This window comes from Rhodococcus sp. RS1C4 (assembly GCF_002258225.1).
GTDB lineage: Bacteria > Actinomycetota > Actinomycetes > Mycobacteriales > Mycobacteriaceae > Rhodococcoides > Rhodococcoides fascians_E.
The window spans coordinates 1-115,343 of record NZ_NOXZ01000021.1; the positions used below are offsets into that span (position 1 = coordinate 1).

The window sequence follows — 115,343 nt, forward strand, 5'->3', positions numbered from 1 at the left end:
CCTTCGGGGGACGTGGGCCCGGCGGACGACCGGAGGTGCCGGGGGGCACGTTCGGTGGGCGCCTGGACGGGTCACGATCCCCGGAGCTACCGCCGGGGGTGTTGTCGTAGGGGGAACTCACGTACAGAACTCCAGTGGTCTTGGGCGGGCACTACTCACATGGAAGACCGGGGTCGGTCAGCGCATGCGATTGTGTCACTCGCTCGCTGTTCGACGGCCAGGTCCGCGAGAATTGGACCGAGACCGTCGCGGTTGCTTGGGCGCGGGCACGGCGCCGAGGACATAGGACTGCACGAGGTGGTTCCAGCTGCAGGACCTGCAGACCTCCACCACGTGGACGGAGAATTCCTCCTGCGTCGCGGCGAGGCGTACCAGCTCGTCCGCGGTGCGAGCGGAACCGGACAGTGGGCCCAGTTTCTCGCCGAACACCCAGGAGACGTGGGTGAGCTGTTCCTTCCTGCAGATCGGGCAGACGACGTCGCTGCCGCGGCCGTGGAACTTGGCGGCCCGGAGCAGATAGGGATCGGCGTCGCACACGGCGCTCACTCCGGTCCTGCCCGAGTACACCTCGGCAAGCAGCGACCGTCGCTGAAGGGCGTAGTCCACCACCTGTCGCTGAAGTCGCACGAGAACCAGAGTACGTGCGGCCGCCGACGGGTGGGCGCCGGTGTCACCGCATCTGGGCAATTCGGGGACCCGAAACTATGCTCCACCTGTGCCGACGCGACTTCCGCCCTCCACCCGGGCGAGGGATACCGACCGAACTCAGGCATGCGCCACTCTCGACGAGGCCCGGGCCGACGGTCAATTGTCCGAGGAGGAGCACGCGGCGCGTATCGACCTGGCGATGGAAGCGGAGACGCTGGCGGATCTGCACTCGCTCATCGAGGACCTGCAGAACGAGACCGACCTTGCTCCCATGGCCGACCCGATCGAGCTGGTACATCCGGTTCGCACGGCGAGGTCGTCGCGCCTGGGGTTCTTCGCGGTCGCGATTCCGCTGGTGGCAGCGGCCGTCGCGATCACGTTCGGTGTCAGGTCGTGCGCTGCGGAGGGCGACCCCGTCGCCACCTACGGTGAGATGGGCTACCAGAACCCCGCCATCGTGGCGGATATCGCAGCCGCTCTGCAGGCTCGGACGGGCACCACCGTCGTGGACAGTCTCGGTCTGTACGAGTCCTACGCGATCCTCAGGATGCCCGCGCCCGGGGCGCCGCAGAAGCAGGTCACCTACGACTTCCGCGACGGCGTGCTCGAATTCGACGAGGACTGGTCGACGTCCAGGCGGGCGGATCAGCAGCAGATCGATCTCGCGACGGTCGACCTACCGAAGTTGGCTGCCGTCGTGGCCGGAGCTGCGGCGAGCCTGAATCTGTCGAGGATCGACAGCCTCAACATTCAGATGCGAGGTGAGTCCGACGGTCCCGAGGTGTTGATCAGCGCAGACAACACCGACGAGGAAAGCGGCACCATGTCGGTCGATCCGGCAGGCAACTTCTTGTACGTGACCCCGTTCCAGTTCGGGAAGTAGGACTCTCATGGCGGCGAAATACCGTTCCACCGCATTCCGCGCACGCGACATCGACCGCGCGCTCACCGCGTCGGCGCTCGACACGGCCTACGCCGACGGTCAGCTGTCCTTCGGCGAGCATCGTCTGCGCAGCGAACGGGCCCGCAACGCGGTGACCTTGGACGAACTGCACCGTCTGGTCAGCGATCTGCAACTCGACGTCGATCTCCCCGAACCCGTTGCCCGACGGTCCGCGCCGAAACCCCGCGTGTTTCTCGCTCTCGGATCCGTCGTGATCATCGCCGCCGGGTTGGCACTGTTCTTCGCGACCCGAGACTCCGAGGAGGAACCCGTTGTAGCGCAACAGGAGACGACGGTGTCACCACCCTCGCAACCGTCGATGCCCCTGCCGGCGGACGTGACGCCGATCGTCGCGCAGCCGTTCGTCTTCGACACCGCCGCGGGCCTCGAGGACTTCCGCAATCGGTACATCGAACGTTTCGGAACGACCGAGGTCCTGGAGTTGAGCATTCAGGTCGACGACGACAACCGCGCGGATGTGTACCGGGTCTCGGCAGACGGACGTCGGGAACGCGTCTTCGTCGCAGGCGGTTTCGAGGTGTATCGCACCACCGACCTGCTGGATCCGTCCGAGATTCCGTTCGATTGGACGCTCGTCGACTCAGGCGTCGTTGCCGGTCTGATCGCCGGAGCACCGGCGGCCGTGGGGGTTCCCGATGCAGTTGCCGACTGGGTGACCATCGACACCGACGACGGCGTTCCGCAGATTGCAGTGACGGCGTACGACGCCGACCGTCGCGGCGGCCGGATCGTGGCGGATCTCGCGGGCAACATCGTGCGCGTCTCGCCGTACTCCGGCTGACCCCTTCACCTGCGTCGGCAGGAATCTGCGCTTTAGATTAATGTCCTTACATTATGACTTGTATAGATGTATGTACATATATCGAGCCGATACATTTTGTGTATATGCTCGGGAACCGCATCAGGTGCACGACTACACGTCGAGGGGAGAGGTAGGCATGCTCGAGCTGGCAATTCTCGGTCTGCTACTTCAATCCCCGATGCACGGATACGAGCTGCGTAAACGACTGACCGGACTCCTCGGAGCATTCAGAGCGTTCTCCTACGGTTCGCTCTACCCGGCCCTGCGCCGCCTACAGGCGGACGGGCTGATCGCCGAGAACGACGGTCCGGACACACTCGTGAAGCGGCGAGCACGTCGGGTCTACGAGCTCACACCCAAGGGCAAGCAGAGATTCGCCGAGCTCGTTGCGGACACGGGACCGCAGAACTACACGGACGACGGTTTCGGCGTGCATCTCGCCTTCTTCAGCCGGACGCCGGCGGAAGCGCGGCTGCGCATCCTCGAAGGCAGACGTCGTCAAGTCGAGGAGCGCAGAGAAGGGCTCCGCGAAGCGGTGGATCGAGCCAGCGGGACGCTCGACCGCTACACCCGTCAGTTACATCAGCTCGGACTCGAATCCAGCGAACGAGAAGTCCGCTGGCTCAACGAAGTGATCGCTGCCGAGCAGGCGGGCCCGACCGCCACGCCCAACCCGAAAAGCGTTACGAACAAAGAAGGAGAACCCGAACATGGGTGAGAACAACAACACTTCGGACGGCAACGCCATCCGGGTAGCCATCGTGGGTGTGGGCAACTGCGCCGCGTCGCTCGTCCAAGGCGTCGAGTACTACAAGGACGCCGACGAGAACGTCACCGTTCCCGGCCTCATGCACGTCAAGTTCGGCAAGTACCACGTCCGCGACGTGGAATTCGTCGCCGCGTTCGACGTCGACGCCAAGAAGGTCGGATTCGACCTCTCCGACGCGATCTTCTCGAGCGAGAACAACACCATCAAGATCGCCGACGTACCGCCGAAGGACGTTCAGGTTCTGCGCGGACCGACCCTCGACGGGCTCGGAAAGTACTACCGCGAGACCATCACCGAGGCCGACGGCGAAGCGGTGGACGTCGCCCAGGCCCTCCGCGACGCCAAGGTCGACGTGCTCGTGTCCTACCTCCCCGTGGGATCGGAAGAGGCAGACAAGTTCTACGCACAAGCCGCTATCGATGCCGGTGTCGCGTTCGTCAACGCTCTGCCCGTGTTCATCGCCAGCGACCCCGTCTGGGCCCAGAAGTTCGTCGACGCAGGTGTTCCCATCGTCGGCGACGACATCAAGAGCCAGGTCGGTGCCACCATCACGCACCGCGTCATGGCAAAGCTGTTCGAGGATCGCGGTGTTCAGCTCGACCGCACCATGCAGCTCAACGTCGGCGGCAACATGGACTTCCTCAACATGCTCGAGCGCAGCCGCCTCGAGTCGAAGAAGATCTCCAAGACCCAGGCCGTCACGTCGAACCTGCAGCGCGAATTCAACACGAAGGACGTCCACATCGGGCCGAGCGACCACGTCGGCTGGCTCGACGACCGCAAGTGGGCGTACGTCCGCCTCGAAGGCCGCGCCTTCGGTGACGTGCCGTTGAACCTCGAGTACAAGCTCGAAGTATGGGACTCGCCCAACTCGGCCGGTGTCATCATCGACGCCGTCCGCGCCGCCAAGATCGCCCTCGACCGCGGCATCGGTGGACCGGTCATCCCGGCATCGGCCTACCTGATGAAGAGCCCTCCCAAGCAGCTCGCCGACGACGTCGCGCGCCAGCAGCTCGAAGCGTTCATCATCGACGCCTAGCCCTCACATGAGTGGAGCGGAGCCTGACGGTCACTCCGCAGGCTCCGCTCCCGGGTGGCCTGCGGGTCACTCCGCAGGCTCCACTCCCGGTGGCCTGCAGGTCACTCCGCAGGCTCCGCTCCCGGTGGCCTGAGGGTCACTCCGCAGGCTCCGCTCACAGTGCGAGGGTCACTTCGTCCCCGTCGGTGCGCTCGGTGCAGATCAGCATTCCGTCGGGCGCGTGCGTTGCAGGGACTCGGCAGGTACCGCAGAAGCCCTGACGACAGGAGTACGCGACGTCCGGGCGCAACGGCATGACCGCGTCCAGGATCGACCTGTCCGCCGGGACCGTCACCCGTTCGCCGGTACTGGCGAGGACCACCTGGAATTCGACGCCGTTCACAATCGGTGGTGCCGAGAACCTTTCGAAGTGAAATTCCGACTCCGGGTCGACTCCACGTTGCAGTGTGCCGATCATCGGCATCGGTCCGCACGCGTAGATCGCCGCTCCCGGCTGCGATCCTTCCAGCAACATCTCCGACGTCGGGATTCCGTCGACATCGTCGGTTCGAAGCGTCACCGAGCCGCCGAACTCGTCGAGTTCACCCAGGAACGGCAACGACTCTCGGCTTCTGCCGGTGTAGACCATCGACCAGTCGAGTCCCAGTCGGTGCGCCAGCCTCATCATCGGGAGAATCGGCGTGATCCCGATCCCGCCCGCGACGAAATGCAGACTGTCCGCGGGTGATCCGAAACCGGGAACTGCGAAGGCGAACGCGTTTCGCGGACCTCGGACGGTCAAACTGCTGCCGACCTCCAGGTCGTGCATCTCGATCGATCCGCCGCCGCCGTCCGGAATGCGCCGCACTGCAATGCGATAGCGGGTGCTGTCCGCGGGATCCCCGCACAGAGAGTACTGACGCAGCCTCCCCGAGGGCATCTCGACGTCGATGTGCGCTCCTGCGCGCCAGGACGGTAGCTCGCCGCCGTGCGCCGCCGACAGAACGAAGCTCACGACGTTCTCGTCGAACGCCTCGATGCGACGCTCGGAAACGACTACCTCGAGTCGCCGATCGTCCGTCGCGCCCACGAACTCCTTGCGATGCAGTAGACGCATCGTGCCCATGTGCGCGTTCATGACCCGTTCCAGCACTCGGAGGAGCGGGTCCCGTTCGTGACGACCGTAGAGGTCACCGGGCATCGTGGTCGGTACAGGTAGCTGGAGGTTCACGGCAGTGCCGATCGGGCAGCGGGGGACTTCGCCAGATAGGCGACGGCTTGGGCGGTGTCGCCCTCGTCCTCCGGGGTGTACGACGGTTTCAGGTACCGTGCAACGCCTTTCGTCATCTGGGCGAGCGACGGGAGTGATCCTCTGCGCATCGCACCCAACCATTGCAGCCACAGGACGAGGTAACCCCGGTCGGTCAGCGTCGGATCCTGGCGGACGATGAATCGCGTGCCGCGCAGCATCAGTACGATGAAGCCGATAAAGGCGATGAGCATCGAGAAGTTTCGCCGGAAGTACCCGACGCCGAAATACGTTGCCACGTCGTGGGCGACGTTGCGGTGCTCCACTTCCTCGGCACCGTGCCAGCGATAGAGATCCACCATCGCGGGGTCGCCGTCGAAGTCGTCCCATCTCGAGTTCAGCGCGTAGTCACCGAGAAAGGCCGTCAGGTGCTCGATCGCGCCGATCATCGCGATTCGTCCGACCAGCTGCTGCTTCTGGGCTCTCGCCGACAGCGCCGGCCGAGGCCCGAGCACCTTGCGCATCAAATATTCGGAGTGCGACGTGAACGGCCTCGGATCGACGCCGTGTGCGTCGAGGTAGTCGTACAACACCACATTGTGCGTCTCGGCGTGCATGGCTTCCTGCCCGATGAAGCCGAGGACGTCCTCGCGCAGTTTCGCGTCGGCGATCAGGGGGAGAGCTTCGGTGTAGGTGGCGCAGAACCACCGCTCCCCCTCGGGGAGTAGTAGATTCAACGCGCTGAGACTGTGCGAGGCGATGGGCTCGTTCGGCATCCAATGCAACGGAGTATCCGACCAGTCGAAGGCGACGTTACGTGCCTGCAAGGACACTTCACCGGGGTCGTGTTCGTTCACGATCGATCCTTTCCACGAACTTCGTTGTTTCGGCGGCGACGAGAGCCGGGTTCTTCAGGGGGAGCCAGTGCCCGGAGCGCACATCGGTGCGGCTGACCCGTGACACCCACCGCTCGATGCCGTCGAACGATGCGGGTCTGATGGCAGGGTCCCGTCGCGTGACCAGCAAGTGGACCGGAACGTGTGTGTACCGCTCCGTCGGCCTCAGGACCTTCTGAAGGACGTTGGCGCGGTAGATGCGCAACCCGTCGACCATGTCGCGGTTCAGGGTCGGCGCGACATGGAGATTTCGCTTGTCCACGCGTTCGACGATGCGCAGGAGCAACGACCAGATCCAGCGCCTACCGAAGATGCGGAAGAAAGTCCGAGACAGCGGCCCCGACATGAAGAACAGCGTGTACGCACCCGAGACCAGCTGAGTGAGTTTCTGCCACAGCGCTTTCGGACTCGTCGGTGTGGACTGCAGCCACATTCCCATATGGTCGAGGCTCGGGCCCGAGATCGAGGTGAACGACGCGATTCTGGTGTCGGCACCCGGCTCGCAAATTGCCTCCCACACCTGAACCGATCCCCAGTCGTGAGCGAGAACGTGCACCGGTATCGACCCCGCCACTGCGTCGACGACGGCCATGAAATCCGCGGCCAACTGTTCGAGCGTCATCTCCGTGACGGTGCCGTCACCGAAGGACTCGCCGTGACCACGCGTGTCGTACGTGACGACGTGGAACTTGTCGGTCAGCAACGGGACCACCGCGTCCCACAGGTGATGGGTGTCCGGCCAGCCGTGCACCAGCACCAGCACCGGGCCGTCGAAGTTGCCGAACTCCTGCACGTAGAGCCCCGCACCGTCGACACGCACGGTGCGTGTTCGGTCGCGCGCCTTCTCGATGGTCATGCCCACTCCCCGCTTGTTCCCGTCGATCCGCCCCGTACCGATAGTACGTTTAACGTTACCGCCGGTACGCCATTGCTGTGAACTCTCCACAATCTCCGCGGAGGTGTCAAGACACGACCGCCTCCACCTGGGGCGACACCTAGAATGACCAGATGCCTACCTCGCGAGATCCCGAAGCCCGCAGAACCAGGGCACGTGAGGAGTTCGTCGACGCGACGTTCAGGGTCATCGACGCGCACGGACCGAACCCGAGCATGAACGACATCGCGCGGGAGGCAGGTGCCACGAAGCCGAGGCTGTACCGGCAGTTCGCGGACAAGGCAGATCTGTACAGCGCCGTGGCACAGCGCATGGCCGACGAGGTCTACACGCTCGCCGTATCCGACTTCAACTTCCTGCTCGACGCACCGGTGTCCGCGCTACGACATGCGATCTCCGGTTACGCGGATGTGGTGGGGCGCCACCCCAACGTCTTCCGGTTCCTCGCCCAGTCCAGATCCACTCCCGAAGACCCTGCGATCGCTCCGCCCCTCGACATCGGGCGTGATATCGCGACACGCTTCGCCACCGTCGCGAAGACGATTCTCGATTCGGTCGACGCCGACACCTCGGGCATCGAATACGCGTGCCGCGCCGCCGTCGGGGCTCTCCTGGCCGCAACCGACCTCTGGCTGGACGACACGGAACTCGACGCAGGCGACTTCGTCGACCAACTCACGACCCTTGTCTGGGGACTGCTCGACGCATTCCTGCAGCGCAAGGAAATCGACCTCGACGGCGACGTGCCGATCTTCATGACCCTGGCAAAGCTCAAGGCAGGAGCGGAGCCGGCGGAGTGACCCGATCAGGCAGGAGCGCAGCCGGCGGAGTGACCCGCCGTCAGGCTCGGATTTTGCGCACCACGTAGGTCAGGGCGGCGAGGAGGCCGAGCAGAAGGCCGGAGGGCCAGACGGGCGGGTCTCCGCCGAGGATGCCTGCGACTGCGGCGATGAAGGCCATCAGTGCGAAGAAGCCGAGGATGCCGGCGAGGATCTGCAGGTGATCCTGAGCGGTCATGATTTCACGCCGCCTGCGGTGAGTCCGGAGATGATGCGGCGCTGGAAGATCAGCACCATGACGACGAGTGGGATGGCGACGATGGTTCCCGCTGCCATGATCGCCGCATACGGCACGACGTGTGGGTCGTTGCCGGAGAAGCGTGCGATGGCCACGGTGACGGGTTCGGTTTTGTCGCTGGAGAGCTGGCTGGCGAGCAGGTACTCGTTGACTGCGGCGATGAACGCGAGGATTGCGGTGGTGAAGAGTGCCGGCGCGGCCAACGGAAGCATCACCAGGCGGAATGCCTGGAACCGTCCGGCGCCGTCGATGCGGGCGGCTTCTTCCAGTTCCCAGGGCAGTTCGGCGAAGAATGCCGTCAGTGTGTAGATGGTCAGGGGCAGCACGAAGGAGATGTTGGGGATGATCATCGCCTGGTAGCTGCCGATCCATCCGATGTTCGTGAAGAACTGGAACAGCGGTGTCACCAGAGCGACGACGGGGAACATCGATGCTCCCAGGACGATGCCGACGACGATGTACTTGAATCGAAAGTCGATGCGGGACAGCGCGTATGCGCAGAAGATTCCGATCACCAGCGCGATGAACGTGGTGACGCCGCCGATGATCAGGCTGTTGGCGACTGCACGGAGGAAGTTGTTTCCGTTGCTCGTGGACAGAGCGTTGCTGAAGTTCTCCGTGGTCACGTGCGTCGGCCAGGGTGTGGTGTCGAACGTGTACCGCGGGTCGCGGAACGCAGTGACAGCCATCCAGTAGAACGGCGCGAGCCCCCATACGAGGATGATCACGACGCCGAGGTAGATACGGGCGGTCTTCATCGGATCGTGCCTTTTCTTTGGTTCTCCTGTGTGGCAACCGCGTTCGCGCCGAGGAATTTCACGAGCGCGAAGGCGACGATGAAGATCATGACGAACGAGATGGTCGACAGGGACGCCGCTGCGTTGAACCCTTGCCGGATCTGCTCGACCACGAGAATCGAGATGGTCCGCGTCGCCGGGTTGCCCTCGGTGAGGATGGCGGGCAGGTCGTACATCCGGAGCGCGTCCATCGTGCGGAAGAGAATGGCCACCATCAGCGCGGGCTTGACGAGCGGAAGTGTGATCTTGGTGAACCGTTGCCACGCGGACGCCCCGTCGACGCGCGCTGCCTCGTACACATCGGACGGAATCATCTGCAGGCCTGCGAGAATCAGCAGTGCCATGAACGGTGTCGTCTTCCAGACGTCGGCGATGATGACCGCGAACCTTGCCGGCCACGCGTCTCCCGTCCACAGGATCTGTGTGCCGAGAAGCTTGTTGGCGATTCCGTCGTAGCTGAAGATGAAGTACCAGAGCTTGGCGGTCACCGCCGTCGGGATCGCCCACGGGATCAGAATGGCGGCACGCAGCAAGGCACGGCCGGCGAACGTCTTGCCCATGATGACGGCCATCGCGAATCCGATGACCACCTCGATGGACACCGTCACGACGGTGAAGAACGCCGTGTTGCCGACCGCACCCCAGAACTGCGAGCCCAGGGTTCCCGGTGGGCACGGAACGAGCGTGCCCGACGCCGACGTGCACTGCTGCAGAATCCAGTGCGTGTAGTTGGAGAATCCGGCGCTACCGCCCTTGACGAACATTCCCGTCGCGGGATCGAGACCGGCGTCCTTCTGGAAGGACATGACGACGGCACGAATTACCGGATAGGCGATGACGATTGCGAGAATCACCAGAGTCGGCGCGATGAGCAACCAGGCGCGCCCGGCACTCAGCCCGAATCGTCTCTTCTTGTCGGTGCGCACATGCCGACCTGATGGAGTCACTCCGCTGGCTGCGCTCCCGCCGCGGCCGGAGGATGATCCCCCGGCCGCGTCGACGTTTACAGCCCCACTGGGTTCACCAGTAGGTAGAGCCATGAAATTCTCCTGAAATCGAAAGCCGAAGGCTTAGTTAGCGCCTGCGGACTCGATGCCGGCCTGGATGTCGGCGATAGCCTGGTCGACCTGCTTCTCACCCTTGATCGCGGCGGCGGTGTTGTCCTGGATGGCCTTCGACACTGCCGGGTAGAACGGCGTGACGGGACGCGGGACCGCGTTCTCGATCGATTCCTTCAGGGCCGGGAGGTACGGCATCTCGGCGATGAGGGCCGGGTCGTCGTACAGCGATGCAAGTACGGGAGGCAGTGCGCCCTCGGCGATGATGCGCTGAGCCTGCTCACCCTGGAGGAAGCGAAGGAAGTCGGCGGCCGTGGCCTTGTTCTGCGAGAACGCGCTGATCGCTGCGTTGTATCCGCCGAGGGTGGAGGTTCCGACGCCGGTGACGCCGGGAAGTGGCGCGACACCGTACTTTCCGGCGACTGCGGAGCCTTCCTTGGCTGCTGTGCCGTAGACGTACGGCCAGTTACGCAGGTAGAGCGCCTTGCCGTCCTCGAATGCCTGCTGGCTCTCGGGCTCCTTGAACGTGGTGTCCTGGGCGGGGATGACGTTGTTCTGGAACGCCGTCACGAGTGCCTGCAGGCCTGCCTTGGCTTCGGGGGAGTCGACGGTCGGGGTCTTGCCGTCCTCGGCGACGAACGATCCGCCGTGGGCGTTGATGATCTCCGACGCGTTGACCGTCAGGCCCTCGTAGGACGCGAACTGTCCTGCGTAGCAGTCGATGTTGTTCTCCACGGCGACGGTGCAGCTGGCCGTCAGCTCGTCCCAGGTGGTGGGGGCTGCGGGCACGAGGTCGGTGCGGTAGAACAGCAGACCGCCGTTGGTGTTCTTCGGGGCCGCGTACTGGGTGCCGTTGTACGTCGCGCTGTCCACCGTCGACGGGAGGATTCCGGCGTTGTCGAGGGCGAATTCGCCCTCGAGCGGCACGAGCCAGCCCTTCGCCGCGAACTCGGCCGTCCAGATGACGTCGAGAGCCATCACGTCGTAGTCGCTCTGCTCGGCCTGAAGGTGCTGGACCAGGTCGTCGTGTGCCTGGTCGGCGTCGTTGGACTGTTCCTTGAAGGTGACCTGCTCGTCCGGGTTGTCCGCGTTCCACTCTTCGATGATCTGACGGACGACACCGGTTTCGGTGGTGTCCTTGCCTTCGACGTAGGTGATGGGTCCGCGGCCGTCGGTGTTCTCGGATGCGGAATCACTGGATCCGCTGTCGCTGGAACATGCGGTGAGCGTCAGCAGCGAGGCTGCTGTTGCGAGCACCGCCACCTTCGAGATCAAAGACGCCATGAGTTCTCTCCACTTGCTTCGTACACGGTGGTGTGTGTGGGAGGCGGCACAGTTGATGTGCGAATGTGCTCCCCCCGACGCACATGTCGATAGGAACTTATACACATTTCGGTCGCCGCGGGCCATTACCGGCGTTGCTGAATCGGTCAACCCTCACGCGACGGGTCTGTCGGTGAGTGGTTGTAGCCTCGCCCAGGTGACTTCGGACAAGATGCTGACCAGAATCGGTGGGCTTCTCCGCCAGGCGGAGTCGACGGACAATCCGCACGAGGCGGAAGCGTTCATGGAGGCCGCACAGCGTCTCGCGACGTCGACGTCGATCGATCTGGCCGTGGCCCGCTCGCACAGCGCTTCGCGCGAGAAGCAGGCGACGCCGACGCAGCGCGTCGTCCCCATCGGAGAGGCAGGCAAACGCGGTCTGAAGACGTTCGTCCAGTTGTTCGTCTCGATCGCTGCGGCCAACGACGTGACGTGCGACGTCGCACGGTCGTCGACGCAGGTGTTCGCCTACGGTTTCGCGTCGGACATCGACACCACCGAGGCGCTGTATTCGAGCCTTCTCGTCCAGATGGTGCGGGCGTCGGACGCCTACATCAAATCGGGCGAGTACAAGAACGAGACTGCGGTACGCACGGTGGTGGAAAAGATCGGTCGCCGACGCTACAAGCGCCAGGAGACGGTCGTCGTCGCTGCGGTCACGGCGCGGTTGAACTTTCAGACTGCCTTCGCCACGCGGGTGGGCAAGCGCCTCGCCGCGGTGAAGAAGGAAGCGGAATCGAAGGCAGTGTCCGAGGAGAAACCGGACGCGGGCACGGCTCTTGTCCTGCGGAACAAGGAGGTCGAGCTGAAGGATTACTACTCGTCGAATTCCACCGCGCGCGGCACCTGGCGGAGCCGAAGCGCGGGTGCGGGGTACTCGCACGGCGCCAGTCGCGCGGGGGACAGGGCGGGCCGCACTGCGCGGCTCGGGGGTGAAACCGAGATCGGCCGCGGTTCGAAGCAGCTCGGGCGGTAATCTGACCTCATCGTGACGTGGCGTAGGCAGACGAACAGCCGTGAATTCTCACCCGGCGAGCGCCTACGCATCCTGGTCGCCCGCTTTCTCGGGGTAGGTTTCCTCGGATATTTCTTCGTGTCCCTGTCCGGAATTGCGGAGGGCGCTGGCATTCTCGCGTCGTGGTGGACGCCGCTGGCCGTGGTGCTGATCTTCGGTCCCGGTGTCGGACTGCTGGTCGCGGCGCTGGCTCGTCCCCGCCGAATCGGTCCAGCGGCAGGTTCGGCGGCCGTCGGAATTCTGATCGCCGCCTGCCTGTGGTTCCTCGCGTGGAACGGGGATGTGCTGCACGGTTCTGCACGGGGCACGTGGATGTCGGCGTTCGCGGGTATGGCTGGTCTGTGCGCGACACTCGCGTGGAAGCCGTGGATCGCGTTCGCCGTCCAGTTCGTCGCAACCTCGACCATCGCCACCGTCGACCAGGTCGGGTTGTTCGGCAACCGCGCATCACAGTCCGACATCGTCTATGCCGCGGTGTGGTCGTTCGGGTTGTCGGCGCTGTTGACCGCCGCGGTGATCATGGCGCTGCGGAGCGGATCGATACTGGATTCCACCAAGCAATCGCTCGATCGCAGTGCGGCGATAGCCGCTGCCGCGCAGGCGCGCGAACGCGAGAAAGCGCGGTTCGATTCGCTGATCCACGACCAGGTGCTGAGCACTCTGCTGGCGACGGATCGCGCCGATCCCGGTGGCAGGCTCGTGACCGACGCGAGGTCTGCTCTGGCCGAGCTGGACCGCGTCGTCGACGATTCCAGCCGAGACGCGACGGTGTCGGCCGACGGCATATTCGCGCAACTGTCCACGTTGGGAGCCGACCACGGTGTCGCCGTCGGAGCAACCGTCGACGACGGTCGCTCTCAATACCCGGGAGCTGTGGCGTCCGCGGTGGTGGGCGCCTCGGCAGAGGCCGTACGCAACAGCGTCGTGCACGCGGGCCCCGCCGCGCAGTGCCGTATCGCCGTCGAGCTACGTCCCGGCCTCGTCCGTGTGACCGTCGAGGACGACGGTGTCGGATTCGACACCGCTACAACGGGGTCCGGCCGTCTCGGCATCGACGTCAGCATCGTCGGCCGGATGGCGCAGCTCGACGGCGGATGGTCTCGTATCCGCAGCGAGCCGGGTGCGGGCACGACGGTGATCGTCGAGTGGGCGGCGGTATGAGCTCGCTGCGGGGTGACGCGTCGACGATCATCGGAATGCAGTCACGGGGCTCTTACGCCGTCACCGCGTCGGTCGTGACTGCGGCTGCGGTCGCGATTCTCGGCCCCGGCGGCGACGGTGTCGCCGAGAAGTGCCTGGTGATAGCGCTTCTCGCGGTCGGCGCTGCGCTCCTCGTCGCCGTTCCAGGCGATCCGTTTCCGAAGTGGGCCTCAGTGACCGTCGCAGCGGTGCCGGCCGCGCAGTTCGTTGCACTGATCCGCGTCGTGGACACGGGGGCGACGCAGTCCCAGGCGGTGACCACCACGGTCGGGGGAGGGGCGGCGCTCTGCGCGTTCCTCTGTGTACGGGGGAGGATTCGCTGGGCGTGGGCAGGCCAACTGGCTGCGTTCGCGGTGTACTGGACCGCTGCCCCTGACTTCGCCGGTGCAGCATCGACTTTCGTCACGGGTGCCGGGGTCATGATCATGGCGACGTTCTTCGCTTTCGCCGTCCGGCCGGCAGCAGCGTCGATCTACTCGCTCCGCCGAGAACGCGCTGCGACGTTCGCCGAGCGCGCCGCCGTGAGCGCGGCCGAACAGGAACGTGAGCACCAACTACATCGGCTCGACGACTTGGTTCGCCCTGTCCTGAGGCGCATCGCCGACAACCCACTGGACGACGCCGCCCGCACCGAGGCGCTGCTGGTGGAAGCCACCCTGCGGGACAGCATTCGCGCCCGCGCACTGGACGTGCCGGTGGTGGTGGCCGCAGCGCGAGCCGCCCGCGAGCGGGGCGTCACCGTGCAGTTGCTCGACGACGGTGGCCTGACCGACCAACCTCGTCGGGTCGCCGACGAAGTACGCCGCGCGGTGGCGCGCAGTTTGGACGGTGCGGACGCAGGGACCGTCACCGTGCGCATCCACCCGGCGGGGCGGACGGCACTGGCGACGATCGTGGTGACCGACGGCGACGACGTTGTTCGTACGGAACTCCCTACGTGAGTGGGGTCAGCTGAGCCGGACCCCGGCCTCGGAGCCGTCGAACACGTGCGCATGCGCCTCGTCGAATCGGATGCCGACCACGTCACCTTTCTGCGGGGGATCACGCCAGTCCGCGCGGGCGACGATCGTCTGGGTGGTGCCGTTGATGTCGGCCCGACCGAAGACGAAGGCCTCGGAACCGAGTTCTTCGACGACGTCGACCTCCAACTTCAGCCCGTCGGACACGATGTCGACGTGCTCGGGGCGAATGCCGAACACCACTTCGCTACCGGTCGAGCCGGCGAGCGTGCCCCGCGACACCGGGATGATCTGGTCACCGATCCGCACGCCACCGTCGGTGACGGGTACGCGGAACAAGTTCATCGACGGCGAGCCCATGAATCCGGCGACGAAGACGTTGGTCGGCGTGCGGTACAACTCGCGAGGTGATGCGCACTGCTGCAAGACACCACCTTTGAGCACCGCCACCCGGTCGCCCATGGTCATTGCCTCGACCTGATCGTGGGTGACGTAGACGGTGGTCGTCGCGAGCCTGCGCTGCAGCTGAGCGATCTGCGTGCGCGTCTGCACCCGAAGTTTGGCGTCGAGGTTGGACAGCGGTTCGTCCATCAGGAATACCTGCGGTTGACGAACGATGGCCCGCCCCATGGCAACTCGCTGACGCTGACCACCGGACAGCGCTTTGGGCTTGCGGTCGAGGTACGCCTCCAGGTCGAGAAGCTTGGCCGCCTCGAGGACGCGGTTGCGGATCTCGTCCTTGCTCGCCTTCGCGAGCTTGAGGGCGAAACCCATGTTTTCGGCGACGGACATGTGCGGGTACAGCGCGTAGTTCTGGAACACCATCGCGATGTCGCGATCCTTGGGCTCGGCGTGGGTGACATCCTTGCCGCCGATGAGGATGCGGCCGCTGTTCACCTCCTCCAGACCGGCGAGCATGCGCAGCGACGTGGACTTACCGCAGCCCGACGGGCCGACGAGGACGAGGAATTCGCCGTCGGCGATCTCCAGGTCCAACGCATCCACCGCGGGGGTGTCGGAGCCGGGAAAAAGCCTGGTGGCACGGTCGAACGTGATCGAAGCCATGAAAAACAGATCCCTCCACCGGCAGGAACGTGCCGGACGATCCGAGTGTTGGGTGCCGACGGGTGCCGACGACGAATGGTAACCGCACCCGTCGGCTACGTTCCGAAAACCGGCCAGCCGATCTCGGTTCGCCATCGACTCGGGTCGGCAGTGTCGCGTGGTCCGACGTGATAGATCTCGTGCACCGGCCCGGCGATAGCGAGGCCGTTCGATTCGACGTACACCCCGAGCGCACCGTAGGTGACATCGATGTCGTCGTGGCTGCCGTGGTGCACCGTCGTCGCCAGCTCCGTTCCACCGATCGTCAGCGGTTGCACCCGCCCCAGCCGAGGTGCATCGGTCGTGGGCAGGTACACCGTCATCGTTCCCCGGCCGTCGGTGAACAGGTCGTTGTCGTACAACCCGCCAGGACTGCCGTCGGGGGAGACCACCGCGTCGAGCTCGGCCATGGCGTCGGAATACCACTCGAGCATGGTCGACGAGTCCACCTCGCCGGATATCGCGGCGACCGTGACCTTTTCGGTGACGAGACGCGTGACCTCCACGGAAGCCCCGGTCGGTCGGAGGAGCCTCTTCATCGCGCTGATCGACGACTCCGCTTCCTTCACCTGACGTTCGAGCCGTTCCAGATGCCCCAGAATCAGCCCGGCCCTCTGCGTCGGGTCCGCGGTGGTGACGATCGCCCGCACCTCGCGCTCCGGCATGTCGAAACTGCGAAACCGGCGGATGATCTGAGCCGTCGGCACCTGCGCCGTCGTGTAATAGCGATAACCGGAGTGGGCGTCGACCTCGGCGGGTTCGAGCATGCCGGATTCGTGATAGCGACGAAGCGTCTTCACCGACAGATGGGTGATGCGGGAGAACTCACCGATGGTGAGCAGGCCGTTCATGCCCACATCCTGCCTGGGGTCGACTCTCCCGGTGGGGGAGGGTGGAGCCTGTCCGTCATGACATTCATCGACAGGTATTTCGAACTCGCCGCCGATTCCGATCTGGAGGCGTACTTTGCTCAGTTCCGTCCCGACGCCGTTGTCGAGGACGAGGGCCGGGAGCACCACGGCATCGACGAGATTCGCGCGTGGCGGACCGAGGTTCCCGACGTCACCTATCGTCCCCGGACGCCGACGGTGTCCGGGGACGGTCATGACGTGAAGGCGGAGATCGCAGGTGATTTCCCGGGCAGTCCCGTCACTTTGCGGTTCCATCTCGAGCTGGACGACGCCGAGAAGATTCGAGTTCTTCGCATTCGCCCGTAGGTCCGGTCCGGCGTCATTGCGGGTCGAAGATGTCCTCGATTCGGCATCGGAAGACCGCGGCTAGCTGGAATGCGACGGGCAGGCTCGGGTCGTAGCGTTCCTTCTCGATCGAGATGACGGTGAGCCGTGTGACGCCGATGCGGTCGGCGAGATCTGCTTGGGACCAACCGAGTTGGAGTCGTCGTCGTCGAACGTCGTTCTTCATCTCACGCGAGGGTTCGTCGGCGCTCGATCGCGTAGCGTGTCGTGCACGATGCGAGGGCGACGAGCAGCAGTCCGATCAACAGTGTCGCTGCCGGGACATCGATTCGACCGATGGACACTGCCGCGAGGCCGAGGCCGATCACGATGATCAGATCGGTAGCTGTTCCACTCAATGCTGCACTGAGCCAAGCGGATTCGACGTCGCCCTCGGACGGTCCCTGTTTCGGAATCGTCACCGGCGCCACCCAGAACAACCATCCGAGTGCGCCACACGCCGGGAGCGCACACAGTCCGAAGACCATCGCGGACAGCCCCGGCGCGACCGGGGACAGGAGCCAGGCCGCTGCGGCGACGAGCAGGGCTGCAGCAAGCCCGGTCGATCCGGAGTAGAACCAACGACGGGTCATGTCCATCCTCCGATGTATAGGAAGCTATACGTATAGCGGACTATACATCGACGGGGCGCCTCCCGCGTCCTAGTATCCGTCCATGGCGTACGACGCGGGATTGGCGGATCGGATCCGCGAAGCACTCGTCGACGAGCCGTCCGTCGTGGAGAAGAAAATGTTCGGCGGACTGCAGTTCATGGTCCGCGGCAAGATCGCCGTCGGTGCCCACTTCGACGGCGAACTGCTCGTCAAAACCGATCCCGCGCAGACGGAAGAACTGGTTTCTCGACGAGGAGCACGAGCCGCGGTCATGGGAGATCGCGACATGGGCAACGGCTGGATCACCGTCGACTCCGACGGTGTGGCCGGTGACGGTCTGGACTACTGGATCGGCGTTGCCCTGGAGTACAGCGAGCGCACCCACCCGCAGAGGTGAATCCGCCGGAACCGGACGTGAACGGTCGGTGGGCGGCATTATGATCGCGCCGGTGAAGACGAGGGACTCGCAGCGTTCCAAGGTGTACGAGGCGGAGACGATGGTCCGGCGCATGTTCGATCGCGCCGAGGAACACACTGTGCGGTCCGTGGAGATCCACGGCTCCACCATCACGCTGCCGGTGGAGCGGAAGTTCGCGTCGATCGAGTCCGTGCAGAGGTATGTCGATGCGGTTCTGGCGATGAACTGGGTGCAGGCCCGGTGGCCGCATGCGGACGGCGTCGTACATGTTCGTGAGCGGTCCGGCACCGGGGCGTCGCACTACGAACCGGACACTCAGACCATCGCCGTTCCGCTTCACCGCCGGAACGAGGCGTGGGCGCTGCGTGAACTGGTGGTTCTGCACGAGCTGGCGCATCACTTCGATCGCGCCGAGAACTCCTCGCACGGTGGAGAATTCGTGGATCTGTTCATCACTTTGGTCGGCGAGATCATCGGCCAGGAAGCCGGGTTCGTGCTGCGCGCGACGATGCTGGACTGCGGCGTCAGCATCGGATAGCGCGCATACTGGAGGTCATGACTGTGAAAATCGGCGTTCAGCTTCAGCCCCAGCACGCTCCCGACTACCAGCTCATCCGCGACGCGGTTCTCCGTTCCGAGGACGCAGGCGTCGACATCGTCTTCAACTGGGACCACTTCTATCCGCTGTACGGCGACCTCGACGGCGAGCATTTCGAGTGCTGGACCATGCTCGGCGCGTGGGCCGAGCAGACGTCGAACGTGGAGATCGGCGCCCTCGTCACCGGCGGCGGCTACCGCAACCCGGATCTGCTCGCCGATATGGCTCGCACCGTCGACCACATCAGTGGAGGTCGGCTTATCCTCGGCATCGGCGCCGGGTGGAATCAGAAGGACTACGACAACTTCGGTTACGAGTTCGGCACACCGGGTTCACGGCTGAAGCTCCTCGCCGAGTACCTGCCGCGCATCGTCGATCGTTTGAAGGCCGGCAACCCGGCGCCGACGCGCGACATCCCCATCCTCATCGGCGGCGGCGGTGAGAAGAAGACCCTCAAGCTCGTCGCTCAGTACGCACACATCTGGCACAGCTTCGCCGATCTCGACGAGTTGAAGCGCAAGTCCGGGATCCTCGCCGAGCACGGCGACACCGTCGGGCGCGACGTCAGCTCGATCGCCAGGTCCGTCGCCTGGCCGGGCGCGGACAAGGCTCAGGGCTTCGTCGACGCCGGGGCCACGTTGTTCACCGTCGGAACCAGTGGTCCCGACTACGACCTGACCGAGCTGAAAGAGGCCATCGCCTGGCGGAAATCCGCGAACGACGGCTAGAGCCCTTCATCGACAATTTTGCCATTTCGGCAAAGCTGATTGCCGAAATCCCGCAGGTGGGGCATGTTGGTCTCATGACGGAAATGGATGTGTTCTCGGCAAGTTCCGAGGCGGAGGTCTGCGAGATCGTGCTCGGCAGTGCTCGTCACGGATTCGAGGTGATCGGCCGATGATCATGGACGAGAAGTTCTGGGACGACATGCACTCGGGCAGCGGCTCAGGTTGGAGCGGCAATCCCAATCCGGTTCTCGTGCAGCAGGTCGCGGATCTGACGTCCGGGCGTGCGCTGGACATCGGCTGCGGGCAGGGCGACGATGCGAGATGGCTGGCGTCGAAAGGATGGACCGTCACGGCGTCGGACATCTCCTCCGTTGCTCTCGCTCGCGCCGCCGAGCGCGCGGAGGGCACCGGGGACATCACCTTCGTCCACGCGGACTACGTGGCCGAGGCACCGGCGGCCGCGGCATTCGACCTGGTGACATTGCATTACTTCGCGATCCCCAAGGCGAATCCCGCCGCGGCTCGCGCGATCGCCGACGCCGTCGCGCCGGGCGGGACTCTCCTCGTCGTGAATCACGACGTGGGTGCCGACCAGGAGTGGAACGGGATCAAGCCGTCGGACTTCTTCGAACCACACGGCATCGCTGAGCTCCTGGACGAGTCGTGGACGATCGAGGTCGACGAGACGCGACCTCGATCGACTGCGCCGCCCGCGGGGGCGCATCACACCCACGACACCGTTCTCCGGGCCCGTCGGCTACTTCGCCCGCCCGCCTAGGTGTTCGGCGAGGAACTTCTCGACCGCACGGTAGAACGTGATGTTGTTCTCCGGATTGACGAAGCCGTGCCCTTCGTCGTCGAAGACCAGGTAGTCGACCTCGACGCCCCTCGCTCGAAGCCGCTCGACGACGTTGTCCGATTCGGCCTTGACCACGCGGGCGTCGTTGGCGCCCTGGGCGATCATGAGCGGGCGGGTGACGTCGTCGAGCCGAGAAATCGGTGACCGAGCAAGCATGTCCGCTTCCTGCTCCGGGATCGCGGGGTCGCCGACGTACCGGTACCAGTTGTTGACCAGGCCCGGCCGTGCGAACGCCGGTTGTGTACGCATGAAGTTGGCGAGGTCGGAGACCCCGACGTAGTCGATCGATGCCGCGAACACCTCCGGCGTGAACGTGGCGCCCACGAGGGCCGCGTACCCGCCGTAGGACCCGCCCATGATGGCGACGCGGTCACGATCGGCGTAACCCTGGGCCACAGCCCATTCCACGCCGTCGACGAGATCGGTGTGCATCTTGCCCGCGAATTCACCGATCGCGGCCTGAGTGTGGGCTTTGCCGTATCCCGTCGATCCACGAAAGTTGATCTGCAGCACGGCATATCCGCGATTGGCGAGAAACTGCACACCCGGCGTGTACCTCCACGCGTCTCGGTACCACGGTCCACCGTGCACGAGAACGACCATCGGCAAGTTGGCCGGTTCGACACCCACGGGAAGCGTGAGGTACGACGGCAGAGGCAGTCCGTCGCGGGCCTCGATCGTCACCGGTGTCATGACCGCCATGTCACGCGGATCGAGGTGCGGATACGGCCGGAACAGCATCCGGCTCTCACCCGTCTCGTGGTCGTAGAAATACGTGACGTTGGGGTCACGGTCGTGGGTGAAACCGACCACCCATTTCTTGCCGGAATCATCGGAGGACAGGGCTCCCACGTCACCGTCGGACAATGCCTCCAGGTTCTTCAGGACCTCGGCGAAGTCCGCATCCACAGCGTGAATCACCTGGCGCTCGCCGAGGTACCGCACGCCGATGAGCTCACCCGTCGACCTGCTGAAGATCAGCGGCGAGCCACTCTGTTCGACAGCACGCCGAGACGCATCCAGCTCCATGCTCGGATGACTGTCGACGACGGTCTCCTCGCCCGTCTCCAGGTCGATGCGCGCGAGCACCGTCAGATCACTGTTCGTCACGGAGTCGATCAACACTCCCGTGCCGTCGGCTGTCGGGTGCGTCAGCGTCACGCCGTACGGATAATCGGACCCGTCGAAGGTCGTTACGTGGGTGACATCGTCGGATCCCGCGCGGCGACGGGAAACCTTCATGTGGCCCTGATCGGTGAACTCGGACAGCAGGAGGTCGCCTCCGACGCCTGCACTCCAGCCCGTCCCCGGTCCGGGGCTCTCGCCGATGACCGTCAATTCTCCTGTGGCGATCACCAATTCGTACAGATCGAACTCGGCGAGGCTCCGCGCGTTCATGGCGAGGGTGAACACGCCGTCCTTGTCGCGGGACTGTTCCAACGAGTACACCCGCGATCCGGGGAACGGGGTCAGGTCGACGGCGTCGGCCTCCGGGTCGTGCAGGTCGACGCGAAAGACGTGGTGGTTCTCGTCTCCACCGGAATCCTGAAGGTACAGAAGCCAGCGAGGATCATCCGTCCACCGATAGTCGAGCACACTTCGGACATCGTCGGCGGTGACACAGCGCGCTTCGGAGCCTTCCTCGAGGTCTTGGATCCACACGTTCAAACGGTTGCGCCACGGCGCGAGGTAGGCGATCCTGCTGCCGTCGGGGGAGATCGACGCCCCGGTGCGCTCGGGCGCGCCGAAGAAATCCTCGATCGAGATCAGGTCGGGTGCAGTCATGTCTTCTCCGTTTCCTTCGTTCACATCGATGTCCATATCGTTTCCATGTCGAGAATCTTGTTGTGCCGCAGCGTCAATGCGCGTTCCATCGCGGCGACGATCCCGGCGAACAACAAGACCGTGTTCGCCCACACCGGTAATTGAATCGGCGAGACGAACGTTCCGAAGCGTTCGGCCACCGCCGGGATTCCGGTCGCGATCTCCAGCGCGAACGGAACCGCCAGAACCAAGTTGACGATCAGAAGAACGATCGCCACCCACCCGATGACCCTGCTGACAACCGGGTGACGCTCGCCCAGGCGTCGGCGACGGTCTTCGAGCGTCCCTCGCACCGGCGTGAGCCTGCGCCCGACGCCGTCGCGTCTCGAGAAATGGACCCGGGTGACGCCGTAGAGCGACGCGGCGACGTCGATTCGGCCGTCGGCGACAGCGAACGACGCGGGCAGGTCCTGCGTCGATACGAGCCGCCCGTCCGCGTAGAGCTGAGCCGTGTCGCCGTCGGCGATGTCGACCTCGACCGTGAACCGAGTCCCGGCGAGGTCGAGCTCGTACAGGTACCTGTTCAGTACCTGCCACGGCCGCAACGGCGTCAACTTCCTCATGACTCCGAAGCCTTCCGGACCTGCTCGCGTCGGGGCAGTGCGCGCGGTCACCGGTTCTTGTTACAACGTCACGGATCGACGATGACGAATGTCATGGCGACGGGCGGAATACAACGCCGACGATGCGAGTTGGTTAACACGTTCGCAATCCGGGTACCGATCACCAGCTCAGGCACGTTAGCCTCAGTGGTCATCGAAACCATGCACCGAGGAGTTCTCTCTTGACCAGTCGACGTTTACGAGGCCGCGCCATCGCGGCTGTCGCTGCGGCGCTCGCACTCACGCTCGGGGCGGCAGCCTGCGGGGGCGACAACAGCTCGGGCGGGACAGGGGAGAACGCACTCGCCGGTTCCGACCAGCAGTCCCTCGACAAGTACACCACCGAGGACGTGACACCGCTCGATCAGATCGACACCGCGAACCTCGGCCTCATCAAGCCGGGAACGCTGTACGTCGGCACGCTGTCCGACGCCCCGCCGAACATCTTCATCGACGAGGCAGGCAACTTCACCGGCTTCGACAACGAGCTGCTGAAGGCCGTTGCTGCGAAGCTCGACCTGACCGTCGAGTTCTCCGCCACCGAGTTCTCCTCGCTGCTCGCAGCGGTCAACAACAAGGTGTACGACGCCGGATCCTCGTCGATCTCGACGACGGACGCCCGCCGCAACACCGTCGGGTTCACCAACGGTTACGACTTCGGTGAAATGGCGCTCGTCGCGAAGAACGACTACGCGGTCAAGACCATCGCCGAGCTGGACGACCAGCAGCGCATCGGTGTCGTGCAGGGCACGGTTCAGGACGACTACGTCACCAACACCCTCGGCATCGAGCCGGTTCGCTTCCCGGACTACAACACTGCGTACGCGAACGTGAAGTCCGGCCAGATCGACGCGTGGGTCGCTCCGTCGCAGCAGGCTTCGGGCCAGGTGAAGGCCGAGGACGGCGTCGCCATCCTGGAGAAGACGATCAACACCACCAACTTCACGGCGTTCGCTGTCGCGAAGGACAACCAGCCTCTCATCGACGCGCTGAACTCCGGCCTCGACGCTGTGGTGGCGGACGGTACCTGGAGCACCCTCGAGAAGGAGTGGTACCCGGACCGCGAGGTTCCGGCGGACTGGAAGCCGGGCAGCAAGGCATCCACCCCTCCGGCGAACTAGAACATGAGCACACTGTCGAATCTGTACGACACGTTCTTCGACTGGGAACTCATCTGGGACACCGTTCCCAAACTGATCACCGTCGGATTGCCGAACACCCTCATCTTGGCGGCGTCGTCGGGGGTCATCGGTACGGTGATCGGGCTCGGGCTGGCGGTGGCGGGTATCTCCCGCACCCGCTGGCTCCGGTGGCCGGCGCGGGTGTACACGGACATCTTCCGTGGCTTGCCCGCGGCGGTCGTCATTCTTCTCATAGGCCTCGGATTCGGGCCGACGCTGACCGAGTACACCGGCAGCCGCAGCCCGTTTCCGCTCGGCATCCTGGCGCTGTCGCTCATGGCGGCGGCGTACTTCGGCGAGATCTTCCGCTCCGGCATTCAGAGCGTCGATTCCGGTCAGCTCGAGGCGTCACGGGCTCTGGGCTTCAGCTACCGGAAATCGATGACGCTCGTCGTGGTTCCCCAAGGCATCCGCCGCGTCCTGCCCGCGATCGTCAATCAGTTCATCTCGCTGATCAAGGACAGTTCGCTGATCTACTTCCTCGGCTTGCTCGCGTCGCAACGTGAGTTGTTCCGAGTCGGTCAGGACACCGCCGCGCAGACCGGCAACCTGTCACCGTTGCTCGCGGCAGGCGTGTTCTATCTGTTCCTGACGATTCCGCTGACCCACCTGGTCAACTTCATCGACAAGCGGCTGCGATCGGGCAAGGCCGACACATCGGGAACGTTGGATCCGGTGGAAAAGATCATCGCGGTGGAGAGGTAGTCATGTCTTCGGTTTCATTGACCGGCACCGATATTCACCTCGCGTTCGGTACCAACAAGGTGCTGCGCGGAGTCAACATCCATGTCGACGCAGGCAAGACCACGACGGTCATCGGCCCGTCCGGTTCCGGAAAGTCCACGCTGCTGCGTGCACTCAACCGTCTGCACGAGCCGGACCAGGGCGACATCCTGCTCGCCGGCAAGTCGGTACTGAAGGACAATCCGGACGACCTCCGTCAACGGATCGGCATGGTCTTCCAGCACTTCAACCTGTTCCCGCACAAGACCGTTGCCGAGAACATCGCACTCGCGCCCCGCAAGCTGAAAGGCCTGTCGAAGGACGCGGCACGGGCCGCGGCGCTCGAACAGCTCGAGCTCGTCGGACTGTCCGCGAAGGCCGATTCGCGCCCCGGCAACCTTTCCGGAGGCCAGCAGCAGCGTGTGGCGATCGCCCGAGCTCTGGCCATGAAGCCGGAGGTCATGTTCTTCGACGAGGCGACCTCCGCATTGGACCCGGAGCTGGTCAAGGGCGTCCTCGCCCTGATGTCCGACCTCGCGTCCGGCGGCATGACCATGGTCGTCGTGACGCACGAGATGGGCTTCGCCCGTTCGGTGTCCAACAAGGTTCTGTTCATGGACCACGGCAGTGCCGTCGAAACCGGAACTCCTGATCAGCTGTTCGACGATCCGCACACCGATCGTCTCAAGCAGTTCCTGTCCCAGGTTCTGTAGCCCTGTGCGAATGGAAGTTAGGTAAGGCTCGTTGGTCGTGACTTCACCATCACGTTCCTTTACCTTCGCTTTTGACTGACACTCTCCCCGTTCATGAAGCTTCTCCCAATTCTCTCGGTTCATGACGGCAGTTCCTCGCGATCGAACCTGACGTGCAAGTACAAGTGCGGAGACGCGTGCTTCCACGAGGTCCCGAACACGTCGAAGGGCCAGTACTTCGGCGACATCGTCAAGACGGCGATGTCGAGGCGTGGAGTGCTGCGCGGCGGCGCGATGGCCGTCGTCGCGGTCGGTGCCGGTGGTGTTCTCGCTGCCTGCAGCACGGACGAGCCTGCAGCTACCGGTTCTGCCGGGGCGACGGACACCCCGCCCGTCGACGGCGTCGACTTCACCGCTGTCGCGCCCAACACCGAAGACGCCGTCGTCGTCCCCGAGGGGTACGAGCAGGGCATCATCATTCGGTGGGGCGACCCTGTGCTCGAGGGTGCGCCGGAGTTCGACTTCGACAACCAGACCGCAGCCGCACAGGCCATGCAGTTCGGTTTCAACAACGACTTCGCGGGTCTGCTACCCATCGAGGGAACCCCGAACGCGTACTTGCTGGTGGTCAACCACGAGTACACCACCGAGCCGTTTCTGTTCAAGGGATACGACGAGGAGAACCCGACGCGCGAGCAGTTCGACATCGCGCTTGCCGCACATGGCCTTTCGGTCCTGCAGGTGAACGGTGAGTCCGGTTCGGGCAAGCTGACTCCGGCGTTCAGCCAGTACAACCGTCGTATCACCGGTACCACCGAATTCGTCATCACCGGCCCCGCCGCGGGCAGCGATTTCCTCAAGACCTCCGTCGACCCGACCGGAACCAAGGCGTTCGGCACGTTCAACAACTGTTCCGGTGGCCTGACGCCGTGGGGGACGGTGCTCTCGGGTGAAGAGAACATCAACCAGTACTTCGGCAACGCGGAGTCGGTCACCGATCCCGTCGTCGCCGAGCGTCTCGCGCGCTACGGCATCGAAGGAGCCGCGAGCGATCGCAAGTGGGAGCGCTTCGACAAGCGATTCGACATCGCGCAGGAACCCAACGAGGTCAACCGATTCGGCTACGTCGTCGAGGTCGATCCGTGGGATCCGAACTCCACTCCGATCAAGCACACCGCTCTGGGCCGTTTCAAGCACGAGGCCGCGACGATCTACGTCACCGACGACGGCACGGTCGTCGCCTACAGCGGTGACGACGAGCGATTCGACTACATGTACAAGTTCGTGTCCAGTCGAAAGATGATGTCCGGCAACGGGCAGGCCGCCATGAGGCACAATCGAACCATCCTCGACGCGGGCACGCTGTACGTCGCCGTGCTCACGGGCGATGCACCCGACGCCATCGACGGCAGCGGAACCCTTCCGCCGTCGGGCAAGTTCGCCGGCAAGGGTGAGTGGATTCCGCTGCTTCGCACCGGTGAGGACGGACGAGGAGAGTCCCTCGTCGACGGCATGTCCGCCGAGGAGGTCGCGATCTTCACCCGCCAGGCAGGCGACAAGGTCGGGGCCACGAAGATGGACCGCCCGGAGGACTTCGAGCCCAACCCGGTCACCGGCAAGGTGTACGTGGCGCTGACCAACAACACCAACCGCGGCACCGAGGGCAAAGCCGCTGCCGACGAAGCGAACCCGCGCAACAAGAACAAGAACGGTCAGGTCCTCGAACTGGAAGACGACCACGCAGGCACCACCTTCGTGTGGAATCTGCTCATCGTCGCGGGAGACCCGAACGAGGCGGACACCTACTTCGGCGGTTTCGACAAGAGCCAGGTCAGCCCGATCTCCTGCCCGGACAACCTCGCGTTCGACTCCAAGGGCAACCTGTGGGTCTCGACGGACGGCAACGCTCTCGAATCCAACGACGGCCTGTTCGCGGTGGTCCTCGACGGCGATCGCCGCGGCGAGACCCGGCAGTTCCTGACGGTCCCTGCGGGCGGTGAGACCTGTGGTCCGATCATCCAGGACGAGCGCGTCGTCGTCGCCGTGCAGCACCCCGGTGAGTTCGACGAGGCGTCTGCTGACAACCCCATGTCGCACTGGCCCGACGGTGGCGATTCCCAGCCCCGTCCCTCGATGGTGGCGGTCTGGAAGGTCTAGCTACCCGGAACTCGTACAGCACGATTCGCGGAAGGCGCGCACAGCCCACAGGGCTGTGCGCGCCTTCCGCTTTGTTAGGTCTCATTCAAAAAATTGGCTGTATCTGTGAATTCTCTTCACAGTCCCGGCCAGGGGCGAGGTTCGGTTGACCTTGGGTAACGGTTGTGTAAACCTCGAATTCTCAGACCTAGCGGGTGGGACCTTCGTCACAGAGCGAGCGGCGTTTCGGGGCAGCGCACGCCACGTCCGGTTCCGAGCCTCCGCCAACCACGCTCCTTCGACCGAGAGAGCACTACTGTGGATTCGGCTGATTCAGTTGCGCTGAGCAGGACCGACACCGGGCACACTGTGACGTCCGCGCCGTTCCCGCTCACTGCTGCACAACGCGGGCTGTGGTTCGCCCAGCACTTGATGCCGGACGTTCCGATCACCATCGCGAACTACATCGACGTCCACGGCGAACTCGACGGTGACTTGATGCGTGGGGCGGTGGAGCAGGCTGCGGCCGAGCTCGGTGCGGGCTCGCTACGCCTGGTGGAAATCGACGGTGAACCACACCAGTACATCGACAAGTCGACCCGACACGAGTCGACGGATCTCGATTTCACTCAGGAACCCGACCCCGAGGCCGCGGCGATCGATTGGATGCAGGCCGCCTACTCCCGACCCATCGACATCATCGAGGGCCCGCTGATCCGAGCTGCGACGCTGCGCGTCGGCGCCGATCGAACGTTCTGGTACTCGCACGTCCATCACATCGCTCTCGACGGGTACGGCGCGGTCCGGCTGATGAACCGTGCCGCGGAGATCTACACGGCGGTTCAGGCCGGTGAGTCGCCGTCGGTCTCGAAGGCGGGCGCACTCGAGGACGTCTACGCAGCCGAGGACGACTACCGCTCTTCGTCGCGCTTCGACAAGGACCGCGAGTACTGGCGGGAGAAGACGAGTGCGCTGCCGGCTCCGGTGTCGCCGTCGGGCATCGTCGCCCCACCGGCACCGCGGTCGCGGATCTGCGGGGAGCCGCTACCGGAGACTCTCGAGAAGGCACTCACCCGCGCCGCGGACAGGCTCGGATCGGCGTTCGCACCGTTGGCCGTGTCCGCGGTCGCTGCGTTCCTGTCCCGTCTGACCGGCAACGACGACATCGTTCTGTCGCTGCCCGTTGCCGGACGCACGACGGCGGTGCTGCGACGCTCCGGCGGCATGGTGTCCAACGTCCTCCCGATCCGTGTGCGCATCGTGCCGGGGACGACCGTCGCGAGCCTCGTCGACGCTGTGCAGCTGGAACTGACCGGTGCTCTGCGGCATCAGCGTTACCGCGCCGAGGACATTCGACGCGACGCCGGTGCCAGCCAGGAGCATCGCGGGTTCTTCGGTACCGCCATCAACATCATGGCGTACGAACGTCAGGTGCAATTCGGGCGCGAAACGGGATATTTCAACGTCCTGTCCACGGGCCCGGTCGAGGATCTGTCGGTCAACATCTACCCACCTGTCGACGGCGGTGGCTCCCGTATCGACTTCGAGGCCAACCCCAACGTCTACAGCGCCGAGGCGACCGAGGACCTGTACCGCCGCTTCGTCCGGCTTCTCGCGCAGTTCCTCCACAGCGATCCGGACTTCGCTGTCACCGATCTCGACCTCCTCGATGACGCGGAGATCGACGCCGTGGTCCCCGCGCGCGGCGGACCGGATGCACCACCGATGCTGCTTCCGGACATCCTCGCGGCCGGTGTGGCACGGAACCCGGACGGAATCGCTCTCGTCGACGGCACCACCGAACTCTCCTACACCGAACTCGATCGGCGCAGCAACACCATCGCCCGGGCGCTGATCGCCCGCGGCGCGGGTCCGGACTCGGTGGTGGCCGTCGCGCTTCCGCGTTCCATCGACTCGGTGGTCGCGTTCTGGGCCGCCGCGAAGTCGGGTGCGGCCTTCGTGCCGATCGATCCGACGTATCCGCCCGAGCGGATCGGCCACATGGTCACCGATTCCGGTGTCCTGGTGGGCCTCAGCACCACAGCGTTGGCGGACTCTCTTCCCGACGCCGTGCACTGGCTCGGGATGGACGACCCGGGCTTCGCCGGCGAGCTCGGGACACGCTCCGACGCACCGATCTCCGACGCGGACAGGCGGTCTCGACTCGGTCTCGACCACACGGCCTACATGATCTACACGTCGGGATCGACGGGGACACCGAAAGGCGTGCTCGTCGGCCACCGCGGTCTGTCCGTGTTCACCGCCGCTCAGCGCCCGGAACTCGCCCTGACGACGGACTCCCGTGTCCTGCGGTTCTCGTCGGCCAGTTTCGACGCCTCGGTGTTCGAGATGCTCGCCGCGTTCGGGGCCGGTGCCACGATGGTCGTCGCGCCTGCGGATGTTCACGGCGGCAGCGAACTGACGGAGCTGCTCACGCAGCACGCCGTCACACACATCGTCACTGCTCCTGCATTGCTGTCCACCGTCGAGGTGGAGAAGGTCGAGTCTTTGACGTCCGTCGTCGTCGGCGGTGACGTCTGCCCCCCGGACCTGGTGGACAGGCTGCGGTCGCGAGCAGAGCTGCGGAACAGCTACGGCCCTACCGAATCGACCATCGTGATCACGATGACCGAACCCCAGAAGGATCCGCGGGCGATCACCATCGGCCGGCCCTTGCAGGGTGCGACCGCCGTGGTGCTCGATCGGTGGCTTCGACCCGTACCGGTCGGCTCGAGTGGTGAACTCTACGTCGGCGGACCAGGTCTGGCCCGCGGCTACCACAACCGTGAGGGGTTGACGTCGACCCGCTTCGTCGCGGATCCGTACGGCTCGGGTCAGCGCCTGTACCGCACCGGAGACGTGGTTCGGTGGCGTGTATCGGACACAGTGGGTGTGGATCTGGAGTTCCTCGGCCGCAGCGACTTCCAGGTGCAGCTTCACGGCCTGCGTATCGAACTCGGCGAAGTCGACGCCGTTCTGTCCTGGCATCAGTCCGTGGACTTCGTCGTCTCGACGGTGGCCCGACGCGGCGACCGATCCACCCTCGTCGCCTACGTCAAGACCAAGGCCGGTCACGAGTTCGATCGCGACGCCCTCATCGCATTGGCATCGGAATTCCTTCCCCGGCAGTCGGTTCCCTCCCTTCTGGTCGAGATCGACTCGGTTCCGATCACACCGTCGGGCAAGGTAGATCGATCTGCTCTGCCGGATCCGCTCGCCCACGTCGAAGCCGCGCCGTTCCGCGCCGCGAGCGATCCTGTCCAACAGATCATCGCCGACGCGATGGCGGAGGTGCTCGGCAAGGACTCCGTCGGCGTCGACGACTCGTTCTTCGCTCTCGGCGGCGACAGTATCGTTGCCATTCAACTTGTTTCGCGCGCCAAGGCATCCGGGGTGGTGTTCACACCGCGGGACGTCTTCGAGCGTCGCACGGTCGCCGGCCTCGCCGACGCCGCAGTCAGCGACGCCGACCGAGTCCGGCTCGAGGAACTGCCCGGCGGCGGGGTCGGTGACCTGCCGCTGCTGCCCATCGCCGCGAGCGTCCTGGCGCGGGCCGAGCAGCCGACGGACCTCGACAACTTTCATCAAGCTCTCGTGCTGGTCGCGCCGTCCGATCTGAACACCGAGGATCTGGTGGCCGCGCTGGCCGTGCTGATCGATCACCACGATGCGTTGCGGGCACGGCTCGTCGACGACGGTCTCGTGGTTGGGCCCACCGGATCCGTGGATGCTGCGGCCTTGGTGTCGACGGAGTGCTCGGCTGTGGATTCGGGGGGCGAATCAGGGACCGATCTCGAGGGCATCATTGCTCGCGCCGGTGCGCGGCTGCGGCCGCGGGATGCCGTGATGCTCCAGGTGGTTCACGTCACCGACCCCGACTGCCCGCGGATCGTGCTGGTCGCCCATCACCTGGTCGTCGACGGTGTGTCGTGGCGGATTCTGCTCCCGGATCTCGTCACGGCCTACGCGCTGCGCGAGTCCGGACCGACCCTCCAGCCGGTGGAGACCTCGTTCCGCCGGTGGGCTCATGCTGTCGACGACCTCCCGTCGCACGGGGCCGACGCGTGGCGCGCACTGTTGAGCGGTGACAACGCCCTGCTCGGGTCACGTCCACTGGACGCACGGGACACCGGGGCCACGACCCAGGTCGCCCAACTGGCCGTGTCGTCCGACATCACTCAGGCGCTGTTGGAACAACTGCCGAACCGCTATCGGATGGGTCCCGAGGACGCACTGCTCGCCTCCCTGGCGGTGGCCCTTCGGACGTGGAGGGGCCAGGCGTCGCACCTGGTCTCGATCGAAAGCCATGGCCGCGACACCGATTCGATTGCCGGTGCGGATCTCACCAGGACCGTCGGGTGGTTCACCTCCACGCACCCGGTGCGTATCGACGCGCCGTCCGGTCCCGATGCCGCTTCGGTCGTCAAGGCGGTCAAGGAACAGCTGCGGAGCATTCCCACCGAACCGCAGATGTTCGGGCTCCTTTCGGCGCGTGATGAATTCGCCGATTCGCCCGCGCCGCGGATCAGCTTCAATTATCTGGGCAAGGTGCCGGGGGGAACGCCGGATCAACCGTGGAAACCGGACCTGACCGTCGGCAACGACGTCGGGAGCGGGTCTGCCCTGCGTACCGCGTACGAGCTGGACATCAACGCACTGGTACGCGGCGGCTCGTTGATCGTCCGCATCGCTTTCCCGACGGGTGTGCTCGACGCCGCGGATGTCCGCCGTCTCACCGATCTGTGGTCCGATGCCATCACCGAGCTCGCAGAGCACGGCCGGGCCGAGGGCGTGGGGGAGTTGACACCGAGCGACGTTCCACTGGTGACCGTCGACCAGGCTCGACTGAATCTGTGGCACAGCGAATTCGGGAACGTCTCCGACGTGTGGCCGCTCACCCCGTTGCAGCGGGGACTGATGTTCCACGCCGATCTGATGCGCGACGGGGTGGATCCGTACACCGCGCAGATCGTCTTCGATCTGGACGGCGTCGTCGACGGAGACCGTCTGCGTCGTGCCGCGCAGCGCCTGCTGGATCGTCACGAGAACCTGCGGACCGCGTTCGTGCACGACGCTGCGGGGCTCCCCGTCCAGCTGGTGGTCGACGACGTGGCCGTCCCGTGGCAGGAAGTGCGGACGGACGATGTCGCTGCGACCATCGCGGCGGAACGCGGCCGTCGCTTCCACCTCGGTGACGCACCGCTCATCCGGTTCGCCCTGGTGCACGGGCCCGCCAGCACGCGCTTGGTGGTCACCAACCATCACATCCTGTTCGACGGCTGGTCCATGCCGATCTTGATCAAGGAGCTCCTGGTCCTCTACGCAGCCGACACGCAGATCGGGATTCCGGTCCGTCGGTACCGGGACTTCCTGGCGTGGTCGAGTGCTCGTCGCTCCGACTCGGATGTCGACCGCTGGGCCGCGCACCTCGCAGGCGTCGACGGCCCGACGTTGCTCGCGGGCCCACACGTTCCCAGCGGTCGGTTGCCGGAGGACGTCGACGTTCGCATCGACGGCTCCGTCCTGGCGTCGATCGCACGTGCGTCGAACGTCACCGTCAACACCGTGGTGCAGGCCGCGTGGTCGATCGTGCTGTCCACCGTCCTCTCGCGCGACGACGTCGTGTTCGGTGCCACCGTGTCCGGCAGGCCAGGTGATCTCCTCGGTGCCACCGAGATGCTGGGGCTGTTCATCAACACACTGCCGCTCCGCGTCTCGATCGACGTGCAGGACACCGTCGAATCGCTGACCGAGCGGGTTCAGCGCGAGCAGGTGGAACTGTTGGACGTCCACCACGTCGGACTCGCCGACATCCACGCGGCGGCCGGGCGGAGCGCGGACTTCGACACCCTCGTGGTGTTCGAGTCCTACCCCGTCGATCACAGCGCACTCGACGCCGCGACCGACATCGCGGGCATGGCGGTCCGCGGTATCGACGTCTCCGATTCCACGCACTATCCGCTCACTCTGGTGACCGTGCTCGAGCCGACTCCGACGATGACGTTGCGCTTCTCGCCCGACGCCTTCTCCCGCGGTCAGGTGGCGACGTTCGCCGACCGTCTCCAGCGGGCCATCCGGGCCATGGCCGAGCGGCCCGAGGGGCGCGTTCTGGACATCGACGTGCTCGGCGAACTGGAGCGTCAGGCCGTCACGTCGGACTGGGTGGCGACCGAGGTCGACTGCGGCACGGACACTCTCGTGGATCTGCTCGGCCGGTCCTCGACGGTGTACGGCTCGTCCACGTGCGTGGTGTACGACGGCCACTCGTTGACCTACGACAACTTCGCCGCCCGCGTGCACTGCCTGGCGCGCTACTTGATCCGGTGCGGAATCGGCGCCGAGTCCATTGTCGCGGTGTCCCTACCGAGGTCGATGGACCAGCTCGTGGCGATCCATGCCGTCGTGCATGCCGGTGCGGCGTATCTGCCGCTCGACGACACCTTGCCCGCGTCGCGTATCGCCTACATGGTCGATACTGCCTCTCCTGCACTGATTCTCGGCACCGATATCGAGACATCGGTGCCCTGTGCAGACCCGCGCACCCTGGATCTGTCGGCGTTCGCCACCGGTCCCATCGCCCAGCACGAGCGCCCCACACCGGTTCGCCCGGGCAACACCGCGTACGTCCTGTTCACCTCCGGCTCGACCGGACGACCCAAGGGCGTCGCGGTCTCGCACGCGGCCATCGTCAATCGGTTGCTGTGGATGCAGGACACCTACCCGTTGGACACGTCCGACGCCGTCCTGCACAAGACCCCGGCCACGTTCGACGTGTCGGTGTGGGAACTGTTCTGGCCCCACATCACCGGGGCGAGGACGGTCATCGCCGAACCCGGTGGCCATCGCGATCCCAAGTACCTCTCGCGCCTCGTACGAGACGAGTCGGTCACCACCGCCCATTTCGTGCCGTCGATGCTCGACCTGTACCTCGACCACGGCGATCACGAGGACACCGGTTCACTGCGCCGGATCTTCGCCAGCGGTGAAGCGTTGAGCCGCCGAACCGTGCAGCGTTCCCACAGCACTCTGACCGCCGAACTGCACAATCTCTACGGTCCCACCGAGGCCGCCGTCGACGTCACCTACCACCGCACCGACGCCGCCGAGACCGGGCCGGTACCCATCGGGGTTCCGGTCTGGAACACCGGAGTCCGAGTGTTGGACCACGCGCTGCGGATCGTCCCGATCGGAGCTGTCGGTGAGCTCTACCTCTCCGGTGTGCAACTGGCACGCGGCTACACCGACAGAGCAGCCCTGACCTCCGAACGGTTCGTCGCCGACCCGCACGGCGACGGTCGGCTGTACCGGACGGGCGACCTCGTCCGCTGGACCCTCGACGGTGAGCTGCACTATCTGGGCCGCAACGACTTCCAGGTCAAGCTTCGCGGTCAGCGCCTCGAACTCGGTGAGATCGACGAAGCCCTGTTGCGCGCCGAAGGTGTCACGGCTGTCGTGGTCACCGTCCACGGCGAGGGGACCTCGGAGAAGCTGGTCGCCTACGTCTGCGGTGACGCCGAGACCGATGCCGTCCGGGCACACGCCGACGGCGAACTACCCGCGTTCATGGTTCCCACGGTGTACGTGCCACTGGCTCGTCTTCCCCTGGGCCGCAACGGAAAACTCGATCGGAGTGCGTTGCCCGAGCCGTCCGTCGGCCAGGCCGAGCACGTCGCACCCGACGGTGCAGCCGAGACGGCCGTCGCGCAGATCTTCGCCGACGTGCTGGGAGTCGACGGTGTCGGTGTGACGGCGAGCTGGTTCGAACTCGGCGGCAACTCACTGACCGCCACGCAGGTGGTAGCGCGCATGAACGCGGAACTGCAGGGCGATCTCGGTGTCCGGGACCTGTTCGAGGAACCGACCGTGCGCGGCCTGACGACACGGCTGAACCGCTTCTCTCGCAACGGCGGTGGTGGTCCCGCGCTCGTCCGTCGGGATCGGCCGGCGCACGTTCCACTCGCCCCCAATCAGCACCGGATGTGGCTGCTCAATCGGTTCGACCCGGCGTCCGGTGCGTACAACATCGCCGGCGCCGTCCGGCTGACCGGTGTGCTCGACGCCGAGGCGCTCGTCGAGTCGGTGTTCGATGTCGTCGATCGTCACGAAGCGCTCCGAACGTTCTACCCCGACTCCGAGTCAGGGAAGACCACGGCGACGGACGGCCCACGTCAGGTCGTCGTCGACTCGGATTTTCTCGATGTGAGCATCACGACCACGACCGAGGCCGGGTTGCCGGGCGCCGTGGCCGGGCTCGCGGTCCGCGGTTTCGACGTCACCGAACGACCACCCGTGCGCGCGGCGATTCTGCGTCTCGCCGCAGACGATCACGTGCTCGTCGTCGTCACCCATCACATCGCGGCCGACGGATGGTCCATGCGGCCCCTGGCACGTGACGTGATGATCGCGTACACCGCACGTGCCGCAACAACTGCACACCGAAGTTCGACACCCCGAAGTTCAACACCCCGAAGTTCAACACCTCCGTGGCCGGCCCTCGAGGTTCAGTACACCGACTACGCGCTGTGGAAGATCGAGTCGCTCGGTTCCGAGCAGGATCCGGAATCCGTCGCTGCGCGTCAATTGTCCTTCTGGCGAGGGGAACTCGCCGGTGTCGCCGATCACCTGCCGCTACCGATCGATCGGCCTCGCCCGCCGACCGCGTCGCATCGAGGCGAGACGGTCACGTTCGCGGTGGCCCCCGACACCCGACGCGCACTGACCGAGCTTGCCCGGCACTCCGGTGCGACCGAGTTCATGGTTCTCCATGCAGCGTTGGCGATCATGCTCGCGAGAGTGTCCGGGACGTCCGACATCACCGTCGGAACACCGGTGGCAGGCCGTGGAGAACGCGCTCTGGACGATCTCGTCGGAATGTTCGTCGGCACGCTGACTCTGAGGTCGGACGTGGATCCGGCCGCACCGTTCACCGATCTGCTCGCGTCGGTACGCGACCGGGATCTGGCCGCCTACGGCAACGCCGACATCCCCTTCGATCGTGTCGTCGAGGAGCTCACCCCCGTCCGGTCCACCGCGCATCATCCGCTGTTCCAGGTGATGCTGTCGCTGGAGGATCCGGTACCGACGGTCGAGCTGCCCGAGCTGACGGTCGCACCTCTCGCTCCGGTGGGCGCCGTGGCGAAGTTCGATCTGCAGCTGGCGTTCGAGTCGGAAGATCTGACGGGAACCCTGACCTACGCAACGGATCTCTTCGACGCCGGTACCGCTCGGTCCTTCGCCGAGCTGTTCCGGACGGTCCTCGACGCGGTGGTCGCCGATCCTCGAACGATCGTCGGAGACATCGACCTGGTGTCCGTCGATCCGCTTCGCGGTACGCCGTCACTGCGACACCGCACCCTGCCCGACGCACTGTCCGCAGCCGTCGTCTCGTCCGCCGGCGGTACCGCGGTGGTCTCCGGCTCCGTCTCCATCGACTATCCGGCGCTCGACGACGCCTCGACCCGCATCGCCCGTCAGCTCATCGCGCGCGGAGCGGGCCCCGAGACCGCGGTGGCGATCGCGCTGCCGCGCGGAATCACCGCGATGACGATGCTGTGGGCGGTGGCCAAGACCGGCGCCGCGTTCGTGCCCGTCGACCCGCGCTACCCGCACGACCGGATTCTGCACATCATCACCGATTCCGGCGCACGGCTTGGCATTTCGGACATGAACGGTATCTCGGAAACATACGGAAGCTTCGGTTCGGAGTCGGTCGGTGTCGACTGGATTCATCCCGACGAACTCGACCCGACGCTCGGTTCGGCGTTTCCGATCACCGACCGCGAACGCAACGCCGCACTGAGCCCCCACCATCCGGCCTACGTCATCTACACCTCCGGGTCCACCGGAACACCGAAAGGTGTGTCGGTCACCCACGCCGGGTTCGCCGACCTCGGCGCAGAACTGGTCGAGCGCCTCGGTCTCCACAGAACCAGTCGAACACTGCATTTCGCGTCACCCAGCTTCGACGCGTCGATCCTCGAACTACTCCTCGCGATCGGCAGCGGCAGCACGATGCACATCGCCGATCCCCAGATCTACGGTGGCGCCGAGCTCGCAGCGGCTCTCGACGGCGTCACCCACGCCTTCCTGACGCCCGCTGCTGCCGCAACGATCGATCCGCCGTCGGTACCGGACCTGCGTGTCCTCGTCGTCGGCGGGGAAGCATGCGGTCCCGATCTGATCTCCACCTGGGCCGATCGGGTCTCGTTGTTCAACGCGTACGGACCGACGGAAAGCACCGTCGTCGCGACGATGTCCGATCCGATGACAGTCGGTGCGCCGATCCGAATCGGAGCACCCACCCGAGGAATCGACGCGTACGTGCTCGACGCGCGCCTGCACCCGGTACCGACGGGAGTCGTCGGCGAGCTCTACCTCGGCGGCGGCGCACTCGCCCGCGGATACCACGCACACCCGGCGACGACGGCGGCGTCCTTCGTCGCCAACCCGTTCGACCCGCGCGGGCATCGGCTGTACCGCACCGGCGATCAGGTGCGGCGCGTCGGAGACGCCCTCGAGTACCACGGGCGCATCGACCACCAGGTCAAGATCCGCGGATTCCGCATCGAACTCGGTGAGGTCGACGCCGTCCTGACCCGCCACCCCGGCGTCGAACAGTCGGTGTCGATCGTGCACGCCGACAGCGTGGTGAGTTACGTCGTCGTCTCCGACGCAGTGTCGGGAGGACATGCGGAGCCATCCGAGCTCGTCGAGCACGCTCGGCGGTCGCTGCCGGCTCACATGGTGCCGCAGGCCGTCACGATCATCGACGAGGTGCCGCGCACGCCGACCGGCAAGACCGACCGGACCGCACTGCCGGCACCGGTGTTCGCGACCCGTGAGTTTCTCGCTCCTCGAACGCCCACGGAAACGGTGGTGTCCGAGGTGTTCGGGGCGGTGTTCGGCGCCGCACGCGTCGGTGTCGACGACGACTTCTTCGACCTCGGAGGCAATTCGCTCGTCGCCACGCGGGTCATGGCGCACGTCAACGAGCGGGTTGGCCGGGCACTGCCGGTGCGCGCGCTGTTCGAGGCTCCGACGCCTGCGCAGCTGGCCGTGGTCGTCGACGCCTCGGAATCGTCGGCGCTGCCTGCGCTGCGTCCAGGACCGCGGCCCGAGGTGATCCCGCTGTCCGCGGCGCAACGCCGAATGTGGTTGTTGAACCAGGCCGAACCGGCTTCGGCGGCCTACAACATCGCGTTCGCCGTGAGATTGAGCGGAGAACTCGATGCGGATGCCTTGGCCGCAGCCGTGCGTGACGTACTCGATCGGCACGAGTCACTTCGGACCGTCTACCCCGTCTCCGGCGACCCACATCAGGTGATCCTTCCGGCCGACGACGTCGAACTCGATCTCGCTCCGCAGGACATCGACGAATCGGCCGTTCTGGCCTCGGCTGCAGCGGTCCTCAATCGCGGATTCGACGTGACAGCAGCAGTACCGCTGCGCGGCAGTGTTCTTCGCACATCCCCGACCGACTACGTACTGCTTCTCGTCGTTCACCACATCGCTGCGGACGGGCTGTCCATGGGCCCGCTCGCCCGAGACGTCGTCACCGCGTACGCGGCCCGCACACACGGCGCGCCGGCGCCGTGGGAACCGCTGCCGGTGCAGTACGCGGACTTCGCGCTGTGGCAGGCGAACGTTCTGGGTTCCGCGGACGATCCCGAGTCCGTCCTGTCCACGCAGCTCGACTACTGGCGTACCCGGCTGGACGGCCTTCCCGACGTGCTGGATCTGCCCACGGACCGGCCGCGGCCTGCTGTCTCGTCCCAACGCGGGGCCGAGGTGGCGTTCGATATCGGCCCGGCCGTCGCGTCGGCGATCAGGTCGCTTGCCCATCGCCACAGTGCCTCGGTGTTCATGGTCGCCGGCGCCGCTTACGCAGTCCTGCTGGCCCGGTTGTCCGGTACCACCGACATCCCGATCGGCACCACCGTGGCGGGTCGAAGCGCAGGTAGCCTCGACGACGTCGTCGGCATGTTCGTCGGAACCGTCGTTCTGCGCAACGAGATTCGGCCGGGGGAAAGCTTCGCCGATCTCCTCGACAGGGTGCGCAGCACCAACCTCGAAGCCCTGGAGAATGCCGACGTCCCGTTCGAGCAGGTCGTGGAGACACTGCGGCCGACACGCGCGACATCCCACTCCCCGCTGTTCCAGGCGCTGCTGGCGTTCGAACCGGATCGTCCGTCGACGCTCGAACTGCCCGGCCTCACGGTCTCGGAATTTCCGTACGAATCCGGCGTCACGCGATTCGATCTCGCTCTGACGCTGCGGGAAACAGCAGACGGCCTCGGTGGTTCGCTGCGCTACAGCACCGACCTGTTCGACGCCGCCACCATCGAGGGCTTCGTGGACCGGTTCACGCGGATTCTTACGGCAGCAGTGGAGAACCCGGCGCAGGCCGTCGGCGACATCGACATCCTCGCACCGTTCGAACGCGAACCCGTCCGCGGCCCGGACGCGGTCAGCCCCCGTACCCTCACGCAGTTGATCGGACAGGCCGTCGCGCAGAATCCCGACGGGGTCGCGATCCGCTGGAACGGGGAGGATCACACCTACCGCGAGGCCGACGACGCGTCGACCCGATTGGCTCGGGTACTGCTGGGATACGGAATCGGCCCCGAGACCGTCGTCGCGATCGGGCTTCCCCGCTCGGTGGATTCGGTTCTGACCGTGTGGGCCGTGACGAAGACCGGCGCCGCGTACGTGCCCGTCGACCCCGCATATCCTCAGGATCGACTGCAGCACATGGTCTCCGATTCCGGTGCGGTCATGGGCATCACGCTCACCTCGCACCGCAGTGCGCTGCCGGGCGACATCACCTGGCTCGAAATCGACGACCCGGAGATCCGCAGCGAAGTGGAGCGGGCACCGCGGCACCCCGTCGCAGCGGAAGAGCTGAACGGCGTCGCCGGACTCGACAGTGCGGCGTACATGATCTACACCTCCGGTTCCACCGGCCTGCCCAAGGGCGTCGTCGTCTCGCACCGGGGACTCGCGAACCTCGCCGAGTCCAGGCGCGAGGTGCACCGCATCGAACAGTCGTCGCGGTTCCTGCACAACACCTCACCGAGTTTCGACATGGCCGTCGGGGAAATGGTGTCCGCCCTGTCCGCAGCCGCAACACTGGTGGTGTCCCCACCGGAGATTCTGGGCGGCGAAGAACTGGCCGCGTTCCTGCGCGACGAGTCCGTCACACACACGCTGACGACTCCATCCACCCTGTCCACGCTCGATCCGAGCGACCTGGACACCGTGCAGGTCGTCTGCGTCGGCGGCGAGGCGTGCAGCCCCGAGCTGATCGCCCGGTGGGCGCCGGGCCGAATCATGGTGAACGGCTACGGACCCACGGAAGCCACGGACATATCGACACTCGGCGAGATCACCGCCGACGCCCCGATCGACATCGGCAGGCCTGTCGCGGGCCTCGTCGCTCACGTTCTCGACGGACGCCTCCACCCGGTGCCCGACGGCGTCCCCGGCGAGCTGTACGTCGGCGGCCCCGCCGTCGCACGTGGCTATCACGGCCGGCCAGGGCTGACGTCGACACGATTCCTCGCAGATCCGATCAGCGGCGGCCGCATGTACCGGACCGGGGACATCGTCCGCCGCACACCCGACGGTCGGCTCCGGTACAGCGGGCGCAGCGACACACAGATCAAGATCCGCGGGTTCCGCATCGAGCTCGGTGAGATCGACGCCGCACTGTCGACTCACCCCGGCGTCGACTTCGCGGTGACCGTCGGCCACGGCATGCCGTCGGGCGAGACGGTGCTCGTGTCCTACATCCTCGGCGACCGAGACGCGGTGCAGGGTGACGCGGTGCAGGGTGACGCACTTCGGAGCTACCTACGGAAACGGCTTCCCGGATACATGATTCCGGCGTCCGTCACATATCTGACGACCGTCCCCCGCACACCGACCGGAAAGCTCGACGCCGGTGCGCTTCCACCACCCGACTTCGGCCGCGACACCGGCCCGAACAGACTCCCGTCCACGGCGACCGAACGGCTCGTCACAGAAGCATTCTCGGAGGTACTGGCAGTGAACGACATCTCGGTGACAGACGACTTCTTCGACCGAGGCGGGTCCTCGCTCACGGCGATGCGTGTGCTCAGCAAGCTGAGGGCATCGACCGGCACGGCTCTGTCCCTGCAGGCACTGCTCGCCGAACCCACGCCGGAATCGATTGCGACACTCCTGGACTCCGGATCCGACGGCAGCTCGTCGTTCGACGTGGTGTTCCCGATCCGCACCACAGGCGACGGGGTACCACTGTTCTGCATCCACCCGATCGTCGGACTGTCCTGGTGCTACAACGGACTCGACAAGTACACCGACCGGCCGATCTACGGCATCCAGACCCCAGCGCCGTCCGACCTGCCGAACAGCCTGGACGCCCTCGCACAGCGCTACATCGACGAAATCGAGAAGATCCTCCCGGACGGCCCCTACCACCTGCTCGGATGGTCACTCGGCGGAACGATCGCCCACGCCATGGCCGTCCGCCTCCGGGCCCAGGGCAAAACCGTCGGATCCCTGGTGCTGCTGGACAGCCATGCAGTACAGAACCAGGACGTCTGGGAGACAGAGCTTCCCGCCGCGGACCTGCTCGACGCCGTCGGAATCACCATGCCCGGTATCGACGGATTCGGACCGGGCGGGGGGCAGCGCATCCGCCTCGATTCGCTCCCGTCGCTTGTCGCGGGATCGGGCATCATCGAGACGCACGAGGTGGAACGGCTGATCGCTGCCGCACGACACAACCACGAGTTGGCCGTCGGGCACACCCCCGGCGTCTACGACGGTGACGTCCTGTTCGTCAGCGCCGGGCACGAGGAACTGCACGGACTCGCGACGTGGCACCCGTACGTGACCGGCGATATCTCGAACTTCTCGGTGTCGCACACGCATTGGCAGATGACGTCGCCGTCGGCGCTACGCGCTGTCGGTCCGCTCGTGGCACGGCACCTCGAGGTCGGCGCGTGAGGGTGTCTCTCCGTCGGGCCCTCGTGGTCACCGCCGCCGCACTCCTGCTGGGACCGACCTCGGTCGCCGTCGCCCAACCGGAGACGCCCGGGGCGGTGAGCTCCGTCGACCACATCGACAAGATCAGCGATCGACGGTGGGACGTGCACGTCTACTCACCGTCGATGGATCGCGTGATCCCACTGCAGGTCCTCCGACCCGCGGACACCTCGGCACCGCGGCCGACGCTGTACATGCTCAACGGAGCCGGCGGCGGCGAGGACGGCGCGAACTGGCTGAAGCAGACCGACATGCCGGAGTTCTTCGCGGACAAGAACGTCAACGTCGTCATCCCCGTCGGCGGTTACCTCAGCTACTACACCGACTGGGAGCACGACGACCCCGGACTCGGGCGGAACAAGTGGCAGACCTTCCTGACCGAGGAATTGCCTCCCGTCCTCGACGACGCACTCGGGGCCAACGGCGTCAACGCGATCGGCGGCTTGTCCATGTCCGCCGGCAGCGTCCTCGATCTCGCGATCCAGGCACCCGGCCTCTACCGCGGGGTGGCGTCGTACAGCGGGTGTGCGCAGACGTCGGATCCAGTGGCACGCAATTTCATTCGCACTCTCATCGCCGTACGCGGCAAGGGCGACACCGACAACATGTGGGGTCCCGACGGTGATCCTCGCTGGGTCGAGCACGACCCGTACGTCAACGCCGAGGGGCTGCGCGGTCTGGAACTGTTCGTCTCCAACGCAACCGGTCTTCCCGGCCCGCACGAGATGCCGAACGCCGTACGCCCGGTCGGTTCACCCCCACTGCAGGAGCAGATTCTGCTGGGCGGGGTGATCGAAGCCGTCGCCAACGGGTGCGCCGAACGGCTGCAGCAGCGGCTCGGCGAACTGGGTATTCCAGCGCAGTTCGACCTGGGACATCCAGGAACGCACTCGTGGCTGTACTGGCAGGACGCTCTCCGTGCATCCTGGCCGACCCTGGAGCGCGCGCTGGCCGGCTGACGCCTTTTCACGTGCAAAATTTATATTCTACGAAAGCTGTGAGCATGACCCGTGCGTTGAAATCTCTCGTCATCGCCGGCGCACTGATCTGCGGCATGCCCGCAGTGGCGTCGGCCAACCCACAGACACTGGGCGCGCAGGGGCCGGACGTCTCCTCGTGGCAGCACATCGACGGCACCAAGATCGACTGGCACAGCGTGCGAAAGTCCGGCCACGACTTCGCGATGGTGAAGGCAACCGAAGGGCTCGACTACATCAACCCGTACTTCGTGCAGGACTGCCTCGTCATGCGAGCAGCCGGAGTGGCCCGCGGCGCGTATCACTATGCGGACGTGCGGCATTCACCGGAAACGCAGGCCGCTTACTACTCGACGGTGGTGCTCGGAATCAACGGGCCCGGCGACCTGCCTCCGGTGCTGGACCTCGAACACTCGCACGGACTGCCGCCCGAGCACCTCATCGACTGGACCCACCGGTACCTGAACACGGTGCACCTGCTCACCGGACGTCAGCCGATCATCTACACCTATCCGAACTTCTGGCGCACCGCGATGGCGGACACCCACGAGTTCAACCACTACCCACTGTGGATCGCGGACTACAACGACACCCTCGGACCACTCCCCGGCGGGTGGACGAACTGGTTGTTCTGGCAGTACACCGACAGCGGCCGAATCCCCGGCATCGATGCACCGACGGACATCAACCACTACTCCGGAGACGACATCCGTCCGTTGGCGCGCTGGTAACCCCCATGTGAGTCAGCCGAGCCAGTCGAGAACTGCTGCAGCAGTCCAGGATTGCTGCATGCTGCCGAGTGGCTCACCCGTGAACGGCTCGTAGTACTCGGCGAACGTACCGTCGCTGGCCTGCCGCAAGCCTTCCTCACGCAGGTCCAGTGAACGCTCCGCCCAACCCCGGCGCGAGAACGCCCACGAGAACAACCACGTCATGACGGGCCACACCGGACCGCGCCAGTATTCGCGCGGGCGGAAATCTCGCGACACCGGCGACGTCGACGGCGGTACCGCGTAGCGAAGGTCGGGGTGCCCACAGAAACGTGTTCCCTCGAACAGCCGCAGCAGCGTCCGCTCCTGCTCACGCGGTAGTCCACCGCACAACAGCGGCGCGAACATCGCGATGGTGTCGGTGGTGATCCAGCGCCGAGCCCGCAGATCGTAATCTCGTGCCGCACCCGACCGGCTGTCCGTCGTGGCGATGACGCCTGTGCGAAACTTCTCGGCCCATCCACGCAACTCGCGCACATCGGAATTCGGTTTCGAATGCTCCTCGCCGATGGTCGCCAACACATCGCACGCCATGGCGAAGATCGCGCTGACGAACACGTCCTCGACCGCGAAGCTCATCTTCTCCTTGAGCGCAGCGTCGTCGTACCCCGCCTGCTTCATCTCCTCGACGAGCCAGATGTAGCGGTCGTACTCGATATTGCTCGGCCGCTGCGACGCGTCGGTCACGACCGTGTCGTCCTTGCGCACGTACGGCGGCATCCCCCCGGGCACGACACCCCGGTACGACGCGTCCCACCGCGGCGAGTTGTCCATCCCGGATTCCCAGCCGTGAAACAGGGTGACGCGGCCGTTGTCCGCAATGTCGCGCGCCTCGGCCAACCAGCGATGCCACCGCACCAGGTTGTCCCACCGGCGGTCGAGGAACTCCTCCGCGACCGCTCGGGTGGTGCGGCCGTGACGACGGGAATGATCGAGAATTCTCTGCACCGCGATCGCGTGGACGGGTGGCTGGGTGATGCCCGACGTCTGCGGCCCCAACGGAGCGTGCACCGCCAGTTCCGACGTCTCCCACCTCGCCGGACCGGGGAAGTACCCGTCGACGCCGTTGGCGAACACGATGTGCGGAATCATCCCGTTCTTCCACTGCGCCGACAACAACGTGTCCAGCTCGACGACCGCGCGTTCCACGCTCAACGGCGCCAACCCGACCGACACGAACGCCGCGTCCCAGCTCCACATGTGCGGATACAGCTTCGGGGCGGCGCTCGTCATGGTGCCCAGGTCGTTGCCGCGCAGAAGGTAGGCAGCCCGCGCGGCCAACTGTGTCGAAGTGAATCCACGGTCGCCCATCCCTCTAGTTTGCGACCCTTCCGTACTTTCCGCCCATCGAGACTCGAGTTCTTTTCAGGACCGTAACTGTCCGCAATCGTCTCTACTGTCGTTCTCACCAGCAACGAAAGGGAACACCATGACTCTCACCGGTGAAAAAGCCGACATCGCGCGAATGCTCGCCGATCAGCGCAAGAACTTCCTCTACACCGTCACCGGCATCACCGACGACCAGGCCCGCACCCGAACCACCGTCAGCGAACTGACCCTCGGCGGCCTGCTCCACCACGTCGTCAGCAACGAGCGCGGCTGGATGAAAACCATCGCCGACATGGACGAGAACGCAGAATTCGACATGTCCCGTATGGGCACCGAATACGTCATGGGTCCCGACGAGACCGTTGCCGGACTGATCGCCGACCTCGCCCGCGTCGCCGCCGACACCGAAACAGCACTCGCCACCATGGACCTCGACGCCCAAATCCCACTCCCGACGGCACCCTGGGCTCCCGAACGCGCATGGCAATCGGCACGGTTCACCCTGCTGCACATCCTCCGCGAAATCGCCCAGCACGCCGGCCACGCCGACATCATCCGCGAATCCCTCGACGGCGGCAGCACCACCATGTCCATGGCCGCCGAAGCGGGCATGACATTCGACTGAGCCCGATCCGTCGGACCGAATGAACCGTTCGGTCACTCCAAGTGACCGAACGTCACGTTCGGTCCGGCACAGTGCACGGATCTAAGGTGGAAGCATGACTTCCACTGCGCTGGTGACGGGTGCGAGCCGGGGACTCGGGGCGGAGATTGCCCGGGTATTGGCGTCGGATCACGAGGTTCGACTGGGCGGACGGTCGGCGGACTCGCTGGCGTCGATTGCGTCGGAACTGCGGGGTTCGACGCCGTGGCCGGTGGATCTTCTCGATCACGACGCTGTGGCCAGGGCGGCGGAGGGTATCGAGTCTCTCGACGTGCTGGTGCACAATGCAGGCGTTGCCGCGCTGGGGACGGTTGCCGAGTCCTCGATTGCGGATTGGCGCGCGCAATACGAGTCGAACGTTCTCGCGGTCGTGTCCCTGACGAAGGCTCTTCTGCCGGCGTTGCGACGCGCGGGCGGCCACGTGGTGCTGATCAATTCCGGGGCGGGTCTGCGCGTCAATCCGGGGTGGGGCGCGTACGCCGCGTCGAAGTTCGCGTTGAGGGCATTCGGCGACGCGTTGCGCGCGGAGGAGCCGACGCTTCGGGTCACGTCGATTCACCCCGGACGCATCGACACGGACATGCAGAGGGCGATCGTCGAACACGAAGGGGATCATTACGAGCCGTCGCAGTTCCTGCGGGCATCCACCGTCGCACAGGCAGTCCGCAATGCGGTCGACACACCGGCCGACGCTCATCCGACCGACATCGTGCTCAAGCCGATTCCCCGCTGAGCAATCGGAACACCGATGAACGGCAGCCATACTCGGGCGGTGATGATTCGACGCGAACGTCCAGCCGACCGCCCGGCCGTCCTCGGCGTCGTGCGGGCAGCATTCCGCCAGGACGACGCCGAACCTGTCGAAGTCGGGTTGACCGAGAAGCTGTTCGCCGACGGGTACGTCCCCGAGTTGTCGCTGGTCGCGGTCGTGGACGGCACGATCGTGGGGTACGTCATCGGTAGCCGCGGCGTCGACTTCGGGGTCGGGATCGGACCGCTCGCCGTGCTCCCGGAGTTCCAGGGCACCGGCGTCGGGAAAGCGTTGATGTACGCGCTGATCGGCGCGTCGGAGGCACTCGACATCCCGGTGCTGGCTCTGCTGGGCGACCCCGGTTACTACAGCCGGTTCGGGTTTCGCGCGGCCTTCGATGTCGGCGTCGAATCGCCCGACCCCGCGTGGGGCCACTTCTTCCAGGCCCTCCAGCTCGGTGCAGGCCCGGTGAACGGGAGCTTTCGGTATGCGAAACCCTTCGACGAGCTGGAGTGACGGACCTAAACTGAGCGCATGCCACTGTCGAAATCGGAACGAGAAGAGTTTCTGTCCGAGCCGCACATCGCGGCCCTGTCGGTCTTCGCCGGCAACGATCGAGGTCCACTGACCGTACCCATCTGGTACCAGTACACCCCCGGCGGCGAAGCCTGGGTGCTCACCGGGAAGACTTCCAAGAAGGCCGAGTTGATCCGTGCTGCAGGGCGATTCAGCTTGATGGTCGAGCGCACGGAGCCGTCCATCCGCTACGTTTCGATCGACGGGCCTCTGCTCCGCGAAGAGCCGGGCAGCGAGGAGAAGTCACGAGAGATGGCCAGCCGCTACCTCGCGCCCGACAAGGTCGAGGGATACCTCGAGTTCGAGAAGACCCTGGGTGAACACGTCGCGTTCTACCTAGAGCCTCGACACTGGTTGTCCGCAGACATGGGCGCTATCTGAGCCTCGCCCGGTGACCCGGTGCTAAATTTCGTACCGTGAAGTCACCTGTTCCCGATTACCTGCGGGAAGTACTGGACAGCCTGTCGAGCAATACGGACGGCGAGGTCGCGGACTACATTCCCGATCTCGCGCATGCGAACCCCGACGTGTTCGGGATTGCGGTGACGACGGTCGACGGACGGACTCATTCCGTCGGCGACGACGAGGCCGAGTTCTCGATCCAGTCGATTTCCAAGCCGTTCGCGTACGCGGCCGCGCTGACCGACCGGGGCTTCGACGCCGTGCTCGACACGGTCGGGGTGGAGCCGTCGGGCGAGGCGTTCAACGAGCTGTCCCTCGAAGGTGACACTCGCCGGCCGAAGAATCCGATGATCAACGCAGGCGCCATTGCCACACATTCTCTGCTGGGTTCGTCGGTCGAGGAAAGAACCTCTCGCGCACTGAGTTTCTTCTCGACCCTCGCCGGACGGCAGTTGTCCGTCGACGAGTCCGTCTGCCGGTCCGAGCTGGACACTGCGGACAGAAACCTCGCCATCGCGCACATGCTGCGCAACTACGGCATTCTGCCCGACGAGGCCCATGCCGTCGTCGAGGGCTACACGACGCAGTGCTCCATCAACGTCACGGTCCGAGACCTCTCGCTGATGGGAGCCACGCTGGCGTCCGGCGGGGTTCACCCGACGTCCGGCGAACAGGTCGTCAGCCGGGCGGTCGCCCGGCAGACCCTGTCGGTCATGGCAGGGGCGGGCATGTACGACGCCGCCGGCCACTGGTTGACGTCGGTGGGTATTCCCGCGAAAAGTGGTGTGGCGGGCGGTCTTCTGGGTTCGCTGCCGGGCCAGGTGGGTATCGGCGTCCTGTCACCGAGACTCGACTCGCACGGCAACAGCGTCCGCGGCGTGCAGGTCTTCGAGCGGCTGTCCGACGACATGGGCATGCATCTGATGGACGTCGAGCCCTACGGTTCGTCGGTCCTGCGGAGCATCCGCGAAGAGGAGGGCGAATCGACGGTCGAGCTGCAGGGCGTCGTACAGTTCGGTGGCGCGGAGATGCTGCTCGACGCCTTGTCCCGCGACACATCCTCGGGCACAATCGTTTTCGACGTCTCCCGGGTGAACCGGTTCTCCGACGTCGGCCGACGAATGACTCTCGAAGGTATGCGACGCATCGTGCTCGACGGCCGAGACGTCGCGCTCATCGATCCCGACGGTGTTCTGCCGGACCCGAACCTGGGCGACGGCACTTACCCCCGGATCCGGACTCAGGACGCCTGATTCAGCAGGATCTCGGTGAACGCTGTTGTCACCGAGGTGATGTGCTCGGGGTGGGTGATCACCGAGACGGTGCGCGTCGGTGCGTCGACCACGTCGATCCGATGAAGCCGAGGAAACAACTCGGCCAGTGACGACGGCAGCAGTGTGACACCCAGCTGCGCCTCCGCCAGCCCGGTGACGAGTTCCGCCGAGTCCGCTTCGATGACCGGACCCCGCTCGACGGACGACTGCGTGAACGCGTGATCGGTCTGCATGCGGGCTTCGCTCCCCGCGGGCCGGTCGATCATCGGGACTCCGCCCAGTTCAGCCAGGCGCACCGTCACCCTGCCTGCCCACTCGTGACGGGGGGAGACGAACAACGACAGCTTCTCCGTCCACAGCGCAGTCGACGTCAGACCGACGTGCGTCCGGCCCGGCGCGAGGCCGATGATCCCCAGGTCGAGGGAACCGTCGGCGACACCTGCGACGGTATCCGCGCTGCCCCTCGGCAACAGCGACACCGTCGTGTTGGGATGCGAGGTCCCCAACGCGGCGACGGCCGCGACCACATCCACCCGGGTCAAAGGAACGATCATTCCGACGCGGAGGCGTCGAACTTCGGTGTTCGACGGCGAGACGTCCGAGACGAGGCGCGCCACCGCACCCAGCACGCCGTAGGCGCGTTCGAGGAAGATCTGGCCCGCCTTGGTGACGGTGACGCTACGGCTGGTGCGAGTGAACAGCTCGACGCCGAGCTCTCGCTCGAGGTCGCGGATCTGACTGCTCAGAGCGGATTGCGCGACGTGCAGGCGGGCGGCAGCTCGGCTGAAGTGCTGTTCCTCGGCCACCGCGACGGCGTATTGGATATGACGGAGTTCCACCCACTCAATCTATCGCTTAGCGCGATCGATGGTGCTGATCGATCTATTGGACAGCATGATCGATCAGGAGAAGGCTGTACCCGTGAACACGACAACGTCGAACAAAACCGGGATCGGGACTCCCGTCGTCGCCCTCATGGCGGTGGCAACGGGACTGAGCGCCGGCGGCAACTACCTCAACCAGCCACTGCTCGACCTCATCGCCGAACACTTCGGAGTCTCGCAGTCCGCGGCCGCAGTGTCGGTCACCGTCGCGCAGATCTCCTACGCACTCGGTCTGCTCTTCCTCGTTCCGCTCGGCGATGTGGTCGATCGACGGAAGCTCAGCGTCGGACTGATGGTGCTGGCTGCCGTCGGGCAGGCTCTCGCCGGCTTCTCGCCCGGACTCTCGTGGTTGCTCGTCGGGACCGCCATGGCCGGATTGTTCTCCGTTGCCGCGCAGGTCATCGTTCCGTTCGCAGCCTCGATGGCCGACCCGTCGGAGTCGGGCCGAGTCGTCGGAATCGTCATGGGCGGTTTGCTGACGGGAATTCTGCTGGCCCGCAGCATCTCCGGCCTACTGTCCGACGTGACCGGATGGCAGGGGGTGTACCGGCTGGCCTCGGTCCTGATGTTGATCGCGGCAGCGGGCTTGTGGCGGGTACTGCCGCGACACTCGGGGACAGCAGGTGTGTCCTACCTGCCCGCGCTGGCGTCGATGGGCGTGCTCGTCCGTCGGTACCCCCGGTTACGTGTTCGATCCGCCCTCGGTGCCTTGTCCTTCGCGTCGGTCAGCGCAGTGTTCGCCACGATGACGTTGCTGCTCACCACCGAATTCGGCTTCTCCGCAGCTCAGATCGGGCTGATCGGGCTCGCCGGCGTGGCCGGTGCGCTGATGGCGTCGGTCGCCGGCCGTCTGGCCGACCGCGGACTGGTTCAGTTTGGAACCGGAATCGGCGTCGTACTGCTGATCGCCGTGTGGCCGCTGTTCATGATCGGAAGCCACGTCTGGCTCGTGTTCGTGCTTGCCTTCGTCCTGGTCGATTTGGCACTGCAAGGCGTGCACGTCAGCAATCAGAACGTCGTCTACGCCCTGGAACCCGAAGCACGGGCGCGCATCAACTCGATCTACATGACGACGTACTTCGTCGGAGCTTCGGTGGGGTCCGCCGTCGGCACGCTCGCCTGGAAGCACTACGGCTGGACCGGAGTCTGCGTCACCGGAGTGGTGTTCGCCGGTCTCTCGCTGCTGGTGTGGCTGCGCGATCTACACCTCGGCCGTACCGATCAGCCGCAACTACCGCCGACGCCGAGGCCGGACAGCGCGGAGAACAGTCGGTCCGCCAATCGAGCGTGACCACCGTCGTTCGGGTGAATTCCGTCGGGCGCGTAATCGGTGGCCGGGTTCAACCATCGCTCCGCCTTCGGATCCAGGAACGTCACGCCTGCCACCCCGGCCGCATCGCGGAGGTGGCGTCGGATCTCGTCGATGTTGCCGTGTTTGGCATTGGGGGCACCGGTCGGCCCGACGACGATGATCCGCGCTTGCGGCGCCACCACGCGATAAGTGAGATACAGGCCGGTGGCCGCCGCGAACAACCTGCCGTCGCCGCGGTCGTTTCCGCTGCCCTGCACGATGATCACGTCCGGAAGCGACGTCGCGACGGCCGCTACCCGCGGGACACTGACGAACGGGTCGGTGCTTGCCGCGTACCCGCTGCCGGACCGCGCCACCAGATTCAGATCCCAGCAACCCCTGGCCCCGAGCAGAGTGGCGTAGCCGCCGTAGCCGCTGCTCGCACCGATACCCGCGCTGAAGGAATCGCCGACGATCGCCACCCTCAACGGACGTGGTTGCGCGTGCGCGGGAACGTTCCCGACGAGCAGTGCGGCAACGACGATCGCACACAACGCAATCAGCTTTCTCACGAGAACGATGGTAAGTCAGCGAGACTCACGGAGCATCGGTCTTGAGAATTTTCATGGTGATGCGCGAGTCCACCCGCGCGATGGCCGGATCACCCATAAGTTGTGTCGTGAGCCATTTTTCGAACGCTGCAAGGTCCGCCACACGAACACGAATGAAATAGTCGGGGATGCCGAACATCCTGCGCAACTCCGCGACCTCCGACATCCCGGCCATGCGTTCCTCGAACGCGGCCACCGTCCGGAAGTCCTTCGCGACGAGGTCGGCATGAATGATGACTTCGAACCCCCGCCCCATGCGTGTTCGGTCGACTATCGCGGAGTAACCGGTGATGACGCCGTCCTCCTCCAACTTGCGGACGCGCCTCAGGCACGGCGCAGGCGTGAGCCCCACCTGCGCAGCCAGCTCTTGATTGGTCAACCGGCCGTTCTCCTGGAGCAGCAACAAAATGTGCTCATCGATGGCATCCACATCTCTGATATTGCGCGCATCTCGGGCTTTACACAAGAAGCGGCAACAAAATCGCGCGACGTATTTCCTATCATTGCCGCATGACCACGCTCGCCCCCACCCAGCTACGCTCCCCGTTCCGCGACGCCACCCGATCAGCGGGCGTCGTATGGCTCGGATTGTTCGTTCTGGGAATCGGTTTCGGGGTGATCGTCACCGCACACGATCTCCCGTGGTGGCTCGCGCCCATCATCTCCGGCGTCCTCTTCGCCGGCTCCGTCGAATTCATTCTGGTCGGGCTCCTGGCTGCATCCGCACCCCTCGCCGCGATCGCCATCACCACACTGCTGGTCAACTCGCGGCACCTGTTCTACGGTCTCACCTTTCCCCTGCAACGCGTCGACGGCCGAATGGCCAAGCTGTACAGCATCTTCGCGCTCTGCGACGAAGCCTTCGCCCTCGCGTCCGCCCGACTGCGAGGCCGACAGATCCTGTGGACCCAGTTCGGCCTGCACTCGTCGTGGATGGTCGGATCCCTCGTCGGCGCCGGTGTGGGCAGCTCCCTGCTCGCCGGACTCGAAGGACTCGACTTCGTTCTCACCGCACTGTTCGTCGTGCTGTTCCTCGACGTCTACCGCGAAAATCCCGACCGGGTGACGCTGATGTTGGCCGTCGGCGCCGGGATTATCGGGTGGGTGCTCGCACCTGGATCCATGCTGGTCGTGGCAATGTGCGTGTTCACCGCAGCCCTGATGATCAGGCACCGGCGTGGTTGACTACTGGTACATCGCCGCAGCCCTGGCCGTCGCCGTCGGAATCACATTCTCGCTGAGAGCAATTCCGTTCCTTGTCCGATCGTCCCTGCGAGAATCCGCCCTCCTCGACTCACTCGGTAAGTGGATGCCCCTCGGCGCCGTCGCCATCCTCGCTGTCTACGCCCTGTCCTCCATCGACCTCACCGGCGCCGCCCACGGCATCCCACCCCTCGCCGGCGTCACCGTCACCATCGGCCTGCACCTCTGGCGCCGCAACATCGCCCTCAGCATCCTCGGCGGCACCGTCGCCTGCGTCGTCCTGCAGAACTGGGTGTTCTGAACCCGCTCTCAGTTCGCACCGAGTAGTGCAGCGACCTGCTTGTAGAACGAAGCAGGATCACCGCTCAGCGATGCCTTGACCATCGCGGTCCAATCATCGACAACCACTTCGATGGATCCGGCCTGCAGACCGTCGAGCGACAACTGCGGGACCTGACGTGGATCGATCTTGGGTCCGTCGTAATCGGCAGCGATGTCCGTATCAGCGGCACCGAGCAGAACGCCTTGGACGAACGTGCCCTGACCAGCTAGTTCGAGACGAACCCCGTTGGTCATGTTCCACTCCGCGGCCTTCGCCGCGGAGTACGCGCCGCTGGTCGGCGTCGCGAACCACGACAGGGCCGACAGGATGTTCACGATCGCACCACCGCCGTGCGCCCCGAGCACAGGAGCAAACGCGCGAATCACACCGAGCGTCCCCCAGAAATGAGTGTCCATCTCGCGTCGAGTCTCGACCAAATCACCGGTGACCAGCGGAGCTCCGGTCGCGATGCCCGCGTTGTTCACCAGCAGCGTCACGTCGGGCGCGGCCCCAGCCGCAGCATTTACGGAGTCGCCATCGAGCAAGTCGAGCTGCAGAGGCACCACTCGGGCGTCGTCGAAGTGGAGAGTTTCGGTCCGACGGGCCGTCGCGTACACCTTGCCCACCCCGCGCTCGAGCAGCTCTAAGACGAACTGACTGCCGATTCCTCGGTTGGCCCCGGTGACGAGTGCGACCTGCTTGGAGATGTCCATTAGATTTTGCTTTCGTTGTCGTTGATTCATCGTCCGGACCCGTTCGGCCCGCTTCGACAACGGTAAAACTTCACGTTAACGTCAAGGGCAAGTCGAGTGGCAGAGATAACGAACCAGGAGAACGCGCAATGCGTATCGGCGAAGTCGCCCACAAGGCAGGCGTCAGCACCAGGGCGCTGCGGTATTACGAAGAGCAGGGGCTGCTCGAATCCGAGCGCACACCCAGCGGCCAGCGGGTCTACCACCCGTCGGCTGTGGAGCGTGTCAAGCTTCTACAGCTACTCTTCACCGCCGGTCTGCCGAGTCGGACAATTCTGCGGCTTCTCCCCTCCATCGATGCCGGTCACGGATCACCCGAGGTGTTCGAGCTGTTGACAACCGAGCGTGACCGCATCACCGCAGCGATCACCGAGATGACGGCCGCCCGCGATGCCCTCGACCGAATGATCGATATCGCACACAATCCAACTCCGGAACACTGCCCGTCGCTCCGCGAACCCGCCTGGGCGCCATACCATTCGGACGCATCTTCGGTCGCTTGACCATTCGTCTGTCTGTCAGTCCACGAACTCGAGAAGGTCTCCGTTGCATCCAACTTCGCGATAGCGACGCGTACCTCGTACTCGCTTTCGCAACTTGACTTTTGGCGACGAAACCCCCCATGAGCACTGCGGGCCCGATCGTGACGAGATCCTGCTCTGCCCGTGTTCGTAGAATCTCGTTACATCAGTGCCAGGCAAGGCCGACAAACCGGGCACTGTGGCCGGCGTCGCGGATTGAGTCCGGCCCTGGACGAATCACGAATCCCACCAGTGTCATTCGGGGGCTCGACCGAATCGTAATATAACGAGTCTGTGACGCGGGTAACAGTGTTGGTTGAATGCGCGACATACTCCTCAGGCGGCACAAGAGACCCACTGAAGACATTCCGACAGACTCGACCCTGGAGGCACCGCATGACCGTAGTGAACGATTACTCGAAGTTGGCCTTCACCGATTACGCCGACACTGCGGTCACCAACTACGCAACGCCTGCGGTTCTGCCCATTCGCACCACCGGCACCCAGGCTCCAGTCTTCTGCATCCACCCGATCGAGGGCCTGACCAGCTGCTACGCCGAGCTCGTGGAGCATGTCGGCGAAGATCGGCCCGTGTACGGGGTTCAGGCGATCAGCACCAAGGCCGAGTCTCTGGCATCGCTCGCCGCGCTCTACGCCGACGAGATCGTGGCGGTTCAGGCGTCGGGCACCGTGCATCTTCTCGGTGTCTCCTTCGGCGGCGTTCTCGCCCACGCGATAGCCGTCGAGCTCCAGCGCCGGGGCGTGAGCGTCGGGCAGCTCGTTCTGGTGTCGGCCGAACCACGTCCGCAGGCCGCCGACACGGGCCGCGAACTCCTGGCACGAATGGGCGACGTCATCGACCGCAGCCGCGCCGAGGAACTCCTGGCCATCGCCGCACACAACGGCACACTGGCGGCTCGGCATTTCCCCGGCGTGTTCGTCGGGCAAGCAGTGGTAGTTGCCGACGAGTTCGGCGGCGGCGCCTGGCACCCGTTCATCAGCGGAACGGTCACCAAGTACCTGATTCCCGACGCACGCGATCTCTCCCTCGTCGGCGAATTGGCCGACCGCTTCTTCTGACCGCGAACCGCGGAGTCACTCCAACGCCGTGATCAACGGGCCGATCGGGCCGAGATCGAGTGCTCCGGACCCCGCCGCGCGCTCGTCGACTGCAGGGAGCAGGGCCGTGTGTGCGCGTCGAGCAGCGCCGTGATGCCCGACGCGGAGGGCAGCTGTACCGACCAGGTACCAACAGATTTCGGCCATCAAATCGTGCGGCGGATCGGGGACCGTCTCGAGCATGCCCGACGCTTCCGCGTCGGTCGCGAGGAGCGGTTGGGCCCACGGCGCATAGGGGCCGAAGTCTCCCCTGGGTAGTGCAGTGTCGTTCCGCACAGCCGTGGTCAGCGCGGACATGGCGGTCAATCCGGTTCGGAATCCAGGCATTTCGTCACCGTCCGGTGGAGGTGGTCCGCCGGTGAAGGTGTAGCGGAACCACGCGGTGAACACCGACGCGAGGGGGCGATCGAATCTGGCGGCGATTCCGTCCACGAGGTCTGCCTCCGCCGAGGCTTCGTCGATGTCGTCGAGCGCGCACAACGCTTGCATGCGGATCAGTCGACCGGCGATGTCGAAGGTGGGCAACTCGGATGCCACGGCGATGTCGATGATGTCGGCACCGATGCGTTCACGATCGCGGGCCAGGCCGGTCCTCCGGCACGTCTGCAGATAGCGTGCGCTCAGCGCGAGGCAGAGTAGCGCCGGGTCGGCGAGGGTCCGCGCCAGCCGCTCGGCCTCTCGTGCCTCGTCCATCCGGCTGTCCACGCCACGAGATTCCATCGCGATCGTCGCCAGCAGACGGGCCCGTACCCGGGTCGATGCCGTCGGCGGGAGGATCGCCAGAGTCCGGTCGGCGGCCTCGACGATGGCCGCTGATTTCGCCGGATCGTCGGACCGCGTCCAGACTCCCGGAACGTCGTAGCCCACGATGACGCGTGCCGTCAGCTCCGGATCACCGAACTGCTCGGCAGCGCGGATCGTCGCCACGCGCTGCTCGGTGGCGGCGTCGACCGATCCGGACTGGGCAAGAAGCGGCAGAAGCGCTGTAGCACTTTCGATCTGCGATCGCGCTCCGCCGCGAGCCTGCGCTGCCGCAGTCTGCATCAGGACAGAGCTCCCGTGAGAGAGCAGCCCAGAATCCCGCGTCAGAATACGCTGTTCCAGACTTGCCAGGCGATCACTCGGATCGAGGCCCAGCCCACGAACGAACGTCTCGCGAGCACGCCGCAGAACCTCGAGCGCGTCACCCTGCCGACCCGCCCCGTACAACGCGACAGCCAACAGACGCCACCCCTCCTCACGCCACGGGTGCTCGTCGACGTGGCGGTCGAGTGACGCAATGATGCTGTCCCCCTTGCCCTCGGCGATCCGCGCCTCCGCACGTCGCTCCACGGCACCGGCCCTGAGCTCCGCGATTCGTGCGCGTTCTCCCGTTGCCCACGCACGATCCGCGAACTCCTCGAACGCCTGTCCGCTCCACTGCTCGAGTGCATGCTCGGGCTCGTCGTCCCGAACCAACTGCTCCGCGCGCCACAGATCCACCGCGTCGGCGGCCAGAACGAGTGCGTATCCGGCACCCCTGGTCACCAACGTCGTCGGGGGAGTGCGCGCCAGCCTGCCAGGCTCCAGGATCTTCCGAAGCTCACCCACGAAGGTCTGCACGATGCCGAGTGCACCCGCAGGTGCGTCCTCCCACAGATCGTCGACCATACTCGACGTCCGCACCGTCCTACCGCGAGCGATCACCAGCAGGCAGAGCATCTCGCGTAGACGCGGCTTCGAGATGCGCACCGGCATACCGTCGATCTCCACCTCCACCGGGCCGAGAACGCGGATCCGAAGCTCGCTCACGCTGCGATTCTAGTTCGCGCTGATCGGCCGCTGATCGACGTGCACGACGATCGACGCATGGACATGAACCTCACCGGAAAATCGGCATTCGTCAGCGGTTCCACCGAAGGAATCGGATACGCCGTCGCGCGGGCGCTGCTCGCCGAAGGCGTCGACGTGACGATCAACGGCCGCGACACCGCGCGGCTCGACCGTGCCGTCGAATCACTGCAACACCACGCCCCCGACGCCACCGTCCGCGGAATCGTCGCCGACTTCGCCGTGGCCACCGACGTCGAACTCCTTCTCGACCGACTCGGGGACGTCGACATCCTCGTGAACAACGTCGGTCTGTTCGAACTCACACCCTTCACCGACATCTCCGACGACGACTGGCAGCGATACTTCGACGTCAACGTCATGAGCGGAGTGCGTCTGGCCCGACGCCTCATGCCCGGCATGCTGGGGCGTGGCTGGGGACGAATCCTGTTCGTCAGCAGTGAATCCGGAGTCGACGTGCCGGCCGACATGATCCACTACGGCACGAGCAAGACCGCGATGCTGTCCCTGGGGAACGGGTTGGCCAAGCTCACGAAAGGCACTGCTGTAACCGTCAATTCGGTCCTCGGTGGACCCACCTACTCCGACGGAGTCGCACGGACCGTCGACGCTCTCGCCGCAGCGCGGTCCATCCCCGTCGACGACCTGAAATCTGCGATCGCGAGCTCCAACACGACGTCCCTGCTGCAACGTTTCATCGAACCGGCCGAAATCGCGAACATGGTGACGTTCCTGGCCAGCCCGGTCGCCTCGGCCACCAACGGCGCAGCGGTCAGAGTCGACGGGGGAGTCCTACCCACGCTGCTCTAGGGCACCGGCGTCGGCGCGAGGCTGTTGCCCGGGGGAATCGTGGCGCAATTGCTGTGCGTCGGCGCCCCCGAGAAACGCTCGGTCATGAACAGCAGTCCCTGGGCCTCGAACGGCGGAAAAGCTTCGCCGTGCGTCAACCCGTCGTACTGCGAGTACTGCACGTCGACGCCCTGGCTGCAGTACTGGTGTGCAAGCGCCTGAACGTCGGCAGTGATCATGATGGTGTCACCGATCGGATCCGCGTGGCCAACGGCCAAGAACATCGGAACACGTGGTGTACCTGCGGTGCCCATGATGTTGTCGTTGATCGCCTCGACTACCTCCGGCACATCCAGAAGTGACGTGTACGGCGCCTTCACCATGTCTGCATCGGTGAGGGTGGGGTAGTCGTCGGCGAACTGCGCGATGCACTCCTGATCCACCTGGTCCATCACCTGCAGCCCGTAGTCCGAGACGAATTCGCTCGTGTTCAGTCCGTACGCCCGCTGGTACGCGACGATGAGTGCCGGAATCACACCCGCCCACTGCGCGCTTCCGCTGACGTAAGGAAGATTGTGCGCGAGGTCGACCGGGAGACCACCCGCCGCGACGCCGACAAGGTTGAGCTCCGGAGCGTAACTCGGTGCAACCTCGGCACCCCACTGCGTCGGAACCGAGCCGCCCGAGTATCCGATCATCCCAACGGGAGTCGACGTCGGCACCTGCAGGAACTGCTCGGCCGCGCGAATACCGTCCAGCGCCGCGTATCCGGACTGTCGTCCGATCGTCCACTCCAGTTCTTCACCTTCGTAATCCGGCGCGACGACGGTGTATCCCGCAGCGAGGTAACCCGCGATCACTGCCTGCTCCGCCTCGGCAATAGGACTCGTCGCACCACCGCTGAGGGTGTAGGACGGGTCGCATTGCGATCCGAGAGCGTCGTACGCCATGTGGTACGAGACGATCTTGGTCGGGCCGGGAATCAGCGGTCGGAGAACGGCCGCCGCGGTGACCGCGCCGCGACCCTGTTGATCGGTGGTGCGGAACAGCACCTGATTCCCGGTGATCGGCGTGGTCAGGGTCGGCGTTGCGAACACCATCGGCCGACTCCGCAGCACCGTGCCCGGCGCAACGTCGAGAGACCCGTCGTAGCTGTAGAACGGATCGTTCGCCGGAATGGGCGACCCGGGCCCCGGATCCGCCTGGGCAACGAACGCACTCGACCCGACGACCACGGCAGCGACCACGCCGACCAAGAAGCCTTTACCAACTCGTGACATGAGACAGATTAAAGCGCACCCATGCCCCTTGTGGCACCGCTGATCGCAAGTCTCATCCTCAAAGGATGGGTCCACTCGGTAGGGGATTACTTCAGAACGATATTGACCATGCGTCCCGGAATGACGATGACCTTCGTCGGCGCTTTTCCGTCCAGCAGGGCTGCGATCTTCTCGTCCTCCAACGCAATTTTCTCGACGTCGGCCGGAGCTGAATCGGCAGGTACGGAGACACGGCTACGGACCTTGCCGTTGACCTGAATCGGGTAGTCGACGGTATCCGCGACGAGCCACTTCTTCTCCACCCGCGGGAACGGCCCGTGGGCGAGAGAACGATCGTGGCCGAGCAGCTTCCACAGCTCCTCGGACAGATGCGGAGCCATGGGCGCGAGCATCAGGACCAGCGGCTCCACGACACCGCGCGGTGCACCGTCCGGATACGCCTTCGTGAGGTGGTTGGTGAGCTCGATGAGCTTGGCACCGGCCGTATTGTCGCGCAGCGCAGTGTAATCCGCCTCCACACCGTCGATCACCCGGTTCAGGACGCGCAACGTGTCCTCGGTGGGCTTGTCGTCGGTGACGCGCACAGCGCCGGTCTCCTCGTCGAGCACCAGCCGCCACACACGCTGCAGGAAACGCTGCGCGCCGACGACGTCCTTGGTCGCCCACGGACGCGAGGTGTCCAGCGGACCCATCGACATCTCGTACACACGCAGGGTGTCGGCACCGTACTCGGTGAAGATGTCGTCGGGCGAGACCGAGTTCTTCAGGCTCTTGCCCATCTTCCCGTACTCGCGGTTGACGGGTTCGCCCTGGTAGAAGTACCCGCCGTCGCGTTCCTCGACCTCCTCGGCCGGAACGTAGACGCCACGCGCATCGGTGAACGCATAGGCCTGGATGTAGCCCTGGTTGTAGAGGCGACGGTACGGCTCGCTCGAGCTGACATGCCCCAGATCGAACAGCACCTTGTGCCAGAACCGCGAGTACAGCAGGTGCAGCACCGCATGCTCGACGCCGCCGACGTACAGATCGACGCCGCCCGGATCGTTCGGGCCGTGGATCTCCGGACGCGGCCCCGTCCAGTACTTCTCGTTCTCCGGGTCCGCGAACGTCTCCGAGTTGGTCGGATCGATGTACCGCAGCTGGTACCACGAGCTACCCGCCCACTGCGGCATCACATTGGTGTCGCGGCGGTACGTCTGCAGCCCGTCACCGAGATCCAGCTCCACCTCCACCCAATCCGACGCCTTCGCCAGGGGCGGGGACGGCTCGGAGCTTGCGTCGTCCGGGTCGAAGGAGACCGGTGCGTAGTCCTCGACCTCGGGAAGCTGAACGGGGAGCACACTGTCCGGGAGTGCGTGGGCATTGCCGTCGGCGTCGTAGACGATGGGGAACGGTTCGCCCCAGTACCGCTGACGGGCGAACAGCCAGTCCCGCAGCTTGTACTGGATCTTGCCGGTGCCCGTGCCGTCGGCTTCCAGCTTCTTCACGATGGCGGCCTTGGCGTCGTCGACCGAAAGCCCGTCCAGGAAGCCGGAGTTCACCAACGGGCCGTCGCCGGTGTATGCGGCTTCGGTGACATCTCCGCCCGAGATGACCTCGCGGATGGGCAGCCCGAACTTCGTGGCGAATTCCCAGTCGCGTTGGTCGTGGGACGGCACCGCCATGATCGCGCCCGTGCCGTAGCCGGTGAGGACGTAGTCCGCGATGAACACCGGGACCTGTTCACCGTTGACGGGATTGAGGGCGTAGGAGCCGGTGAAGACACCGGTCTTCTCCTTGTTCTCCTGACGCTCCAGGTCGGACTTCGCGGCGATCGAAGAGCGGTACGCTGCAACGGCTTCCGCGGGAGTCGCGGCGCCGCCGGTCCAGATCTCCGACACACCGTCGGGCCACGAAGCAGCCACCAGACCGTCGACCAAGTCGTGTTCGGGCGCGAGCACCACGTAACTGGCACCGAACAGCGTGTCCGGCCGCGTCGTGAACACCGTGATGTCACCGAACGACACCTCGGCGCCGCGCGATCGACCGATCCAGTTGCGTTGCATCGTCTTGACCTTGTCCGGCCAATCGAGGTACTCGAGGTCGTCGATCAAGCGGTCCGAGTACGCAGTGATACGCATCATCCACTGCTTCAGGTTCTTTCGGAACACCGGGAAGTTGCCACGGTCGCTGCGACCGTCGGCCGTGACCTCCTCGTTCGCCAGCACCGTACCCAAGCCGGGGCACCAGTTGACCAGCGAATTGGACTCGTACACGAGGCGGAACGAATCCAGCACCGCAGCCTTCTCCGCCGCCGACAGAACCGACCACTCCCGGCCGTCCTCGAGCGCCCGCGAACCGTCGGCGAACGACGATTCCAGCTCCGAGATGGGGCGCGCCTTCTGCTGCTCCTCGTCGTACCAGGAGTTGAAGATCTGCAGGAAGATCCACTGCGTCCAGTGATAGAAGTCGACATCCGTCGTCGCCAGGGATCGACGCCGGTCATGACCGAGGCCGAGGCGTCCCAGCTGGCGACGCATGTTCGCGATGTTCGCCTCCGTCGTCGTCCGCGGATGCGTACCCGTCTGGACGGCGTACTGCTCCGCAGGCAGACCGAAGGCGTCGTATCCGAGCGCGTGCAGAACGTTGCGTCCGTGCATGCGGTGGAACCGCGCGAACACGTCCGTCGCGATGTACCCGAGCGGGTGACCGACGTGGAGGCCGCTTCCCGACGGATACGGGAACATGTCCTGAACGAAGAGCTTGTCCTTCGGGACGTCACCGGCAAGCGCACCGACCGGGTTGGGAGCGTCGAACGTGCCCTGCTCTTCCCACAGGTCTTGCCATTGCTTCTCGATGCGCGCGGCCACATCCGCGGTGTAGCGGTGCTGGGGCGTTGCGTCCACTGGAACAGTCACCCACGCAGTTTAGTCGTAGCCACCTGCTGCCCTTGTGAGCGGGAATCCGCCCAGCTCAGATGCGCGTACTACGGGCGCGCGCAGAAGACGTATCCTTACCAGCGTGATCGTCGTGTCCATACTCATGTTCGTCCTCGCGCTCGTCGTCGGCTCCGTTGCCACGGCCTCGCTGACAGGCAAGCTCCCCCGCAACCGGTGGGCGGGAGTCCGAACGGCGGAGTCCATGCGCGACGACGAGACCTTCGTCATGGCCAACAAAGTCGCAGGCCCCACCACGGCAGCGTCGGCGCTACTGCTGCTCATCGGCGGTGCAGCGGCACTGATGCTCGGCGGCGCATTCTCGGTCATCGCCGTCGTCGCATGCCTGGTCGCCGCGTTCGTCACCGCCGGTGTCGGCGGATCCATCGGTGCGCGTGCGGCCGCCGCCACACCTGCCCCGGAGACGGGTGGGTGCGGTCACTCCTGCATCTCGTGCAGCCTCAAGGACGCGTGCGCCCCGAGCTGAGCTCAGGAGCGGAGCCTGCGGAGTGACCAGACCGACAGCAGTGAAGCAGCGGACGTTCGACCCGGCTGGAGTGATCTTCGGCGTCGTCGTGCCGATCGCTGCGGCCGCACTCGGACTCGTGGCCGTGCAGGTCTGGCGCACCCGGCTTCCGGATCGGATCGCCACCCACTGGTCGGGCACCGAACCGGACGGATTCATGAGTCCGTCGACGAGCGCCTGGACTCTCGCGATCGTCATCGTGCTCGTCGGCGGTGGATGCAGCGCCGTTGCAGCGCTGTCCCACGCCCTGCTCATCCTGCGCCGGACGATGCTGATGATCGGCCTCACCGTCGTCGGCCTCATCACCGTCCTGCAACTGGCGATACTCGCCAGGCAACTCGATGTCACGACCGTCACCAACGTCGAGATCCCCGGCTGGGCGATCGGAGTGGGAACGCTCGTCGGATTCGCCGTCGGACTCCTCGGCGCGACCCAGCTGCGTGACTACCGAGACCGTGTCGACGCCACTTCACCGCCGCCGGCGACGTTGCCGCGCGCGAGGGCCGAACTCCCCATCGTCGAACCCATCGGCGCGAGCCGCACATCCATCGCGATCGTGTTCACCATCCTGGCCGCGGCAGCCGCACTGACCTGCTGGCTGTCCGAGTCCTGGTGGCCGGTCGCCGTCTTCGCACCGATCGCGGCGTTCACCTCGTCGCTCATGCGGTACGAGCTGATCGTCGACAAACTCGGCATCCACGTCCGCAGCCTCGGCATGCCCGCCTTCGAATACTCCATCGGCGAAGTCACCGGGGCCTCGGTTCGCGAGGTGGACCCGTTCTCGGACTTCGGCGGATGGGGCCTCCGCGTCAAAGACCGCGGCAACTACGCGGTGGCCACCCGTAAAGGTCCCGCCGTATTCCTCACCTTCGCGAACGGACAGAAACTGACCGTCACGGTCGACGGCGCGGACGCAATCGCGGGTACCGTCAACTCGCTGGCGTCCGAGCGTTGAATTGCGCTGAAACAAACCGATCGCCGCTTTTTACATCTAGGCTGTGATCGTAAAGGGGTAAGGGCTGGAGGCCGGCACGGACGACACACGATCATCAGCGGACGACAAGCCCGGATCGGTCCGCACCGGCAACCACAGGAAGCCGTCGACCGATACCGTGTGGACCACGCTGCAGGAGTGGTATCAGCAGCCGTTCGATTACGAGTGGATCATTCACCACCGCTCCACGCGGGGCCTGCACCGATCGCTTCAGAACATGTTCGGCGCGGCCACACTGCTGTACGCGGCCGCGTCGATCCTCATGCTGTTCAGCTCACGCGGACCACAGGGACTCCTCGCCCAAGCCTGGGTCGGCCTCGTTCTGCTTCTTCAGGTCGCCGTCGCTCTGCGCTGGTTCTTCGGCCCGCTACCCACACGCCGAGACTTCATCGCCTTCGCCATCTTCGGTGACGTCGGCCTGACGTCCGTGCTCGTGCTGTACGAGCCGTTCGGTGCACTCATCGGATCCGGCTTGTTCGTCGTCACCGGTGCGTTGTGTACCTACTTCCTCAGCCAACGCTGGCTGCTCGCCCACCTCGCCTGGTGCGTCGTGTTCGTCTCCATCACGGCCGTCAGAGCAATGTTCACGGGGTCCGAGGACGTACCGACAGCCCTGGCCGGCGGACTCGTCGCCATCGCCATCAACTCCGCGATACCCCTGCTCGCCCACATCGCGTGGACCGCGATCGGCCGAGATGCCCGACGCTCGCTGCTCGACCCACTGACCGAACTGCTCAACCGTCGCGGCGTCGACGACGCGGCCCTGACCCTGATGTCGCGCAGCCACGCACGAGGTCACTGCCTGGTGGTCGTCGTCGTGGACATCGACCGATTCAAGGCCGTCAACGACTACTTCGGCCACGATGCAGGCGACGACGTCATCGTCACCGTCGCCCACCGTCTACGAGAACTCTTCGAGGACGACGGCGTCGTCGCCCGCACCGGGGGCGAGGAATTCCTCGTCGTGTTCACCGGCACGATCGAACATGCCCACGACATGGTGCACCGAATCGGCCACAGCCTTTACCGCGGCGACGATCGGATCCCCATCACGGTGAGCGTCGGAGCCGCCGTGGTGTCGAGCCCGTCGGACCTGTGGAACGACAATGCCGCCACCATCACCAAGGCCACCCGGGCCGCCGACTCGATGATGTATCGAGCCAAGTACGACGGCGGCAACCGCACCGCCTCGATTCAACTCTGACACCCCGAACCCGGACGACCCCATCAGAGAGCCCGGACTTCACCGTGGAAGCCCGGGCTCGGTTCTGATTGCCGGCCGGCCTAGCCTCCCGTGACCGGAGCGTTCCACACGCACGGGACGTCACCGACCGGGAAGCCGTCCGGGTCGAGTGCGTTCTTGATGTACCCGATGGTCCGCGGGGACACCGACATCGACAGATGATCGGACAAGTCGACGCCGCAGCCGTCCTGCAACAGAACGTTGTTCACCGTGGCATCGGGTCCGGCTTCGAGGAACGTCGTCCGGAACGGAGTCACCACCTCGTCGAACCGAGTGGCGATGGCCGTGTAGTCGACACCGCGCTCGGTGTCACCGCCCGCCGTCAATGCCTTGATGAGGTCGGAGTCGACGACCTGGTCCGACGCCGCGGGCCCGGCGACAGCACCCACGAGCCCGAGCACGTTCAAGCCGAGATTGTTGATGGTCCGCCCCAGGGTTCCGATTCCGACGAGGGTCGTCCCGTGATTGGACCCACCGAGGCTGACGATTCTGCCGACCTTGTTCTTGCTCGGATCCGACGGATCGGCGCCGCCCTCGAACCGCATGTACTGACGCGACGCCAGGCTGCCCTGGGAATGCCCGACGATGTCGACCTGCGCCGCCCCGGTCCGTTCGAGGACCGCATCGATGTAGAAGGCGATTTCCTTGGCGCTCTCGGTGATCGGGCCCGTGCCTCGCAGCGCCTTGACGTGGCCGAGTGCGCTCGAATCCTTGTCACCGGTGTTCGGCGCGAAAACGCAGTATCCCTCCGCCTTCAGTGCCGGGGAGATGCGAGCGAAGTTGTTGTATGCGTTCTCCCACGTACCGTGCAGCAGCACAACAGGATTGGGGTGTTCTTCGGTCGGCTTGCAGCTCCAGTCGTTAGCGCCCGGCGGCGCGACATCCGGCTTGACGATGCTGTAGAGGAACCCGGCGAGGAAGTTCTTCTGCTCGGGCCCGTACCCGATGGTCTCGGTCTCCGGATCGTCGGTCACCCGCGCCGGCGCGGCGTCGGCGACATCGGGTTTCTCGATGCCCTGCTCTTCCGCCTTCGGCCGCTCCGCCTCCGACCCCCCGGGAGGAATCACCTCCGTGCCGTCGTCGCTGATCGTCGCGGGCAGCGCCGACGCGGAGGGCCCGGTGGGCTCGCTCGGCTCGGCGGGTTGCGCGGACGCAACCGACATCCCGGCGAACACGACCGCCGCGGACAACGCCGCGAGGGTCGCCGTCCGTCGTGCTCTGCCTCGTACTCGTGAATGGTCGATCGACGTCGACCGAAGCTGTTGAACCATGCGCGTCCCTCTTCTTCTTCGGCATCGCTGACGAGAAGGTCGTGACTCGGTTACAGCGCGATGCTGTTCGCTGAACCACAGCAGACGGTAGAAGTGACACCGATCACTTACCACACCCGCGCCACACGTCTGGAAACGTGGTCGTCCGACGGCAGCGACATTTGGGTTCAGTCACAACCCAGCAACAGCCGTCCGCGCCGATCAGCGGCCGAGACGCGTCATGATCGCGTCACGCAACGCTCCACGAGGCGATCGGGCCGTGTCCTTCGTCAGCAGCACGAACTCGATACCTCCGAGCTCCGGAAGATCCTGGCCGTCCAGCGCGACCACGCCGTCGGGAAGCGTCGACTCCGCATGCACCAGGTAGCCGAGGCCCGCCTGAACGGCTGCACGCAACCCCAGCTCGCTGTCCGTGACGCAGGTGAACCGCCAGCCCCTACCCTCCCGACCGAGTGCAGCCAACGCCGCGGACCGCGTGATGCTCGGTGGTGGATACGTCACGAACGGCACCGGGCCCGGCTCCACCCGCGTTCCCGGAATACCTGCCCAGACCAACCGATCCGCCCACACCAGATCACCGTGCGTCTCACCTGGGCGACGCTTGCCGAACACCAGGTCCAGCTCGCCGCCGTCGAACTTGGACCGCAAGGTCTCGCTCAACCCGACCGTCAGCTCGAGGTCCACGCCGGGATGCGCCCGACGGAAGTCGTAGAGGACGTGCGGCAACTCGGTCGAGACCAGGTCGTCGGACACCCCGAGCCGGAGCCTGCCCGCCAACGGGGCTTCGGCGAAGTAGTGCTCCGCCTCCGCGGTGGCGTCGAGGATGGAGCGAGCGAATCCGATCATCGCGGTGCCGTCGGCCGTCAGCTCCATGTTTCTGGTGTCCCGGAGGAACAACTCGCGCCCGACGGCCTTCTCCAGCCGCGTGATGTGACCGCTGACCGTCGACTGACGCAGCCCCAGCAGATCGCCGCCTGCGGTGAAGCCGCCTTCCCGTTCGACAGCGAGGAAGGTTCGAAGCAGAATCGGATCGAGATTCACCCGTCGTTCCTATCACGATTCACGTTCACAGTTAACGCAGCTATCGATTTTCGCGATCAATCGCCGACCGATATCGTGAGTTCAGTGAACTTTCTGCGGCAGATCCGGCCCGACGGCTTCGTCCTGAGCATCATCGCGATCGCGGTACTGGCCAGCATCTTCCCGGCGTCGGGTACCTCGGAAACCGTCCTCACCTGGGTCACCCGAATCGCCATCGGACTGCTGTTCCTGATCTACGGCGCCCGCCTGTCGCCGCAGGAAGCATGGCAAGGCGTCAAACACTGGCGACTCCACTCCGTCGTGCTGGCCACCACGTACCTCGTGTTCCCCCTCGTCGGACTCGCCCTCCGCCTCCTCGAACCGACTGTCGTCACAGCGGACCTCTACACCGGCATCCTGTTCCTGTGCCTCGTGCCGTCGACGGTTCAGTCCTCCATCGCCTTCACCTCGATCGCACGCGGCAACGTCGCCGGAGCAGTCGTCAGCGCCTCGTTCTCCAACATCATCGGCGTGTTCGTGACACCGCTGCTGGTGATTCTGTTGATGAACACCACCGGGGACGCGCACGTCGACGCATCGTCGATCCTGAGCATCTGCGCTCAGCTGCTCCTGCCCTTCCTCCTCGGGCAGGCCCTCCGACCGCTCGTGAAAGGCTGGCTCACCCGACATTCCGGGCCGACGAAAATCGTCGACCGCGGCTCGATCCTGCTGGTGGTCTACGCCGCCTTCAGCGAAAGCATGAATCAGAACGTCTGGTCGTCCGTGACGCCCCTGCAGATCGTCGCGGTCGTCCTCGTCTGCATCGTCGTCCTCGCGCTGATTCTGGCGTTCACGTACTGGATCGGCCGCGCCATCGGCTTTTCCGTCGAAGACCGCATCGTCCTCCTGTTCTGCGGCTCCAAGAAGAGCCTCGCGAGTGGACTACCCATGGCCTCGGTCCTCTTCGTCGGCGGGCCCGTCGGCCTGATTGTCCTTCCTCTGCTTCTGTTCCACCAGATCCAACTGATGGTGTGCGCCGTACTCGCCCAGCGATACGCGCGCCGAGCCGAAGCCCGGCTATCGCCTGACAAGGATGATGCGCAATCCGCCCTGGCGGATTAGCGTCGGCACCACAGACGACGAATGTGGAGGATCGACGTGCGGAAAGAGTTGTCGAAGCCAGGCAAACACCCAGGCGGAGTCATCGCCGCGGCATACACCGGGAGACTCGCCACCGATCCCATCCCCGCACTTCGGCTCCCCGACGAGCAACTCGACCCCGAAGCCGCGTACCGCTTCATCCATGACGAACTGATGCTCGACGGCTCCTCTCGCCTCAACCTCGCGACGTTCGTCACGACCTGGATGGACCCGCAGGCCGAGAAGTTGATGGCCGAGACGTTCGACAAGAACATGATCGACAAGGACGAGTACCCGGCGACGGCGTCGATCGAGGAACGCTGCGTCAACATGGTCGCGGACCTGTTCCACGCGCCCGGACTCGACCCGGAGGATTCCAAGTCCGCGACGGGAGTGTCGACGATCGGATCGAGCGAAGCGGTCATGCTCGCAGGCCTCGCCCTGAAATGGCGTTGGCGCGAAGGCCGCAGCGACACCTCGCGTCCCAATCTGGTTCTCGGAAGCAATGTTCAGGTCGTGTGGGAGAAGTTCTGCCGCTACTTCGACGTCGAACCCAAGTACCTGCCCGTCGAATCGGGGCGGTACGTCATCACCCCGGAGCAGGTTCGAGATGCCGTCGACGACAACACCATCGGCGTCGTGGCCATCCTCGGAACCACCTTCACCGGCGAACTCGAGCCCGTGGCGGAGATCTGCGCGATGCTCGATTCCGTCGCCGCGTCCGGTGGACCCGACGTCCCCGTCCACGTCGACGCGGCCAGCGGCGGGTTCGTCGTACCGTTCCTTCATCCCCACCTCGAATGGGACTTCCGCCTACCGCGGGTGAAATCCATCAACGCCAGCGGTCACAAGTACGGATTGACCTATCCCGGAATCGGTTTCGCAGTGTGGCGGACACGCGAGGACCTACCCGAGGACCTGGTGTTCCGGGTGAACTACCTCGGCGGCGACATGCCGACCTTCACCCTCAACTTCTCACGCCCCGGCAACCAGGTGATCGGCCAGTACTACAACTTCCTCCGGCTCGGACGCTCCGGATACAGCGACATCATGCACGCACTGCGCGACACCGCCGTTCGCGTCGCCGGTCACCTGTCCGAGCATCCCGCGTTCCACGTCATCACCAACGGCAGCGCCATCCCCGTCGTCGCATTCGAACTCGCCGGCGACCGCGAGTACACCGTGTTCGACATCTCCCACGAACTACGCGCACGCGGCTGGCAGGTTCCCGCGTACACGATGCCGGACAACGCCACCGGAGTAGCGGTGCTCCGGATCGTCGTGCGAGAGGGATTCAGCGCAGACCTCGGCAGGCTGCTGTGCGGCGCCATCACCGAAGTGATCGATCAACTCGACGCATCGGCGGCGGGAGGTGGACACTCGTCGGCCACCCACTTCGCGCACTGAGTCCTCAGTTGCACCCTGGGACCTCAGTTGCGGTCGACGTCGATCGGGTGAGAGGCGAGCATCGCCAGCGGCAGGGGTTGACGACGCAGCACGTGGGCCCACAGGTCGATCTTCGGTGGACCGATGACATCGGAGGCGAGGGCGGAGACGACCATCCAGTCGTCCCGCTCCAGCTCGCCCTCCAGCTGCCCGAGCGTCCAGCCGGAATACCCCGCGAAGATGCGAACCCCCTCGACGTGCGGCGCGATGTCGGCCGGATCCGAATCCAGATCCACCATGACGACCCGACCGTCGACGCGGCGCACCCCGGCGATCCCGTCGATGTCCACCCCCGTCCTCACCGTCGCCAGACAGAGAGCGGAATCCCTCTTCACCGGACCGCCCACGTACAGGGCCTTCGGACGTGCCGCGAGGTCGGTCCACTGCGGTAACACGTTCTGGACCGCGGTGTCGCTCGGCCGATTGATCACGACACCGAGGCTGCCTGCGTCGTTGTGCTCGATGACGTACACGACTGTGCGCCGGAACGTGGGCTCGACCAGCTCGATCGACGACACCAGCAAGCTCCCCGGTCGCACCGATTGCGGGGCCGGTGCCGTCTGGTCTTCGGGTTCTTCCGCATGCGCCGCCATGCAACACATTGTGGCACCGCGCACCTACGGATGTAACGCAAGGAAGCTCAGGTGTTGTTCGGCGCCCCATCGAACCCCGAGAGCTCGGCCAGGCTCGCCAATTGGTACTCGAACAACGCATCTCGGCTGCTGAAGGTGTCCGAACCGTACTGATCGAACACATCGAAGCTGACGGCACCGAACAGTGCCGCCCACACCAGAACTCCGCGAGCGATCACCTCGTCGGACATTTCCGTTCCCATTTCGTTACGAACGTCCGTGAAATTCCGGCTCAGCGCAGCCAGCGACACCGGCTCCGTACGTTCCGCCAGCGTTCCCGCGGTCCACGCCTGATCGAAAATCGACACCAGCTTGACGATCACCCTCGTACCAGGACCGGTCGTCTGCTCGGCCGGAGCGTTGTATCCGGGCACCGGGCTTCCGAACAACAGCGCATACCGCGCCGGTTCCCGCAGCCCCCACCCACGGACCGCACGACCGAGCGCGAGGAACTTCTCGACGGGACCGGCGACCTCGTCGACAGCCTCGTCCACGACGTCGCCGAGCTCGGTGTACGCGTCGACGACGAGCAGGGTCAGCAGCTCGTCCCGACTCTTGACGTACCGGTACACCGCCGAGGACACGACACCCAGATCCCTGGCGACTGCGCGCAGAGACAACGCCGCGGCACCGTCGGCAGCCAAATGCTCCCGTCCGATACGGGTGATGTCGGCGAGGGTCTGCTGTCTCGCTCGAGCGCGGGGCGTGGTCGGCATGGATTCACAGTATCGGCCCGGCCGACACGTACCCGGCGGCGAAACCGTCCCGTCAGAAACGAGAGCACTGCTCTTGCTTTTCCCAGCCGACGAGTGCACACTGGAGAAAACAGAGAGCAGTGCTCACATTTCGAACGAGGGAGACACCATGAACCAGCTACACGTCGTCATCGGAGCCGGACCGGTCGGCTGGACCGTTGCAGAACAGCTTGCTGCACAGGGACATTCGGTACGGATCCTCACCAGGTCCGGATCGGGCCCGGATCACCCGGCCGTCGAACGTCACCGAGTGGACATCGAGACCGACGACCTGACCGACGAATTCGCCGGTGCCACCGCCATTTATCTCTGCACTCACGTCGCCTACCAGAACAAGGTCTGGCGCGAGAAGCTCCCCGCGATGGAACAACGGGTGCTCGACGCCGCCGCCGGAACCGTCGTCGTCTTCCCCGAAAGTCTGTACTCCTACGGCAAGGTCGACGGCCCCATCCGAGAGGACAGGCCACGCACGGCGACTCACCGCAAACTGGGCGTCCGAACCCTCCTGTTGGCCGCCCGCGACGCCCACCGCACCCCGACCGTCAGCGTCGCCGCATCGGACTTCTACGGTCCTCGCGTGAGGACGTCGCACATGGGCGAACGAATCGTCCCCAAGGTCACGGCAGGCAAATCCGTCAGCGTCATCGCGAAGGCCGACGTACCCCACTCCTTCACCTACATACCGGACTTCGCCGCAGCGATGATCGCCGCCGGAGCAAGGAAAGACCTGTGGAACACGTTCCTGCACGCCCCCACCGCACCTGCCGTCACGCAACGACGCATGGTCGAACTCTTCGCCGACGCCGCCCGAGTACCCGCACCCACCGTCACCGCGATCCCGGCATGGATCGTCCGAGCGCTGGGCGTCGTACCCGGGCAGATGAAAGAACTGGGCGACACGCTGTACCAGTTCCAGTACCCCTACGTCCTGGACAGCACGCGCAGCGACACACTCCTCGGCCTTCACCCGACCCCGCTCGACGACGGCACCGCAGCCACCGTCGCATGGTGGAACGCCGAGGAGCTGACTCCGACCTCGTAAAGTACGTCAGGCTAAAGTTCAGCGAGTGAGCGAGACGACATTCCTGGCGCGATTGCGCGATTCGCCGGGCGCAGGCAAGCTCACCGCCATTCGTTTCGCAGGCCAGTTCGGCGACGGACTCTTCCAAGCCGCACTCAGCGGCGCCATCCTGTTCAACCCCGAGCGGGAATCGAATCCGGCTGCCATCGCAGCCGGGTTCGCTGTCCTCCTCGTCCCCTACTCCGTCATCGGCCCGTTCGCGGGCGCCATGCTGGACCGCTGGGATCGCCGCGCAGTCGTACTGTGGGCCAACGTACTTCGCATCGTTCTCATCGCCGTCACCGCAACCCTGCTCTGCGTCGGCGGCGGTGAGACACCCCTGCTCCTGCTTGCCCTCACCACCGTCGGACTCAGCCGATTCGTCCTCGCCGGCGTCTCGGCGTCGCTCCCGCACGTCGTACGAACCGAATGGCTCGTACCCATGAACTCCCTCCTCGCCACCATCGGTTCCGGCTTCGCCGCTGCCGGGGCGGGCGCAGCCGTCGGAATAATCGGATACGTCGGGGCGGGAGACTTCGGCTCCGGAATGGCCGTGGCCGCGGCAGCGTCGGGCTCGATCGTGGGCACCGTCGCCGCCGCTCGATTCGCACGTAGGTCACTCGGCCCGGAAACACTCCCCGAGCGTGGTGACCACGGCGCGATGAAAGCCGCGGTGGACATCGCCCACGGACTCGGATCCGGTGCCGTGGCCGTCTGGAGATCGCCGACGGTCACCGCCGCCATGACCGGCATCGGCGCCCACCGAATCGTGTTCGGCGTCGACACCCTCGTCATGGTGCTCATCCTGCGCGAAACCACGTCGAGTTCCCTGCCCGGCGGACTCGCCGGATTCGGCATAGCCGTCGGCGCCACGGCAGCCGGAATGTTCGTCGCTGCCCTGCTGACGCCGTTCGTTCTGCCACGATTCGGCCGTGTTCGCTCGATCATGGTGGCTCTCGCGGCCGCCGCGATCGTCCAGTTCACGTTCATCAACACCCTCACTCAGACGAGCCTGCTCATCGGCGCGTTCCTGCTCGGTGTCGCAGGCCAGACGATCAAGCTCACCGGCGACGCATCGATGCAGACCGAAATCGACGACGATCACCGCGGACGTGTCTTCGCCCTGCAGGACACCGTCTTCAACATCTTCTTCGTCGCCGCTTTGGCGGTCGCGGCGTTTGTCGTCGGTCCGGACACCACCGACCTCGCTGGTGAAACCTCTGCACACGTCGTCGTCCTGGCTGGTGCCGCGGTGTACCTGGTGGGAGTGGTAGCGATACTCCGCAGGTGAGTGGAAATGTAGGCCCTGGCCTACATTTCAACTCACAGGACGTTTTTCTCAACTCACAGGACGTTTTTCCACCAGGCCAGCAGTTCCTTCTCCGCCTCCTCGCGGGGGAGGGGACCTCGGTCGAGTCTGAGCTCCTTCAGGAACTTCCAGGCCTTGCCGACCTCGGGGCCCGCCGGGATACCGAGAAGTTCCATGATGGCGTTGCCGTCGAGATCGGGACGAACCCGCGCCAGGTCCTCTTGCGCCGCCAGGGCGGCTATCCGCTGTTCCAGATCGTCGTAGGTGGCCTGCAGTGCCGCCGCCCGACGCTTGTTACGCGTCGTACTGTCGGCGCGAACGAGCTTGTGCAGCTTGGGAAGTAGATCTCCGGCGTCGGTGGCGTAACGGCGCACGGCCGAATCCGTCCACTGACCTTTGCCGTATCCGTGGAAACGGAGGTGCAGAAACACCAACTGCGACACGTCGTCGATCATCTTCTTGGAGTACTTCAGCGCGCGCATCCGCTTGCGCACCATCTTCGCGCCGACTACCTCGTGGTGGTGGAAGCTGACGCCTCCGCCCGGCTCGTGCCGACGCGTATCCGGCTTCCCGATGTCGTGAAGCAGTGCAGCCCAGCGCAATACGAGGTCCGGGTCGCCGTCCTCCAGCTCGATCGCCTGCTTCAGCACCGTCAACGAATGCCAGTAGACGTCCTTGTGCTGGTGATGCTCGTCGATCTCGAGCTTCATCGCAGGCACCTCGGGCAGCACGTACCCGGCCAGTCCCGTCTCGCACATCACGTCGACACCCTCGAGCGGGAACTCGCCGAGGATCAGCTTGTCCAACTCCACCTGAACACGCTCGGCCGTGATGCGTTCGATCTGACCGGCCATCTCCGTGATCGCTTGGTGCACCCGCGGCATCAGCGCGAACCCGAGCTGCGACACGAACCGTGCGCCACGAAGCATCCGCAGCGGGTCGTCGTTGAACGACTTCTCCGGGGTCGACGGAGTGTCCAGCAGTCCCTCGAGCAGTGCGTCCATGCCGCCGAGAGGGTCGACGAACTCCTGCGAGCCATCGGCGCCGAGACGAACGGCCATCGCGTTGACGGTGAAATCACGACGAACCAGGTCCTCTTCCAGGCTGGTGCCGTACCGAACTTCGGGATTACGCGAGACCTGGTCGTAGGAATCGGTGCGGAACGTGGTGATCTCGACCAGCTGATCGCCCTTCGCCGCACTGATCGTGCCGAACGCGATACCGGTGTCCCACTGATTGTCGGCCCACCCGGTCAGGAGCCGCTGGACGACCTCAGGCCTGGCGTCGGTCGTGAAGTCGAGGTCCGTGCCGAGACGACCCAGCACAGCGTCGCGCACACTGCCGCCGACCAGGAACAATTCATGTCCCTCGGCGGCGAACCGACCGGCCAGCGGCGTCAGGATGTCCGACAGTTCTTTCAACGACACGGCAGCCGACGCCAGCAATCGTGCGCGACGGTCGGCGGACACGTCGGGCTGCTGGGGAACAGGAGACTTCTCGGCCACGTCGACAGAGCCTATTAGCAGGCGGTCCGACCGGGGGAAGGGCCCCACGTGAACAGGCTCGGAATGGCCGCGAGTGGAGCCCGCGGAACGAGCCCGGAATGGCCGCGAGTGGAGCCCGCGGAACGAGCTCGGAATGGCAGCCCGAAGCATTGGTTCTTTCCCTCTAGTATTGGTTGGGTGTCTGCTGGCGAACGTGCGAACAGGAGCCGCCGCAACCCGCGGCGGCGGAATTCGCGTGCCGAGACGGACAAACCGCGGCTTCGAACGGTTCGGGAGACGTCTGCTGGTGGGTTGGTGGTGGATGGGCTGGACGGCCCGCCTGCGCAGCGTTGCGCGGCGTTGATCGGCAGAACGGATCGTCGGGGCCGGTTGTTGTGGTCGCTGCCGAAGGGGCATATCGAGCAGGGCGAGACGGCGGAGCAGACGGCGATGCGTGAGGTCGCCGAGGAGACCGGTATCCAGGGTTCGGTGTTGGCGTCGCTGGGAAGTATCGACTACTGGTTCGTGACGGAGGGCCGTCGCGTCCACAAGACCGTGCACCATTACTTGCTGAGGTTTCTGGGTGGTGAACTCTCCGACGAGGACGTCGAGGTCACCGAAGTGGCGTGGGTTCCGCTGAGTGAACTGAACTCGCGATTGGCGTACGCGGACGAACGGAAGTTGGCGGCCATCGCCAGCCGCCTTATAGACGGTATGAGCGGCGAGACGAACGACCCCGAAACGCCCGTCGGCAAGCAGTGATGGCGCTACGTTCCAGGATCACTGCAGCGACGTCGGTGCTCGTTCTCGGTGCGTCGCTGCTGCTGGGGACCGGTGTTGCTGCTGCACAGGATCCAGCCGCGCAGGATCCACCGGAGAGCTCGCAGAGCGAGGACGGGACCGTCACGTATCAGTCGTCGGCGTCCGATCTTCCTCGGACGACGCGCGGTACTCAGTTTCTCGAGATGTCGATCGACGCGGTTGCTCCCGGGACGGTGACGACGACGAGCGAGCCGTTCGTGACGGTGCGCGCCACTGTCCGTAACACCGGGGACCGCCGAGTCGACGACATCAGCGTCCGTATGCAGAGCGCGGACGCTGTGGAGTCACCGGACGAGCTTCGGACGACGCTGTCGTTGGATCAGCAGGAGTACGCCGACGTCGGTGAATTCCAGGTCGTCGCGGACAGTCTCGAGCGGGGCGCCAGCGCTCAGTTCACGGTGTCGATGCCGCTTCGCGGAACGCAGTCTCCGTCGTTGGGCATCGACCGCCCCGGCGTGTATCCGCTGCTTCTCAACGCCAACGGAACGCCGGAGTACGGCGGAACGGCGCGGCTCGACGACGCCCGCTTCCTGCTCCCGGTCACCGGGGTTCCACGCGATCCGACGGTGCCGGACCCGATGGCTCCCGACGCCGTCCCGCTGCCGCCGAGCACCGCGGACCCGGTGGCGACGACGGTTCTGTGGCCGTTGGCGGACAAACCTCGCCTCGCGGCGGGCATTCCGGGTTCGATCGACGACAGGGTTCGACTCGTCGACGACGATCTTGCCGGTGAGTTGGCGTCGGGCGGACGGCTCGATCAACTTCTGGAGGCAGTGGAATCGGCGACCGCGTCGGACGTCGACCCGGGCGGCAAGCTCGCACAGAGCCTCTGCATCGCGGTGGATCCGGACCTGCTGGTCACCGTCTCCAACATGACGCGCGGATATCTTGTCGTCGCCGATCCCGCCGATCCTGCGGGACCGAGCAGGGAAGGCAACGGTCGCGACGCAGCGACGGCGTGGTTGTCGCGGCTCGAGACCCTCACCGAATCGATGTGCGTGACAGCGCTGCCGTTCGCGCAGGTGGATCTGGACACGCTGGGGAACGTGGGCGACGCGTCGTTGGCGTCGACCGCCCTCGAGTCGCCGGCCGAGGTGGTCGACGCGATCCTCGGCGTGACGTCGGTACGCGGTGTGGTGTGGAGTTCGACGGGTCAACTCGGTGAGGCAGGCGCGGCGACGGTGCGGTCCGTCGGCCAACGCACCGCGCTCGTCGCCGACAACAGCATCGCTCCCGGAGCCGCGGGGGCCGTGGCCCGCGTCGTCGGAGACACCACTGTCGCAGCCGAGCTGAACGCGACCGTGTTCGACGGCCCGACGGCGACGGCTCTGGCCGGCGTCGGGACGGATCCGTCGACGCCGCGTTTCACGCCCGACGACCAGCGGTACGACCTGGCCGGCGACTCGCGGACCGCTCGCTTGCAGGATGCGCTCGGCGCGGTGACGTACCACGCGTTGACGCCGCCCGACGGCGCTCCTCGAGCACTGACCATCGCTCCGCCTCAGTACTGGACGGCAGGCGGTGACGAACCCGATGCGATTCTCGGCACGGTGTCCTCGCTGCTCCGGACCGGTCTGGCGACGCCGCGCCCGTTCACCGAGCTGGCCGATGAGCAACCGACCGGGCTGCCCGTCGAGACCGTCACGACGAGTGTGAGCGATCGGGACCAGAACCTCGAGGATCGCATTCGCGCACAGAGCAAACGCATCGAGGCGCTGCGTGGATCGCTCGTCGAGGACCCCCAATCGGTGTTGACGCCGCGCCGGTTCACTGCACCGCTACGTGAGGACCTGCTGCGTGCCATCGGGACCGCCGACCGATCGGTGGACCCGGCGGCCGCGTCGAACACGGCTCGAATCCGTCTGGACACGTCCGAGGCCGGGCTGAACTCCACCTTCGAAGCCGTGACGGTTCTGGCTCCCGGTGGCGTCTACACCCTGGCGTCCGAGCAGAGCCCGCTGCTGTTGGTCGCCCGCAACGATCTCCCCATCGGGGTCAACGTTCGGCTGCAGGTCGACGCTCCCCCCGAGATGACCGTCAGCGACGTCGGAGCGATGGCACTACCGGCGCGCGGAAGTCGAACGATCACCGTGCCCGCCCAGGTCGACGACAGCAGAAACCTCGCCGTCGACTTCTCCTTGACCACTCTGGACGGCCAACAATTGGGCGAAGCGTCCACGGTGTCCGTACGGTCGAACGCGTACGGACAGGCGTTGGCGATCATCACCGCCTGCGCCGGGGTCCTTCTGTTGCTGCTCGCCGGCCGCAGATTGTGGCATCGGTTCAAGGGTCAGCCGGATCCTGCAGACGAAGGGTACGAACGACCATGACGGGTAGCGACTTCCCGTATTCGGGAAACTTGCCCTATAAGGGAGCGCCGCCCGCCGGCGGCGGGCCTCGCGAACGGCTGCCCGCAGCTCAGGTTTTCCGACGCACCGAGCCGCCGAGGCCTGCGCCGTGGGAACGCGACGGACGGACCGCGGTACCGCCTCGGGAGATGCGGAGCTACCCGGCACCGCCGTCCCCCGACGGTGGCCCTGCCCCGGACAACTCGGTCACCCAGCTGATCCCGCGATTCCGCGACGAGGACTATCCGCAGCCCCCTCCGCCGGAGGCGGCACCGCCGCAGATGGACGAGCCGAAACCGCAGAAGAGCCTGCTCGCCGCCACCGGTTCGATCGCGGTGGCGACGCTCGTCAGCCGTATCACCGGCTTCTTCAAGCAGATGATCATGCTGGCGATCCTCGGCGGAGCCATCGCGAGTTCGTTCACCGCCGCCACGATCCTGCCGAACATGATCTCGGAGTTGGTGCTCGGCGCAGTCCTCACCGCGATCGTCGTACCGGTCCTCGTCCGGGCCGAGATGGAGGACCCCGATCGGGGCGCGTCCTTCATCCGTCGGCTCTTCACGTTGGCGTTCACGATGCTGTTCGTCGTATCGGTCGCCGCGACGATCAGCGCGCCCCTCCTCTCGCGCGTCCTGATCAAGGACGACGCCAAGGTCAGCAGCGACCTGACCACCGCGCTGTCCTTCCTGGTTCTCCCCGCGATCCTCTTCTACGGACTGTCCGGCCTGCTGACGGCCGTGCTGAACACCCGCCAGAACTTCCGGCCCGGCGCATGGGCACCGGTGTGGAACAACCTGATCGTGCTCGGTGTCTTCTCCCTCTACTTCTTCGTCCCGGGCGAGATCACGCTGAATCCGGTCGAGATGAGCGATCCGCACATCCTCATCCTGGGCCTCGGCGTCACCGCCGGTGTGGTGACGCAGGTCGCGGCTCTGATCCCGGCGTTGCGGCGCGAAAAGATCGACCTACGACCACTGTGGGGATTCGACGCCCGCCTGAAGGCCTTCGGTGGGATGGCCGCCGCCATTGTCCTCTACGTGGTCATCAGCCAGGTCGGCCTGGTGTTCGCGACGAACATCTCCGCCGGCGCCGACGAAGCGGGCCCGGCCATCTATTCACAGGCCTGGATCCTGCTGCAACTGCCGTACGGCATCCTCGGCGTGACGGTGTTGACGGCCATCATGCCGAGACTGAGCCGCAATGCCGCCAACGGTGACACGCCGGCCGTCGTCGACGACCTGTCCGTCGCGACTCGCCTGACACTGGTCGCCCTGGTGCCGATCGTCGTGTTCCTGACCTTCACCGGCCCGTGGGTCGGCGAAGCTCTGTTCGGGTTCGGCAACTTCAAGGACGAGGCCCCGCGATTGGGAGAAGCGGTGAGCTGGTCGGCCTTCACCCTCATCCCGTACGCACTGGTGCTGATCCACCTCCGCGTGTTCTACGCCCGCGAACAGGCATGGACACCGACGTGGATCATCCTCGGCATCACCGGAATCAAGATCGCCCTGTCCGCGCTCGCCCCGGTCGTCGCCAGCTCGGACGAGCAGGTCGTGCTGTGGCTGGGTGTCGCCAACGGCATCGGTTTCGTCGTCGGCGCCTGTATCGGCGGATTTCTGCTGCACCGCAGCCTCGGAAATCTCCGCATGGCCAACGTCGGCAAGACGATCTGGATGGTTCTGATCGCGTCGGCCGCAGGCGGAACGGCGATGCTCGCGATCGACCGAATCGTCGATCTCGGTGGCCTCACCGAACCGTTCGGCATGATCGGTGCCATCGTCCGCGTCGGCATCTGCGCAGTGCTGATGCTCGGCATCACCTTCGGGATCCTGTGGTTCGGACGCATCCCGGAAGTCCTGGCCGTCACCGTCGCCATCCGCAGAATCGTCGACCGCGTCCTGAAAAGATCAGCGCCCGCTCCCGAGCCCGTCGTCCCAGCACATCCCGATTCCATACCGGTCGTCAGTTCTGTTTCTGCATGGGACACTGCACCCGACCGACTCCCGTACCCTGGACGTCGGCGGACCGGGACGCCGTCCTCGTCGCGCCTGCCTGAACCTGGCGGGCGCATGGGGCTACCCGGGGCATACACGCGTGAAGGAGTGAGAGTGACCGACGACGAAGTGGCTGGGGGGCCGGCCGAGTCCGCACACAAGGGCGGCGACCGAGCACAAGGTGGCGTGGAGGTGGACGAGCGGCAGGCCGCATCGTCGGACTCCACCGAGCCGACCACAGCAGCGTCGTCCGACAGCACTGCCACAGCCAAGCTCCCGGTGAACAAGCCCGATTCCGACAAGCCCGCTTCAGACAAGAGCGCCGGCGAGAAGACGTCTCTGATCAAGGGTGCGACCGCGGCCGAGTCCGAGTCGGCTTCGACGCCTGCTGCCGCCGAGCCGGCAGCGAGCAAGACACCTACTTCGAAGGCACCGCAAGCCGCGACAGCGGACTCCGAGACAGCCTCCACGGCTGAAGATGCAACCGAGAAATCGACGTCCGCAGCAGGCGCGGAATCGGCCGAGAAGGCCCCAGCCAAGGACGCCCCGGCCAAGCAAGCTCCGGCCAAGGACCCTTCAGCCAAGGACGCTCCGGCTGCCGAGGTGACGCCGGTGAAGTCCGGTGCCCCGACCGAGAACCCGCGTTCGCTCCGCGGTCCGAAGCTGATCCCCGGCGCTTCGGTTGCCGGTGGCCGCTATCGACTGCTGGCACCGCACGGCGGTGCACGTGGCCTCAAGTTCTGGCAGGCGCACGACGTCAAGCTGGACCGCGAGGTCGCGTTGACGTTCGTCGACTCCGAGCAGCAATCGACCGACGTCTCGGTGGACCGCCCCGAGGGTCCGCAGGCCATCCTGTCCCGCACACTGCGCCTCGGCCGCATCAATTCCCCCGGCCTGGCACGCGTGCTCGACGTCGTGCGCGGAAGTTCCGGCGGAATCGTCGTCGCCGAGTGGACTCCGGGTCGCTCGCTCCGCGAGATGGCGGACACCGTTCCGTCGCCGACGGGTGCAGCACGGGCCATCAAGGCATTGGCGGCCGCGGCCGAGGCTGCCCACCGCAGCGGCGGCGCACTGTCGATCGACCATCCGGACCGCGTCCGTATCAGCACCAGCGGCAACGCCGTTCTGGCGTTCCCGGCAACGTTGGCCGACGCCGATCCAGGTTCCGACGTCCGTGGTCTCGGCGCGATGTTGTACGCGTTGATCACGGCGCGCTGGCCCCTCGTCGACGCCTCGTCCGGCGGGCAGCCTCGATCGGTCGGCGGCATGAAGCCCGCAGATCGCGACTCGAACGGTAACGCCGTCGAGCCACGCCGAGTCCGTTCGGACGTACCGTTCGAGATCTCCGCGGTGGCGGTGCGTGCCCTCGAGCAGAACAGTGGCATCAGGACCGCCGCGACGGTTCAGCATGTCCTCGACCAGGCAGCCGTCGTCAACGACAAGACCGATCTGATGCCCGCATTGAGGCTCGGACAGCGGGCACCCGGTGCATCCGGCCATTCGCTCGCCGATCCGGAGGAGATGGCGGCGCAGAAGGAGCGGTCCCGTCGCACCAACATCGCCTTGGCGGTGCTGGGCGTTCTCACGGTGGTCGTGCTGGGATTCGCGGGGTACTGGCTGTTCACGTTCATCGCGGGCGGCAGCTCGGACGAGCCACTGACGTCTCAGGAAGCCCTCGGTCTGACCACCGAGGAGACGGCACCGCCCGCACCGGGTGCGCCCGCTCCTGCGGCCCCGGCGTCGAGCCCGGTGGCAATCGATTCGGTGGAGGTGTTCTCGCCGCAGGGCAGCGCGGACAACGCCGGATCGGCATCCAATGCCATCGACGGGGACCAGTCGACCGTCTGGGCGACGGACTCCTACTTCCAGCCGTTCCCGTCGCTCAAGGACGGTGTCGGCCTGATCGCAACGCTCCCGTCGTCACAGGTGCTCACCAGCGCGTTCGTCAATTCCCCGTCACCGGGAACGGTCGTCGAGATCAGGTCCGCACCCAGCGATTCGCCGAGTCTAGGCGACACCACCGTGATCGGTCAGGCAACTCTGGGTAGTGGAGTGACCGATATCCCGCTGCAGGTCAGCGAGCCGACAAGCCACGTTCTGCTGTGGATCACCGGGTTGAGCTCGGACAGCGGCCGCAATCAGTCGTCGATCGCGGACTTCGGGTTCACCGCACAATCCTGACCAACGGTCTGCGGGATCTCCCCTCACCTGCAGAATGCTTGAATTCGACAACGTTTCGTACTCCGCGGTCTCTATGGCTTAGGCTCTCCAGCAATGCGGTAACACGGGGGGAGCCGTTTTCGTATGGGGAGTGCAGATCTAAGCGGCGTCGGGGATGTTCTGAGTGGGCGTTCCGACGTGGAGTTGTTGGCTGCGCACGTTGCAGGCGACGAGCGGGCGTTCACGACGCTCGTGCATCGACACCACGAGCATCTGTGGATGACGGCGCGGCGAACCAGCTACACCACCGAGGACGCCGCCGACGCCTTGCAGGAAGCTCTGCTGTCCGCGCATCGGACCGCAGCGTCGTTCCGAGCGGATGCGGCCGTACGTAGTTGGCTCCACAAGATCGTCGTCAACGCCTGCCTCGATCGCATCCGACGCAATCGCTCGAGGCCGACGGTTCCGCTGCCCGAGGGTGACTCCGCGGAACTGCCGGACGTCCGCGATCAGATGTCCGCGGTCGAAACGTCGATCGAGGTGCACAACGCACTGATGGAGTTGGCCCCGGAGCAACGTGCGGCGGTCGTGGCGGTGGACATGGAGGGATACTCGGTGTCCGACGCGGCCCGGATCCTCGGTGTTCCGACGGGCACCGTCAAGAGCCGATGTGCGCGCGGCAGATTGAAGCTCGCGGGGCTTCTCGACTTTCTCCGCGAGGAGGGGAACCGATAACCAGGTCGGTGCGTCTTACAGTGTGTAGGACCGAATCATGCGTGGAAGGAGATCGGCATGACTTCATCCGACGCCGGTCTCCTGGAGCCTCCGTACTCGCCGGATCTCCTGGCCGATCTCCATGCAGGCGTTCTTCCGGATGCAGTGAGTGCGCAACTGTGGCCACGCGTCCGACAGGACCCCGATGCGGCCCGGATTCTCGACGCACTCGACGCCGTCACCGGGCGGTTGGCTACCGCAGGCCGTGAGCTGGCCTCGGGCGAGCCGATGCCTCCCGAGGTCGCGGAACGTATCGATCGCGCACTGTCCGCCGCACCCCCGGTTCAGGCTCCGACGGACTCCTCGACCCAGAACCGGGCGCCGGTTCCACTCGCGTCGCGTCGTCGTATGTCACGCACCGTCCTGGCGGCCGGGATCGCAGCGTCGGTCGTGTTGGTGACGGTGGTCGCGGCAGCGGTGGTGGTGGCGACGTCGGACAAATCGGGCGTCACCGACGGCGGGTACGCGGATGATCTTCGAGCGGATGCACCCACGTTGGTGCTGAGCTCGGACGATCTGGACAGCTCCCTCGCCTTCGACGTCATGGCGACGCGGGGGCGAAACGAGGTCACCGACGCGGGCAACCTTCGCGAATGCCTGATCGCCAACGGCTTTCGCTCGAACAGCACGGTGCTCGGATCTGCGCCCGTGGAACTCGACGGCAAGCCGGGAGTGATGCTGGTGATCGCGACCGCCTCGGCTGCCGACGGCATGGTGCTGTTGGCGGTCGGACCGGACTGCGGGGCGAACAATCCGGCCACGTTGGTTCGACGCGACATCGAGTGACTGGCCCGATACGAGCGGGAACAACACCCCTTACCCTGGTGTTGTCACACACGTCTGAAGTTCACCTGCTTCACGCGATTGCTACCCGAACATCTATCGGAAGGTCCGCATGACTACGCCCAAGGTTCACGACCTCATCATCGTCGGCTCGGGACCGGCCGGCTACACCGCTGGTGTCTACGCAGCCCGGGCCGAGCTCGAGCCACTGCTGTTCGAGGGCACTCAGTTCGGTGGCGCATTGATGACCACCACCGAGGTGGAGAACTTTCCCGGTTTCCGGGAAGGAATCATGGGACCGGACCTCATGGAGCAGATGCGCGAGCAGGCCAAGCGCTTCGGAGCCGACATCCGCACCGAGGACGTCGAAGAACTCGACCTGACCGGCGACATCAAGACCGTGTCCGCGAACGGTGAGACCTACCAGGCACGTGCCGTCATCCTCGCGATGGGCGCAGCAGCCCGCTACCTGGGCATTCCCGGGGAAGAGAAATTGCTCGGCCGCGGCGTCAGCGCCTGCGCCACCTGCGACGGCTTCTTCTTCCGCGACCAGGACATCGCCGTCATCGGCGGCGGGGACTCCGCGATGGAGGAGGCGACATTCCTCACTCGGTTCGCGCGCAGTGTCACGATCGTCCATCGCCGCAGCGAATTCCGTGCGTCACGCATCATGCTCGAACGTGCGAAGAAGAACGACAAGATCCGCTTCCTCACCGACACCAAGGTCAACGAAGTCCTCGGTGACACGTCCGTCACCGGCCTGATCATCGAAGACGCCCGCACTGGCGAGACCAGCACCCTCGACGTCACAGGTTTGTTCGTCGCGATCGGCCACGATCCCCGCAGCGAACTCGTCAAAGGCCAGGTGGACCTGGACGACGAGGGCTACGTCAAGGTCGCCTCGCCGTCGTCGGCAACGTCGCTGCCCGGCGTTTTCGCCGCCGGAGATCTCGTCGACCACGTGTACCAGCAGGCCATCACCGCAGCCGGTACCGGATGCACCGCCTCGATCGATGCCGAGCGTTGGCTCGCGGAGCAGGGTGACATCACCAGCAATACGCTCGAACACGCTGACCAGCCGGTCGACGCTGTTTCCGCCTGATCGACCCTGCTTCATCTTTCGTCCCAACCCTCAGGAGCACACCGAATATGTCCGATGACAAGAAGACCGTGACCATCACCGATGCGTCGTTCGTCGACGACGTGCTGACCAGCGAAAAGCCGGTCCTCGTCGACTTCTGGGCGACATGGTGCGGACCGTGCAAGATGGTCGCCCCGGTCCTCGAGGAGATCGCCGCCGAGCACTCCGACAAGCTCACCATCGCGAAGCTGGACATCGACGCCAACCCCCAGGCCGCACGCGATTTCAAGGTCATGTCCATCCCGACGCTCATCCTCTTCCAGGGTGGCAAGCCCGTGAAGCAGATCGTCGGCGCCAAGGGCAAGGCAGCACTGCTCAAGGACCTCGACGCCGTTCTGTAGCAGGTACACGGTCGTACCTCATCCACGCCCGACTGCGCAAGGTCGCTCGTCCGGGTCCACTCGGGCGTGGATTGCGGTCCGTCGGCTACTTTCTGCGACAATCGTCTGATGTGCCGACGCAGTGTCGGCACATCGACTGTTGTTCGTCGGCGTCGTAGCCACCGGTGGTCACGGTTCCTCCGGAACGCGACGCGGCCGACGATCAGCGTTCTTCAGCAGGAGGTCTTGGGGTATGCACCGACTCGGTCACGGCGACAGCGGTCCCGCCGTCGCAGAGGTACGGAGCACGCTGGTTTCTCTCGGATTCCTGCTGGACACCGCGTCGCCCACCACCGATGACGCGCTGCACTGGAGTGCACCCACCTCGGACTTCGATTCGTCCCTCGATGGCGCCGTCCGTGCATTCCAGCAACACCGCGGTCTACTGGTCGACGGCATCGTCGGGCCCGCGACGTACCGGTCTCTCAAGGAAGCGTCCTACCGGCTCGGCGCTCGCACTTTGATCTACCAGTTGTCCGCGCCGCTGTACGGCGACGACGTCGCCACCCTCCAGACTCGTCTGCAAGATCTGGGCTTCTACAGCGAACGTGTCGACGGCTACTTCGGCCCCAAGACACACGAGGGTCTCTCATCGTTCCAGCGTGAAATCGGACTTTCTCCCGACGGCATCTGCGGGCCCGCCACACTGCGTTCCCTCGAGTTGCTGGGTGCTCGGGTCACGGGTGGATCCCCGCATGCCATCAGTGAAGAAGAATTGGTACGGCAGTCCGGGCCACAGCTGACCGGCAAGCGCATCGTCATCGACCCCGATCTCGGCGGAGCGGATACCGGTCTGATCGTCGACGGCTTGTACGGCCGAATCTCCGAAGCCGAAATTCTGTGGGACGTGGCAAGCCGACTCGAGGGCCGCATGGCGGCAACCGGTATGGAGACGTTCCTCTCGAGGGCGCGCGGCACCAATCCCAGTGTGGCCGAACGTGCCGAGACTTCCAACGCCTTCAACGCCGACCTGATGATCTCGCTCCGATGTGCGTCGAGTTCCAGCACCGCCGCCAATGGTGTCGCGAGCTTCCACTTCGGTAACTCGCACGGCTCCACCTCGCTCATCGGCCAGGTCCTCACCGGCTACATCCAGCGCGAAATCGTCGCCCGCACACCGCTTCTCGATTGCCGTAGCCACGGCCGAACGTGGGATCTGTTGCGGCTCACCAACATGCCCACCGTTCAGGTGGACCTCGGCTACCTCACCAACTCGGCAGACGTAGCCGTCCTCGGCGATCCTCGCTCACGCGACATCATCGCCGAAGCAATCCTGATCGCAGTCAAGCGTCTCTACCTTCTCGGTCAGGACGATCAGCCGACGGGCACCTTCACGTTCGCGGAACTCCTGGCCGAAGAACTGGCCGCAGCCGACAGGCGCTGACACACCCGCCGACAGGCGCTGAGAAACCCGCCGACAGGCGAATGTCGGCGGGTGTGTCAGCGGACTCCGACGGGCGTTTTGTGCTCGATTTCCATCATCGTCAGGCTCGCTGCGATGAGGAGCTGCTCGAGCGCCGATTCGACGTCTTCCTTCCAACCGTGGTCACGGTCGAGCTCGAGGCGAAGGCGAGGGTAACGGTGATGAGGCGCAACAACTTCGAACCCTGCTTTTTCGAGGAAGTCCGCGTCGATCATGCACGTGGCCTCCGTGCACACCAACGACGCCGATGCTCTCGGCCCCTGCACCTCGTCGTCGTCGGTGCGTCGTAGGCCGAATGCCTCGAGTGCCCGTACGCCGCGGTTGACCAGATCTGCGACGACAGCTTGAATCAGCGCTGCTGAGTTTCCTTCGCTGTCGACATCGGATTCGGTTCGGAGGGTCGTCAACAGTACGGCGTCGGCACTCACCGGCGACGTCGGGAATTGCGCGGCTCGGGGGACAGCACTCGGAGGGGCATACAGGGCACAGCCCGCTGTCGCACCGTCGAGTGTGAGCAGTTGTCCGCAGGATCCCCACTCGAGCATGATCATCGACAACCATGCTTCGTTCTCGAGCTCGAGATCTACGGCACCGCCATCTGCTTTGTCGGTAGCTGGATCGAGTACCCAGAAGCGGCATCGCCGTGTATGGGTCGGTAGTCGATCGAAGGAGTCCAACGTGACTCCCGTGACGAGCGGCGACACTGCTTACCTCAGCTTCCAAGCCCTAGAACTTTCGGCGTCCCGCACAGAACATCGGGCGCGCACGTCAAGAATATGTGATCGATCTGCCCGTCGCGCCTCATGTAGCGGGCGCTGAGCCGATTGAACTCGTCCGGTCACACCTCGAATCGACGTGTTCGCTGTAAAGTTCTGCACTGCAGTACTTTTCACGTTCTCGACATACATCTTCGTCCGATCTTCCAGCACTTACGTCACCGTGACGTAATGACCGTGTGTGTCTGTACCTGAATTTTCGCGGCTACTTCTTCTTCTGATTTTCCATCATCTCGACGATGCGCTGAAGATCATCGACCGAGCCGAACTCGACCACAATCTTGCCTTTTTTCTTGCCGAGGCTCACCGTGACTCGGGTGTCGAACGAATCGGACAGACGATCCGCGACATCCTGGAGCCCCGGCATCTGAATCGGCTTCCGCCGCGGAGCCGGATTGGGACCCGAACTGTCCTCCCGATTTGCGAGAGTGACCGCTTCCTCCGTTGCTCGGACGGACATGCCTTCCGCAACGATCCGTGCCGCGAGAGCCTCCTGAGCGTCGGACCCAGCGTCGAGCGACAGCAACGCACGCGCATGGCCGGCGGACAGAACACCCGCTGCGACGCGTCGTTGCACCGCGATCGGCAGCTTGAGAAGACGAATCATGTTGGTGACAACCGGCCGAGATCGGCCGATCTTGGCCGCCAGTTCCTCGTGAGTGACGTCGAATTCCTCGAGGAGTTGCTGATACGCCGCGGCCTCCTCGAGTGGATTGAGTTGAACTCGGTGAATGTTCTCGAGCAGGGCGTCGCGCAACATCGCGTCATCCGCGGTCTCTCGAACGATCGCCGGGATGGAATCCAGTCCCGCTTCCTGGCTCGCGCGCCACCGACGCTCGCCCATCACGAGCTCGTACTTGCCGCCTTCGAGCGTGCGTACGACGATCGGTTGCATCAACCCGAATTCACGGATCGAGTGAACCAGCTCGGCGAGCGCCTCGTCGTCGAAGACGCTGCGCGGCTGCTTCGGGTTCGGCTGAATCAGCCCCGGAGGAATCTCGCGGTACACCGCGCCCGCGGGGGAGAGGTCCTCGTCGGAACTCCGTACCGGCGGTGTCGGGGTGGGCGCCGACGCCACCTCTTCGGCCGATCCCGCAGCAGCCGGCTTCGGCTTGGCCCGTGTGGCCGAGTTGTCCTTACCGATGACGACGTCCGCGGCTGCGTTGCCGAGCCTTGGTCCTGCGTCGGGTCCGGTGGGAATCAGTGCGGCCAGTCCGCGGCCCAAACCGCCTTTACGTGTCTGACTCATGGTTGCTAGTGCTCCTGCGTTCCGTCGGTTGCTGCGCCGGCGGACCGCGCTGCCAGTTCTCTACCCGCGTCCAAATAGCTCATCGCGCCGCGGGAGCCGGGGTCGTAATCCAAGACGGTCATTCCATAGCCAGGCGCCTCGGAGACCTTCACACTGCGCGGAATCACCGCGCGGAGGACTGCATCTCCGAAGTGTTTCCGAACCTCTTCGGCGACCTGATCCGCGAGCTTCGTACGACCGTCGTACATCGTCAGGATCACGGTGGACACGTGCAGAGCGGGGTTGAGATGTGCCTGAACCAACTCGATGTTGCGGAGCAACTGACCCACACCCTCGAGGGCGTAATACTCGCACTGGATCGGGATCAGTACTTCCGTCGCCGCGACCAACGCGTTGACGGTCAGCAGTCCGAGCGAAGGCGGGCAGTCGATCAGGACGAAGTCCGCGTCGATGGAGTCGAGGTCCGCCAGTGCCGTCTTCAGGCGTCCCTCACGGGCCACCATGGAGACCAGTTCGATCTCCGCACCGGCGAGGTCGATCGTCGCCGGAATGCAGTACAGGCGCTCGCTGTGGGGGCTCTGTTGGATGGCTTCGCGGGCGCTGACCTCACCGATCAGAACCTCGTAGCTCGAGGGCACCCCGGAATGATGCTCGACGCCCAGAGCGGTGCTGGCGTTGCCCTGAGGGTCGAGATCGACAACCAGAACAGTCAGCCCTTGAATCGCGAGCGCAGCAGCCAGGTTGACGGCCGTCGTCGTCTTACCGACGCCACCCTTCTGGTTGGCGATCGTCAACATCCGTCGCTTGTCGGGCTTGGGGAGCGTGACGCTGCCCGGGTGCAGTACCTGACTCGCTCTGTGCGCCGCCGCACCGATAGGAGTGTCGTCGGGAGAGATACTGCTGTACGCGCCGAAACCAGATCCGTCCGTCGCTTTCGATCCTGCGCCATTCCGAGAACTTCGTGAACTGGGCGCAGATGATTCTGTTTCACGTGAAACGTTGCCTTCTGTTTCACGTGAAACAGTGGGATCGGATCCACCCGACATATGTGCTCCTTAATGCGGAACGGATTGAACTACGTGGATTGAGGGACCTGACTCGAAGCCAAGTGCAGTGTCATGAACGCGGAAAGCGACGGGGGACTCGTTCGGCACGAACCACGATCGTCGGCGTCGGAACAATGTCCACGCCACACTTGACGACCTCCAGCTTGCCAGCACCCATGCGACCAAGGGAAGAGCGATCGCGCTCGATTTCCTCTTCGGCGCTACTTCCCTTGAGGGCGAGCATCCGCCCGCGTTCATGGATCAGCGGGAGAGACCATTTGGCGAGCTTCTCGAGCGGGGCAACGGCGCGAGAGGTGACGACGTCGGCCCCACCTGCTTCCTTCTTCACGCCCGGCTGCTCGGCGCGGCCCCGGACCACCAACACATCCAGCCCGGCGCCCTCAATGAATTCAGCGAGATAGACGGTGCGTCGAAGAAGCGGCTCGACGAGTGTCACGTGGAGATCGGGACGCGCAATCGCGAGAGGGATACCGGGCAACCCCGCTCCGCTTCCAATGTCCACCACACGCTCGCCCTCGTCGATCAGTTCACCGACTACGGCGCAATTCAAGATGTGCCGCTCCCACAACCGAGGAACTTCGCGCGGACCGATCAGCCCTCGCTCGACACCGAGCGTCGCCAACGACTCGTGATACTGCTGTGCCAGATCGAGCCGCGGACCGAACACGCGCTCGGCGATGGCCAATACTTTGTCGTCATCAAGCGGCTCTGGTTGCACGTCCTCCATCCTCCCGTGTAGGGGGTCGCTTCACCAAACCCTCGAGGCGTATTGGCTCGGAAATCACCCAAATTCGTACGATCGGTGGAGTTTCACGTGAAACAGTTCCACCCGACCGGATGTGACCCCGTGGATGTCGGCCGCCGACAGGAGACGCCTGCAGCGGCATGGCTGCCTCGGAGCCGAACTCTGGAGATTCGACCACCGCCCCGCTGGACGGACACACAGTGCTTGACAGTTCGGCAATCATTCCTGGACGCCTTCGACCCAGCTTGGTTCGGACCCACTCGTCACCGTTCAGTGACCGGTTCGCTCGCAGTGGACGGACGCACTTCAACTTCATATCGCTCAGGCGCCCCGGCGGGCTCACTGCGACGGTTTCCGGAGGCTGTCGATGAGCTCAAGGAAGTTGGCAGCGGTCGTGTACGAACATTGACGGGGGAGTTCGCCTGTCTTGAAACTCGTTGCGCATCCGCGACGATCCGGCACCCGTGGGATCGTAGCCACGCCCGTTATGACGTTTCACGTGGAACAAGGCAACAGGGTCGGCTCCGGTGTGGTCATCTACAGATCGCGACCGACCAGACTCGATACCGCCGGTCTACAGTGAGCTACCGACTTGGGGTCCGTCACGACACGACTTACATGGCTGCCCACTGACCCGCCCATCGGGTCGCAAAGCCGCATCCTGGTTTCACGTGAAACAGGCGCAATCGGGCTTGGGCATTCCCAACTCGGTGTTTAGTCTCTACCCACTCGACCACGTCCATCGCGCACACCCCTTTGTGCGATAACCCTCGACTGCGAATCCGGCCTTCTTCGCGGAACCAACGCGTCACGGCCGGACCGACCGCTCCAGACTCGATCGTGCATCAGCACCGCACCGCCCCCCGAGAGTCCGCGGCCGGTTCCAGCCGGTGCCTGGTTCCGACCGGAACCGGCCTCTTGTCATCGGGCGGACCCTTACAAACAAATCCCGCCACGTAGACACCAAACTCTCTTCTTCGACATTCGTTCGATACATAAGGCCGCCGGATCACTTCACGACCGGGCGCACTCCTCGCAGACCCGCCGGCCCCGATGTCTCGCAATCGGACTCCCACCGTCGATTCTCCGATCATCGCGTATGGGGTTGTGTGGCCGACCGTTCGTTCCAACTCCGGGGAATCCGTGGTTCGCTGTCGAGTCTCCTTCTCGCATTCGGAACAATGCGCTACCGAGCCGATGCGACCATCCATGCAACATCAGCAGTCGGCTGTCAGACGTGACCCAGTACGGCTCCATCGGTCGGATCCTGCGAACCGGACCCTGAGTGGACAGAGACGATCGGGCGACGCTCGACTGATCCTCTCGAACAATGATGATTTCGAACCATAAATTATTCGTACCTCCACCAGTCACCCGTGTTTCACGTGAAACACGGTGACGACGTGACTCCGGCGGTCTCGGATCTCACAGCCAACACCGCCTACAGCCGGGGGAGTGGGAGACGATCCGACGACGGACCACGACCCACCGACACCTACGGCCGCGTACGTCTCCGACCCCAAACCCGAATCCCGTCGGCACGCCCATCGGGTTTCACGTGAAACAGGCCGTCCGAACGACGACCCGTTCCGACTCTCGATATCGACGCGGCGCCGAATGGTCACCGAAGAGTCGACGCCCTCGCTAGGCTCGCCGTGATCCGGCTCCGCTATACCCGGCACCAAACCGCCGCCAATCACCGAAGTCTGGATCCAACCTCGCTGAGATTCCGACGCGGTCAGTCCATCGATAACCGATCCGATGCGTCGAACCGACCGAGGCGGCTCCCAGTTTCACGTGAAACACACCAACTCCGCGCATCGGCGCCGACGCTATGTCGATGATCGAGCTGTCCGACACGGCGTGCGTAGGAAACTGTCACAGTGACGTTTCACGGCCACACTGGACTGCACCGGAAAACACTTGTAAATGCGAACCGGTCCACGAATAACATCGATGCAATTCGACCTAGTCCTGACACACGAAAGCCCCCGGCTGATTGCCGGGGGCTTTCGGTTCGAGCTGACATCTTCGTCGAGAGACTCGACTCGACGGGATCTACGTCGGTGACTACGCCTTCACGACGACCACTCGTCGGGACGGCTCGACGCCCGTACTCTCGCTGTCCACGCCGTCGATCTTCGCGACGGCGTCGTGCACGATCTTCCGCTCGAAGGGAGTCATCGGCGTGAGCTCCTCGCGTTCTCCACTTTCCAGAACACGACGTGCCGCTTCCACACCCAAGGTGCTCAGTTCACTGCGTCGGTTGGCGCGCCAACCGGCGACATCGAGCATCAGCTTGCTGCGCTCGCCCGTCGACTGCTGAACCGCAAGACGAGTCAGTTCCTGCAACGCGTCGAGGACCTCGCCCTTGCGTCCGACGAGCTTCGACAGATCGGAGCCACCGTCGATGCTCACAACCGCGCGATCGCCCTCGACGTCCAGATCGATGTCGCCGTCGAAGTCGAGAACGTCGAGCAACTGCTCGAGGTAGTCGCCGGCGATCTCGCCTTCTTCGACGAGGTAGTCTTCCGAATCCTCGTCGTCGATGTCCTCGTCGTCGACCTGTGCGGCATCGACATTCTCGGGTTCGGCAACTACAGGTTCTTTGTCCGACTGCTCGGTGTCGACCACCACGACCTCACTCGCTCCATCCCCAGCGCTCACCGCGTTGTCCGTGTTCGTTTCTTGATCGGTATCTGCAGACATCTCTTGATCCTCGGTATCCCCGCGTCAGCGACGCTTGCGCTTGGACTTGCTTCGGTTGGCCTGTGGTCGCGGCTTGGGCTTCGCGGCGCCGGAGGAACTGCCGGTCGAATCCGCGCCGCCGTCCTCGACCTGTCCGCTTGCCTGAACATCGTCGGGAGCCAATTTCGAAAGCTTCGGACGTGCACCGGGCTTGGGCTTGCTGACGGGCTTCACTCCGGGCTTCGGCGCGTTCTCCGATCGCTTCTCGAGGGCAACCTGCTTCTTCGCTGCTTCCTCTTTGTCGATCTTGCCGAACACGAGGTGCTGCTGACCGTAGGTCCACGCGTTGTTACTCACCCAGTAGAGCAGGATGGCGATGGGCAGGAACGCACCGAACGCCAGGACGCCGAGGGGGAAGACGTACAGCGCGAGCTTGTTCATGATCGCGGACTGCGGGTTGGCCGCTGCAGCCTCACTCTGACGCGCGACCGACGCACGCGAGTTCAGGTGTGTCGCGACAGCCGCAATGATCATCAGCGGCACCGACACTGCGACGATCGTCCACACAGCCGGGATCCCGAGACCGAGGTCTGGGTTGGCGTAGGCGTCGAGCTGATCCTGCGGCATCGTGATGAAGGCCGAGATCGGAGCGCCGAACAAGCGGGCGTCCAGGAACGAGTTGACGTCGTCGACGTTGAACGCGTAGTTCGGAAGCGATCGAGTCTCTTGTGCGCTCAGACCGAGCTGACCGAATCCGGTGCCGGTTCGGTTGAACGACCGAAGCACATGGAACAGGCCGATGAAGACGGGCGCCTGCGCAAGGACCGGGAGACAACCCATGATCGGGTTGAAGCCGTGCTCCTTCTGCAGCTTCTGCATTTCGACGGCCATGCGCTGCTTGTCTTTGCCGTACTTCTTCTGCAGGGCCTTGATCTGCGGCTGCAACTCCTGCATCTGCCGAGTCGTACGCACCTGCTTGACGAAGGGTTTGTACAGAATCAAGCGAAGCGTGAACACCAGGAACACCACGGACAGCGCCCAGGCGAAGCCGTTGTCGTCGCCGAGAACGGCGCCGAACACCTTGTGCCATACCCAGAGAATCCAGGAGACCGGATAGTAGATGAAATCGAGCACGGGCCTATGTACTCCTCTGTTCGTCCACTCCTACGAACGAGTGGATGTCTTCGGTCGAAGTCTGTGTTGCGTCGCTGCTGGTTCGGTGTCGCCACGAACCGCGCTCGGGCACCGGATCCCAACCTCCAGAGTGCCAGGGGGCGCATTTGAGCAAGCGTGCGCAAGCGAGGATCAAGCCTTTGATTGCACCGTGGGTCTTCAACGCGTCGACGGCGTACTCACTGCAGGTGGGGGTGAACCTGCAGGTCGGCAGCCGAAGCGGAGACACGTAATTGCGGTACAGCTCGATCGAGAAGACAAGTGTTCGCACCGGGAGCGAACGAACGAGAGGGAGGAAGCTCATTTACGATGCATCTTTCGACGCAGTGGGGCCGGATGCATCCAGGTAGCCCATCTTCTTCAGTCCGGACCGGACCTGACGATGCAGTTCTTTCGACGTCAGCACCGAAGCTCCTGGTAGAGCTCTGATCACCACGTCGGTGCTCGGCGGCACATCCACCACGAGCTGAGCGCAGATATGCCGAAGCCGGCGCGCAACTCGATGACGAGTTACCGCCGGCCCGACTGCCTTGCTCACGATCAGTCCGAATCTGGGGGAGCCGACAGAGAAGACCGAACGTGCGTCGTCTCGCGCGAACGCGTGAACAACCACGTCTTGTCTTCCCATTCGACGGCCTCGACGCACGGCACGCGAGAAATCCGCGCTGCGGTGCAGTCTGTTCGGCTCAGGTAACACCCCGAGCTCCGTAACTCAGACGAACAATGATTTAGGCGGTGAGTTCCTTGCGGCCCTTGCCGCGACGCGCAGAAACGATTGCACGACCTGCACGCGTACGCATACGAAGACGGAAGCCGTGAACGCGCGCGCGGCGTCGGTTGTTCGGCTGGAACGTCCGCTTGCCCTTGGCCACGGTCAACACTCCTCGAAAATTTTCGGCGCCCACTCCAGGCGCCTACTGGCGGTAGTACCGAGTTCGGTCGAACTCGAATTACATCCCACAGCGAGAAGGCCGACCACCGAACTGTAAACACCCAGCAAGCATCGGTCACCTCGCTTCGGGTGACTGTTCGAGAGTACTGATGGAGCGCGGACGGGTCAAACTCACCCAACCGGGTGGGGAGCCCGGAGGAACGACGCAAGCACCGGAGTGGAGCCTGCAGGAACGACCCGAGCAATTCGTCTCCCAGAAGACTACATCGGTGTAATTCATCCACAAGGGTGGGGACAGAGGTATGTGAATAACCGCTCGGACGCGTGCCGGCGACGCCGTCGACAGGATTCTTCCGTAGCTCGAGAATTTCGTCGAACGCAACATTGCAGCTCAGAGACCATGAGTGGCCGTTTTCCGACGGATTTCGACGTTCGGGGGTAACACCGGTGTCGTTCATCCACACCTGTGGATAATTGTGTGGAAACAGCCCGCAGGTGGCATATTCGTACCGGGCGCGCGCAATGTCCGTCTTCGAACTCGCCGGCATCCGTTCGCCGTCGGTGACGCTAGTCGACATCGAAGCGCCGCATGACCGCTTCGGCGATCTTCGTTTCGCTGAAATCTGCACAGTTCGGTTTGGTCTAGTAGGAGGCGCCGTGAGCGACGATCCGGGTGCGCTGGCGCGCGTCTGGCCAGAGGTTGTCACGGAGTTGACGTCCGACAGGCACAGTGGTCAACCGTTGACCAAGGGTCAGAAGGCATGGCTCGCTCTGGTCGAGCCGCTCACTCTGACCCAGGGGTTCGCGCTGCTCGCGGTGCCGTCGTCCTTCGCGCAGGAAGCGATCGAACGCGACCTACGTGAGCCGATTCTGCACGCACTCGGCCGTCATCTCGGCCAGGGAGTCGAAGGCCTCGGCGTCAGAATCTCCGCTCCCGAGGACGAGAAGCCCGAGCCCGAACGGACCGGCTATCCCGAGACTCCGAGCTCTCCGACGTATCGGCGCCGCTTCCTCACCAGCTCCGACGACGAGCCGTCGGACTCGGAGACCGCGGACTACGAGGAAGTCGACGACGAGCGAGAAGCGCTCGCGAGTGTGCAGAACTCGTGGCCGACCTACTTCACCAAGCCGCCGGAGACGACCACCACCACCCCGGGTGCGGGAAGTCTCAACGCGAAGTACACCTTCGACACCTTCGTCATCGGTGCTTCCAACCGGTTCGCTCACGCGGCCGCCGTCGCGATCGCCGAAGCTCCGGCCCGCGCCTACAACCCTTTGTTCGTGTGGGGCGCGTCGGGTCTGGGCAAGACTCACCTGTTGCATGCCGCCGGGCACTACGCGCAGCGACTCTTCCCCGGCATGCGCGTGAAGTACGTCTCCACCGAGGAATTCACGAACGACTTCATCAACTCGCTTCGTGACGACCGCAAAGTCGCCTTCAAGCGTCGCTACCGCGAAACCGACGTGCTGCTGGTCGACGACATCCAGTTCATCGAGGGCAAGGAAGGTATCCAGGAAGAGTTCTTCCACACCTTCAACACCCTCCACAATGCGAACAAGCAGATCGTCGTGTCCTCCGATCGGCCACCCAAACAGTTGGCCACCCTCGAGGAGCGCCTGCGTACGCGATTCGAATGGGGTCTGATCACCGACGTCCAGCCGCCCGAGCTCGAAACTCGGATCGCGATCCTCAGCAAAAAAGCGAGAATGGATCGCCTGGACGTTCCCCACGACGTCCTCGAGCTGATCGCCAGTCGAATCGAACGCAACATCCGTGAGCTCGAAGGTGCGCTGATTCGCGTCACAGCCTTCGCCTCGCTGAACGGACAAGCACTGGATCTGACGCTGGCCGAGGTCGTACTCCGGGATCTGATGCCGGATTCGACGAGCCTCGAGATCAACGCGGCAACGATCATGGCGGTCACGGCCGAGTACTTCAACACCACCATCGACGACCTGTGTGGCCCCGGCAAGGCCCGCGCCCTGGCCATGGCCAGGCAGATCGCCATGTATCTCTGCCGGGAGCTGACGGATCTGTCGCTGCCCAAGATCGGCCAGACCTTCGGCCGCGACCACACGACCGTCATGTACGCCGACAAGAAGATCCGCAAGGAAATGACCGAGCGTCGCAAGGTATACGACCAGGTCCAGGAGCTCACCGCTCGGATCAAGCAGCGCTCGAAGCGCTAGCGACACCGCTCGGACATCCCTCGAGGAACGATCACGGCGCGAGTCACCCGGAGGTACGGGGCTCGCGCCGTTTCACGTCGTGACTCGAGGGATGTGGTGTGTTCCAGGTCATGTTTCGACCTCCGGAAACAACCCTCGAGTCGGTACCGAGGAGTTTTTTTCGTACTTCACTCCATTGATTCACACCTGTGGATAACCATGTGGATAGTGGAGGACTTCTGGGGATGAACTGTGAGGGCCTGTGCACCGCCGAATTTCGTCCACAGGCGGTCCCGAGTTGGCCACCGATTGGTTCAGAGTTCATCCCCACGACACCACGCCTGACGACCAGCGCCGCATGGTGTGTGTGCACAGATTCCACAGGACCTATTAATAAGAAGATTTTCTCTTCGAAGGAATCTCTTCTAAAACAGGTGTTGGGGACCAATCCGTTCACAGGGTCGCTCGAGGGTCTCCGTCGGCGCTCGCCGTCGGGACGTTCCGCTTTCAAGTTGGTCACGAAGGGCATACGGTGTTCATCACCGCAGCCTGTGTCAGACTCTTTGACGCACCGGTAAACGAGCTCACCCGATGCTCGACGAAGACCCCTTCGAGACGATCCGCTGCCAAACGAGAGGAAAAACCGAGCGATGGAGCTTGGAAGTCTGAAGTTTCGCGTTGCTCGCGAAGATTTTTCCGATTCCGTTGCCTGGGTTGCTCGTAGCCTGCCGTCCAGGCCGCCGGTACCAGTGCTGGGTGGTGTACTGCTCGCCGCGGACGACCAAGGTCTGACCGTCTCCGGTTTCGACTACGAAGTCTCGGCTCAGGTCCGCGTCTCTGCGGAGGTGGCGACGTCCGGTCGCGTCCTGGTGTCCGGCAAGTTGCTCGCCGACATCACGAAGTCGCTTCCCAACAAGCCCGTCGACGTCAGCGTCGACGGCACCCGGGTGCTCATCAACTGCGGAAGCGCGAAATTCTCGCTTCCGACGATGCCCGTCGAGGACTACCCCCAGTTGCCCGAGCTGCCGACGCAGACCGGGTCGATCGCAGTGGATGTGTTCTCCGAGGCAATCGCGCAGGTTGCCGTCGCCGCAGGCAAGGACGACACGTTGCCGATGCTCACCGGTATCCGCGTCGAAATCCACGGCACGACGGTCGTCCTCGCGGCGACCGACCGCTTCCGGCTCGCAGTCCGCGAGCTCGAGTGGCTGCCCGTCGGCGGAGAGACCAAGACCGAGGTCCTGATCCCGGCCCGTACGTTGTCGGAATCGGCAAAGACGTTGACGGGCAACGCAAGTTCGCCGGTGGAGCTCGCTCTGGGGTCCGGATCGTCGATCGGCGCCGACGGCCTCCTCGGCATCATCAGCGGAGGTCGTCGGACGACGACGCGCCTCCTCGATGCCGACTTCCCGAAGTTCCGACAGCTGTTGCCACCCGAGCACACGGCGGTTGCCGTCGTGGAGATCGCACCTCTCGTCGAAGCGATCAAGCGTGTGGCGCTCGTCGCCGAGCGTGGTGCGCAGGTTCGCCTCGAGTTCTCCTCCGAAGGCGTCCTGCTGTCGGCCGGTGGTGACGATGCCGGTCGGGCCGAGGAGGCACTGCTCGCCGACTTCCAGGGTGAGCCGCTGACCATCGCGTTCAACCCCGGCTATCTGATCGACGGTTTGTCGTCGCTGCACAGCGAGAAGGTCACATTCGGATTCACGACTCCCAGTAGGCCTGCGGTTCTCCGGCCGACGACGGATGATGAACTGGTACCGGATTCCTCGGGTAAGTTCGCGGCACCGCAGAGCGCCTACACGTATCTGCTGATGCCGGTGCGCCTTCCCGGCTGATCGGGTACCACCCGCGAGGACGTCGGTGGACGCCCTCATCATCGGCAGCATCTTCGACGCAAAGGACACTTCGCATGCAGCTGGGACTGGTCGGCCTCGGAAAGATGGGCTTCAACATGCGCGAGCGGTTGCGCTCGCACGGCCACGAAGTCATCGGTTACGACCCGCGGCCCGAGGTCACGGATACCCCGTCGCTCGAGGGTCTGGCGCAGGCGCTCACCGCGCCGCGCATCGTCTGGGTGATGGTTCCGTCGGGCGAGATCACCCGAAACACCATCGTCGGGCTCGCGGATGCCCTCGAGGAGGGCGACCTCGTCATCGACGGTGGTAACTCGCGCTTCACCGACGATGGACCCAACGCGGAACTGCTGGCGAAGAAGGGCATCGGCTACATCGACGCAGGCGTGTCCGGCGGAGTCTGGGGCCTCGAGAACGGCTACGGCCTGATGGTCGGAGGATCGGAAGACGATGTCGCACGCGCTCAGCCGATCTTCGACGCGCTTCGTCCGGAAGGTGAGCGGGCCGACGGTTTCGTCCATGCGGGCCCTGTCGGTGCCGGCCACTACTCGAAGATGGTGCACAACGGCATCGAGTACGGGCTGATGCAGGCGTACGCCGAGGGGTACGAGCTGCTCGAGGCCGAGGAACTCGTGCAGGACACTCATGGTGTTCTTCGTGCGTGGAGCAAGGGCACCGTTGTCCGGTCGTGGCTGCTCGACCTGCTGGTTCAGGCGCTGGCCGAGGACCCCGAGTTCGCTGAAATCTCCGGTTACACAGAGGATTCCGGCGAAGGAAGGTGGACGGTCGAAGAAGCGATTCGGCACGCGGTTCCGGCACCGGTCATCTCTGCGGCCCTGTTCGCTCGATTCGCATCCCGCCAGGACGATTCACCGGCGATGAAAGCCGTGTCCGCGCTGCGCAATCAGTTCGGTGGTCACGCCGTCAAACGTGCGTCGACCGAAGAAACTCTTCGCGCACCCGATCCCAAGAAATAGATCTTGTTCGTTCGCTCTTTCACCGTGCGGGACTTCAGGTCCTGGGACGACGTCACCGTCGAACTCGAGCCGGGTTCGACGGTGTTCGTCGGTCCCAACGGTCACGGCAAGACGAACCTGCTCGAGTCGCTCGGCTATCTGTCGACGCTGTCGTCGCACCGGGTGTCCTCCGATGCTCCGATGATCCGCGCGGGTGCACAGCGTGCGTTCGCCAGTGCCTCGGTGGTCAACCTCGGTCGAGAACTGACCATCGACATCGAGTTGCTCGAGGGAAAAGCCAACAAGGCCAGGATGAATCGCTCCCCGGTGCGCCGACCGCGGGAGATACTGGGCGTTCTGCACAGCGTGCTCTTCGCTCCGGAGGACCTGTCCCTCGTGCGGGGAGATCCAGGGGATCGACGTCGCTATCTGGACGAGTTGCTGACCACCCGTAGGCCTCGAATGGCTGGTGTGCGAGCAGATTACGACAAGGTGCTTCGGCAACGGTCGGCGTTGCTGAAGACCGCGGGTGGGGCATTGCGTCGTGGCTCACGGTCGACCGACGGTGCCAGCGCGCTCGCCACGCTCGACGTGTGGGACGGTCATCTCGCGGCGCACGGTGCCCAGTTGCTGGCCGCGCGCATCGGCTTGGTTCACGAACTCGAACCGTTGGTGGCCGAGTCCTACGCATCCATTGCGCCTGAATCACGCCCTGCCGCAGTGACATACAGAAGCAGTCTGGGGGACGTACTGCCGCCGGAGTTCGCGGATGTAGCCCGTGTACCGGAGCCCGACGACGTCGATGTGCTCGAAGCTGCGTTTCTCCATCGGCTGAACGAGATGCGTCAACGCGAGATCGAGCGCGGAGTCTGTCTGGTGGGACCACACCGAGACGACCTCGAGTTGATGCTCGGTGATCAGCCCGCGAAAGGGTTTGCCAGCCATGGTGAATCGTGGTCGTACGCCTTGTCGTTGCGGCTGGCGTCCTTTCGGTTGTTACGGGCGGAGGGTACCGACCCGGTGTTGATGCTCGACGACGTCTTCGCCGAGCTCGACCGCAAGCGTCGCAGTGCCCTGGCCGCCGTCGCGGCCGAGGCGGAGCAAGTGTTGATCACCGCCGCCGTCGCGGAGGACATTCCGCCGGAGATCGATGCTCGTCGGTGGAAAGTCGAAGCAGTGCAACATAGTTCGGAACGAATCTCGACGATAACCCCGATCGACGCCACCGTCGACTCCACCGAAGGAGTATGAGACGTGAACGAAGAATCAGGCGAAGGAACGGACGAGCTCAAGGGCGTCGACTTGGCGCGCCGTGCCCTCGAGGACGCGCGAGCTGCCGCGAAGGCGAGCGGCAAATCCGTCGGGCAGGGGCGTTCTTCGCCGAAGGGAGGCGTCCGCGCACTTCGAGGTCGACGTAAGCGCGGATGGTCCGGTGCAGGTCCCGACGACCGTGACCCGCAGACTCTGGGTTCGCTCGCCGGGTCGATCGCGCAGAAACGCGGATGGTCGGACAAGGTGGCGGAAGGTACGGTGCTCGGGCGGTGGCCCGCGGTGGTTGGCGAGGACATCGCGTCCCACGCGACGCCGACGAAACTCGAGGACGGTGTTCTGAGCGTCACCGCCGAGTCCACGGCGTGGGCGACGCAGCTGCGCTTGATGCAAGCGCAGATTCTGGCCAAGATCGCCGCGGCAGTGGGACACGGCGTCGTGAAGTCCTTGAAGATCCACGGACCCACGACCAAGAGTTGGCGTAAGGGCGACCGCCACATCAAGGGCCGCGGGCCGCGAGACACGTACGGGTAGATTCAACTCCTACCGAAGCGGACCGACGCTGTGAATTGTCCCTATTGCTTGGATCACACTGATGAATCAAGGTGATCTTGGTTGCTCTGCACAGCCTCGGTGCGTAGCGTAATTCGGTGATCGATCACAAGCAACGAGATCGGGATCGTTGCTCGTGATCCGACCCGCTACGACGAAGGGACCGTGTGTTCTCACCCGACGCCAAAGAAGAATCCGACAGGTCGGCGATCGACCGACAGCCGGAGGACCGCGTGGTGCTCCAGGCTCGAAACGTCAGATTCGACTGGTCTGCTCTGCCGCTGCACTACGTCGACGGCGATCCGCTCGCGACTCATCTGGTCAACGTGATGCATCTACTCCTGCCCGAGGGTGAGGAGTGGTTCGTCCGTACCTTCAAGGAAGCGCTTCCTCTGATTCACGACGAGCGCCTACGTGAAGACGTCATCGGTTTCATCGGCCAGGAGGCGATGCACGCCACGGCCCACACCCAGGTGCTCGATTCGTTGACCGCCCACGGTATCGATGTCGCACCGTACGTCGAGCAGATGCAGTTCCTGTTCGGTCGCGCGCTCGGAAACAGGCGCACGCACACCAGGAACAGCTTGGTGGAACGAGTGGCGCTGATCGCAGCCGTCGAACATCTGACGGCGTTCCTCGGTGACTGGGTGCTCAACGCGCGTGCGCTCGACGAGGTCGATTTCGATCCGACCATGCTCGACCTGCTTCGGTGGCACGGGGCCGAGGAAGTCGAGCACCGCTCGGTGGCATTCGAGGTCATGCAGTACTTCGATGTTCGCCCCGCCCGGCGCATCCGAACCTACGTCGCGATCGCACCAACGTTGGTGTGGTTCTGGACTCGTGGCGTGCGGTACCTGATGGATCGCGATCCGACGCTGGCTCACCTGCCCGCGAAGCAACGCCGGCCGTCGCTTCGAAATTATCGCGCGGTTGCTGCACGTGGTCTCTTCCCCGGCCCCAAGATGATCTGGAAGGCCTCGCTTCGCTACTTCGCCCGTGACTACCACCCCTCGAGCGAAGGGTCGACCGAGCAAGCCGTGCAGTACCTTGCAACGTCGCCCGCCGCACGAGCGTGCGCACGGTGACCGCAGTTTCGAATCCGGATTCGAGAGTCGAGCTAGTGGTGTCCAAGAAGAAGCAGGGACTGCGAAAGCGGTTGTCCGACATGGCCAGAACGGTCGACACCTTTCGTGAGGGTCGTCAGGTTCCACAGGATCTGTACGGGCGCGCCGTGCCCGATCAGACGATGTCTCTCGTCACCGACGCGTTGGACAAGTGGTTCGCGTTGCTGGACAACGGCGAGTTCGACGACAGCCACGCGGCGGCGCCGGTAGTCCGCGACATCGCATTGACGCTCCGCTCGCGCGAGGTTCTGTGCGTGGACCAACAGGTCGTCCGGCTGGAATTCGAAAGTGCACTGGGCGAGGAACTTCCGGCATGGGCTCCGGGAATGCACCTCGATTTCGTCCTGCCGTCCGGTCGACGCCGGCAGTACTCGTTGTGCGGTGACCCGTCGGATGCACGCGCGTACACCGTTGCGGTGCGGTTCATTCCGGACGGCGGCGGTGGTTCGGCGGAGATGCATGCACTCGAGATCGGAACGCCCGTCACCGTGACAGGTCCGCGCAACGGATTTCCGTTCGTCGCCGACGGCCGGGCGGTGTTCGTCGCAGGCGGAATCGGTATCACCGCCATCCTTCCGATGGTGCGGGCAGCCCGCGCCTCCGGGATGGACTGGTACCTGGAGTACCGGGGGCGCTCGCGGGAGTCGCTGCCGTTCCTCGACGAGATTCTCGCCTTGGACAGCGAACGGGTGAACGTCCGCACCGACGACGTCGACGGGATCGCGTCGGGTAGTGAACTGCTCGGTCGCGTGGCGGGCGGTGCCGTCTACTGCTGTGGCCCGCCGCCGATGATCGACGCGGTGCGCGTGGCCGTCGACGGCACCGACGCCACCCATTTGTACTTCGAGCGTTTCTCTCCACCTCCGGTTCGGAACGGTGTGCAGTTCGAGGTCCAATTGGTCGATTCCGGTGACGTGATCACCGTCGGCGCAGAACAGACAGCGTTGCAGGCGATCCGTGAGGTGAAGCCGTCCGTGGCGTACTCGTGTCAGCAGGGTTTCTGCGGAACGTGCCGAACCCGAGTGCTCGTCGGCACTCCCGAACACCGCGAGACTCGGCTGACCCCCGAGGAGCAGGAGAACGAGATGCTGATCTGCGTGTCGCGGGCAGCGGGTGGACGGATCGTCCTCGATCTGTAGCCCTCGGAGCTGATTCTGCTGTCCATATTTGCCGTCGGGACGCGAAAAAATGCGTCTGTGAGGCAACCAGGGGGCATTTCGGGGTGTCATCGTCCCCATGCCGTCGGTACGTACCAGTAGTATGGACGGGTAACAGAGAAGCCCTTCGGATCTGCTCACCGTCACGGCCTACCCGCAGGGTGAGGCAGGACGGCCGAGCAGACTCGTGCGGTGGCACCACCCGGTGCCCACACGGCAGCACCCATTCGGTGCGAGGGGGACCTTGACGCTGAAGGAGAACAACCGAATCGTGGCTGCCGAGAAGTCGGGTAAGACCGAGAACAAGGATTACGGCGCTTCGTCGATCACCGTGCTCGAGGGACTGGAAGCAGTTCGCAAGAGGCCCGGTATGTACATCGGATCCACCGGTGAGCGAGGCCTGCACCACCTGATCTGGGAGGTCGTCGACAACTCCGTCGACGAGGCCATGGCCGGATACGCTTCCACCGTCGACGTCACCATTCACGAGGACGGCAGCGTCGAGGTCAAGGACGACGGTCGAGGAATTCCCGTCGCCACGCACGCCTCCGGTGTTCCCACCGTCGAGGTCGTCATGACGCAGCTGCACGCCGGTGGAAAGTTCGACTCGGACTCGTACGCCGTGTCCGGTGGTTTGCACGGCGTCGGCATCTCCGTGGTCAACGCTCTCTCCACCAAGGTGGAACTCCAGATTGCTCGCGACGGTCACCGCTACACGCAGACGTACGACTACGCCAAACCAGGGCCGCTCGAGACCGTCGGCGACACCGAGGACACCGGCACGATCGTCCGCTTCTGGCCGGACGGCAAGATCTTCGAGACACTCGATTTCAGCTTCGACATCGTGCACCGTCGCCTCCAGGAGATGGCGTTCCTGAACAAGGGACTGACCATCAACTTCACCGACGAGCGCGTGGCAGCAACCGACGCCAGCGAGGAAGAGCTGGCCGAGACCGCGGAGGCACCGAAGTCCGCGTCCGAGGAAGAAGCTCAGGCCGTCGAGGCCAAGCCCGCCAAGGTCAAGAAGCGCACGTACCACTACCCCGACGGCCTCGTCGACTTCGTCAAGCACATCAACAAGACGAAGACATCCATCCACAACTCCGTCGTGGGCTTCACCGCCAAGGGTGAAGGCCACGAGGTCGAGATCGCGATGCAGTGGAACGCCGGTTACTCCGAGTCGGTCCACACTTTCGCCAACACGATCAACACGCACGAGGGCGGCACGCACGAGGAAGGCTTCCGTACCGCGCTCACCTCGACGGTGAACAAGTACGCAGCGGACAAGAAGCTCGTCAAGGAGAAGGACGGCAAACTCACCGGCGACGACATCCGCGAGGGTCTCGCCGCGGTCATCTCCGTCCGGGTGGGGGAACCGCAGTTCGAGGGTCAGACCAAGACGAAGCTCGGCAACACCGAGGTTCGCTCGTTCGTGCAGAAGGCGTGCAACGAGCACCTGGCGCACTGGTTCGAGTCCAACCCGGCCGACGCGAAGACCATCATCAACAAGGCCGTGTCCTCGGCTCAGGCCCGTATGGCCGCGCGCAAGGCGCGAGAGTTGGTGCGCCGCAAGAGCGCAACGGACATCGGTGGCCTGCCCGGCAAGCTCGCCGACTGCCGCTCCAACGACCCGAGCAAGTCCGAGATCTACATCGTGGAGGGCGACTCCGCCGGCGGCTCGGCCAAGTCCGGTCGTGACTCGATGTACCAGGCGATCCTTCCGCTCCGCGGAAAGATCATCAACGTCGAGAAAGCTCGCATCGACCGCGTTCTGAAGAACAACGAGGTCCAGTCGATCATCACCGCGTTCGGCACCGGTATCCACGACGAGTTCGACATAACCAAGCTTCGCTACCACAAGATCGTGCTGATGGCCGACGCCGACGTGGACGGCCAGCACATCTCGACGCTGCTGATGACGTTGCTGTTCCGTTTCATGCGTCCGCTCATCGAGCACGGCCACGTCTATCTGGCCATGCCGCCGCTGTACAAGTTGAAGTGGAGCCGCGGCGAACCCGACTTCGCGTACTCCGATCGCGAACGCGACGGACTGCTCGAGGCCGGTATCGCCAACAAGCGCAAGATCAACATCGAGGACGGCGTCCAGCGTTACAAAGGCCTCGGCGAGATGAACGCGAAGGAACTGTGGGAGACCACGATGGATCCATCGGTGCGCGTGCTCCGATTGGTCACCCTCGACGACGCCGCCGCCGCGGACGAGCTGTTCAGTGTCCTGATGGGCGAGGACGTCAGTGCCCGGCGCAGTTTCATCGCCCGCAATGCCAAGGACGTCCGCTTCCTGGACGTGTGACGAACTTTCACGCACTACTTGAAATTCGTTACACCTCTTAGACTTTCGCTGAAGGAGATTCCATGTCGGACATAACCGAGCCTCCTGTCGGGCCTCCCGGACAGACCACGAACGCCGAGGGCGGCGACCGCATCGATCCGGTCGACATCCAGCAGGAGATGCAGCGTAGCTACATCGACTACGCGATGAGCGTCATCGTCGGCCGCGCACTTCCCGAAGTACGCGACGGCCTCAAGCCCGTGCACCGTCGTGTGCTGTACGCGATGTACGACTCCGGCTTCCGCCCGGACCGCAGTTACGTCAAATCCGCACGCCCCGTTGCCGAAACGATGGGTAACTACCACCCGCACGGTGACACCTCGATCTACGACGCGCTGGTGCGTCTGGCTCAGCCCTGGTCCATGCGGTACCCGTTGGTCGACGGCCAGGGCAACTTCGGCTCCCGTGGCAACGACGGCGCGGCTGCCATGCGATACACCGAGGCACGTCTGACGCCTCTCGCCATGGAGATGTTGCGGGACATCGACGAGGAAACCGTCGACTTCATCCCCAACTACGACGGCAAAACCCAAGAGCCGACGGTACTTCCGTCGCGGGTGCCCAACCTGCTGATGAACGGCTCCAACGGCATCGCCGTCGGTATGGCCACCAACATTCCGCCGCACAACCTGCGTGAACTCGGCGACGCCGTCTTCTGGGCACTCGACAACCACGAGGCCGACGAAGAAGCGACCCTCGCCGCGTGCATGGAACGCGTGAAGGGCCCCGACTTCCCGACCCACGGCTTGATCGTCGGCGGGCAGGGCATCCAGGATGCGTACTCGACCGGACGCGGATCCATTCGCATGCGCGGCGTCGTCGAGATCGAGGAAGACTCCAACGGCCGCACCACGATCGTCATGACCGAGCTTCCGTACCAGGTCAACCCGGACAACCTGATCACGTCGATCGCGGAGCAGGTGCGCGACGGCAAACTGGCCGGCATCTCCAAGATCGACGACGAGTCCTCGGACCGCGTCGGCATGCGCATCGTCGTCACCATCAAGCGCGACGCCGTCGCGAAGGTGGTGCTGAACAACCTCTACAAGCACACCCAGCTGCAGACGAGTTTCGGCGCGAACATGTTGTCGATCGTCGACGGTGTGCCGCGCACCCTGCGTCTGGATCAGATGATCCGCTACTACGTGGCTCATCAGCTCGACGTCATCATCAGGCGCACGCGATACCGGCTGCGCAAGGCCGAGGAGCGCGCTCACATCCTGCGCGGACTGGTCAAGGCACTCGACGCTCTGGACGAGGTCATCGCCCTCATCCGTCGTTCGCCGACCGCCGACGACGCCAAGGCCGGCTTGATCGAACTGCTCGACATCGACGAGATCCAGGCCGACGCCATCCTCGCGATGCAGTTGCGTCGTCTGGCTGCCCTCGAGCGTCAGAAGATCATCGACGAGTTGGCCGAGATCGAACGCACCATCGCCGACCTGCAGGACATCCTGGCCCGGCCGGAGCGTCAGCGTCAGATCGTCCGCGACGAGCTCGGCGAGATCGTCGAGAAGTACGGCGACGACCGTCGTACCCGCATCATCGCCAGCGACGGAGACGTCAACGACGAGGATCTCATCGCCCGCGAGAACGTCGTTGTCACCATCACCGAAACCGGCTACGCCAAGCGCACCAGGACCGACCTGTACCGCTCGCAGAAGCGCGGCGGCAAGGGAGTGCAGGGCGCGGGACTGAAGCAGGACGACATCGTCAGCAAGTTCTTCGTCTGCTCGACGCATGACTGGATTCTGTTCTTCACCACCAAGGGCAGGGTCTATCGCGCCAAGGCGTACGAGCTTCCCGAGGCCAACAGGACGGCCCGCGGGCAGCACGTCGCGAACCTGCTGGCGTTCCAGCCCGACGAGCGCATCGCGCAGGTCATTCAGATCAAGACTTACGAGGACGCGCCTTATCTGGTGCTCGCCACCAAGGGTGGGCTGGTCAAGAAGTCCAAGCTCACCGACTTCGACTCCAACCGAAGCGGCGGCATCGTCGCGGTCAACCTCCGCGGCGAGGACGAACTGGTCGGCGCTGTGTTGGCGTCGTCCGACGACGACCTGTTGCTGGTGTCCGCTCAGGGTCAGTCGATTCGCTTCTCCGCAACCGACGAGGTTCTGCGTCCGATGGGTCGCGCGACCTCCGGTGTCCAGGGCATGCGGTTCAACGGCGAGGACGAGCTGTTGTCGCTGAACGTGGTGCGGGAGGGCAAGTACCTGCTGGTGGCCACCTCCGGTGGCTACTCCAAGCGCACCGCGATGGAGGACTACCCGGCGCAGGGCCGCGGCGGAAAGGGCGTGCTGACGATCCAGTACGACCCGAAGCGTGGCACCCTGGTGGGGGCTCTCATCGTCGACGACGAGGACGAGCTGTACGCCATCACCTCCAGTGGTGGTGTAATCCGGACCGCAGCGAAGCAGGTACGGAAGGCCGGTCGACAGACGAAGGGCGTTCGGTTGATGAATCTCGGGGAAGGCGACACACTGCTCGCTATTGCCCGTAACGCCGACGAAGCCGAACCCGAGCCCGGCGCCGCCGGAGACGAAGACGACGCACCGAAGGAGTCGTAAGTGAGCACTCCCAACAGGCCTGGCAGCAGGCCCGTTCCGCCCAGCGACGCCGAGCAGCCACGCACTTCTGCGCGGCCGCAGCCGGCGGTTCGCGCCGGAACGCCGCAGAACGGCGGCGGGCGTCCTCCGTCGCGACCCGGTGCGCCGGCCCCTCAGCAGTCCGGTCCTCAGCAGGGCGCTCCACAGCAGTCCGGTTCTCAGCAGTCCGACCCACGGCAAGGGAACGGTGCGCGTCCTGCCGGCGGCGATCGGCAACCGCCGAGCCAGCCGGCGCGCCAGGCACCCGAACGCCAGGCACCCGAACGCCAGGCACCCGAACGTCAGGGAGGTGCTCCGGAAACCGCGAGGACGTCCGACGGCTCGGCGCGTGAGCAGGCCACAGCTCGGCCTCCCCAGCCGCCGACGACTCAGCAGGCTCCGGCATCGGCACCTCAGCGTCCGGATCAGCGTCAGCCGGAGAACCAGCGGCCCGCGGAGGCACCGAAGTCGCAGCCGCAGAATCAGCCGCGTCCGCCTGCACCGGCACGCCCGGCTGCTGCCCAGCAGCCGCCCACCGAGGCGGCACCACGGGTGGACAACGAGCGTCCGTTCGATCCACTGGGTGCGGGTGACGTCACGCAGCCGCCGGCGGGTGGCTACCAGAACGGTCCGGGACCGGTGCGCAGTGCGCCTGTCCAGAACGGTTCGGGTCAGGGCAGTGCCTCGGGACAGGTCGGTGGTTCGGGTCAGGGCGCACCTCCGTGGCAGCGCGGTCCGGCGAACGGCGCACAGAGCCAGCCGCAGACCAACCTGTCGGCGCGCGGCGGAACGCTGCCGCCGGTCGGACCGGGCGCTCAATCGGGCCAGCCGGGACAGTCCGGACAGCCAGGCGACGATCGTCGTGGAACCCAGGCAGGGGCCGCAGCAGCAGCCACCGCCGCAGTGGGCGCCGAGAGTTCGGCGGACAGTTCACAGCGTCGAGAAGCAGCCAAGACGAAGGCCGCCGGTATCGACGGACCGACGCGGCACATCGAACGCAAGGATCTGGCGAAGGACATGCCGGACCTGTCGGAGGTCCGGCACACGGCCCCGGCGTCGGAGACGCAGCAGATCGCGCAGCCGGTCGCCATCGCAGCGCGTGAGGACGGAACTCCTCTGCGTGCCACGATTCAACTGCGCAAGATCGATCCGTGGTCGACGCTCAAGATCTCCCTCGTCATCGCGGTATCGCTGTTCTTCGTGTGGATGGTCGCAGTCGGGCTGCTGTACGCGGTTCTCGACGGAATGGGTGTCTGGGATCGCTTGAACAGTGCGTTCACCGACATCGTGTCCGAGTCGGGCGACGGTGGATTGGTCAGTGCCGGACAGGTATTCGGCTACGCCGCAGTGATCGGTGTCATCAACGTGGTGTTGTTCACGGCGTTGACGACCATCGGATCGTTCATCTACAACTTGTCCTCCGACCTGGTCGGGGGCGTCGAAGTAACCCTCGCGGATCGGGACTGAACCAGGTCGCTCGAGAGTGCCGGATCGAGCCGTTTTGGAGTACGGCGGTTCGATGCGGTAATCTCTCTCCTCGGTTCGGAAAGAGAAATCTTCTGTCCGAATCGAGGTTCACGGGCCTATAGCTCAGGCGGTTAGAGCGCTTCCCTGATAAGGAAGAGGTCGGAGGTTCAAGTCCTCCTAGGCCCACACCGAGCAATACGGAAGAGGGACATGATCATGAAAATCCTTCTTCTGATCGGTGCAGTGATAGCAGTCGTGTCGGCGGCGTCGAAGGTGCGGTCTCTCCGCAACAGTGACGGTGTGTGGCACGAGGTTTCCACTCGCTGATCGTCCGCACGGAGGCGTCAGGACCAGGAAATTTCGAGTTCGAGATTTCGTAAGGTACTGTTCGCTTGCACCACCCCGGGGCCTTAGCTCAGTTGGTAGAGCGCTGCCTTTGCAAGGCAGATGTCAGGAGTTCGAATCTCCTAGGCTCCACAATTAGATAGCTCCATAGTTCGATAGCCCCACAGATCGACAGTGACCCCGATACGCGAATGCGTGTCGGGGTCACTGTGTTGTGGGGTCACTGTGTTGTGGGGTCACTGTGTTGTGGGGTCACTGTGTTGTGGGGTCACTGCGTTGTGGGTCAGATTTCATCGTGAGGTGCGTGTGTCAGGGTTCAGGTCCCTGATATGCAGTCGGCAGTAACGCGGCTGTCCGTCCGGGTGCGGTGGGTGTCAACGGATTCTTCGTCGGGACGGAAGTAGTTGTATCGGTAGGGGCTGGCCCAGAGTCTGCTGACCGAGCTCGAGGTCTGATGCCGCACGTAGGTGGTGGCGGCGACGTGGATGAATCCGAGTACGAGTACCAGTGCGAGGAAAGTTGCCATGGTGCAAGTGTCGATCGGGGCGGGCCACGTCGAAAGTGGCAGTTATGTCATACTTCCGCGAAAAACTGCCAATGTCTGTGACGGTGGCCAAGCGGCCGCGGTCCGGATGTGGAGATTCCCAGACAACCGGCGGACGGGGGACCGGGCGCCGGGGACTGCTCTAGCGTCAGCGCGTATCAGGCCACCTCGGACGCGACGTGCGTATCGAACTCGTGAACAGGAATCAGCGATGCGCAACCTCGATCACACCGAACTGCTGACCGAACTCGAGGCGACGATGGAGCTGAACCTCGACCGCCACCTGTCGATAGCGAAGGAATGGCATCCCCACGACTACATTCCGTGGGACGAAGGCAGGAACTTCGCGGCGATGGGGGGTGACGACTGGGACGAGTCGCAGTCGTCACTGTCCGACCTGGCGCGTACGGCGATGATCACGAACCTGCTCACCGAGGACAACCTGCCGTCGTATCACCGAGGTCTGGCGGACAACTTCTCGCTCGACGGGGCCTGGGGTACGTGGGTCGGTCGGTGGACGGCAGAAGAGAACCGGCACGGCATCGTGATGCGGGATTACCTCGTCGTGACCCGAGCGGTGGACCCTGTCGAGCTCGAACGGGCACGGATGCAGCACATGACCACAGGCGTCGACGCTCCGATGGACGGTGCGAACTTCCTGCATTCGGTCGCCTACGTGACGTTGCAGGAGCTTGCGACACGTGTGTCCCACCGCAACACCGGCCATGCGTGCGGTGACCCGGTGGCGGACCGAATGCTGGCTCGAATCGCCGCGGACGAGAACCTGCACATGATCTTCTACCGGAACCTCGGCGAGGCCGCGCTCGATCTGACACCGGATCAGACGGTGCGGGCAATCGCCGACGTCGTGACGGACTTCGCCATGCCGGGACTCAACATGCCCAACTTCCGCAAGAATGCGATGTCCCTGGCCAAGCACGGAATCTACGATTTACGCCAGCACCTCGACGAGGTACTGATGCCGGTCCTGCGGAAGTGGCGCATCTTCGACCGCACCGACTTCGGGCCCGACGGCGAGCAGGACAGGGATCGCCTCGCGGCATTCGTCGAGCAACTCGGGGTGAAGGCGACCAAGTTCGAGGAGTCGCGCGATCGCCTCCTTGCCCGGGAGTCGGCTCGAGCCGAGCTCGTTTCCTAGCTTTCTCCCCCTCGGCTCGTTCCCTACGGTTCACCGGGTTCGCTTCGCATTCGGATGTCGGCGGAAGGTGTTAAAGTCCCGCACGACAGACGTCGCCGTCGACGCTGGATGCGATGTTCTGGGGGAGGTGGGGCGGCAATGCTGGATCGTCTGATGGCGAAAACTCGAAAGCTGGACGAGTCCGCGCTCACCCTTCTGGTGTACATCGGGGGCACGACGGTTCTGTACGCGGCAGGGGGAAGCGCGTACTGGCCGAGCGCAAGTACCTGGGCGCGGTGTGCGGTTCTCGTGTCCCTGATTCTCGGTATCGCGGCGACCGTCATGTTGATGCGGTTGAAGGGTCCGAGCCCCAAGCGCACGATCGGTCATGTCACCTTCATGGGGATCGTTGCTGTCGCGCTGTCCTTCTCGGCCAGCAACACCTTGCCGACGTACCTGATCTGTGTCCTTGCGACGATGTTCCTCGGCATGCACATCGGCGCTTTCTGGTCCGAGCGCAACGCCGGGATGTGGGTGGGCGCGCTTGCGGTGTTCGCGGTACTCGGCGCCGCGGCAGGCCCGTTCGAGTCCTCGTTCATCGCGTACGTGCTCATTGCCCTCGGCGTCGTGGGTGCCACCGAAGTGTTCGGGGCCTTCGCCAGGCGCATGCGGTACACCGCCACGCACGATGCGCTCACCGGATTGTTGAACAGATTCGGCTTCGAGTCCAAGGTCGCCAAGATGTTGCCCGTATGCGCGGCGCGCGGTCTGTCGGTCAGCATGGCCGTTCTGGACCTGGATCATTTCAAGGACATCAACGACGAGTACGGGCACATCGCAGGCGATGTCCTTCTCGCGCGCGTGTCGAAGGCCTGGAAGGCGGAGTTGAGCCGACGGGACGTGCTGGGCCGTCTGGGCGGCGACGAGTTCGTGCTCTTCATGCCCGGAGTGCTCGAGGCCGAGGCGTGGCAGATCATCGACCGTCTTCGGCGTGCACATCGTGCCGAGTGGAGTGTGGGCATCGTCTGCATGCCTGCTGCGCGTCGCTGGGCGGAGATCTACCGCGCGGCCGACGCCGATCTGTATCGAGCCAAGCGAAGCCGTCCTCCCAAGTCGGCCCGCACGTCCGCACCGTCCGCACCGCCCCGCCCATCCGCACCGCCCCGCCCGTCCACACCGCCCCGGCCGGGCACGTCGGGGCCTGATCAGTCGGAGTGGAGAATAGCGCGCTGACGTTGCTCCACAGATTTCATCCACAGGCTGTGGACAACGCTCCGCAGCCTGGCGCCGGCCGGGGTTGACTGTCTGTCATGTCGATCGCGTCCGCGTCGACCTGACCGACATCGGGGTGGATGTGTTGTTGTGGAACGAAATTCAGCGATGGCAACCGTCGGAGATCACCCTGCTGGGTGCGCGGGTTGCACGGACGGCCGACTCTCTCGCCTCCACGGTCGGCGAGATCGAGGCCGCCGTTGCACAGCTCGAGTGGAGCGGAGACGCGGCTGATGCCGCACAGTTCTCGGTGTCGCACCTGATCGCGGACTACCGCGCTCACGCCGACGAGCTGGGTCGCATCGCCCGCGCTGTGACGACGTTCGCGAAACAGGCCCATCCTGTGCGGGCCGCGCTGCGAGAGTGCGACAGCATCGGCGTCGAACACAGGCTCGAGATTTCCGATTCGGGAACGGTGGCCGATCCGCTGACGACGTACTCCGTCGCGGCCGAGGATGCGTTCGACCATGCACGCGATCGCCTCAGGGTGATACGTGAGCTCGAGGCCCGAGCCCGGCAGGTGATCCGTCGTGCCACCGACATCGACGTCGCAACGGCCGCTGCGCTTGCCGCGGACGTCGATACAGCCCCGG

The 115,343-nt window shown here is 64.9% G+C and carries 94 protein-coding genes, 2 tRNA genes and 1 pseudogene (1 of these 97 running past the window's edge); 60 read left to right on the top strand and 37 right to left on the bottom strand.

Features of this window, described 5'->3' with window-relative positions:
- Nucleotides 1-195: 195 nt before the first annotated feature.
- A complete protein-coding gene (locus CH289_RS08710; RefSeq protein ID WP_026347800.1) occupies nt 196-627 on the bottom strand; it encodes a DUF5318 domain-containing protein in 432 nt (143 codons plus the stop codon).
- 88 nt (nt 628-715) lie between these two features.
- On the opposite strand from CH289_RS08710, the gene CH289_RS08715 reads away from it, so the two are divergent.
- The 4 genes from CH289_RS08715 (at nt 716) to CH289_RS08730 (ending at nt 4,222) form a co-directional block, all read left to right on the top strand.
- A complete protein-coding gene (locus CH289_RS08715; RefSeq protein ID WP_080738070.1) occupies nt 716-1,531 on the top strand; it encodes a DUF1707 SHOCT-like domain-containing protein in 816 nt (271 codons plus the stop codon).
- 7 nt (nt 1,532-1,538) lie between these two features.
- Entirely contained in the window at nt 1,539-2,393 is an 855-nt protein-coding gene (locus tag CH289_RS08720; protein WP_019665138.1) for a DUF1707 SHOCT-like domain-containing protein, read from the top strand.
- Nucleotides 2,394-2,550: 157 nt separating this feature from the next.
- Nucleotides 2,551-3,132, top strand: a complete 582-nt coding sequence (locus tag CH289_RS08725; RefSeq protein ID WP_019665137.1) for a PadR family transcriptional regulator — start codon at nt 2,551-2,553, stop codon at nt 3,130-3,132.
- On the top strand, nt 3,125-4,222 hold the full coding sequence (locus tag CH289_RS08730; RefSeq protein ID WP_019665136.1) for an inositol-3-phosphate synthase: 1,098 nt from the start codon (nt 3,125-3,127) through the stop codon (nt 4,220-4,222). Before CH289_RS08725 ends, CH289_RS08730 begins: the two co-directional genes overlap by 8 nt.
- 154 nt (nt 4,223-4,376) lie before the next feature.
- Here the strand turns inward: CH289_RS08730 and CH289_RS08735 are convergent, their stop codons facing one another.
- Genes CH289_RS08735 through CH289_RS08745 form a run of 3 tightly spaced genes read right to left on the bottom strand, consistent with a single transcriptional unit; the run spans nt 4,377 to nt 7,202 of the window.
- Nucleotides 4,377-5,432 carry a PDR/VanB family oxidoreductase gene (locus CH289_RS08735; protein WP_019665135.1) on the bottom strand — a complete coding sequence of 352 codons (1,056 nt, stop codon included), beginning with the start codon at nt 5,430-5,432 and terminating at the stop codon, nt 4,377-4,379.
- On the bottom strand, nt 5,429-6,307 hold the full coding sequence (locus CH289_RS08740; protein ID WP_019665134.1) for a metal-dependent hydrolase: 879 nt from the start codon (nt 6,305-6,307) through the stop codon (nt 5,429-5,431). Before CH289_RS08740 ends, CH289_RS08735 begins: the two co-directional genes overlap by 4 nt.
- Nucleotides 6,285-7,202: an alpha/beta fold hydrolase gene (locus tag CH289_RS08745; protein ID WP_094709340.1), complete on the bottom strand. Its 918-nt coding sequence runs from the start codon at nt 7,200-7,202 to the stop codon at nt 6,285-6,287. The genes CH289_RS08740 and CH289_RS08745 overlap by 23 nt, the downstream gene beginning before the upstream one ends.
- Nucleotides 7,203-7,354: 152 nt before the next feature.
- On the opposite strand from CH289_RS08745, the gene CH289_RS08750 reads away from it, so the two are divergent.
- Nucleotides 7,355-8,041: a TetR/AcrR family transcriptional regulator gene (locus CH289_RS08750; protein WP_019665132.1), complete on the top strand. Its 687-nt coding sequence runs from the start codon at nt 7,355-7,357 to the stop codon at nt 8,039-8,041.
- Nucleotides 8,042-8,081: 40 nt separating this feature from the next.
- On the opposite strand, the gene CH289_RS28275 is transcribed toward CH289_RS08750, so the two are convergent.
- The 4 genes from CH289_RS28275 to CH289_RS08765 are packed head-to-tail and all read right to left on the bottom strand — an operon-like array spanning nt 8,082 to nt 11,457.
- Nucleotides 8,082-8,258: a hypothetical protein gene (locus tag CH289_RS28275; RefSeq protein WP_179276776.1), complete on the bottom strand. Its 177-nt coding sequence runs from the start codon at nt 8,256-8,258 to the stop codon at nt 8,082-8,084.
- Nucleotides 8,255-9,076, bottom strand: a complete 822-nt coding sequence (locus tag CH289_RS08755) for a carbohydrate ABC transporter permease (protein ID WP_019665130.1) — start codon at nt 9,074-9,076, stop codon at nt 8,255-8,257. The genes CH289_RS28275 and CH289_RS08755 overlap by 4 nt, the downstream gene beginning before the upstream one ends.
- Nucleotides 9,073-10,155, bottom strand: a complete 1,083-nt coding sequence (locus CH289_RS08760) for a carbohydrate ABC transporter permease (RefSeq protein WP_179276777.1) — start codon at nt 10,153-10,155, stop codon at nt 9,073-9,075. The genes CH289_RS08755 and CH289_RS08760 overlap by 4 nt, the downstream gene beginning before the upstream one ends.
- Before the next feature lie 30 nt (nt 10,156-10,185).
- Nucleotides 10,186-11,457, bottom strand: a complete 1,272-nt coding sequence (locus tag CH289_RS08765; protein ID WP_094727776.1) for an ABC transporter substrate-binding protein — start codon at nt 11,455-11,457, stop codon at nt 10,186-10,188.
- 196 nt (nt 11,458-11,653) lie between these two features.
- On the opposite strand from CH289_RS08765, the gene CH289_RS08770 reads away from it, so the two are divergent.
- Genes CH289_RS08770 through CH289_RS08780 form a run of 3 tightly spaced genes read left to right on the top strand, consistent with a single transcriptional unit; the run spans nt 11,654 to nt 14,652 of the window.
- Nucleotides 11,654-12,472, top strand: coding sequence for a DUF2786 domain-containing protein (locus tag CH289_RS08770; protein ID WP_020110451.1), 819 nt, complete (start codon nt 11,654-11,656; stop codon nt 12,470-12,472).
- A gap of 12 nt (nt 12,473-12,484) precedes the next feature.
- Complete coding sequence (locus CH289_RS08775) at nt 12,485-13,672, top strand: sensor histidine kinase (protein WP_019665126.1); 1,188 nt, start codon at nt 12,485-12,487, stop codon at nt 13,670-13,672.
- The gene (locus tag CH289_RS08780) at nt 13,669-14,652 is read left to right on the top strand and encodes a hypothetical protein (RefSeq protein WP_020110453.1); all 984 of its coding nucleotides are present in this window, start codon (nt 13,669-13,671) and stop codon (nt 14,650-14,652) included. Before CH289_RS08775 ends, CH289_RS08780 begins: the two co-directional genes overlap by 4 nt.
- A 6-nt stretch (nt 14,653-14,658) precedes the next feature.
- On the opposite strand, the gene CH289_RS08785 is transcribed toward CH289_RS08780, so the two are convergent.
- Both CH289_RS08785 and CH289_RS08790 read right to left on the bottom strand, forming a co-directional pair.
- Nucleotides 14,659-15,735, bottom strand: a complete 1,077-nt coding sequence (locus CH289_RS08785; protein ID WP_026347797.1) for an ABC transporter ATP-binding protein — start codon at nt 15,733-15,735, stop codon at nt 14,659-14,661.
- Between the two features lie 95 nt (nt 15,736-15,830).
- Entirely contained in the window at nt 15,831-16,625 is a 795-nt protein-coding gene (locus tag CH289_RS08790; RefSeq protein WP_094727777.1) for a MerR family transcriptional regulator, read from the bottom strand.
- A 57-nt stretch (nt 16,626-16,682) separates the two neighbouring features.
- Between CH289_RS08790 and CH289_RS08795 the strand changes: the two genes are divergently transcribed.
- Nucleotides 16,683-16,991, top strand: coding sequence for a nuclear transport factor 2 family protein (locus CH289_RS08795; protein ID WP_094727778.1), 309 nt, complete (start codon nt 16,683-16,685; stop codon nt 16,989-16,991).
- A gap of 13 nt (nt 16,992-17,004) precedes the next feature.
- On the opposite strand, the gene CH289_RS08800 is transcribed toward CH289_RS08795, so the two are convergent.
- Both CH289_RS08800 and CH289_RS08805 read right to left on the bottom strand, forming a co-directional pair.
- A complete protein-coding gene (locus CH289_RS08800) occupies nt 17,005-17,196 on the bottom strand; it encodes a helix-turn-helix transcriptional regulator (protein ID WP_033189486.1) in 192 nt (63 codons plus the stop codon).
- Between the two features lies 1 nt (nt 17,197).
- Nucleotides 17,198-17,602, bottom strand: coding sequence for a hypothetical protein (locus CH289_RS08805; RefSeq protein WP_256977088.1), 405 nt, complete (start codon nt 17,600-17,602; stop codon nt 17,198-17,200).
- Between the two features lie 82 nt (nt 17,603-17,684).
- Here CH289_RS08805 and CH289_RS08810 point away from each other — a divergent pair, with 82 nt between their 5' ends.
- From CH289_RS08810 to CH289_RS08825, 4 genes are all read left to right on the top strand, one after another.
- Nucleotides 17,685-18,020, top strand: a complete 336-nt coding sequence (locus tag CH289_RS08810; protein ID WP_094727780.1) for a TfoX/Sxy family protein — start codon at nt 17,685-17,687, stop codon at nt 18,018-18,020.
- 40 nt (nt 18,021-18,060) lie between these two features.
- Nucleotides 18,061-18,579 carry a TIGR04338 family metallohydrolase gene (locus CH289_RS08815; RefSeq protein ID WP_094627647.1) on the top strand — a complete coding sequence of 173 codons (519 nt, stop codon included), beginning with the start codon at nt 18,061-18,063 and terminating at the stop codon, nt 18,577-18,579.
- Nucleotides 18,580-18,596: 17 nt separating this feature from the next.
- The gene (locus CH289_RS08820) at nt 18,597-19,367 is read left to right on the top strand and encodes an LLM class F420-dependent oxidoreductase (RefSeq protein ID WP_094727781.1); all 771 of its coding nucleotides are present in this window, start codon (nt 18,597-18,599) and stop codon (nt 19,365-19,367) included.
- A 169-nt stretch (nt 19,368-19,536) separates the two neighbouring features.
- On the top strand, nt 19,537-20,145 hold the full coding sequence (locus tag CH289_RS08825) for a class I SAM-dependent methyltransferase (RefSeq protein ID WP_094727782.1): 609 nt from the start codon (nt 19,537-19,539) through the stop codon (nt 20,143-20,145).
- On the opposite strand, the gene CH289_RS08830 is transcribed toward CH289_RS08825, so the two are convergent.
- The gene (locus tag CH289_RS08830) at nt 20,125-22,011 is read right to left on the bottom strand and encodes an alpha/beta hydrolase family protein (protein ID WP_256977089.1); all 1,887 of its coding nucleotides are present in this window, start codon (nt 22,009-22,011) and stop codon (nt 20,125-20,127) included. The genes CH289_RS08825 and CH289_RS08830 overlap by 21 nt on opposite strands.
- Before the next feature lie 20 nt (nt 22,012-22,031).
- A complete protein-coding gene (locus CH289_RS08835; protein ID WP_094709348.1) occupies nt 22,032-22,613 on the bottom strand; it encodes a hypothetical protein in 582 nt (193 codons plus the stop codon).
- A gap of 221 nt (nt 22,614-22,834) precedes the next feature.
- Here CH289_RS08835 and CH289_RS28700 point away from each other — a divergent pair.
- The 6 genes and pseudogenes from CH289_RS28700 to CH289_RS08870 all read left to right on the top strand — a co-directional run bounded on the left by CH289_RS28700 (nt 22,835) and on the right by CH289_RS08870 (nt 44,122).
- A pseudogene (locus CH289_RS28700) lies at nt 22,835-24,538 on the top strand (ABC transporter substrate-binding protein/permease).
- A 2-nt stretch (nt 24,539-24,540) separates the two neighbouring features.
- On the top strand, nt 24,541-25,269 hold the full coding sequence (locus CH289_RS08850; protein ID WP_037183875.1) for an amino acid ABC transporter ATP-binding protein: 729 nt from the start codon (nt 24,541-24,543) through the stop codon (nt 25,267-25,269).
- A gap of 93 nt (nt 25,270-25,362) precedes the next feature.
- Nucleotides 25,363-27,405, top strand: a complete 2,043-nt coding sequence (locus CH289_RS08855; RefSeq protein WP_019665109.1) for a PhoX family protein — start codon at nt 25,363-25,365, stop codon at nt 27,403-27,405.
- A 297-nt stretch (nt 27,406-27,702) separates the two neighbouring features.
- Nucleotides 27,703-42,375 carry a non-ribosomal peptide synthetase gene (locus tag CH289_RS08860; protein ID WP_094727784.1) on the top strand — a complete coding sequence of 4,891 codons (14,673 nt, stop codon included), beginning with the start codon at nt 27,703-27,705 and terminating at the stop codon, nt 42,373-42,375.
- A gap of 23 nt (nt 42,376-42,398) precedes the next feature.
- Nucleotides 42,399-43,373 carry an alpha/beta hydrolase gene (locus tag CH289_RS08865; RefSeq protein ID WP_033189479.1) on the top strand — a complete coding sequence of 325 codons (975 nt, stop codon included), beginning with the start codon at nt 42,399-42,401 and terminating at the stop codon, nt 43,371-43,373.
- Nucleotides 43,374-43,417: 44 nt separating this feature from the next.
- Nucleotides 43,418-44,122 (top strand): glycoside hydrolase family 25 protein, encoded by a 705-nt coding sequence (locus CH289_RS08870; RefSeq protein ID WP_020112198.1) that lies wholly within the window; start codon nt 43,418-43,420, stop codon nt 44,120-44,122.
- A 12-nt stretch (nt 44,123-44,134) separates the two neighbouring features.
- Here the strand turns inward: CH289_RS08870 and ggh are convergent, their stop codons facing one another.
- Nucleotides 44,135-45,472 (bottom strand): glucosylglycerate hydrolase, encoded by a 1,338-nt coding sequence (ggh, locus tag CH289_RS08875; protein WP_020112199.1) that lies wholly within the window; start codon nt 45,470-45,472, stop codon nt 44,135-44,137.
- Between the two features lie 118 nt (nt 45,473-45,590).
- Between ggh and CH289_RS08880 the strand changes: the two genes are divergently transcribed.
- The 5 genes from CH289_RS08880 to CH289_RS08900 all read left to right on the top strand — a co-directional run bounded on the left by CH289_RS08880 (nt 45,591) and on the right by CH289_RS08900 (nt 49,136).
- A complete protein-coding gene (locus CH289_RS08880; RefSeq protein ID WP_020112200.1) occupies nt 45,591-46,115 on the top strand; it encodes a DinB family protein in 525 nt (174 codons plus the stop codon).
- Nucleotides 46,116-46,209: 94 nt separating this feature from the next.
- Nucleotides 46,210-46,887: an SDR family oxidoreductase gene (locus tag CH289_RS08885; protein ID WP_094727785.1), complete on the top strand. Its 678-nt coding sequence runs from the start codon at nt 46,210-46,212 to the stop codon at nt 46,885-46,887.
- A 42-nt stretch (nt 46,888-46,929) separates the two neighbouring features.
- Nucleotides 46,930-47,421, top strand: a complete 492-nt coding sequence (locus CH289_RS08890; protein ID WP_094723979.1) for a GNAT family N-acetyltransferase — start codon at nt 46,930-46,932, stop codon at nt 47,419-47,421.
- A gap of 18 nt (nt 47,422-47,439) precedes the next feature.
- A complete protein-coding gene (locus tag CH289_RS08895; protein WP_020112203.1) occupies nt 47,440-47,862 on the top strand; it encodes a pyridoxamine 5'-phosphate oxidase family protein in 423 nt (140 codons plus the stop codon).
- A 35-nt stretch (nt 47,863-47,897) separates the two neighbouring features.
- Nucleotides 47,898-49,136: a glutaminase gene (locus tag CH289_RS08900; protein ID WP_094727786.1), complete on the top strand. Its 1,239-nt coding sequence runs from the start codon at nt 47,898-47,900 to the stop codon at nt 49,134-49,136.
- Here CH289_RS08900 and CH289_RS08905 read toward each other — a convergent pair.
- Complete coding sequence (locus CH289_RS08905; RefSeq protein ID WP_019665099.1) at nt 49,124-49,996, bottom strand: LysR family transcriptional regulator; 873 nt, start codon at nt 49,994-49,996, stop codon at nt 49,124-49,126. The genes CH289_RS08900 and CH289_RS08905 overlap by 13 nt on opposite strands.
- A 31-nt stretch (nt 49,997-50,027) precedes the next feature.
- Here CH289_RS08905 and CH289_RS08910 point away from each other — a divergent pair, with 31 nt between their 5' ends.
- A complete protein-coding gene (locus CH289_RS08910; RefSeq protein ID WP_094727787.1) occupies nt 50,028-51,332 on the top strand; it encodes an MFS transporter in 1,305 nt (434 codons plus the stop codon).
- Here the strand turns inward: CH289_RS08910 and CH289_RS08915 are convergent.
- Nucleotides 51,263-51,904: an SGNH/GDSL hydrolase family protein gene (locus CH289_RS08915; protein ID WP_019665097.1), complete on the bottom strand. Its 642-nt coding sequence runs from the start codon at nt 51,902-51,904 to the stop codon at nt 51,263-51,265. The two genes, CH289_RS08910 and CH289_RS08915, sit on opposite strands and share 70 nt — an antisense overlap.
- Before the next feature lie 25 nt (nt 51,905-51,929).
- A complete protein-coding gene (locus CH289_RS08920) occupies nt 51,930-52,373 on the bottom strand; it encodes an Lrp/AsnC family transcriptional regulator (RefSeq protein ID WP_020112207.1) in 444 nt (147 codons plus the stop codon).
- An 80-nt stretch (nt 52,374-52,453) separates the two neighbouring features.
- Between CH289_RS08920 and CH289_RS08925 the strand changes: the two genes are divergently transcribed.
- Together CH289_RS08925 and CH289_RS08930 are read left to right on the top strand one after the other, a co-directional pair.
- Nucleotides 52,454-53,128 (top strand): AzlC family ABC transporter permease, encoded by a 675-nt coding sequence (locus CH289_RS08925; protein ID WP_037160672.1) that lies wholly within the window; start codon nt 52,454-52,456, stop codon nt 53,126-53,128.
- Nucleotides 53,121-53,447, top strand: coding sequence for a branched-chain amino acid transporter permease (locus tag CH289_RS08930; protein ID WP_094727788.1), 327 nt, complete (start codon nt 53,121-53,123; stop codon nt 53,445-53,447). Before CH289_RS08925 ends, CH289_RS08930 begins: the two co-directional genes overlap by 8 nt.
- 8 nt (nt 53,448-53,455) lie before the next feature.
- Here the strand turns inward: CH289_RS08930 and CH289_RS08935 are convergent, their stop codons facing one another.
- Nucleotides 53,456-54,181 (bottom strand): SDR family oxidoreductase, encoded by a 726-nt coding sequence (locus tag CH289_RS08935; RefSeq protein ID WP_094727789.1) that lies wholly within the window; start codon nt 54,179-54,181, stop codon nt 53,456-53,458.
- Nucleotides 54,182-54,309: 128 nt separating this feature from the next.
- On the opposite strand from CH289_RS08935, the gene CH289_RS08940 reads away from it, so the two are divergent.
- Both CH289_RS08940 and CH289_RS08945 read left to right on the top strand, forming a co-directional pair.
- Nucleotides 54,310-54,723, top strand: coding sequence for a MerR family transcriptional regulator (locus CH289_RS08940; RefSeq protein ID WP_094727790.1), 414 nt, complete (start codon nt 54,310-54,312; stop codon nt 54,721-54,723).
- Nucleotides 54,724-55,137: 414 nt separating this feature from the next.
- A complete protein-coding gene (locus CH289_RS08945) occupies nt 55,138-55,821 on the top strand; it encodes a thioesterase domain-containing protein (protein ID WP_019665093.1) in 684 nt (227 codons plus the stop codon).
- 15 nt (nt 55,822-55,836) lie between these two features.
- Here CH289_RS08945 and CH289_RS08950 read toward each other — a convergent pair whose 3' ends face one another.
- Entirely contained in the window at nt 55,837-57,651 is a 1,815-nt protein-coding gene (locus tag CH289_RS08950) for a BTAD domain-containing putative transcriptional regulator (protein WP_094727791.1), read from the bottom strand.
- Between the two features lie 39 nt (nt 57,652-57,690).
- Here CH289_RS08950 and CH289_RS08955 point away from each other — a divergent pair, with 39 nt between their 5' ends.
- Nucleotides 57,691-58,500 (top strand): SDR family NAD(P)-dependent oxidoreductase, encoded by an 810-nt coding sequence (locus CH289_RS08955; protein WP_019665091.1) that lies wholly within the window; start codon nt 57,691-57,693, stop codon nt 58,498-58,500.
- On the opposite strand, the gene CH289_RS08960 is transcribed toward CH289_RS08955, so the two are convergent.
- Together CH289_RS08960 and leuS are read right to left on the bottom strand one after the other, a co-directional pair.
- Nucleotides 58,497-59,759, bottom strand: coding sequence for a lipase family protein (locus tag CH289_RS08960; RefSeq protein WP_026347792.1), 1,263 nt, complete (start codon nt 59,757-59,759; stop codon nt 58,497-58,499). The genes CH289_RS08955 and CH289_RS08960 overlap by 4 nt on opposite strands.
- Before the next feature lie 86 nt (nt 59,760-59,845).
- Nucleotides 59,846-62,656 (bottom strand): leucine--tRNA ligase, encoded by a 2,811-nt coding sequence (leuS, locus tag CH289_RS08965; protein WP_462052398.1) that lies wholly within the window; start codon nt 62,654-62,656, stop codon nt 59,846-59,848.
- 103 nt (nt 62,657-62,759) lie between these two features.
- Here leuS and CH289_RS08970 point away from each other — a divergent pair, with 103 nt between their 5' ends.
- From CH289_RS08970 to CH289_RS08980, 3 genes are all read left to right on the top strand, one after another.
- The gene (locus tag CH289_RS08970; RefSeq protein WP_019665088.1) at nt 62,760-63,161 is read left to right on the top strand and encodes an SdpI family protein; all 402 of its coding nucleotides are present in this window, start codon (nt 62,760-62,762) and stop codon (nt 63,159-63,161) included.
- Between the two features lie 40 nt (nt 63,162-63,201).
- Nucleotides 63,202-64,155: a DUF1648 domain-containing protein gene (locus CH289_RS08975; protein ID WP_094727793.1), complete on the top strand. Its 954-nt coding sequence runs from the start codon at nt 63,202-63,204 to the stop codon at nt 64,153-64,155.
- A 157-nt stretch (nt 64,156-64,312) separates the two neighbouring features.
- Nucleotides 64,313-65,398: a GGDEF domain-containing protein gene (locus CH289_RS08980; protein WP_094714181.1), complete on the top strand. Its 1,086-nt coding sequence runs from the start codon at nt 64,313-64,315 to the stop codon at nt 65,396-65,398.
- Nucleotides 65,399-65,478: 80 nt separating this feature from the next.
- Here the strand turns inward: CH289_RS08980 and CH289_RS08985 are convergent, their stop codons facing one another.
- Complete coding sequence (locus tag CH289_RS08985) at nt 65,479-66,708, bottom strand: esterase/lipase family protein (protein ID WP_094727794.1); 1,230 nt, start codon at nt 66,706-66,708, stop codon at nt 65,479-65,481.
- A gap of 201 nt (nt 66,709-66,909) precedes the next feature.
- Complete coding sequence (locus CH289_RS08990) at nt 66,910-67,749, bottom strand: LysR family transcriptional regulator (RefSeq protein ID WP_019665084.1); 840 nt, start codon at nt 67,747-67,749, stop codon at nt 66,910-66,912.
- Between the two features lie 84 nt (nt 67,750-67,833).
- Between CH289_RS08990 and CH289_RS08995 the strand changes: the two genes are divergently transcribed.
- Nucleotides 67,834-68,850: a bile acid:sodium symporter family protein gene (locus tag CH289_RS08995; RefSeq protein WP_094727842.1), complete on the top strand. Its 1,017-nt coding sequence runs from the start codon at nt 67,834-67,836 to the stop codon at nt 68,848-68,850.
- Between the two features lie 21 nt (nt 68,851-68,871).
- Nucleotides 68,872-70,275: a glutamate decarboxylase gene (locus CH289_RS09000; RefSeq protein WP_094727795.1), complete on the top strand. Its 1,404-nt coding sequence runs from the start codon at nt 68,872-68,874 to the stop codon at nt 70,273-70,275.
- A 23-nt stretch (nt 70,276-70,298) separates the two neighbouring features.
- On the opposite strand, the gene CH289_RS09005 is transcribed toward CH289_RS09000, so the two are convergent.
- Nucleotides 70,299-70,907 carry a YqgE/AlgH family protein gene (locus tag CH289_RS09005; RefSeq protein WP_019665081.1) on the bottom strand — a complete coding sequence of 203 codons (609 nt, stop codon included), beginning with the start codon at nt 70,905-70,907 and terminating at the stop codon, nt 70,299-70,301.
- Nucleotides 70,908-70,954: 47 nt separating this feature from the next.
- Entirely contained in the window at nt 70,955-71,662 is a 708-nt protein-coding gene (locus CH289_RS09010) for a TetR/AcrR family transcriptional regulator (protein ID WP_019665080.1), read from the bottom strand.
- Between the two features lie 148 nt (nt 71,663-71,810).
- On the opposite strand from CH289_RS09010, the gene CH289_RS09015 reads away from it, so the two are divergent.
- Together CH289_RS09015 and CH289_RS09020 are read left to right on the top strand one after the other, a co-directional pair.
- A complete protein-coding gene (locus CH289_RS09015) occupies nt 71,811-72,743 on the top strand; it encodes an NAD-dependent epimerase/dehydratase family protein (RefSeq protein ID WP_094727843.1) in 933 nt (310 codons plus the stop codon).
- A gap of 25 nt (nt 72,744-72,768) precedes the next feature.
- Entirely contained in the window at nt 72,769-74,052 is a 1,284-nt protein-coding gene (locus CH289_RS09020) for an MFS transporter (RefSeq protein ID WP_094727796.1), read from the top strand.
- Between the two features lie 53 nt (nt 74,053-74,105).
- On the opposite strand, the gene CH289_RS09025 is transcribed toward CH289_RS09020, so the two are convergent.
- Nucleotides 74,106-75,575: a CCA tRNA nucleotidyltransferase gene (locus CH289_RS09025; RefSeq protein WP_094727797.1), complete on the bottom strand. Its 1,470-nt coding sequence runs from the start codon at nt 75,573-75,575 to the stop codon at nt 74,106-74,108.
- A gap of 177 nt (nt 75,576-75,752) precedes the next feature.
- Here CH289_RS09025 and CH289_RS09030 point away from each other — a divergent pair, with 177 nt between their 5' ends.
- From CH289_RS09030 to CH289_RS09065, 8 genes are all read left to right on the top strand, one after another.
- Nucleotides 75,753-76,316 (top strand): NUDIX hydrolase, encoded by a 564-nt coding sequence (locus tag CH289_RS09030; RefSeq protein WP_026347790.1) that lies wholly within the window; start codon nt 75,753-75,755, stop codon nt 76,314-76,316.
- Nucleotides 76,316-78,706 carry a DUF6049 family protein gene (locus CH289_RS09035; protein ID WP_094727798.1) on the top strand — a complete coding sequence of 797 codons (2,391 nt, stop codon included), beginning with the start codon at nt 76,316-76,318 and terminating at the stop codon, nt 78,704-78,706. Before CH289_RS09030 ends, CH289_RS09035 begins: the two co-directional genes overlap by 1 nt.
- A complete protein-coding gene (locus tag CH289_RS09040) occupies nt 78,703-82,896 on the top strand; it encodes a lipid II flippase MurJ (RefSeq protein ID WP_094727799.1) in 4,194 nt (1,397 codons plus the stop codon). Before CH289_RS09035 ends, CH289_RS09040 begins: the two co-directional genes overlap by 4 nt.
- 123 nt (nt 82,897-83,019) lie before the next feature.
- Complete coding sequence (gene sigM / locus CH289_RS09045) at nt 83,020-83,610, top strand: RNA polymerase sigma factor SigM (protein WP_051104895.1); 591 nt, start codon at nt 83,020-83,022, stop codon at nt 83,608-83,610.
- A gap of 57 nt (nt 83,611-83,667) precedes the next feature.
- Nucleotides 83,668-84,435, top strand: coding sequence for a hypothetical protein (locus CH289_RS09050; protein ID WP_020112247.1), 768 nt, complete (start codon nt 83,668-83,670; stop codon nt 84,433-84,435).
- Between the two features lie 109 nt (nt 84,436-84,544).
- Nucleotides 84,545-85,534, top strand: a complete 990-nt coding sequence (gene trxB, locus CH289_RS09055; protein ID WP_019665071.1) for a thioredoxin-disulfide reductase — start codon at nt 84,545-84,547, stop codon at nt 85,532-85,534.
- Between the two features lie 47 nt (nt 85,535-85,581).
- Complete coding sequence (gene trxA / locus CH289_RS09060) at nt 85,582-85,914, top strand: thioredoxin (RefSeq protein WP_019665070.1); 333 nt, start codon at nt 85,582-85,584, stop codon at nt 85,912-85,914.
- Between the two features lie 232 nt (nt 85,915-86,146).
- A complete protein-coding gene (locus CH289_RS09065; RefSeq protein WP_019665069.1) occupies nt 86,147-87,337 on the top strand; it encodes an N-acetylmuramoyl-L-alanine amidase in 1,191 nt (396 codons plus the stop codon).
- Nucleotides 87,338-87,393: 56 nt separating this feature from the next.
- On the opposite strand, the gene CH289_RS09070 is transcribed toward CH289_RS09065, so the two are convergent.
- From CH289_RS09070 to rpmH, 9 genes are all read right to left on the bottom strand, one after another.
- Nucleotides 87,394-88,080 (bottom strand): hypothetical protein, encoded by a 687-nt coding sequence (locus CH289_RS09070; protein ID WP_094727800.1) that lies wholly within the window; start codon nt 88,078-88,080, stop codon nt 87,394-87,396.
- Nucleotides 88,081-88,357: 277 nt separating this feature from the next.
- Nucleotides 88,358-89,401, bottom strand: a complete 1,044-nt coding sequence (locus CH289_RS09075; RefSeq protein ID WP_019665067.1) for a ParB/RepB/Spo0J family partition protein — start codon at nt 89,399-89,401, stop codon at nt 88,358-88,360.
- Between the two features lie 5 nt (nt 89,402-89,406).
- Nucleotides 89,407-90,447 carry a ParA family protein gene (locus CH289_RS09080; protein WP_027498896.1) on the bottom strand — a complete coding sequence of 347 codons (1,041 nt, stop codon included), beginning with the start codon at nt 90,445-90,447 and terminating at the stop codon, nt 89,407-89,409.
- Nucleotides 90,448-90,517: 70 nt separating this feature from the next.
- Nucleotides 90,518-91,195 carry a 16S rRNA (guanine(527)-N(7))-methyltransferase RsmG gene (gene rsmG / locus CH289_RS09085; protein ID WP_019665065.1) on the bottom strand — a complete coding sequence of 226 codons (678 nt, stop codon included), beginning with the start codon at nt 91,193-91,195 and terminating at the stop codon, nt 90,518-90,520.
- Between the two features lie 2,088 nt (nt 91,196-93,283).
- Nucleotides 93,284-93,922: a Jag family protein gene (locus CH289_RS09090; protein ID WP_033189448.1), complete on the bottom strand. Its 639-nt coding sequence runs from the start codon at nt 93,920-93,922 to the stop codon at nt 93,284-93,286.
- Nucleotides 93,923-93,946: 24 nt separating this feature from the next.
- Nucleotides 93,947-95,035: a membrane protein insertase YidC gene (gene yidC / locus CH289_RS09095; RefSeq protein WP_094727801.1), complete on the bottom strand. Its 1,089-nt coding sequence runs from the start codon at nt 95,033-95,035 to the stop codon at nt 93,947-93,949.
- Between the two features lie 4 nt (nt 95,036-95,039).
- Nucleotides 95,040-95,378, bottom strand: a complete 339-nt coding sequence (gene yidD, locus CH289_RS09100; RefSeq protein WP_019665060.1) for a membrane protein insertion efficiency factor YidD — start codon at nt 95,376-95,378, stop codon at nt 95,040-95,042.
- Nucleotides 95,379-95,771, bottom strand: coding sequence for a ribonuclease P protein component (gene rnpA / locus CH289_RS09105; protein ID WP_026347787.1), 393 nt, complete (start codon nt 95,769-95,771; stop codon nt 95,379-95,381).
- 31 nt (nt 95,772-95,802) lie between these two features.
- Nucleotides 95,803-95,946, bottom strand: coding sequence for a 50S ribosomal protein L34 (gene rpmH / locus CH289_RS09110; RefSeq protein ID WP_026347786.1), 144 nt, complete (start codon nt 95,944-95,946; stop codon nt 95,803-95,805).
- Between the two features lie 677 nt (nt 95,947-96,623).
- Between rpmH and dnaA the strand changes: the two genes are divergently transcribed.
- The 12 genes from dnaA to CH289_RS09170 all read left to right on the top strand — a co-directional run bounded on the left by dnaA (nt 96,624) and on the right by CH289_RS09170 (nt 111,928).
- Nucleotides 96,624-98,156: a chromosomal replication initiator protein DnaA gene (gene dnaA, locus CH289_RS09115; protein WP_026347785.1), complete on the top strand. Its 1,533-nt coding sequence runs from the start codon at nt 96,624-96,626 to the stop codon at nt 98,154-98,156.
- Nucleotides 98,157-98,785: 629 nt separating this feature from the next.
- The gene (dnaN, locus tag CH289_RS09120) at nt 98,786-99,970 is read left to right on the top strand and encodes a DNA polymerase III subunit beta (protein WP_026347784.1); all 1,185 of its coding nucleotides are present in this window, start codon (nt 98,786-98,788) and stop codon (nt 99,968-99,970) included.
- Nucleotides 99,970-100,965, top strand: coding sequence for a phosphogluconate dehydrogenase (NAD(+)-dependent, decarboxylating) (gnd, locus tag CH289_RS09125; protein WP_371828588.1), 996 nt, complete (start codon nt 99,970-99,972; stop codon nt 100,963-100,965). The genes dnaN and gnd overlap by 1 nt, the downstream gene beginning before the upstream one ends.
- Nucleotides 100,966-100,968: 3 nt before the next feature.
- Nucleotides 100,969-102,195, top strand: coding sequence for a DNA replication/repair protein RecF (recF, locus tag CH289_RS09130; RefSeq protein WP_026347783.1), 1,227 nt, complete (start codon nt 100,969-100,971; stop codon nt 102,193-102,195).
- Between the two features lie 3 nt (nt 102,196-102,198).
- Entirely contained in the window at nt 102,199-102,747 is a 549-nt protein-coding gene (locus CH289_RS09135; RefSeq protein ID WP_019665053.1) for a DUF721 family protein, read from the top strand.
- A gap of 185 nt (nt 102,748-102,932) precedes the next feature.
- Nucleotides 102,933-103,850: a metal-dependent hydrolase gene (locus CH289_RS09140; RefSeq protein WP_020112252.1), complete on the top strand. Its 918-nt coding sequence runs from the start codon at nt 102,933-102,935 to the stop codon at nt 103,848-103,850.
- Nucleotides 103,838-105,028: a PDR/VanB family oxidoreductase gene (locus CH289_RS09145; protein WP_094727802.1), complete on the top strand. Its 1,191-nt coding sequence runs from the start codon at nt 103,838-103,840 to the stop codon at nt 105,026-105,028. Before CH289_RS09140 ends, CH289_RS09145 begins: the two co-directional genes overlap by 13 nt.
- Before the next feature lie 289 nt (nt 105,029-105,317).
- Nucleotides 105,318-107,357, top strand: coding sequence for a DNA topoisomerase (ATP-hydrolyzing) subunit B (gyrB, locus tag CH289_RS09150; protein WP_026347781.1), 2,040 nt, complete (start codon nt 105,318-105,320; stop codon nt 107,355-107,357).
- A gap of 62 nt (nt 107,358-107,419) precedes the next feature.
- Nucleotides 107,420-109,966 (top strand): DNA gyrase subunit A, encoded by a 2,547-nt coding sequence (gene gyrA / locus CH289_RS09155; RefSeq protein WP_020112254.1) that lies wholly within the window; start codon nt 107,420-107,422, stop codon nt 109,964-109,966.
- The gene (locus CH289_RS28705; protein WP_256977093.1) at nt 109,967-111,451 is read left to right on the top strand and encodes a DUF3566 domain-containing protein; all 1,485 of its coding nucleotides are present in this window, start codon (nt 109,967-109,969) and stop codon (nt 111,449-111,451) included.
- A 112-nt stretch (nt 111,452-111,563) separates the two neighbouring features.
- Nucleotides 111,564-111,637: transfer RNA gene (locus CH289_RS09165), tRNA-Ile, on the top strand.
- 218 nt (nt 111,638-111,855) lie between these two features.
- Nucleotides 111,856-111,928, top strand: a tRNA-Ala gene (locus CH289_RS09170).
- Between the two features lie 184 nt (nt 111,929-112,112).
- On the opposite strand, the gene CH289_RS09175 is transcribed toward CH289_RS09170, so the two are convergent.
- Nucleotides 112,113-112,322, bottom strand: a complete 210-nt coding sequence (locus tag CH289_RS09175) for a hypothetical protein (protein WP_094727803.1) — start codon at nt 112,320-112,322, stop codon at nt 112,113-112,115.
- A gap of 229 nt (nt 112,323-112,551) precedes the next feature.
- On the opposite strand from CH289_RS09175, the gene CH289_RS09180 reads away from it, so the two are divergent.
- The 3 genes from CH289_RS09180 to CH289_RS09190 all read left to right on the top strand — a co-directional run.
- Nucleotides 112,552-113,499 carry an acyl-ACP desaturase gene (locus CH289_RS09180; RefSeq protein WP_094727804.1) on the top strand — a complete coding sequence of 316 codons (948 nt, stop codon included), beginning with the start codon at nt 112,552-112,554 and terminating at the stop codon, nt 113,497-113,499.
- A 138-nt stretch (nt 113,500-113,637) separates the two neighbouring features.
- Entirely contained in the window at nt 113,638-114,711 is a 1,074-nt protein-coding gene (locus CH289_RS09185; RefSeq protein ID WP_094714175.1) for a GGDEF domain-containing protein, read from the top strand.
- Between the two features lie 64 nt (nt 114,712-114,775).
- Nucleotides 114,776-115,343: the beginning of an alpha/beta hydrolase gene (locus CH289_RS09190; RefSeq protein WP_094727805.1), read on the top strand. It continues 1,052 nt past the right edge of the window; 568 of the gene's 1,620 nt are visible here — the first part of the coding sequence; it begins with the start codon at nt 114,776-114,778; its stop codon lies beyond the right edge, outside the window.

Excerpts from the sequence above, each read along its gene's own strand:
- CH289_RS08720 (WP_019665138.1), top strand. The coding sequence starts at position 1,539 with ATGGCGGCGAAATACCGTTCCACCGCATTCCGCGCACGCGACATCGAC.
- CH289_RS08725 (WP_019665137.1), top strand. The coding sequence starts at position 2,551 with ATGCTCGAGCTGGCAATTCTCGGTCTGCTACTTCAATCCCCGATGCAC.
- CH289_RS08730 (WP_019665136.1), top strand. The coding sequence starts at position 3,125 with ATGGGTGAGAACAACAACACTTCGGACGGCAACGCCATCCGGGTAGCC.
- CH289_RS08745 (WP_094709340.1), bottom strand. The coding sequence starts at position 7,202 with ATGACCATCGAGAAGGCGCGCGACCGAACACGCACCGTGCGTGTCGAC.
- CH289_RS08750 (WP_019665132.1), top strand. The coding sequence starts at position 7,355 with ATGCCTACCTCGCGAGATCCCGAAGCCCGCAGAACCAGGGCACGTGAG.
- CH289_RS28275 (WP_179276776.1), bottom strand. The coding sequence starts at position 8,258 with ATGACCGCTCAGGATCACCTGCAGATCCTCGCCGGCATCCTCGGCTTC.
- CH289_RS08755 (WP_019665130.1), bottom strand. The coding sequence starts at position 9,076 with ATGAAGACCGCCCGTATCTACCTCGGCGTCGTGATCATCCTCGTATGG.
- CH289_RS08760 (WP_179276777.1), bottom strand. The coding sequence starts at position 10,155 with ATGGCTCTACCTACTGGTGAACCCAGTGGGGCTGTAAACGTCGACGCG.
- CH289_RS08765 (WP_094727776.1), bottom strand. The coding sequence starts at position 11,457 with ATGGCGTCTTTGATCTCGAAGGTGGCGGTGCTCGCAACAGCAGCCTCG.
- CH289_RS08780 (WP_020110453.1), top strand. The coding sequence starts at position 13,669 with ATGAGCTCGCTGCGGGGTGACGCGTCGACGATCATCGGAATGCAGTCA.
- CH289_RS08785 (WP_026347797.1), bottom strand. The coding sequence starts at position 15,735 with ATGGCTTCGATCACGTTCGACCGTGCCACCAGGCTTTTTCCCGGCTCC.
- CH289_RS08790 (WP_094727777.1), bottom strand. The coding sequence starts at position 16,625 with ATGAACGGCCTGCTCACCATCGGTGAGTTCTCCCGCATCACCCATCTG.
- CH289_RS08795 (WP_094727778.1), top strand. The coding sequence starts at position 16,683 with ATGACATTCATCGACAGGTATTTCGAACTCGCCGCCGATTCCGATCTG.
- CH289_RS08800 (WP_033189486.1), bottom strand. The coding sequence starts at position 17,196 with ATGAAGAACGACGTTCGACGACGACGACTCCAACTCGGTTGGTCCCAA.
- CH289_RS08805 (WP_256977088.1), bottom strand. The coding sequence starts at position 17,602 with ATGACCCGTCGTTGGTTCTACTCCGGATCGACCGGGCTTGCTGCAGCC.
- CH289_RS08810 (WP_094727780.1), top strand. The coding sequence starts at position 17,685 with ATGGCGTACGACGCGGGATTGGCGGATCGGATCCGCGAAGCACTCGTC.
- CH289_RS08815 (WP_094627647.1), top strand. The coding sequence starts at position 18,061 with ATGATCGCGCCGGTGAAGACGAGGGACTCGCAGCGTTCCAAGGTGTAC.
- CH289_RS08820 (WP_094727781.1), top strand. The coding sequence starts at position 18,597 with ATGACTGTGAAAATCGGCGTTCAGCTTCAGCCCCAGCACGCTCCCGAC.
- CH289_RS08825 (WP_094727782.1), top strand. The coding sequence starts at position 19,537 with ATGATCATGGACGAGAAGTTCTGGGACGACATGCACTCGGGCAGCGGC.
- CH289_RS08830 (WP_256977089.1), bottom strand. The coding sequence starts at position 22,011 with ATGACTGCACCCGACCTGATCTCGATCGAGGATTTCTTCGGCGCGCCC.
- CH289_RS08835 (WP_094709348.1), bottom strand. The coding sequence starts at position 22,613 with ATGAGGAAGTTGACGCCGTTGCGGCCGTGGCAGGTACTGAACAGGTAC.
- CH289_RS08850 (WP_037183875.1), top strand. The coding sequence starts at position 24,541 with ATGTCTTCGGTTTCATTGACCGGCACCGATATTCACCTCGCGTTCGGT.
- CH289_RS08855 (WP_019665109.1), top strand. The coding sequence starts at position 25,363 with ATGAAGCTTCTCCCAATTCTCTCGGTTCATGACGGCAGTTCCTCGCGA.
- CH289_RS08870 (WP_020112198.1), top strand. The coding sequence starts at position 43,418 with ATGACCCGTGCGTTGAAATCTCTCGTCATCGCCGGCGCACTGATCTGC.
- ggh (WP_020112199.1), bottom strand. The coding sequence starts at position 45,472 with ATGGGCGACCGTGGATTCACTTCGACACAGTTGGCCGCGCGGGCTGCC.
- CH289_RS08880 (WP_020112200.1), top strand. The coding sequence starts at position 45,591 with ATGACTCTCACCGGTGAAAAAGCCGACATCGCGCGAATGCTCGCCGAT.
- CH289_RS08885 (WP_094727785.1), top strand. The coding sequence starts at position 46,210 with ATGACTTCCACTGCGCTGGTGACGGGTGCGAGCCGGGGACTCGGGGCG.
- CH289_RS08890 (WP_094723979.1), top strand. The coding sequence starts at position 46,930 with ATGATTCGACGCGAACGTCCAGCCGACCGCCCGGCCGTCCTCGGCGTC.
- CH289_RS08895 (WP_020112203.1), top strand. The coding sequence starts at position 47,440 with ATGCCACTGTCGAAATCGGAACGAGAAGAGTTTCTGTCCGAGCCGCAC.
- CH289_RS08925 (WP_037160672.1), top strand. The coding sequence starts at position 52,454 with ATGACCACGCTCGCCCCCACCCAGCTACGCTCCCCGTTCCGCGACGCC.
- CH289_RS08935 (WP_094727789.1), bottom strand. The coding sequence starts at position 54,181 with ATGGACATCTCCAAGCAGGTCGCACTCGTCACCGGGGCCAACCGAGGA.
- CH289_RS08940 (WP_094727790.1), top strand. The coding sequence starts at position 54,310 with ATGCGTATCGGCGAAGTCGCCCACAAGGCAGGCGTCAGCACCAGGGCG.
- CH289_RS08945 (WP_019665093.1), top strand. The coding sequence starts at position 55,138 with ATGACCGTAGTGAACGATTACTCGAAGTTGGCCTTCACCGATTACGCC.
- CH289_RS08960 (WP_026347792.1), bottom strand. The coding sequence starts at position 59,759 with ATGTCACGAGTTGGTAAAGGCTTCTTGGTCGGCGTGGTCGCTGCCGTG.
- CH289_RS08985 (WP_094727794.1), bottom strand. The coding sequence starts at position 66,708 with ATGGTTCAACAGCTTCGGTCGACGTCGATCGACCATTCACGAGTACGA.
- CH289_RS09000 (WP_094727795.1), top strand. The coding sequence starts at position 68,872 with ATGTGGAGGATCGACGTGCGGAAAGAGTTGTCGAAGCCAGGCAAACAC.
- CH289_RS09005 (WP_019665081.1), bottom strand. The coding sequence starts at position 70,907 with ATGGCGGCGCATGCGGAAGAACCCGAAGACCAGACGGCACCGGCCCCG.
- CH289_RS09010 (WP_019665080.1), bottom strand. The coding sequence starts at position 71,662 with ATGCCGACCACGCCCCGCGCTCGAGCGAGACAGCAGACCCTCGCCGAC.
- CH289_RS09015 (WP_094727843.1), top strand. The coding sequence starts at position 71,811 with ATGAACCAGCTACACGTCGTCATCGGAGCCGGACCGGTCGGCTGGACC.
- CH289_RS09035 (WP_094727798.1), top strand. The coding sequence starts at position 76,316 with ATGGCGCTACGTTCCAGGATCACTGCAGCGACGTCGGTGCTCGTTCTC.
- CH289_RS09040 (WP_094727799.1), top strand. The coding sequence starts at position 78,703 with ATGACGGGTAGCGACTTCCCGTATTCGGGAAACTTGCCCTATAAGGGA.
- sigM (WP_051104895.1), top strand. The coding sequence starts at position 83,020 with ATGGGGAGTGCAGATCTAAGCGGCGTCGGGGATGTTCTGAGTGGGCGT.
- CH289_RS09050 (WP_020112247.1), top strand. The coding sequence starts at position 83,668 with ATGACTTCATCCGACGCCGGTCTCCTGGAGCCTCCGTACTCGCCGGAT.
- trxB (WP_019665071.1), top strand. The coding sequence starts at position 84,545 with ATGACTACGCCCAAGGTTCACGACCTCATCATCGTCGGCTCGGGACCG.
- trxA (WP_019665070.1), top strand. The coding sequence starts at position 85,582 with ATGTCCGATGACAAGAAGACCGTGACCATCACCGATGCGTCGTTCGTC.
- CH289_RS09065 (WP_019665069.1), top strand. The coding sequence starts at position 86,147 with ATGCACCGACTCGGTCACGGCGACAGCGGTCCCGCCGTCGCAGAGGTA.
- CH289_RS09075 (WP_019665067.1), bottom strand. The coding sequence starts at position 89,401 with ATGAGTCAGACACGTAAAGGCGGTTTGGGCCGCGGACTGGCCGCACTG.
- CH289_RS09080 (WP_027498896.1), bottom strand. The coding sequence starts at position 90,447 with ATGTCGGGTGGATCCGATCCCACTGTTTCACGTGAAACAGAAGGCAAC.
- rsmG (WP_019665065.1), bottom strand. The coding sequence starts at position 91,195 with ATGGAGGACGTGCAACCAGAGCCGCTTGATGACGACAAAGTATTGGCC.
- CH289_RS09090 (WP_033189448.1), bottom strand. The coding sequence starts at position 93,922 with ATGTCTGCAGATACCGATCAAGAAACGAACACGGACAACGCGGTGAGC.
- yidD (WP_019665060.1), bottom strand. The coding sequence starts at position 95,378 with ATGAGCTTCCTCCCTCTCGTTCGTTCGCTCCCGGTGCGAACACTTGTC.
- dnaN (WP_026347784.1), top strand. The coding sequence starts at position 98,786 with ATGGAGCTTGGAAGTCTGAAGTTTCGCGTTGCTCGCGAAGATTTTTCC.
- gyrA (WP_020112254.1), top strand. The coding sequence starts at position 107,420 with ATGTCGGACATAACCGAGCCTCCTGTCGGGCCTCCCGGACAGACCACG.
- CH289_RS09175 (WP_094727803.1), bottom strand. The coding sequence starts at position 112,322 with ATGGCAACTTTCCTCGCACTGGTACTCGTACTCGGATTCATCCACGTC.
- CH289_RS09180 (WP_094727804.1), top strand. The coding sequence starts at position 112,552 with ATGCGCAACCTCGATCACACCGAACTGCTGACCGAACTCGAGGCGACG.
- CH289_RS09185 (WP_094714175.1), top strand. The coding sequence starts at position 113,638 with ATGCTGGATCGTCTGATGGCGAAAACTCGAAAGCTGGACGAGTCCGCG.